This is a genomic window from Iodobacter arcticus, assembly GCF_042664895.1.
Lineage (GTDB): Bacteria > Pseudomonadota > Gammaproteobacteria > Burkholderiales > Chitinibacteraceae > Iodobacter > Iodobacter arcticus.
The window spans coordinates 400744-483018 of the sequence record NZ_JBHTBQ010000033.1 but is presented as its reverse complement, the minus strand read 5'-3'; the positions used below and the strand labels follow the sequence as shown (position 1 = coordinate 483018).

Annotated in this window: 69 protein-coding genes; 47 read left to right on the top strand and 22 right to left on the bottom strand. The window is 48.3% G+C overall.

Annotated features, from left to right (window positions below; all coding sequences use genetic code 11):
• Window positions 1-299 precede the first annotated feature (299 nt).
• On the bottom strand, window positions 300-1460 hold the full coding sequence (locus ACFQNF_RS16145) for an iron-containing alcohol dehydrogenase (protein WP_380188955.1): 1161 nt from the start codon (window positions 1458-1460) through the stop codon (window positions 300-302).
• Window positions 1461-1647: 187 nt separating this feature from the next.
• Here ACFQNF_RS16145 and ACFQNF_RS16140 point away from each other — a divergent pair, with 187 nt between their 5' ends.
• Window positions 1648-2058: a nuclear transport factor 2 family protein gene (locus ACFQNF_RS16140; RefSeq protein WP_380188954.1), complete on the top strand. Its 411-nt coding sequence runs from the start codon at window positions 1648-1650 to the stop codon at window positions 2056-2058.
• 58 nt (window positions 2059-2116) lie between these two features.
• Complete coding sequence (locus tag ACFQNF_RS16135; protein ID WP_380188953.1) at window positions 2117-2506, top strand: hypothetical protein; 390 nt, start codon at window positions 2117-2119, stop codon at window positions 2504-2506.
• Between the two features lie 193 nt (window positions 2507-2699).
• Here ACFQNF_RS16135 and ACFQNF_RS16130 read toward each other — a convergent pair whose 3' ends face one another.
• Together ACFQNF_RS16130 and ACFQNF_RS16125 are read right to left on the bottom strand one after the other, a co-directional pair.
• Window positions 2700-3161, bottom strand: a complete 462-nt coding sequence (locus ACFQNF_RS16130; protein ID WP_380188952.1) for a hypothetical protein — start codon at window positions 3159-3161, stop codon at window positions 2700-2702.
• A gap of 74 nt (window positions 3162-3235) precedes the next feature.
• A complete protein-coding gene (locus ACFQNF_RS16125) occupies window positions 3236-5596 on the bottom strand; it encodes a protein kinase domain-containing protein (protein WP_380188951.1) in 2361 nt (786 codons plus the stop codon).
• A gap of 67 nt (window positions 5597-5663) precedes the next feature.
• Here ACFQNF_RS16125 and pnuC point away from each other — a divergent pair, with 67 nt between their 5' ends.
• The 11 genes from pnuC to ACFQNF_RS16070 all read left to right on the top strand — a co-directional run bounded on the left by pnuC (window position 5664) and on the right by ACFQNF_RS16070 (window position 18969).
• Window positions 5664-6233, top strand: coding sequence for a nicotinamide riboside transporter PnuC (pnuC, locus tag ACFQNF_RS16120; RefSeq protein WP_380188950.1), 570 nt, complete (start codon window positions 5664-5666; stop codon window positions 6231-6233).
• On the top strand, window positions 6230-6754 hold the full coding sequence (locus ACFQNF_RS16115; protein WP_380188949.1) for an AAA family ATPase: 525 nt from the start codon (window positions 6230-6232) through the stop codon (window positions 6752-6754). Before pnuC ends, ACFQNF_RS16115 begins: the two co-directional genes overlap by 4 nt.
• A gap of 403 nt (window positions 6755-7157) precedes the next feature.
• Window positions 7158-8270 (top strand): hypothetical protein, encoded by a 1113-nt coding sequence (locus ACFQNF_RS16110; RefSeq protein WP_380188948.1) that lies wholly within the window; start codon window positions 7158-7160, stop codon window positions 8268-8270.
• Window positions 8264-9037, top strand: coding sequence for a DUF1266 domain-containing protein (locus ACFQNF_RS16105; RefSeq protein WP_380188947.1), 774 nt, complete (start codon window positions 8264-8266; stop codon window positions 9035-9037). The genes ACFQNF_RS16110 and ACFQNF_RS16105 overlap by 7 nt, the downstream gene beginning before the upstream one ends.
• Window positions 9038-9063: 26 nt before the next feature.
• On the top strand, window positions 9064-11091 hold the full coding sequence (locus tag ACFQNF_RS16100; protein WP_380188945.1) for a DUF4034 domain-containing protein: 2028 nt from the start codon (window positions 9064-9066) through the stop codon (window positions 11089-11091).
• Window positions 11092-11610: 519 nt separating this feature from the next.
• Entirely contained in the window at window positions 11611-12243 is a 633-nt protein-coding gene (locus ACFQNF_RS16095) for a LysE family translocator (protein ID WP_380188944.1), read from the top strand.
• A 44-nt stretch (window positions 12244-12287) separates the two neighbouring features.
• The gene (locus ACFQNF_RS16090; RefSeq protein ID WP_380188943.1) at window positions 12288-12944 is read left to right on the top strand and encodes a YidC/Oxa1 family membrane protein insertase; all 657 of its coding nucleotides are present in this window, start codon (window positions 12288-12290) and stop codon (window positions 12942-12944) included.
• A gap of 106 nt (window positions 12945-13050) precedes the next feature.
• On the top strand, window positions 13051-13869 hold the full coding sequence (locus ACFQNF_RS16085; protein WP_380188942.1) for a carbon-nitrogen hydrolase family protein: 819 nt from the start codon (window positions 13051-13053) through the stop codon (window positions 13867-13869).
• 110 nt (window positions 13870-13979) lie between these two features.
• Window positions 13980-15908: a RecQ family ATP-dependent DNA helicase gene (locus ACFQNF_RS16080; RefSeq protein WP_380188941.1), complete on the top strand. Its 1929-nt coding sequence runs from the start codon at window positions 13980-13982 to the stop codon at window positions 15906-15908.
• Between the two features lie 125 nt (window positions 15909-16033).
• Complete coding sequence (locus ACFQNF_RS16075) at window positions 16034-16507, top strand: thymidine kinase (RefSeq protein ID WP_380188940.1); 474 nt, start codon at window positions 16034-16036, stop codon at window positions 16505-16507.
• 860 nt (window positions 16508-17367) lie between these two features.
• Window positions 17368-18969 (top strand): methyl-accepting chemotaxis protein, encoded by a 1602-nt coding sequence (locus ACFQNF_RS16070; RefSeq protein ID WP_380188939.1) that lies wholly within the window; start codon window positions 17368-17370, stop codon window positions 18967-18969.
• 230 nt (window positions 18970-19199) lie between these two features.
• On the opposite strand, the gene ACFQNF_RS16065 is transcribed toward ACFQNF_RS16070, so the two are convergent.
• Both ACFQNF_RS16065 and ACFQNF_RS16060 read right to left on the bottom strand, forming a co-directional pair.
• On the bottom strand, window positions 19200-19997 hold the full coding sequence (locus ACFQNF_RS16065; protein WP_380188938.1) for a MoaF C-terminal domain-containing protein: 798 nt from the start codon (window positions 19995-19997) through the stop codon (window positions 19200-19202).
• A 10-nt stretch (window positions 19998-20007) separates the two neighbouring features.
• Window positions 20008-20379 carry a nuclear transport factor 2 family protein gene (locus ACFQNF_RS16060; protein WP_380188937.1) on the bottom strand — a complete coding sequence of 124 codons (372 nt, stop codon included), beginning with the start codon at window positions 20377-20379 and terminating at the stop codon, window positions 20008-20010.
• An 808-nt stretch (window positions 20380-21187) separates the two neighbouring features.
• On the opposite strand from ACFQNF_RS16060, the gene ACFQNF_RS16055 reads away from it, so the two are divergent.
• The 4 genes from ACFQNF_RS16055 (at window position 21188) to ACFQNF_RS16040 (ending at window position 24610) form a co-directional block, all read left to right on the top strand.
• Window positions 21188-21907: a metal ABC transporter ATP-binding protein gene (locus ACFQNF_RS16055; RefSeq protein WP_380188936.1), complete on the top strand. Its 720-nt coding sequence runs from the start codon at window positions 21188-21190 to the stop codon at window positions 21905-21907.
• Window positions 21907-22770 carry a metal ABC transporter permease gene (locus ACFQNF_RS16050; RefSeq protein WP_380188935.1) on the top strand — a complete coding sequence of 288 codons (864 nt, stop codon included), beginning with the start codon at window positions 21907-21909 and terminating at the stop codon, window positions 22768-22770. Before ACFQNF_RS16055 ends, ACFQNF_RS16050 begins: the two co-directional genes overlap by 1 nt.
• A 406-nt stretch (window positions 22771-23176) precedes the next feature.
• Complete coding sequence (locus ACFQNF_RS16045) at window positions 23177-24058, top strand: metal ABC transporter solute-binding protein, Zn/Mn family (protein WP_380188934.1); 882 nt, start codon at window positions 23177-23179, stop codon at window positions 24056-24058.
• Window positions 24059-24097: 39 nt separating this feature from the next.
• Window positions 24098-24610 (top strand): DUF3299 domain-containing protein, encoded by a 513-nt coding sequence (locus ACFQNF_RS16040; RefSeq protein WP_380188933.1) that lies wholly within the window; start codon window positions 24098-24100, stop codon window positions 24608-24610.
• 18 nt (window positions 24611-24628) lie between these two features.
• On the opposite strand, the gene ACFQNF_RS16035 is transcribed toward ACFQNF_RS16040, so the two are convergent.
• Window positions 24629-25111, bottom strand: a complete 483-nt coding sequence (locus ACFQNF_RS16035) for a GNAT family N-acetyltransferase (RefSeq protein ID WP_380188932.1) — start codon at window positions 25109-25111, stop codon at window positions 24629-24631.
• Window positions 25112-25299: 188 nt separating this feature from the next.
• Between ACFQNF_RS16035 and ACFQNF_RS16030 the strand changes: the two genes are divergently transcribed.
• Window positions 25300-25614 (top strand): DUF2325 domain-containing protein, encoded by a 315-nt coding sequence (locus ACFQNF_RS16030; RefSeq protein WP_380188931.1) that lies wholly within the window; start codon window positions 25300-25302, stop codon window positions 25612-25614.
• Between the two features lie 49 nt (window positions 25615-25663).
• On the opposite strand, the gene ACFQNF_RS16025 is transcribed toward ACFQNF_RS16030, so the two are convergent.
• On the bottom strand, window positions 25664-26242 hold the full coding sequence (locus tag ACFQNF_RS16025) for an ATP-dependent Clp protease proteolytic subunit (RefSeq protein WP_046350000.1): 579 nt from the start codon (window positions 26240-26242) through the stop codon (window positions 25664-25666).
• Between the two features lie 164 nt (window positions 26243-26406).
• Between ACFQNF_RS16025 and ACFQNF_RS16020 the strand changes: the two genes are divergently transcribed.
• The gene (locus ACFQNF_RS16020) at window positions 26407-27558 is read left to right on the top strand and encodes an NAD(P)H-dependent flavin oxidoreductase (RefSeq protein WP_380188930.1); all 1152 of its coding nucleotides are present in this window, start codon (window positions 26407-26409) and stop codon (window positions 27556-27558) included.
• 189 nt (window positions 27559-27747) lie between these two features.
• On the opposite strand, the gene ACFQNF_RS16015 is transcribed toward ACFQNF_RS16020, so the two are convergent.
• A complete protein-coding gene (locus tag ACFQNF_RS16015; RefSeq protein ID WP_380188929.1) occupies window positions 27748-29904 on the bottom strand; it encodes a heavy metal translocating P-type ATPase in 2157 nt (718 codons plus the stop codon).
• 411 nt (window positions 29905-30315) lie between these two features.
• Between ACFQNF_RS16015 and ACFQNF_RS16010 the strand changes: the two genes are divergently transcribed.
• The 7 genes from ACFQNF_RS16010 (at window position 30316) to ACFQNF_RS15980 (ending at window position 37573) form a co-directional block, all read left to right on the top strand.
• Window positions 30316-30918, top strand: coding sequence for a CDP-alcohol phosphatidyltransferase family protein (locus tag ACFQNF_RS16010; protein WP_380188928.1), 603 nt, complete (start codon window positions 30316-30318; stop codon window positions 30916-30918).
• A complete protein-coding gene (locus ACFQNF_RS16005; protein ID WP_380188927.1) occupies window positions 30915-31862 on the top strand; it encodes a phosphatidate cytidylyltransferase in 948 nt (315 codons plus the stop codon). Before ACFQNF_RS16010 ends, ACFQNF_RS16005 begins: the two co-directional genes overlap by 4 nt.
• An 18-nt stretch (window positions 31863-31880) precedes the next feature.
• Entirely contained in the window at window positions 31881-32528 is a 648-nt protein-coding gene (locus ACFQNF_RS16000; protein WP_380188926.1) for a lysophospholipid acyltransferase family protein, read from the top strand.
• A gap of 60 nt (window positions 32529-32588) precedes the next feature.
• A complete protein-coding gene (locus tag ACFQNF_RS15995; protein WP_380188925.1) occupies window positions 32589-34334 on the top strand; it encodes a bifunctional alpha/beta hydrolase/class I SAM-dependent methyltransferase in 1746 nt (581 codons plus the stop codon).
• Window positions 34331-35650 (top strand): phosphatase PAP2/dual specificity phosphatase family protein, encoded by a 1320-nt coding sequence (locus ACFQNF_RS15990; RefSeq protein ID WP_380188924.1) that lies wholly within the window; start codon window positions 34331-34333, stop codon window positions 35648-35650. Before ACFQNF_RS15995 ends, ACFQNF_RS15990 begins: the two co-directional genes overlap by 4 nt.
• The gene (locus tag ACFQNF_RS15985; RefSeq protein ID WP_380188923.1) at window positions 35647-36060 is read left to right on the top strand and encodes a hypothetical protein; all 414 of its coding nucleotides are present in this window, start codon (window positions 35647-35649) and stop codon (window positions 36058-36060) included. Before ACFQNF_RS15990 ends, ACFQNF_RS15985 begins: the two co-directional genes overlap by 4 nt.
• Window positions 36061-36160: 100 nt before the next feature.
• Entirely contained in the window at window positions 36161-37573 is a 1413-nt protein-coding gene (locus ACFQNF_RS15980; RefSeq protein ID WP_380188922.1) for a sigma-54 interaction domain-containing protein, read from the top strand.
• A gap of 552 nt (window positions 37574-38125) precedes the next feature.
• Here the strand turns inward: ACFQNF_RS15980 and ACFQNF_RS15975 are convergent.
• A complete protein-coding gene (locus ACFQNF_RS15975) occupies window positions 38126-38569 on the bottom strand; it encodes a hypothetical protein (RefSeq protein ID WP_380188921.1) in 444 nt (147 codons plus the stop codon).
• A gap of 571 nt (window positions 38570-39140) precedes the next feature.
• On the opposite strand from ACFQNF_RS15975, the gene ACFQNF_RS15970 reads away from it, so the two are divergent.
• From ACFQNF_RS15970 to ACFQNF_RS15935, 8 genes are all read left to right on the top strand, one after another.
• Window positions 39141-39926 (top strand): ABC transporter ATP-binding protein, encoded by a 786-nt coding sequence (locus tag ACFQNF_RS15970; RefSeq protein WP_380188920.1) that lies wholly within the window; start codon window positions 39141-39143, stop codon window positions 39924-39926.
• On the top strand, window positions 39919-40647 hold the full coding sequence (locus ACFQNF_RS15965) for an ABC transporter ATP-binding protein (RefSeq protein WP_380188919.1): 729 nt from the start codon (window positions 39919-39921) through the stop codon (window positions 40645-40647). Before ACFQNF_RS15970 ends, ACFQNF_RS15965 begins: the two co-directional genes overlap by 8 nt.
• 319 nt (window positions 40648-40966) lie before the next feature.
• The gene (locus ACFQNF_RS15960; protein ID WP_380188918.1) at window positions 40967-42166 is read left to right on the top strand and encodes an ABC transporter substrate-binding protein; all 1200 of its coding nucleotides are present in this window, start codon (window positions 40967-40969) and stop codon (window positions 42164-42166) included.
• A 208-nt stretch (window positions 42167-42374) separates the two neighbouring features.
• A complete protein-coding gene (locus tag ACFQNF_RS15955; protein WP_380188917.1) occupies window positions 42375-43280 on the top strand; it encodes a branched-chain amino acid ABC transporter permease in 906 nt (301 codons plus the stop codon).
• Complete coding sequence (locus ACFQNF_RS15950; RefSeq protein WP_380188916.1) at window positions 43277-44275, top strand: branched-chain amino acid ABC transporter permease; 999 nt, start codon at window positions 43277-43279, stop codon at window positions 44273-44275. Before ACFQNF_RS15955 ends, ACFQNF_RS15950 begins: the two co-directional genes overlap by 4 nt.
• 411 nt (window positions 44276-44686) lie before the next feature.
• Window positions 44687-46786, top strand: a complete 2100-nt coding sequence (locus tag ACFQNF_RS15945; RefSeq protein ID WP_380188915.1) for a 3-hydroxybutyrate oligomer hydrolase family protein — start codon at window positions 44687-44689, stop codon at window positions 46784-46786.
• Window positions 46787-46936: 150 nt separating this feature from the next.
• Window positions 46937-47716: a 3-hydroxybutyrate dehydrogenase gene (locus ACFQNF_RS15940; protein WP_380188914.1), complete on the top strand. Its 780-nt coding sequence runs from the start codon at window positions 46937-46939 to the stop codon at window positions 47714-47716.
• Between the two features lie 48 nt (window positions 47717-47764).
• A complete protein-coding gene (locus ACFQNF_RS15935; protein WP_380188913.1) occupies window positions 47765-48724 on the top strand; it encodes an alpha/beta hydrolase in 960 nt (319 codons plus the stop codon).
• A gap of 209 nt (window positions 48725-48933) precedes the next feature.
• Here the strand turns inward: ACFQNF_RS15935 and glsA are convergent, their stop codons facing one another.
• The 3 genes from glsA to cysS form a co-directional block, all read right to left on the bottom strand.
• The gene (gene glsA, locus ACFQNF_RS15930) at window positions 48934-49947 is read right to left on the bottom strand and encodes a glutaminase A (RefSeq protein ID WP_380188912.1); all 1014 of its coding nucleotides are present in this window, start codon (window positions 49945-49947) and stop codon (window positions 48934-48936) included.
• A gap of 763 nt (window positions 49948-50710) precedes the next feature.
• Window positions 50711-51199, bottom strand: coding sequence for a DUF2726 domain-containing protein (locus ACFQNF_RS15925; protein ID WP_380188911.1), 489 nt, complete (start codon window positions 51197-51199; stop codon window positions 50711-50713).
• A 270-nt stretch (window positions 51200-51469) separates the two neighbouring features.
• Window positions 51470-52855, bottom strand: coding sequence for a cysteine--tRNA ligase (cysS, locus tag ACFQNF_RS15920; RefSeq protein WP_380188909.1), 1386 nt, complete (start codon window positions 52853-52855; stop codon window positions 51470-51472).
• Window positions 52856-53165: 310 nt separating this feature from the next.
• Here cysS and ACFQNF_RS15915 point away from each other — a divergent pair, with 310 nt between their 5' ends.
• On the top strand, window positions 53166-53390 hold the full coding sequence (locus ACFQNF_RS15915) for a hypothetical protein (RefSeq protein ID WP_380188908.1): 225 nt from the start codon (window positions 53166-53168) through the stop codon (window positions 53388-53390).
• A 96-nt stretch (window positions 53391-53486) separates the two neighbouring features.
• On the opposite strand, the gene clsB is transcribed toward ACFQNF_RS15915, so the two are convergent.
• Both clsB and ACFQNF_RS15905 read right to left on the bottom strand, forming a co-directional pair.
• A complete protein-coding gene (gene clsB / locus ACFQNF_RS15910; protein WP_380188907.1) occupies window positions 53487-54644 on the bottom strand; it encodes a cardiolipin synthase ClsB in 1158 nt (385 codons plus the stop codon).
• 176 nt (window positions 54645-54820) lie between these two features.
• The gene (locus ACFQNF_RS15905) at window positions 54821-55570 is read right to left on the bottom strand and encodes an endonuclease/exonuclease/phosphatase family protein (protein WP_380188962.1); all 750 of its coding nucleotides are present in this window, start codon (window positions 55568-55570) and stop codon (window positions 54821-54823) included.
• 620 nt (window positions 55571-56190) lie between these two features.
• On the opposite strand from ACFQNF_RS15905, the gene ACFQNF_RS15900 reads away from it, so the two are divergent.
• From ACFQNF_RS15900 to ACFQNF_RS15890, 3 genes are all read left to right on the top strand, one after another.
• Entirely contained in the window at window positions 56191-56772 is a 582-nt protein-coding gene (locus ACFQNF_RS15900) for a hypothetical protein (RefSeq protein WP_380188906.1), read from the top strand.
• 484 nt (window positions 56773-57256) lie between these two features.
• The gene (locus ACFQNF_RS15895) at window positions 57257-58345 is read left to right on the top strand and encodes a glycerol dehydrogenase (RefSeq protein ID WP_380188905.1); all 1089 of its coding nucleotides are present in this window, start codon (window positions 57257-57259) and stop codon (window positions 58343-58345) included.
• A 526-nt stretch (window positions 58346-58871) separates the two neighbouring features.
• Window positions 58872-59621 carry a substrate-binding periplasmic protein gene (locus ACFQNF_RS15890; RefSeq protein ID WP_380188904.1) on the top strand — a complete coding sequence of 250 codons (750 nt, stop codon included), beginning with the start codon at window positions 58872-58874 and terminating at the stop codon, window positions 59619-59621.
• Window positions 59622-59655: 34 nt separating this feature from the next.
• Here the strand turns inward: ACFQNF_RS15890 and ACFQNF_RS15885 are convergent, their stop codons facing one another.
• The gene (locus ACFQNF_RS15885) at window positions 59656-61053 is read right to left on the bottom strand and encodes a pyridoxal phosphate-dependent decarboxylase family protein (RefSeq protein ID WP_380188903.1); all 1398 of its coding nucleotides are present in this window, start codon (window positions 61051-61053) and stop codon (window positions 59656-59658) included.
• A 7-nt stretch (window positions 61054-61060) separates the two neighbouring features.
• Window positions 61061-61858, bottom strand: coding sequence for a 2OG-Fe(II) oxygenase (locus ACFQNF_RS15880; protein ID WP_380188902.1), 798 nt, complete (start codon window positions 61856-61858; stop codon window positions 61061-61063).
• A 436-nt stretch (window positions 61859-62294) separates the two neighbouring features.
• Here ACFQNF_RS15880 and ACFQNF_RS15875 point away from each other — a divergent pair, with 436 nt between their 5' ends.
• Window positions 62295-63761 (top strand): alanine/glycine:cation symporter family protein, encoded by a 1467-nt coding sequence (locus ACFQNF_RS15875; protein ID WP_380188901.1) that lies wholly within the window; start codon window positions 62295-62297, stop codon window positions 63759-63761.
• Window positions 63762-63842: 81 nt separating this feature from the next.
• Here the strand turns inward: ACFQNF_RS15875 and ACFQNF_RS15870 are convergent, their stop codons facing one another.
• Window positions 63843-64982 carry a pyridoxal-phosphate-dependent aminotransferase family protein gene (locus ACFQNF_RS15870; RefSeq protein ID WP_380188900.1) on the bottom strand — a complete coding sequence of 380 codons (1140 nt, stop codon included), beginning with the start codon at window positions 64980-64982 and terminating at the stop codon, window positions 63843-63845.
• Window positions 64983-65345: 363 nt separating this feature from the next.
• On the opposite strand from ACFQNF_RS15870, the gene ACFQNF_RS15865 reads away from it, so the two are divergent.
• The 8 genes from ACFQNF_RS15865 to ACFQNF_RS15830 all read left to right on the top strand — a co-directional run bounded on the left by ACFQNF_RS15865 (window position 65346) and on the right by ACFQNF_RS15830 (window position 74868).
• Window positions 65346-66161: an arylamine N-acetyltransferase family protein gene (locus ACFQNF_RS15865; protein ID WP_380188899.1), complete on the top strand. Its 816-nt coding sequence runs from the start codon at window positions 65346-65348 to the stop codon at window positions 66159-66161.
• Between the two features lie 490 nt (window positions 66162-66651).
• Window positions 66652-67836 (top strand): cation:proton antiporter, encoded by a 1185-nt coding sequence (locus ACFQNF_RS15860; RefSeq protein WP_380188898.1) that lies wholly within the window; start codon window positions 66652-66654, stop codon window positions 67834-67836.
• A gap of 5 nt (window positions 67837-67841) precedes the next feature.
• Window positions 67842-68981 carry a YbdK family carboxylate-amine ligase gene (locus ACFQNF_RS15855; RefSeq protein ID WP_380188897.1) on the top strand — a complete coding sequence of 380 codons (1140 nt, stop codon included), beginning with the start codon at window positions 67842-67844 and terminating at the stop codon, window positions 68979-68981.
• An 873-nt stretch (window positions 68982-69854) separates the two neighbouring features.
• Window positions 69855-71075, top strand: coding sequence for a hypothetical protein (locus ACFQNF_RS15850; protein ID WP_380188896.1), 1221 nt, complete (start codon window positions 69855-69857; stop codon window positions 71073-71075).
• Between the two features lie 713 nt (window positions 71076-71788).
• On the top strand, window positions 71789-72721 hold the full coding sequence (locus tag ACFQNF_RS15845) for a dihydroorotate oxidase (RefSeq protein WP_380188895.1): 933 nt from the start codon (window positions 71789-71791) through the stop codon (window positions 72719-72721).
• Between the two features lie 149 nt (window positions 72722-72870).
• Window positions 72871-73938 (top strand): type II asparaginase, encoded by a 1068-nt coding sequence (locus ACFQNF_RS15840; protein ID WP_380188894.1) that lies wholly within the window; start codon window positions 72871-72873, stop codon window positions 73936-73938.
• Between the two features lie 183 nt (window positions 73939-74121).
• A complete protein-coding gene (locus tag ACFQNF_RS15835; protein WP_380188893.1) occupies window positions 74122-74343 on the top strand; it encodes a hypothetical protein in 222 nt (73 codons plus the stop codon).
• A 12-nt stretch (window positions 74344-74355) separates the two neighbouring features.
• Window positions 74356-74868 carry a hypothetical protein gene (locus tag ACFQNF_RS15830; protein ID WP_380188892.1) on the top strand — a complete coding sequence of 171 codons (513 nt, stop codon included), beginning with the start codon at window positions 74356-74358 and terminating at the stop codon, window positions 74866-74868.
• Between the two features lie 369 nt (window positions 74869-75237).
• On the opposite strand, the gene ACFQNF_RS15825 is transcribed toward ACFQNF_RS15830, so the two are convergent.
• From ACFQNF_RS15825 to astA, 5 genes are all read right to left on the bottom strand, one after another.
• Window positions 75238-76560 (bottom strand): SGNH/GDSL hydrolase family protein, encoded by a 1323-nt coding sequence (locus tag ACFQNF_RS15825; RefSeq protein WP_380188891.1) that lies wholly within the window; start codon window positions 76558-76560, stop codon window positions 75238-75240.
• A 150-nt stretch (window positions 76561-76710) separates the two neighbouring features.
• Window positions 76711-77733, bottom strand: a complete 1023-nt coding sequence (astE, locus tag ACFQNF_RS15820; protein ID WP_380188890.1) for a succinylglutamate desuccinylase — start codon at window positions 77731-77733, stop codon at window positions 76711-76713.
• 212 nt (window positions 77734-77945) lie between these two features.
• A complete protein-coding gene (gene astB, locus ACFQNF_RS15815; RefSeq protein WP_380188889.1) occupies window positions 77946-79283 on the bottom strand; it encodes an N-succinylarginine dihydrolase in 1338 nt (445 codons plus the stop codon).
• A gap of 117 nt (window positions 79284-79400) precedes the next feature.
• The gene (gene astD / locus ACFQNF_RS15810) at window positions 79401-80867 is read right to left on the bottom strand and encodes a succinylglutamate-semialdehyde dehydrogenase (RefSeq protein ID WP_380188888.1); all 1467 of its coding nucleotides are present in this window, start codon (window positions 80865-80867) and stop codon (window positions 79401-79403) included.
• 3 nt (window positions 80868-80870) lie between these two features.
• Window positions 80871-81890 (bottom strand): arginine N-succinyltransferase, encoded by a 1020-nt coding sequence (gene astA / locus ACFQNF_RS15805; protein ID WP_380188887.1) that lies wholly within the window; start codon window positions 81888-81890, stop codon window positions 80871-80873.
• Window positions 81891-82275: the final 385 nt, after the last annotated feature.

Genomic DNA, 82275 nt, shown 5'->3' with positions numbered 1-82275 from the left:
ATTCCACGGCATCACGTACTCCAGTTGTGCGTATCACAAACCAGAGAAGTGTTACCTATGTCCTTGGACGAATGTGTTACCTATGAGTGTGAACCTTACCCTACCCACCTATTTCGCGGGTTGCACCCGCCCTAAGCAAAACTTTCCATTCTGTTGATAGGATTGGTGTTACGCCACTTTTAAAACCCGTAAGCTCCACAGAGAAAAACCATCTAATCGTTGGTTTTCTTTGTGGAGCCCTATGTTCTCTGCGCCCCCTGTGGTTCAAGATTTAACTCTGCGTCGCATCAATTTCCCATCTACCCTGCCATCCGCACAATTGCCATGCAATCTGCCAGTGTCAGCTTACCGCGCTCCCCAAGAGGGAAAGCCTTGTGCTTGGGTAATAAATCGCCAACGGCCAGCGCCACTTCATCGGCATTTAAGCCATAAGCAGCCAGATGCGTAGGCAAGCCCATACGCTCAAAGAAATCGACCGTGGCATCAATGGCCGCATGAGCTACTTCACTATCGCTGCCTGCCAATCCCCACACCCGGCGGCCATATTGGGCGAGTTTGAGTAATTTATCGTCAAAGCAATAGCGCAGTAAGCTCGGCAGCACCACGGCCAGTGTTTGGGCATGATCCATATCATAAAGCGTGGTCAGCTCATGGCCGATGGCGTGGCTAACCCAATCCTGCGGCTGCCCAACGCCTACCAAGCCAAACAGCGCCTGATTGGCACACCACATATAGTTAGCGCGGGCGTCGATATCGTCAGGATTTGCCAGCGTAATCGGCCCTAGCTCGATCAAGGTCGATAAAATGCCCTCGGCCAATCGATCTTGTAAACGCGCCTCGGCGGGAAAGGTGAGGTATTGCTCGGTAGTATGAATAAAAGCATCAACCACGCCATTACTAATCTGCCGCGCTGGCAAGCTAAGCGTCAGGGCAGGATCGAGCACGGCACATCGCGGGAAAACCAAGGCGTTTTTAAACGACATTTTATCTTGTGTGGCACGCCGGGAAATCACCGAGGCAAAATTACTCTCAGCCCCTGTGGCGGGTAAGGTCAGCACCACGGCAATCGGCAAAGCACGCTTGATCGGGGTGCGATTACCCACAATCAGCCAGGGATCAATCTCTTCATCCAAGAGCGCTGCGGCCGCAATAAATTTAGCCCCATCAATCACCGAGCCACCGCCCACCGCCAATATCCAATCTACCTTGGCAGCTTTGGCTTCTGCAACAGCAAGCATCAGCGTTTCGTACTCTGGATTGGCTTCAATGCCTGCAAACTCCAGCACTGCATGCTGAGACAAAGCAGCCATCACCTGCTGATAAGCGCCATTTTGCTTAATACTACCGCCTCCATAAACTAGGAGCACACGACTAGCTGCAGGAATCTCTGCCGCCAATTGCGCTACCTGCCCCTGCCCGAAATGAATGCGCGTCGGCGCGTAAAAACTAAAATTTTGCATAAACACCCCCAAAGCCAAGCACAAAGCTTACACCCACTCACGGGCTAAGGGCGAAGGAATACACAGATGTCGCAAGGTGAGCATAGGCCTGTACTGCGTAAAGCAATCATTTTCATTACAATAGCATCAGCGCAACATTTACAGATCTAAGCTATAGCCTCAAAGCTAAAGACCCTTGGAGCCTTTCATGACACAGAGCGTTGCCAACCTCATCCGCGAAACAGAGCACGCCCGATTATCGGCACTGGTTCAGGGCCATATCGAAACCGCCAGCGCCCTACACGCGCCGGATTTTCAGCTTATTACCCCGATTGGCGACACATTGAGCAAAGCCCAGTATTTAGGGGCAATTGCGGCAGGGCATATTAAGTATTTAAGTTGGGAGCCTGCCACCATCGAGGTGCGCGTATTTGGCTCTGCCGCCATCATCCGCTATCGCTCAAGCCTTTCCGTGATCTTTGGTGGCTATACCGTGCCGCCCGCTCAATATTGGCATACCGATTTTTACGAGATGCGCGATGATATCTGGCAAGTGGTCTGGTCTCAGGCCACCGAGATTCGGCCTGTCAGCTCACGAGGCGAGGTACTCACGGCCTGAAAGATGACGCCTCCCCCCAAGCTGAGTAAACTGCGCAGCTCAAAACTGGGAGTTAAGTATGTCGCTCAAAGCCACGTGGTATCAGGACAAGCTAAAGAAAAAAGCCAAACGCGGCTTCCAAGGCTATCCAATCGCAACCGTTACTTTTTATGGGCCGAACGATCAACTGGCGAACAAAGTATCTGTAGGGATCATTCAGGAAGAAGACGGCGAAGTGACTGCGCTGGAACGCTGGCTGGATGAGGATGGTGATATTCGTAAAAATGGGCCTGTTATTGCTGAAGTCTTGGCGTTTATTACTAAACACGGTACGTTTTCAGTGATTTCACCCGAGCGCATTTTAGGCTGTCCACACGAAGAAGGCAGCGATTACCCTATTGGCGAGAAATGCCCTAAGTGCGCTTATTGGGCGAATCGAGATCGATTTACAGGCAAATTGATTGCTTAATTGAGATATAGGGAGGCACAAAGCCAATCCTATCAACTTAAGAAAAATCCGAGGGCCATGATATTTTTGTAGCTTGGGTTAGTTAGTTTATTCGCCTATTTAAGGACGGATAAACCAGCATAACCCAACCTACGAACGCCCCTAACGTTGATGGGATTTAGCACAAAGCGTGCCGTCCTAAAAAGCTCAAAAATTACATGAAATTTAACCCGTCTTGACAACGCTGCACTTGATAAGTCTCTTGAGAAAAACCCCGCTCAGTCATGCACCTATCAAAATAGAGCCCTTCAGCATTTTCTTTCGAACGTTGATTTAATTCTTCTCTATCTTCGGCCAAACAATGCTCATAAAGTGTGGCCCGATAGGCTATTGATCGAGGGCTATCATTATCTAGTACCTTACCTGAGCGAGAAACAAAGGTCATTTGTGCCTTGCTGTATATCTCGGTACAAAGTTGTTCTTGTGTGTGTAAGTGATATTTTTTAGCCTCTTGTCTGGCAAGCAACATTACAGCACTCTGGCATCGCATCTCTGCTTTTGCTAAAGGCTCATTTGCATTCTTTGTTGCCCAGCGTGTCTCGTTAACCGTCGTTTGATAACTACAGCATGCTGACAACATAAAAACAATACCCGCAAGTAATAAATATTTGTACATACTCTTCCGAAGAATGAAGTTTTGATAGTAAAGAACTGCTTTACATTATGGCAGATAAGGTTATACCGCCCCTTTTACAATCCCATCTGCTTTTGCCTGATCGCCAACAGCGCTTGATTCCTCAGCGTTTTAAGCAGGTTTAATTCTTTACCTGCTATTTTTAAATCCCCAGCCTTGGTTTTATCGGCATAAAGCAGGCCGATGGTGCGTTTTTCTAAGACCAGTGGAAAAATAATAAAGGTTTGCGATGCCAGTGCGCTGCGATACCAGCTGGGAACCCGGGATTTAATCGATTCCACATTGATATCTTCGATAAAAATATCAGCGTTTCTTTCCATTGCCACCTGAAATACATCCACTGCTTTATCTAGGCTAATTTGAAAGCGTGGAATAATGTCGCCAATATCAGCACCAAATCCAAAACGCCCTACAATTTGGTTTTTCTTTGGATCACGCGTAGCAATTAATACATGCTCGAAACCCATGCTGCGATACATGGTTTCTAAAATGATTCTGAGTAAATCATTTAATTTAAATGAAGTCACCAAGGTATTAGTAATATCCTGCACCCCTGCCGCAAGTGATTCTGCGGCAGGCACCAAGGCTTCATCGGGCGGCACGACTTCTGATTCCAAATCAAACTGCCGAGTATGCAATTGGGCTCTGTCCATGGTATCGGCTACTTGCGGTGCATTGGCTTTTTCACTTAATACACCGGTTAATACGCGCAGTTGATTGGCAAAATCACTCTGCCGCGTATCCACACCCAAAATACCTAGATAGCTTAAATACATTTGCGCCGCTTCTTTTAATAAATCACCCAATTCACGTGCACTCCAGGCATAGGCGGGCTTTAGTCTTTTTTCCATCTCAATTAATGCCCGCCCGGCATCGGGTTTGGACATTTGCGCAAGGGGCACTAAATCGGCCCCCAAGTTGGCAAATAAGCGTAAGCGCTCAGTTTGATTTTGCGGCGGTTTAATTACCCCTTCTGGCAAATGACGCATGCTGGCAATAATACGCTCAGGAAAATTCCAGCTTTGCGCCACGCCTATGCCTAATTCTCTAAAGCTTAAACCAAGCACTTGCACCGAGGCGATATCTTCATTACTTCCTGCTTGCAGCCGTTTATTAATTTCAATATTTTCTTCATGGAAATAATACACCGTGAGTAATTTACCCAGCGCGGTAAACATGCCACAGATCAGGCCTTCTTCCACATCGCGTGCACCGCTTTTTTTACCCAACTCCCGCGATAAAATGCCACCAAAAAATGCGCTCAATACGGCATCCCTCAATGCCGAGGCCTGCGCCTTATTATGCATATGCTCAAATAACAGCAGGGTAATCGCTAAATTACGAATCGCATCAAAGCCCAAAATCACAATTGCTCTGGAAATCGTACTGATCGTGCCACCAAAATGGCCATAACTGGCAGAGTTTACAATTCGCAATAATTTATTGGTCAGCGAGAAGTCTTGCAAAATCACTTCGGATAACACTTGCAAGCGCTCGGCATCGCCCTCGCTAATTTTATTAATCGCCGTTACAGCTTGCGATAAGGCAGGGAAATCCGCCGTATGCCGCATTCGCCTCAGCAAGAAATCCAGCGTGCTATTGCCGCTGCCCTCGCCGCCTTCCTGCACGTGCTGGCCGCCCAGCCATTCACGCAGCGCCAGCAGCATAGAATGCGCATCGTTATAGCGCTCTTGCGGATTTTTGAACAGCGCCACCATCACTAAATGATCGAGCTTCTCGTCCACACATTCTTTTAAGCTGGAAGGCGGCACAAAAGGCTCGTTAGCCACGCGGTGCAAAATGGTATAAACCGATTCGCCCTCGGCAGCGGGCCGGCCGGTTAGCATCTGATACAGTGTCATGCCCACTGCAAATACATCCGCCTCGGCATCCACCGGCAGATTTTGCATCATTTCGGGCGCCATATAGCCCGCAGTGCCAATCATCTCGCCCGGCTCTTTGCTGCCCCGTTTGGCGGCAATCCCAAAATCCATCAGCCGGGGACGATCTTGCTCGTCGAGCATCACATTGTGCGGCTTGATATCGCGGTGAATCAGCCCTTGGCTATGCGCATAGGCCAGCCCCTCAAGCACGCCGCAAATGATTTCTACCGCACGCACAGGCTGCATCGCGCCTTTGGTATCTAAACATTGCGCCAGTGTCTGGCCTTTTACATATTCAAAGATCAAACAAGGATGGCCATTGCTGACCAATGTATCGTGAAGCGCCACGATATTGGGGTGCTGCAGTTGGCTGACCACTTTGGCCTCATGTGTGCACTCTACCGAATGACTGTGCAACACCTTAATCGCCACCAGCCGATCCAACTGCGTATCATTCGCAAGAAACACCAAGCCCTGCGCACCCTGCCCTAGCTCCTTGACGACTTTAAACCGGCCACCTCCAAATTCTTTCATAACGACGCTTTCCTTTTTCTTCTTAGCAATATAGCCTTAGCGCGCTTAAATCAGGAACCTATTGTCTGTGTCTATATTAGAAATCATTGGTTTTATCGCTTCCTTACTAGGAATCTGGCTTGCAACACGTAGCCATGTGCTCACCTGGCACCTGCAACTGATCGCCAGCTTACTGTATGTATGGCTGTTTTTTGATGCAAAGCTGTTTGGCGAAAGCCTGCTGCAATTTGTCTACGCCGCACTTGCTATTTATGGCTGGTGGATGTGGAAGCGTAGCGCAGCGGATCACTCGCTGCCGATCAGCAAACTCAGCCGCCGCGAATGGCTACTGATTAATGGCGGCGGCCTGCTACTCACCCTGCTTGTCACCCGCTTTCAAGTACAGTTTTTACCCACCGATCTGCCCCTGCTTGATTCAGGCATCTTTGTATTTGGCTTGATCGCCCAATGGATGCAAGCACGCAAAAAAATCGAAAACTGGCCGTACTGGATTGTCCTCGATCTGATTGCCTCCGGCGTTTACGCCTATAAAGGCCTGCACCTGACCGCCGTGCTCTACGTCATCCTGACCGCACTGGCCATCTCAGGCTGGATAAGCTGGCGCAAAGAGATCGCAAAAGAGACTGCCAGCGCATGAAAATCGCCATCGTCGGCCCAGAATCCTGCGGCAAATCCACCCTGGCGCAAGATCTGTCCACAGCGCTCAATGCGCCGTGGGTGGCCGAGTACGTGCGCGAATATTTTGCGCAAAAAGGCAGCAATGATTACCAGCTAAGCGACATCATCGCCATCGCCCGGGGCCAGCTTACCGCCGAGGCGGCTCACAATGCCCCGCTACTGATCTGCGACACCACCGCACTCGTGTGCAAAATATGGGCCGAAGTGCGCTACGGCCACTGCCCCGCTGCACTCAGCGCCCTCTACCGCCCCCAAGACTACAGACTCCACCTACTCACCCGCCCGGATCTTCCTTGGGAGCCAGACCCCCTGCGCGAAAACCCAAACGACAGAGATTATCTATTTGATCTTTACAAAGCAGATTTAAAAGCCAGCGGGGCAAATTATGTAGTGGTGGAAGGGGCAAGGGAGGAGCGATTAGCGATGGCGATGGAGGCAGTTTTAAAATTGGCTTTACAAACAAATCCCCCTTCTTGCTAAATACCGCTTTGTGTAATCAACAACAAAAATGAACCTGATTATGTCTCTTGCTCAGACAGGCTCCCACACTTGCATGGCCCCGCTTAAGTTAGGTACGTGTGGAATAAGGGCGCACCACCTCAAAACCAATTAAACCATCTGAGGTAGCAATCTCATACAGACCGCTAAATCAAGGGTTCCAGAGCAAGAGACATAATCAGGAAAATGAATTTGCTTATTTCCAACCCGCAATTGAACACCCTAGCTAAAGCCATGTATGGAACAAACTAGCTCCTTTGAAATATAATTATCAAGATACAAAAGCAAGTAGCAAATAATGCGTCAGAAAAAATCAAGCCGTATCTATCAAGCACGCGATATTATTAACGCGCCTGCGCTCAAACAAGCAATTCAACAACGCAGCATGCTACGCAACGATAAGCCGGAAATTACAGTATGGCTTATGAGCCATTTTTATCGCTGGCTGATTGGTTCTTTCGATGTAGCTACACCTGTGCTATCTGCCAATCAATACCTGTTATTAAGCGGTGAACCCACCCCAGAGTGGCTAATACAACGTTTTGATAGCGCCACCACGCCTACACCTTGTTTTTACATCCATCCTCAGCAACCTTTATTGCTTGAGCGGGAACGGCGCTTGGTCGAGTTCTTGAATTCGCGCCAAGGAACACCTATTGAAGGAAAATTACAACGTATTAACTGTATTCATGCTTTTTCACTCTGGGAAAAAGAACATGCGCAAATACAAGACAGACAGCGACGCGGCTGGATTCCTAGTAGTGGCTTAGCCCTAAAAGAAGTGCTTTGCACCCCAAACGGCACTTGGTTTATGTTTGACTCTCTTAGCCCCCATTTGCGCGAAGAAATAGCATATGAGTCCTATCATATGCAACATTGCTTAGGCCAATTTGGCGATAAAAAGCGCCTAACAGGCGGGTATGGCGAATCCTATACACAGAGAATTCAAGCTGGTGAACTTCGCTTATTTACATTGCGGTCTAGTGGCAACGCGCCACATGTCACCCTTAGCCTACAGATTGACAATAATTTTTTGAGCATTGATCAGGTCAAGGGAAAGCAAAACCGCCCACCAATCTCTCGCTATACAATGGATACTCTGGCGCTACTACGGCACTTAAATATAACGCCTGAAACACACTATGACTGTGAAGCAATGGGACTGATAGCCCAGCAAGAAAGCTCAGAGTGGCAATTACTAACAGAGCTGACAGACCTTCAACAACAAAATAATATTCTTACCCGACAGCCACAATTATTTGCAATGTTTACGCAACTTAGTCCGCAACAGCAATGGCTGGCTCTAGCAAGCGCACCGCTTCATAAAATAACAAATTTGGGGTTGGATGCCACATTACGCTTGGCCAGCTCACAGCTTTACCAGCAATCTAACGATCCGGCTTGGCTAAGCGAAATTCTGAATGGCCAAGGCCAGCAGTGGCAAATCGAAGGTATTCCTCTAAGCGGATCAGATTACGCAAAGGATGCATCATGCTAAGTTTTTTGCGTAATTTAGCTGTGGTGATTATATTGACACCACTGATATTCACCTTTCAACTTATCAAAATCTTATATCTATTTTGCAAGCCCGTATTGCGTATACTTGGCTGGGTAAGATATGAAGAAACTGAAATAAAAGATCAAAACGCGCCACTCTTACCCGCATTTTATCGACGCCGTTTTGCTTTAGCCTTGGGGGATATCTTATATCGCCGACACAATATCAACTGCGATAGCTATGAACTCAAAGTAGCGATAGACAGCCACCGGCGCGAACAATTATTTAATGCCCTCTTAAAAGAAACGGGCATGCAAATCAATCAGGATCTACAAACTCAGGCCTCACATTTATTAAAAAGCTGGTTGAATGGATTCTCCCCTGAGCATTCCGCATTTTTTTATCACTCAGCCAACGCAGGAATCGTTCGTGACGCTATTGCATTTGAATGTGTTCGAGTCGTTTTTTTAATTCGCTGCATGGTTATTTTTAATTTAATTGATGAATCAAGGGCATGGTTCATCTTATTTTTAAACGCACAACGTGCTCAAGATTGTTTTGATAGCTGGACTGATTTTGCCTACGCCTATGCCAATGGTCGAGCAGCTTGGACTGCGCATACAGGTCAGGGCGGCCCATCTCAACGTGCAAAGATGGAAGTTGAACATTATCTCGCTACCCATAACGGTAATTGGCAAACGCTACCTTGGAATGCGGTTCGTATTTTCGATCCAGAGCATATCCCAAAATCTGCCCCACCCGTTTAATATCCTTTTGAGTTTGGAGCTACAGCATGATCGATCCAATATTAAATCAGTCGCCTCAATTAGCGACTGAACCCCCTGCGTATCAGCCACAATTTATCCAAGAAGAAGTATTGCTTTATGATTTGATCCTACGCTTACAAAGCGGGCAATACCAATATATTGAGCAAAACCTGTATGAAGCAAATAAATTAGCAGTCAACGAAATTCGACGTGAAACAGTGCAAGATGCTCACGAAATACATTACATCAATTTTTTTGAATTTGAAGTCAATCAAATTTGCAATTTAGGCCCACAAGGTCTTACCCTTTTACAAGAATGGCAAGAAGCCATGCCCGAATCTGGCTATGCCCATGCCATCGAGGCACAGTATTGGTTTTGCTGGGCTTACCGCTATCGCAGTACCGATACCATAGACAAAGTGAGTGAATCAATGTGGCTGGCAGCACAAGCTTGTGCCTCTCGCATGTATGTTGCGGGGCTTAAAGCACTACAACTTGACCCCTCATTGTGGATCGTGCCTAGTACCATCATCCAGTCGATAGGCGCATTTAACGAGCCTGAATGGCTACATCAACTGATTTTAACAGGCCAATTAGCCAATTCAGAGATTCAATACGAACTCCCCAAAAAGCCTGCCCCTCTGGCCGAACTAAAAACCATGCTACAAGATTCTGGTTTAGACATTACTCAGCCACTATATTGCCCAACAACACGTCCTGCAGCGCTTATCTCGCCACTAATTGATAGAAAGATCATTGATGATAAAGAATATTGGCTACACGCCTCGCTAGCAATCCATCCTAAGCAATTTCAGCTATTTCGACGTTACATCAATTTTCTCTTGCCACGCTGGGGGGGCAGCCACGAAAGGATACAGGCCCTTATTGCGTCCCCATTATGTCAACATTTGAGTGATATTGAACGCAGCCGCTTGGAGCATGAAATCTGGCGAGATGATTTTGCTGGCAACTATGCAGACACAGATTCTGAGCCAGCTGATTTTCGGCAATGGTTAACAAAAACAAAAAAGCAAATGAATAGTGCACTCTATCCTTTTCACCGCCAAGAGTCGGCGATGTGGATTGTTGTAAGCCTAATCAACCGGGATAAAATGACCGAGGCGCTCCCATACGCCCAAATTGCCCTAGAGGAAGAGCAAATTGACGACGACGATCATATTATTGCCCTCCTTAATATCACCTTTAAGCATCCTGAATTCATCCCCAGCTTTGTAGCCACCATAAAACATAGTGCTTTAACACGAGAAACAATTGCTGCTCGTATCCTGTATGCATTTTTTTGTGATCAGGGTTTACATGGGTTTCAACGCAATCCAACAATCGCTGAGCAGTGGTTTCAAGATGCCATGCTCGCTGAACCGCAAAACCCAATTTGGGGAGGCCTCATTAGTACTTTTACCGAGGCCGAAGATTATCAATCAGCTGTATTGCTGGCAAAGAAAGGATATGAGCTTAGTAATGACAGTGCAACATTTCAATTAGCCTATTTATATGAGCAAGGCTTAGGTATTAGACAAGATATCGAATGTGCGATTAAGCTTTATCAAGGACTATCGCACAGCTACTTGCAGGAGGCATGTGGCAATCTATATGTCCTTTATCGTCAACAATTAATCACCTGCCGCACTGATGATGAACGTCGAACTTTAGAAAGAAAAACACTAGATACAATCATCAAATACGAACAATTTGACGGGCACAACGCAATCTATGCCCTCCTTCGCTTATGTTCAATATTAAGAACACCTGAACACATCATTGAAATGCTACCCAGACTACAATCAGAAGCAGCTCAAGGTGTACCTGAAGCAATGGCGGCACTCGCTGCAATTTATGGCAGCAAAAAGAAAGGTCATTATAACTACCACAACGGGGTGCTCTGGCTGATGGCTTGCGATCCTGAAAACGCACTACTCGAAGAGGTAAAGCAAACCGTATTTGAGAACAGCTTCTTCGGCAGAATTAAGCTGGCCTGGGTACAGGCAGGTATCGAGCCACACCAACTTCCTGGCGCAGACAATAATATGGTCTGAAATGTAGAAGTTCAGACTTGATATGCCAGTAGGTCAGATCAGAAGATGGGGTTACCCGTTTTGATAGAGGAGCGAATCTTTATTCAAAACAGTGCACAAGCACAAAAGTAGCCTGATTGCGAATCTAAATCCAAACCTAATCAAACACAAAATCGGCTTACTCAAGCTCCCCATAGGACTAAATCAGTAAAATGATGGACTTATCTCGCGATACATCTTTATCGCGATCTAAATGCCGTTAAAAATAGAGGCTTTGATGCGCTATTAGACAATAATCATCATAAACCTAACCCTAAAAACTAGGTCAATGAGACGACCGAATCGGCCAGCATTGCCTATGCACTGAACAGCCCACACATGTGCAGATACAAACTAGGCAAAACAATCCCGTATCTGGGTAGTTCCAATTGTGTGGTTAAAATCTAGCCCCCCAAAAAAACATAACTGTCGCCAAACGCAACATTAACGCAAGCAAAATGCTAAAATGCGCGCCTTAATTTTATAAATTAAGGCGCGCATATGTTTGGTATTCATGATTTAGGCTTGTTTGTTATTTCTGGCCTGCTACTCAATATGGCGCCGGGGCCGGATTCTTTGTTGATTGTTTCCCGTAGTGCTGCGCAAGGCTGGCGCTCGGGTTCGGCGGCGGCACTGGGGATAGGTAGTGGCACTTTGGTGCATATTTTTGCCGCAGCTTTAGGCTTGTCAACCCTCTTAGCTACTTCGGCAATGGCATTTACGGTTGTGAAATATATAGGCGCAGCTTATTTGCTTTATATGGGCTGCACGCTTTTATTGAGCCGGGCATCACAACCTGCCATCAGCCAGCCTTTGCAAACACTCGCTTACCGGGCGGTTTTTCTGCAAGGTTTTTTCTGTAATTTACTTAACCCCAAAGTCGCCCTCTTTTTTCTCGCCTTTGTGCCGCAATTTATTTCCAACGATTCTCCTTCCAAAGCTCTTGCATTTATCTTACTTGGCTGCATATTCAATGCTAACGGCATGTTGTGGTGTCATTTCTTGGCCATCTCATCGGCAAAAATCAGCCAGCGCATTCAAATCAGCGGCGCTTTTTCTAGCTGGATGAATAGAGCCATCGGCGCGATTTTTATTTCTTTCGGCATCAAGCTCGCCTTATTTAGTCGCAGTTAAGACCAGCCACTGCTTGCAGGGCTCAAACACGATGGAGATATACAATGGAGCTATGGGCCTTATGGACGAATGTATTTACAGTAAGTATCAGCATGCTGACATCTCATCTGGGCCTATCTGAAGCGCTCGCCATTATGCTGCTCACGCTCTGCATTCGCGCCGCCATGATGCCGCTATCGCTCGCCTCAGCGCATCAAATGCATAAAAACAAATTGGCAATAGCTAAACTAAAGCCCATGCAGGCCAAGCTCAGCGAGCAACACAAGAGCAAGCCAAGCGAACTCATAAAGCAAACTATGGCGCTGTATCGCGAGCATGGCATTTCATTTTTTAATAAGGCCACGCTAATCAACCTGACTTCACGTGCCGTGTTTGGCATGGGGTTTTTCCATGCGTTAAGCCGTATGAGTATTACCTCAAAGTTTCTATGGATTGCCAGCTTAGCCAAGCCCAATTTTGTACTGAATATTTTAGTAGGTGCGCTGATGTTCCTCGGCTTGATCCTCATGCCTGGCGCAACGAGCGACACTAGCAGCCTGCTAATACTGATGATTCCGGTGATGATTTCCATCATCGCCCTCATCACCTTACCCGCCGCGATCGGTGTTTATTGGGCCAGCTCAAATATGGCCACCATTGTGCAGGCCATCTTGCTCAGAGGCATGATCAAGCGTGCAGAACAACGCGCCTTTCCCGTTTAATTACGCCAATATTCAGGGAGGGTGAAGCCCAGTTGTATTTTAGTTAGCGCACACGGGGCTTTACCCTCCCTACAAGCAACCTTCTTAGCCCCTTAATATGCAAAAAATGAATAGAGCCCATCGTTCTCCCCGCATTGCCATCGTTCAATCCAAAATGCATTGGCGCTGCGAAGAAAACACAATTGCTATTCTGGAAGATTTAGCCCAAGCGGCAGAGGCAGGGGCGCACATATGTGTTTTTCCGGAACTGGCGATCACAGGGTTTCACCGCTTGATTAAAACAGAAGCAGAGCCGCTTCGTGTCGAGCACGCTTTACGCCAGATACGTGTATTTTGTAATGAAAAATCAATAGCTTGCGTGGTTGGCACACCGACTTTCACTCAGGATAAGCCGCCATTTAACAGTCATATCCATATTAACGAGTTGGGTGAAATCGCCGCTGTGAGCAGTAAAATCGGCCTTACGCCTACCGAAGCAAGCTTTTTTGCTGCGGGATCAAGCCGCCCTATTGCTTATTTACACCAAACTCGCTGCACATCCGTGCTTTGCCGTGAAGTAGAGGATTTAGAGTCCATCAGCACGCAACTAACTCCAGGCATTTGCGATATTATTTTTTGGCCTAGTCTCATTGGACACGCCCCCAGCAATCCGCCAGATCCTTTTGAAATAGATTACCTGCCTATGGCTCAGCAGCTTGCAAAGCAATCAGCAGCCCATCTTATTCAATGCAACTGGCCTAACTCACTCAATACGCCAGACTCTTCTTACCTTGGCGAAAGTGCAGTCATCTCTGCGACAGGTGAGCTCCTGTTTAAACTACCCAGAAATCAAGCAGGAATGGCGATTTTTATGCTCGGCAGCGATCAATACAGATGGTTAGCACGGGAGCCTCTTAAATCTAATCCTGCCATCGCCATTGAATAGGCCAAACAAACCATCAATAACTCGGCAAAAATCTTACAACTCTGTTAATATTCGCCCCCATTACGCTTATTGTTTTAGCTTGTTATCTTGCACTCTGGAATCAAAGTCTTATGCTTAACCCCGTACCGCTTTCCGAACAACTTCAACACTACTTTGGCTTTAGCCAGTTTCGTAATGGTCAGCGTGAAGTCCTTGAAGCACTGGTGGACGGGCATTCGGCGATGGCGATTTTTCCGACTGGATCAGGAAAATCGCTCTGTTATCAGCTTGCCGCCTTACAAATGCCGCATCTCACTCTGGTTATTTCCCCGCTTTTGGCTTTAATCCGCGATCAGCTGGCTTTTCTGCAAAGTAAGGGCATCGCCTCGGCCGCCATTGATTCCAGCCAAAGCCGCGAAGAAACCCAGCAGGTGATGAAAGATGCGCAGGAAGGCAAGCTTAAGATTTTGATGGTGTCAGTAGAGCGTTTAAAAAATGAGCGATTCCGGCGCTTTATTGCGCAAATCCCCGTCTCGCTCTTGGTGATCGACGAGGCGCACTGTATTTCTGAATGGGGCCATAACTTCCGCCCCGATTATCTGAAGCTACCTGATTACAAACGCGAATTAAACATCCCGCAGGCGCTGTTGCTGACTGCAACCGCCACCCCGGCGGTGATTAAAGATATGGCGGCCAAATTTGCCATTCAGGACAAGCACATTACCGTTACCGGCTTTTATCGCTCTAATTTGCATCTGCATATTCGCCCCACAGAAAGCGCCCATAAAGACGCCACGCTGATTCATGTGCTTGGCAAAACGCCCAATGCGCCCTGTGTGGTGTATGTTACCCAGCAAAATACCGCCGAAGTGGTCGCAACCATGTTGCAGAGCAAGGGCATTCACGCCACCGCCTACCATGCGGGGCTGGATAATGTGGTGCGCCAGCAAATTCAAGACGATTTTATGCGAGGCGAGTCACAAGTGATTGTGGCAACGATTGCCTTTGGCATGGGCATCGATAAAAGCGATATCCGTCAGGTGATTCACTACGACTTACCTAAATCGGTAGAAAACTACAGCCAGGAAATTGGCCGCGCCGGGCGTGATGGTAAAAAATCGCTCTGTACTTTACTGGGCAGCCAGGATGGCCTGAATCTGCTGCAAAACTTTGTGTATGGCGATACGCCAGAGCAAGCATCAATTGCCAAAGTATTGCAAAATATAGTGAGCAACACGGAAAACGGCCAGTGGGAAATGACGCTGTACGATTTATCCTCGCAAAGCAATATTCGCCAATTGCCATTAAAAACGCTGTTGGTTTATTTAAATATGCAGGGAAAAATCCAGCCTCTGTATAGCTATTACAGCGAATACCGTTTTGTATTACAAATGAGCGAAGCCGATCTTTTGGGGAATTTTAAAGAAGAGCGCCGCGACTTTATTGCCTCTTTACTCAAGCATTCCAAGCTCGCCCGCACATGGTATAGCTTTGATTTTGATTCTTTCCTCAGTGAATTTCCCGCTCAGCGCCAGCGTGCCGTTGCAGCCTTAGAGTATCTGGATGAAAGCGGCTATTTACGCCTAGAAACCAAACAAATGACCGACGTTTATCAAGTATTAACGCCGATTAATCCGGATGAATTATCGCTCAGCCTTTACCAGCAATTTAATGCCAAAGAACAAAAAGAAATTGGCCGCCTCGCCCAAATGCTGGCGCTCTTTGAAAGCATACAATGCCTAAGCCATACATTGGCTATTTACTTTGGCGACGAAGCCGCCCCTGCCGCCTGTGGTCATTGCAGCGTATGCCACGGCAAGCCCGCCACGCTGCCCGCCACGCCCGCACTTGTGCCGGTTGATGATTTAGACTTAGAAGCCATGTGCGCCGATCTGCTGATCAAGGCAGGCAAACCACTCAGTGCCCATTTACTCAGCTGTTTTCTGTGCGGCATCACCTTGCCACTGCTCACCAAATATCGCGCCAGTAAAATGGCCTATTTTGGCAAACTGGCGGATTACCCCTTTGCCGATGTGAGAGCTGCGTTTGCTGCAAGTTAGTTTACGGGGCATATCCTTGATGTGATTACCCGTGCAACATGCAATGCAAACCGTGCGCTAAACACTGCCGCTCGCAAACACGCTTATTGCAGCGTAGAATGCGGCACTTTTCGTCGGGAGCTACCATGGCCAAACTCTATTTTCGCTATTCCGCAATGAATGCGGGTAAATCTACGGCCATGCTGCAAGTTGCCCATAATTACGAAGAACGCGATATGCAAATCGCCCTGTTTACCGCAGCAATTGACGACAGGCATAGCGTAGGCACCGTGGCTTCCCGCCTTGGCATGACCCGGCAAGCAGAAATTTTTAATGCGGATACCGATTTTAACCAGCTATTTGCCAGCCGAAAAGTCGCCTGTATTTTAATTGATGAAGCCCAGTTTCTTAGCCCACAACAAGTCAAACAGCTGCATATTCTGGCCCACCAAAGCAATTTTCCGGTGATTTGCTATGGCCTTCGCACTGATTTCTCAGGCGAGCCATTTCCAGGCTCCACCTATTTATTAGCGCTGGCCGATGATTTGGAAGAAATGAAAACCATTTGTCAGTGCGGCAAGAAAGCCACCATGAATCCACGCGTTAATGCGCAGGGCTGACGTGAGGGCTCGGGCGAGCAAATCTTGATTGGCGGCAATTCCAGATACCAAGCCATGTGTGCCAAATGCTTTTACTCGGCCAAAATTGTCTAAGGCTTAGGCCCTTGCAGCGCATCCGCTTCATCCTATCCATTGAAGTGAAATGCGCTTTCGCCGCGAATACTTTTAATAGCAGAGGCTTTCGCGGCTAAAACTGCTGCTACAAAAATACCCTTCCCTTCCTATCGCCACCCGCGCATGTTCTTGCTAGCGATTAAGCGCCAATATCAAGCTCCCGACGGCTCGGGCATAGCGAAATTGAATCAATCGAATCTTCACCTGCCCAGCCCTTGTGCTTATACAGCCAAGGGCATTTTTACGCGGTTAAGCTGCGGCTTCAACCTAGGAAACACCACCATTACCATAAAAAACCTGATTATGCCTCTTGCTCAATAGACTCTGCGTAGATGAATTTCTTGAGTGCGGGATTTAGTTTCTGAATTTGTAGGGCGGGTAAAACCCGCGAGCGATGCCGAATAAATACGCAGGTTTCACCCGCCCTACGATATTTATAATGTTGTTGAGCAAGCGGCATAATCAGAATAAAAAAACAAATTAGAAATAATAACGAAAGCAATTTGTTAATATTCTTTCAATTAATTTACACAGAAAAGTAATAGCTACATAAAAACTTCAGCCTTGGCGCAAATTGAATACTCACCACATAAATTAAAACATTTACTTATTTACCCTTATTGCACGTTTAAATAACGATCAAAATCAAGATGATAACAATTGTCATTATTAAATTTATGACATTTTAACAAATAAAACGCTATGATCCGCCACTTATTCGGCACTAAAACCATAAAACCCCCATCATGACGATTTCTAAACGACTTATTTCCCTGATTGCACTCGCACTTACATCTTCATTACTTATTGCCAGTATTGCTTGGCAGCAATTAAATAGTGCAAATGAATCTCTGCAAACAATCACCGAACAAAATATCCCCGCTATTCATACCCTCAATCAAATCAGCCTCTCTTTTAAAGAGCGCCGCGTGCAGCTTTATCAGCACATCATGGCCCACGATGCAGAAGGAAAAAAGAAGTACGAGCCGCGTATTCAAGCACTATCACAAGAAATTAACGACGCCGTACAAAAGCTCAATACCAGCAAATGGATAAGCAGCAGCGAACTATCTGCCGCACTGGCCGCATACGATCCTGTTTTCACTGAAGTGCTCAAACTTTCCAGAGAGAATAATGAAGAAGAAGCCCAGACTTATGTGCAGCAGTACGGCACTGTAGTGGGCATGCAAGTGAATACTGCGCTAAAAAAATTAGCCGATGACAACACACGCACCATTAATCAGGCCCGCGATCAATTTAATACCGATCAACAGCAAGCCAAGCTGGTTTTCTTAAGCATTGTGCTGCTGAGCTGCCTGCTGTTACTCAGCCTTGGTAGCTATATCTACACGCAAATTCGTAAGCCTTTGCAAGATACCGTCAACACCATGCAAAGCATTGCTGACAAGCTAGATCTTTCCTTACGCATCCCGCACACCAGTAAGGACGAAATTGGCCAGATGGTGCAAACCATTAATCAGGTGCTGGGGCATATTCAAGGCTCTTTCCAGCAAATTCAAAAAAACAGCAGCGATGTTCATCAAGCCGCAACAGGGCTGGCTCAAATGGCCGAACAACAATCGATTAATGCCGAAATCGCTAGTGAAACGGCCTCGGCCATGGCGGCCACAGTAGAAGAAGTCAGCAGCAGCATTAGCCTGATCGCCGAGCGCAGCCAAGACACCCATAAGATCAGCCAAGCGGCACACACGCAGGCCGAGCTGGGCATTACTGTGATTGATAATACGGTGGAGCAGATTTACGGCATTGCCGCCCAGGTAGACGAAGCGTCCAGAGAGCTTGGTGAGCTGCAAGACAGCAATAAAGAAATCCAGAATATGGTGCAAATCATTAAAGAAATCGCCGATCAAACCAGCTTGCTGGCGCTCAATGCCGCCATCGAAGCCGCCCGCGCCGGTGAAGAAGGCCGTGGTTTTGCCGTGGTAGCCGATGAAGTACGTAAACTTGCCGAGCGCACGGCTCGCTCTACCCAGCAGATTGTAGGCTCAGTAGAACGCATCCATCAGGGAGCAAACCGCGCGGCAGAACGCATGCTGGATGTAGTGGGCCGGGTTGATCAAGGCGTGGCCATGGTGGGCGACGCAGGGAAATCCATGCGGGGAATTCGCAGCGCATCGCATCATGTGGTGGCGCAAGTCAGCGATATTTCTCTGGCCATTAACGAGCAAAGCGCCGCCAGCCATGCCATGGCCTTGCAAGTAGAACGTACCGCCAGCATGGCCGAAGAAGCCCACGCAGCTGCCAAACACGAAGCCGATTCGGCCAAGCAATTACGTAAGCTAGCAGACACCATGCAAAGTGAAGTAAGCCGCTATCGTTTGGGTTAAGGAGCTTGAGTTATTGCATGACAAAGCCCAAGTCTTGAACCACGCAGGCCACAGAAAACACGGAGTTTCACCGAGAAAAGTAAGGTTTGAATTGCCATTGCCACACTGTACAAATCATAGCGTGGTGCTGACCAAACCCTGTCATGCCCTGATCAAAACATTGTTGGTTTTTTATAGGGTGCGCAAGTCGTTTTTCTTGCGCACCGTTTTTTTTGCGCTCCAACTTTGTCTTACATTGGCTCAACACCAACCGGGTAACAGTTGTAGCTCATCTTATAAATGAGCGCACCTGCCCGAGTCACCATGGGTTGATTGTCGCGGGAAAGCCCCAAAAATTTCCCCGTACAACGGCCAATTTTATAATCGAAGAAAAACACCGAGCAAACAGGAATGACTTTTTCCCTAAAAGTAAAAACGTACATATCCTCTTCAAATTTATAACAAGTGGCATAATCCATATCCCCTTGACCAAACTGTTCGCCGCGCAAATTTTGCCAAGCATAGCGTTTGGAGTTGACATAGAAATGTTCGTAATAATGATTCGGTGAATACACGTTTAACGTGCGATAGCCAATTAACTCACGCGTCGGCGCAGGCACTATATTTGCAGGTGTCATGCCGAGTATGCTACCGACTAAAAACGTCTGCACCAGCCGAGAGCCCTCTTCTATTTGCCCCTCAGCTAAAATCACACTACGCACCGCCAACACGCGACCGCTTTTTTGATTCAAAACAAAAGTCAAACTTTCGTTGGGTTTATGTGCCAACTGCAGATCAAAGAAATAATGATTTTCTGATGTTTTTACCTCTTCATAAACATCATGCCCAGACTCCCCTTGGTAAGACCATGTCACTCGATTCACATCAAACACAAGATTCAAAATCTGTTGATTGTCAAACTGAATGTCCAAAGTTCGATTAGCCCAGTCACAGCTGCCTGGTAAGCGGTTGGTATCAATCCCTGCTGCAAAATCATCATAGTTTTTCCAGCCTTCTTCTACGTTACTACTCAATACAGATGAGGTCATTGCATCGTCCTTATAATTTATAAACGCCGCTAAAGTTCTTGTGAATAATCAACCACCGCTCATTTTCTTTAACGAGTGATAGATCATTAAGAAAATGAATCCCTTGAAAAGTATGAGTAAGTTTAACGCTAGCAATATACTCATTAGATCCATCAACACGCAGAATCTCGCTCTCAGATTGGGCCTTGTGCTGGATGGGCATTTGCTTTACTTGATCAATCCATCGGGCAATCGGCACATGATCATATTGTCCATCCATAAAACCCGACAATGCCGCATCCAGATGAAACAAGGACGATAAGAGGGGGATATTATGCTGATGCAATGCCTCAATATAGGTTTTGGCTAGCTCGCGTATTTCATCACTCTGCGCAATCTTCATCTGAATACCCTTTCGACCGTTAATAAAACTCGGGACAACCCTCGCTTTTCTCTCAAAATTCGGTGATACAGACTAAACCTGCTCAGGGTTTGTTGACATTTGATTCACGGCTGCGTTGGCTGTAGTTTTGGGGCTTAGCCGGAAAATGACTATCCGCTACGTTATGCTCCCCGGTAATTGCAGTCAATCACACTCTGCATGCCTTGTGCCTGGGCGTTTTCCGGCTTAGCGTCATTGTGAATCAAACGTCAACAGACTCTAAACTCAATCATGAAATCTCGCTTCAAACTTTAAAAAAGGGTTTCTAACAAAAATTAGACCTTAGGAACGACAACAGTAAGGCTTGGCATTTTTCGCACTTATTTTAATGTGCGTCGGCTTTATTATTTTTGATGGCGGACGGCACACAAAAACCAGCCCCCACTGAGTTAAATAATGAGGAAATAAGCCCAGCTGACAACACCCTGAGCTTCAACCTCAAGCAAGTGGCTTTGCTGTAGTGACCACGCAATGCGTTTGGATAAAGCATCAAACTTTGCGGCCTACAGTTTGTGGCATAAAATGACCTTACTTGATGCGCGTACCTGCACCAAGCTTTCCCCTCCCCTATGCATCTACAATATTCACGCCAAATGCAACTGACTTGCACAAGCGATCCATAAATTGCTATTGTAAATAAGAAATCGCGTTGCACAAAAAGGAAAAGGAAAGTGAAAGGTTTATTTGAAATGGCAGCGTGGCAGCGGGTGTTGTGTGTGTTGCCTTTATTGTTGCTGCTATGGGCGCTCACTGATTGGGCTTTGCAAGCATGATGGAAGTCCACCAGCTTACGCTGTGCTATCGCGACCGTGCAGCGGTACATTCCCTATCCGGCCGCTTTGAAACCGGCAGCCACACCGCGATTGTCGGCCCTAATGGCGCGGGCAAATCGACGCTACTTTCCGCCTTGGCAGGCATCAAAACGCCGGATAAAGGCCATATCCATGCCCACGGCAAGGTAGCGTATTTGGCGCAACTCTCAACGCTGGATAAACAATTCCCCTTAATGGTCAGAGAGCTGGCCTTGGCGGGTGCTTGGTCTAGACGCGGCGCTTGGCGTGGCTTATCCAAGCAAGATCGTGAGCACGCCGAGAGTGCTTTAGAGCAAGTCGGCTTAAGTGATTTTGCCAATGCCCCCATCAACAATCTATCAGGCGGGCAGCTGCAAAGAGCACGTTTTGCAAGGCTGATTGTAGAAGACGCCGATGTACTGCTGCTAGACGAGCCCTTTGCCAATGTGGATAGCAACACCATAGCCAAGCTCTTAGAAGTACAACACAACTGGCACCGCATGGGTAAAACACAGATCACCGTCTTGCACGATATTTCGCAAGTACGGGCGCATTACCCGCAAACGCTGCTACTGGCTCAATCGGCCATCGCATGGGGCAACACGCCCGATGTGCTGACTGAATCGCTACTGGCCGAAGCCAATCGCCGTGCTCAGCACTGGCGCAATGATGCCGCTTGGTGCGAGGTATGCGAATAATGGCTCAATTTGAAATCATCAGCGCCTTAGGCGAGTTCGCCTTTATGCGCCGCGCCCTGATTGGCAGCATGGCACTCGCCATCGGCTGCGCGCCAGTTGGCATATTACTACTGCTACGACGCATGTCCTTATTTGGCGATGCGCTATCACACGCCGTTTTACCCGGCGCTGCGATTGGCTTTTTACTCGGGGGGCTCACCCTGCCTTGGCTAGCCGGTGGCGGCTTAATCGCAGGCCTGCTCGTTGCCCTTGCTGCCAGCGTGGTGGCTAGAAAATCCCGTTTAAATGAAGACGCCAGCTTTGCCGGATTTTATTTATTAGCCCTCGCCATCGGCGTGCTGATTGTTTCTAAATGGGGCAGCAGCGTCGATCTGATCCACCTTTTATTTGGCTCGGTCTTGGCGATTGATGATCCATCGCTGTTGATTGTTAGCTCTGTTGCCAGCATCACCCTGCTTTGGCTAGCGATTGAATATCGCGGCATTGTGCTGGAATGCGCAGATTCTGGCTTTATCGCCGCCACCAGCGGCAATGGCATGCGCTTTCATATTGGCTTTATGGTGATTGCAGTTCTTAATTTTGTGGCTGCATTTCAGGCAATGGGCACGCTGATGGCCGTTGGCCTAATGATGCTCCCCGCCGCCGCCGCCCGCCTCTGGGTAGAGCGCTTATCGATGCTGTTTGTTGTATCTTGGCTGATCGCCCTCTTTGCCTGCGTAGCGGGGCTGATTGCGTCTTACCAATGGGATTTACCGTCTGGCCCTGCCATTGTGCTAATTGCTGGCGGAGTGTACTGCCTGTCGCTGCTCTTTGCCCCCTTCGGCTTATTTACCCGCCGAAAAGCGAGGCATCATGCGGTTTAGGTGGATAGTAAAACCCAGATCTTGAACCACGGAGGGCACAGAGAACACGGAGTTTCACGGAGAAAGACAAAGCTTGAATTAAGTAATTTTTCAGGTTTTTAGTATGTTAAAACCCAGCCATCTGGATTCGTGTCGCAGTGAGTAGCACGGGGTTTAAATCCCCCCTTGAAACACGCCGGAGCGAGGAACAAGCGGGACGGGGTTTCGGCAAGGGAGCGAGGCAGCGAGCTAATCCCGCCCGCCGCCGGCTCGATTGGACCGCAGCAGGAGCCTTCGTGTTTTGAGTTTGTGGCTTGGCTTCGTTTCTTGGCCACACAAGAAAGGAAGGTCCAGCGGGACGCCCGCACCTAAACACTGTGCCGAAGGCACTTAAATAATAATCAACACACCACCAAAGGACTCCCCCATGCGTAAACATTTACTCGCCCTACTACTGGCTGCCAGCAGCCTTGCCCAAGCGGCCCCCCTTAAAGTCGCCGCTAGTTTTAGCGTGTTATCTAATTTAGTTCAGGAAGTAGGCGGCAAGAGGGTGGAGGTCAGCAGCCTCGTAGGCATGGATGAAGATGCGCATATCTGGCAAGCCAAGCCTGCGGATTTAAAAAAACTCTCCGCCACCTCGCTATTCTTTGTGAACGGTTTGGGCTTTGAGGGCTGGTTAAAGCGAGTCGAGCAGGCTTCGGCCTATAAAGGGCAAGTGATTACCGTCAGCAAAAACATCAAGCCACGCGAAATAGCCGATGATGATCACGGGCACAAAGGCCATCAGCATGGTCATACCGATCCGCATGCTTGGCATGATCCACGTGCCGTGATGTCTATGGTCGAAGAAATCAAGTTGGCTTTAAGCAAGGCTGATCCGGCAGGCGCCACAGAATACGCGCAAAATGCCGCGCGCTTTACCACGCAAATTAAGCAGCTTGATCAAAAAGCAAGCACTGCCTTTGCCGCTATCCCGGCTGCGAATCGTAAAGTGGTGACGTCGCACGATGCACTCGGCTATTTGGGTGCGCGCTATCAGCTGCAATTGCTGCCTTTGCAAGGTGTTTCTACCGAAGCCGAGCCTAGCGCCCGCCAGATGGCGACGCTGATTAGTGAAATCCGCAAAAACAATATTCGCGCGGTGTTTGCCGAGAATATCAGTAACCCCAAGTTGATCGAGCAAATCGCCCGCGAAACCCAAGCCAAAGTCGGCCCGCCGCTCTATACCGACGCCCTATCTAAAAACGCCCCCAGCTGGCTAGCCATGTTCAGCCATAATACGCAGGCGATTTTGGATGCTTTGAAATAAGCTGACCGTAACCCGTAGGGCGGGTGAAACACGTGAGCAATGCAAAAAAATACGCGGGTTTCACCCGCCCTACGAATGCAGCAATCCAGTTATACCCACTACAAACAACAGCCCCCAACCATGCACAAACTCATCCTCCCCCTTAGCCTTTTAGCCTTGGCAGGTTTACTCGCATCTTTAGCTTTTAATGCCGAAGACAATCTGGTGAGCTGGTCACTGCTCGCCAAGGTGCAAGTAACACAAGGCTTATTTGGCGAGGTAGAAACCACTTTTGATTCGGGCATCAAAGCGCTGGAGCAAAAAGACATTAAGCTGGCGGGATTTATGTTTCCCCTGCAATCGGGTACGAGTGTGCGGCGCTTTATTTTATCGGCCAAGCAGCCCACTTGCGCCACCTGCATGCCTGGCAGCGCAGAAGCCATGGTACTGGTGAATAGCCAGCAGCCCGTTAAGATAAGCACCGATCGAATTCACGTAAAAGGGCAATTTAAAATTGCGCCACAGATGGGGCTGCTTTATCAGCTTAATAATGCCCTTGTAAATGGGAGCTAAGCCGCGTCTTGGGCTGAGCTATTCAGGCTGCGTAAGATGCTTACGCATTAAAGCGTTTTCTATCCACTGCCCATGTACTTCGGTAGATAGGGTGTAATCCACAACAAAGCCATGAGAAATAAAAAACCCCTGCCCGCTGATGCTGATAAAGCAAAAAACATCAGGCAGCTGCATTTCAAGGGCCCGGTCTTCTAAATGCCTCAGTAAGCCCTTCCCAATACCCTTGCCCTGCCAATCACCATGTACAAAAAAATGGTTAATGAAGCCATCCTTTTGCAAATCAGCGTACGCCACCAGCTTGCCCTTGTACTCCACCACCCTAGGGCTTAATTTGCCAAGTAATTTGCCCCAGTGCTCAGGGTTAAATTCTTTAGGTGCCCAGCCAGCTAACTGCTCAGCACTGTAATCATTCTGGCAACCCTGATGAATGCTTGTGTAATATAAATCATGCAATTCAAGTGCATCTTTTGACTGATAACGGCGGATATGCAGATAAGACATAGGCTTACTCCAGGCTAAATCCAGTATATGCAAACCCTTTTGCGCCTGCCTGCAAAAAACCTGTGCTAAAAACCTAAGCACAGCAAGATGCACCAACAAAAAAAAGAATATTGATTTAATTTAATATTCTTAATGGATCTATAAAGAGCTGCTACGCTGATCGTATACCTTTCAAATAAAGGGCAGCTATGCAAGCGTATATTGTTGGCGCAGACCATCTTGGCCATATTCCAAAATTACTCGCCCTGTATGGCATCACCATAGGCGAGCATATTACGGGCCGAAATCCATCCCATCAGCGTAAACCCAGCGGTTTAAAGGATATGGATATCATGATTTTATTTACCGATTTTCTAGGCCATAACGTGATGAAAAACTATCGCGCCGCAGCAGCAGCCAACCGTATGCATATCGTAGCTTGCCGCAGATCACAAACCGCCCTGCAACAATCCTTACAAAACTGCCCTGCATTGAGCCAGACGGTATTTTCTACCCACGCATAAAAAACAACAGCCCTCAAATCGCTGAGGGCTGTTGATAGCTAGCTTACGTTTACTCCAAATCAGCATGACTTTGAATCACCCTTGATACAAGGCCGTATTCAATCGCCTCCTGCGGGTTCATCCAGAAATCCCGCTCAATATCATTCAGCACTTTTTCTAGGCTTTGGCCAGTTTCTTTAGCAATCACCGCCGCAATCCGCTCACGCATCCGGATAATTTCTTTCACTTGGATTTCTACATCAGAAGCCGACCCGCCCATACCACCGCTGGGTTGATGGATCAAAAAGCGCGTATTTGGTAGGCACACCCTTCGATCCTTTGGCACAGCAAGAAAAATATGCGCTCCTGCACTGGCCACCCAGCCGCTGCCAATCATATTTACCGGCGCACGAATAAATTTGATGATGTCGTGAATGACATCGCCCGATTCCACATGCCCACCGGGGGACGAGATCAGCACATTGATCGGCTTAGCCGATTCAGTCGCCAAAGCAATCAAGCGCCGTGCCGTATCTTTGGCTAACACATCGTTAATGGTGCCGATAATAAAAACAAACCGGGATTCGAACGATTTTTCTTCCAGAAAAGCATCTTGCGAGCCCCCTGCTACCGCTGCTTCTTCAGCCATCTTATGCCCCTAGGTGGTTAGACTTACAAATATCAACAGCAATCATAATAGAAACGCCCAAAAATGGGCGATTTATCCCTTACCCACAAGCACACACTTGACCTTGCACAATACGCAAATAATCCAGGCGCTTATGCTATCCCTTATCTACGTAAGGATAAAAAATGAGCTTTAAACCACTTCAGATTGCAGGACGCAGCCTCTTACCTATTGTGCAAGGCGGCATGGGCGTGGGTATTTCAGCACATAAACTTGCGGGTGCTGTTGCCAAAGAAAATGCTCTCGGCACCATTGCCAGTGTGGATTTACGCCAACACCATCCTGATTTACTCGCGGCAACACATCGCTGCCTTGATGCAGATCTGATCGACAAAACAAATCTAACCGCGCTAGACAGGGAAATTCGCGCAGCTAAAGAGATCGCCAATGGCTGCGGCATGATTGCGGTTAATGTAATGAAAGCCGTTCGAGACCATGTGGCGCTGGTAAAACAAGCCTGCGAAAGCGGTGCAGACGCCATTGTGATGGGCGCGGGCCTGCCCATTGATTTACCTGAAATGACAAGCGACCACCCCAAAGTAGCACTCATCCCGATTTTGTCTGATGCGCGCGGCGTGGCGATTATTTTAAAAAAATGGCTTAAAAAAGGCCGCCGTGCTGATGCCATTGTGATCGAGCACCCCGGCCATGCAGGTGGTCACTTGGGCGCGGCTCGCCTCAGCGATATACACGATCCGCGTTTTGATTTTGCCAAAGTGCTGGCCGATTGCCACGCCCTCTTTGCCGAACTGGGCTTAGGCCGCGACGCCCCTAAATTGATCGTCGCAGGCGGAATTGATAGCCATGAAAAAGTAAGCCATTGGCTAAATAATGGCGCAGATGCCGTACAGCTGGGGACTCCCTTTGCGGTTTGTGAAGAAGGCGATGCGCATATTAACTTTAAACAAACCTTAATCAACGCCAAAGCCAGCGATCTGGCCGAGTTTGTCAGCGTAGCTGGCCTACCCGCCCGCGCTGTTGCCACGCCTTGGCTGAAGCAATACTTGCGCCGCGAAAGCCATCTGCAAGCCATCGCCAAGGCCGACCCACGCCGCTGCACCCAGCGCATGGATTGCCTAAGCCACTGCGGCCTGCGCGATGGCCTGAATAAAGTCGGCCAATTTTGCATCGACCTCAAGCTCGCCTCTGCCATGCACGGCGAAGTCGACAAAGGCTTGTTTTTTAGAGGCAACGGCGCCCTCCCATTCGGAGACGCCATCCGCCCTGTGCGCGAGCTGATTGATTATTTGATGAATGGCAGAATGGCGGCGGTGTAAAGCGCCAATGAATCTATTTCGTAGGGAGAGAAACGACGAAGTCGTTACGCACCATGGCATGGTGCGCAAGAAAACCACTTGCACACCTTACGAAATTCATCATTTTCTCAAGAACCTCAGCCCATGCAGACCCGTAGGATGGGTTAGGGCACCGCATCATCTAAGCCGTAACCCACCGCAGCGCCATCCTCACTTCCTCAACAGCCTCAAACCATTCAGCACCACCAACAAACTCACCCCCATATCGGCAAAAACCGCCATCCATAGCGTGCCGTGGCCTGCCAGTGTGAGCGCTAGAAACACCGCTTTCACCAGCAGCGCCAGTGTGATGTTTTGTACCAAGATGCGATGCGTCGCTTGCGATAGGCGGATAAATTCGGGGATTTTGCGTAGATCGTCGTCCATCAGCGCCACATCGGCGGTTTCGATGGCGGTATCTGTGCCTGCCGCGCCCATGGCAAAGCCAATATCGGCGCGGGCTAAGGCGGGCGCATCGTTGATACCATCCCCCACCATGCCAGACGATGCGGCCATGCCCTCCACAATGCGCAGCTTGTCTTCTGGCAGCAGGTTGCCGTGCGCTTGGGCGATCCCCAGATCGCTGGCAATCGCCGCCACGGTGTGCTCGTTATCCCCAGATAACACGATTGTTTCTACGCCTAGCGCTTGCAGTTGGGCAATCGCCTCGCGGCTGCTTGGCCTTACCGTGTCGGCCACGGCGAACAGCGCCAGTACGTGATCGGAGGCCAATACCACCACCGACTTGCCCTGCATTTCCAGTGTTTGCAGCTTTTCTTCCAGCGCTGGCGAGCAAAGGCCCAGCTCTTCAATCAGGCGATGATTACCCATCGCATAAGATATACCCTCAATCTGGCCGCTGATGCCGCGCCCGAGTAACGCTTTCACATCACTGACTTCAAGATAATCATTGCTTTGTGCGGCAATCGCTTTAGAAACAGGGTGATCCGAGCGCGCGCCAAGGCTGGCTGCGATACGCTGGCAAACGTCGGACGACACATCCGCCAAGGCCACCGCATCGGTCTGCACCGGCTTACCAAACGTCAACGTGCCGGTTTTATCCAGTGCTAAGCTTTTTAATTTGCGCCCTTCTTCTAGATAAGTGCCGCCCTTAATTAAAATGCCCAGCCGCGCGGCACGCGCCAAGCCACTGACAATCGTCACCGGTGTAGAAATCACCAAGGCACAGGGGCAGGCAATCACCAACATCGCCAGCGCACGGTAAATCCACTCCTGCCACGCGCCGCCCAAGAAAAGCGGCGGAATCACCGCCACGGCCAGCGCCAGCGCGCAAACCACAGGGGTGTAAATTTTAGAAAAGCGATCAACAAAACGCTGCGTCGGCGCACGCACGCCTTGTGCCGCCTCAACGGCATGGATAATTCGCGCCAGCATGGTGTTGCCTGCCACCGCCGTTACCCGATATTCAAACGAGCCGGTTTCATTGATGGTGCTGGCAAACACCGTATCGCCGATATTCTTTTCAACCGGCAAGCTCTCCCCCGTAATCGCCGCCTGATTAATAAACGATTGCCCAGAAATCAGCTCGCCATCCAACGCAATTCGCTCGCCTGGCTTCACTCGCAAAATACGGCCGAGCGCAATATCGGCGGCCGCTTGCTCTTGCCAGCTGCCATCCGCCTGCTGCACTGTGGCACGCTCTGGCGTCAGCTGCAGCAAGCCACTAATCGCGTTTCTGGCGCGGCCCAAAGATTTGGCCTCGATCAACTCGGCAAGGGTAAACAACACCATCACCATCGCCGCTTCCGGCCACTGCCCGATCAGCAAAGCGCCCGTCACCGCAATACTCATCAGCGCATTGATATTTAAATCACCATTAGAAACCGCAATCCAACCTTTCTTATAAGTAGTCAGCCCGCAAACCAGCACCGCCGCAATCGCCAGCACCGCCGTCAGCCACACCGGCAATACCAACCAATCGCAAACCTCAGCCCCCACCGCCAACACGCCCGCCAGCGCCAAAGGCCACCAAGGCTTAGCCACCTCGGCAATGACTATTTTACTTCCATCATCCACACGCGGCGTAAAGCCCAGCTCGCGTATCGCCGTCAGAATGGCAGGCAAGGCCTCTTGGCTATGCGATACCGTTAGCACGCGTTGCAGCAAATTAAACTGCAAACCACTCACATCCGCCATCGCCCCCAGCTTTTTACGAATCAGCCCTTCCTCGGTCGGGCAATCCATCTGCTGGATATGAATTTTACTCAACACCCCGGCACCATCGCCTTGTAGCAAAGGTGGTGGGGGCGATCCGACAGTGCGATAGCGGGATTTGGCAGGGGAAGAATGGTTGCAACAGCTAGACATGATGCGTACTCCTAATAAGCTTTAGACCATTACACAGCCTGAAGCCACTTCAGGGTCAAGCTTTACTGCAAAAATAATTTAAATGGCGCACGGCCCTTTATCCCACCCCACACAACACACCCTGCATCCAATATGGCTCCATTACAGCCCCTCAAAAAAACGATACCCGATCAACAACCCATGCGTGAATCGCACGGACATTCTGGCAAACCTAAGCAACAGGGACATCAATACAAGGAACATCTTATTGCTAGATATACAAAAGACACCTTTCAATTAAGCCTTGAATGCATTCATAAAAAACAGTTGCACATGGAATAATTTACATTCAAACTACTCAAAAAATACACAAAACTTACAAATAAGCAATTCACGTTTTCTCTAAATGCCCTCAAAAAAAACAAAACTAAAATGCCTAGCATCTACCAATTAAAATCTAGATTCCAATCGATATTACGGCCACTTTGCACTTTAATGGCCCGCTCTGGCATTACCGCCAATCAAGTCACCCTCATTGCCATGCTGGGCTCTATCCTGATGGGCGTTTGGCTCTATCTACAATCTGATTCCCGCTTGCCTTGGCTAGTCTTACCTCTTTTTTTGCTGCTGCGGATGGCACTCAACGCCATTGACGGCATGCTGGCGCGTGAATTCAATCAACAATCTGCATTGGGGGGCATTTTAAATGAGGTGGGCGATGTGGTTTCTGATGCGGCCATTTACTTGCCTTTTTGCCTTGTTAGCACGCAGCCCGCTTGGGTCATCTTGGCGGTTTTTCTGGCGTGTTTAACGGAATTTATGGGTGTGCTCGGCCCCTCACTAGGGGCTGCACGGCGCTACGACGGGCCCATGGGCAAAAGTGATAGAGCTTTTGTTTACGGCGGCTTTGCGCTGCTACTTGGGTTTTTCCCCGCAATCGCCGTATGGACCAGCGCGCTATTTGCGATCACCGCTGGGCTGATGCTGTGGACCTGCCTCAATCGCGCTAAAGGGATATTGGCTAATCAATCATGATTAATTTACTTTTACCCCCTGCGCTTATTACAGCACTGGAAGGCGTATTCGTCCTGCTGATTACCGCCAGCCTCACCCTGTTTGTTTTAGGTAAGCGCTACCCACAAAAAAACTGGCTAGAGCTAAAGCTACGCGTTCGCACTTGGTGGTGGATTGTGGCGTGTTTTTCTCTGACATTGCTGGGCAATATGACGATTGCCCTTGTGGTACTTGGCCTCGTTAGCTTTTTGGCACTTAAAGAATATTTAACGCTCTGCTCCACCCGCACCGCCGACCATGTGGTGCTGTTCTGGGCCTATTTGTGTATTCCTCTGCAATATTATTGGCTGGGCATTCATTGGTACGGGATGTTTATTATTTTCATCCCCGTCTACGTGTTTTTATTTGTTCCTATGCGCATGGTTTTAGTGGGCGAAACTCAGGGTTTCCTTAAAGCCGCCGCCTCCTTGCAATGGGGGCTCATGATTTGCGTGTTTTGTTTAAGCCATATGGGAGCGGTTCTCGCCCTGCCTCTTTTAACTGGCATCGGCAAAGCAGAGCATGGCCCTATGCTGCTGTTTTATTTAGTCGCATTAACTCAATTAAATGATGTGGCCCAATACTTATGGGGCAAATCATTTGGCCGCCGCAAAGTGTCCCCCAAGGTCAGCCCCAATAAAACGCTGGAAGGATTTTTGGGCGGCGCGCTCACCACCAGCCTATTAGGCTGGCTGCTGGGGCCTTTGCTCACGCCTTTTTCACCCTTGCACGCAGCATTGGCAGGTTTATTAATCGGCGTAATGGGCTTTATTGGCGATATTGTGATTTCTGCAGTGAAACGCGATATTGGCGTAAAGGATTCTGGCCGTTTGCTCCCAGGACACGGCGGCATTTTAGACCGGCTCGATTCTTTAACTTATACGGCTCCCTTGTTTTTTCATTACACCCATTATTTATATTACTAAGGCATATCACCAAGGCCTATGAACCGTTATTTAAGAATCCTATTTGTATTATTGCTGGCAAGGCCCTTAGTCCGGCTCTGGTTTGGCGTCACCGTCAGGCATCAAGACCGCCTCCCTTTAAAAGGACCGGCCATTGTGCTGGCCAATCACAATAGTCATCTGGATATTCTGGCCTTATATAGCTTATTTCCCTTGGCGTTGATTCCCAATATTCAGCCTGCCGCTGCCGCAGATTACTTTCTGACCAACCGCTTATTTGCATGGTTTGCCACTCAAGTCGTCGGCATTATCCCCGTGGTGCGTGGTGCTGCGGCAGCTGACTTTGATCCGTTAGCAGATTGCAAAGAAGCACTGAAGCAAGGGCGTATTCTTATTTTGTTTCCCGAAGGCACACGGGGCGAGCCAGAAACGCTTTCGGAGATTAAATCTGGCATCTGGTATCTGTATCGAGACTTTCCCAACATCCCCGTTGTCCCCGTGTATTTAAACGGCCTAGGCCGGGCAATGGGTAAAGGACAGTGGTTCCCTATTCCCTTTTTTGTTGATATTGCCATTGGCCGCCCCCTGCCTTGGTTGGCAGAAAAAGCGACTTTTCGGGCATCAATCAAAGATGCCCTGCTTAATTTAAAACAAAAAACCTTGCTCTCCCTTCCCAGCCCGCAATAACACACAGCGGCGATGCTGGGTCTGTGCCAGCGACAATAAACTTAAATAAGGAATATCCAAATGCGCACGCCACAAGAGAAATTATTTAGCAGCTTTGATGGTAGCAATTTGTTTTACCGCCACTGGCCAGCCACCAGCACCTCAGCACGCCGCATGATTGTGCTACTTCACCGTGGGCACGAGCACTCTGGGCGCTTGCAGCATATTGCGGACGAATTACAAATGCCTGATACCGCGCTATTTGCATGGGACGCCCGTGGCCACGGCCGCAACAACGGGCCGCGCGGCTACAGCCCGAGTTTAGGCACTACCGTGCGCGATCTGGATACTTTTATTCATTATCTTTGCCAGACTTATGGTTATGCCATGGAAGAAGTCATCGTGATTGCGCAAAGCGTAGGCGCGGTATTGGCATCGACTTGGGTACACGATTACGCCCCAAAAATCCGCGCGCTAATCTTGGCGTCCCCCGCATTTAAAGTGAAGCTTTACGTGCCTTTGGCAAGACCCAGCCTGCGGCTTATGGAAAAACTGCGCGGCAATTTTTATGTTAATTCTTATGTAAAAGCCAAGTTTCTAACGCATGACCCAGAGCGCATTGCCTCTTATAATACCGATCCGCTGATTGCCCGCCCTATTTCAGTCAATATCCTGCTGGGCCTCTACGACACGGCAGAGCGAATTATTGCCGATGCAGGCGCCATCCAAACCCCAACCCAGTTATTGATATCAGGTGCAGATTTTGTAGTACACCAAGCGCCGCAACGTACATTCTTTGAACGCTTGGGCAGCCTGTGCAAAGAAATGCATACGCTAGAAGGCTTTTATCACGACACCTTGGGCGAAAAAGATCGGGCCAAAGCTTTTACCCTGATCCGCAACTTTATCCAAAAAGTAGAAGCAGGCGTGCCCAAAGTTGATCTAAGCCATGCAGATAAAAGCGGCTACACCGCCAATGAATATCAACAGCTGCAGCAAGTCAGCTCACCTTTTACCCTAAAACACTGGCACTTTGCCTTAACCCGCCTATCCCTTGCGACTGTGGGCAAGCTATCAGACGGTATTCGGCTAGGATGGGAAACCGGCTTTGATTCGGGCAGCACCCTTGATTATGTCTATAAAAACCAAACCTCAGGACGCACCCCGCTGGGCCGCTTTGGCGATCGCACCTACCTAGATAGCGTAGGCTGGAAAGGCATACGCCAGCGCAAAATCAACCTTGAAGAATTAATTGGCATGGCGATCAAATCGCTCACAGAAAGCCAGCAGCCGGTGCGGATTGTGGATATCGCAGCAGGGCATGGCCGCTATATTCTGGACGCCATTGCCGGCCATAAAATCGACCGCGTTTTATTACGTGATTACAGCCCCATCAATGTAGAGGCGGGCAAAGCACTGATCAAAGAAAAAGGCTTAGCGCATCTGGCTGATTTTCAGCAGGGCGATGCTTTTGATCAAGCCAGTTTAGCCAGCCTTTCCCCCGCACCCACGCTGGCCGTGGTATCTGGTCTTTATGAGTTATTCCCAGACAACGCCCCCATCAAAGCATCGCTGGCAGGGCTTGCCGAAGCCGTGCCCGAAGGCGGCTTTCTGGTTTACACCAATCAGCCTTGGCACCCGCAGCTTGAGCTGATTGCCCGCACGCTGACCAGCCATAGAAGCGGGGCTGATTGGATTATGCGCCGCCGTACTCAATACGAAATGGATCAGCTAGTTGAGCAAGCGGGCTTTGAGAAAATCACCCAGCGTATTGATGAATGGGGCATCTTCACCGTTAGCCTGGCACGCCGGATTAAAAACACATGAGTTCAGATTTAAACACTCAGACAAAAGAGCAACGCCCGTGGCGGCTCGCCCTTTTGTGGCTGATGCTGCTCGGGCCAGGTTTTTTTATTTTTTATGGTGCGGCGAACCACTACACCGCGTCCTTGCCTGCCGCCGATATTGGAAATATCGTCATGGCGTGGGAGCGGCATATCCCGCTCTGGCCTTGGACCATCGTGCCTTACTGGAGTATCGATCTGCTCTATGGCATTTCTCTGTTTATCTGTACCAGCCGTGCCGAGCTAAATAGCCACGCCAAGCGGCTACTGGCCACATCGCTGCTCTCTTGCTTATTTTTTGTGTTATTCCCGCTCCGCTTTAGTTTTGAGCGCCCTGAGCTTGATGGTGCTTTTGGCCAGCTGTTTACGCTCTTAATGGGTTTTGACAAACCTTTTAATCAAGCGCCATCTCTACATATCGGCTTACTTACTGTGCTATGGCTGCGCTATCACGCCCATGTCCCCACACGCTGGCAGCCTTTGCTGCACCTCTGGTTTGCCCTGATCGGCCTATCCGTACTGACCACCTGGCAACATCATTTTTGGGATGTGCCTAGTGGATTTTTACTGGGTTTTATAGTCTGTTATTTATTACCAACCCCCGGCGTGAGTTTGTTTTCAGCACTTGGCAAACCACGGCAAAACACACCCAAACTCGCCCTGCGCTATTTTGCTGGGGCGCTGCTTTTATCCCTCAGCATCACCTACCTGCAAGGCTGGGCTTGGCTGCTACTTTGGCCAGTCACTTCCTTGCTGATCCTCTGCGCTGCCTACCTAGGGCTAGGGCCGCAGGTGATGCAAAAAGATTGCGGGCAAAGGCGCTTTGCAGCGCAAGTTTTGCTTTTGCCCTACTCTTTTGTAACGCAACGAGTGCACCGCTATTTATTAAAATCACTGCCTGGCGCTGAAGAAATCAGCCAAGGCGTATGGCTGGGGCCAATCAGCGCAGCGACAGATCCGCGCTTTAAATCCGTGCTTGATCTTGCTGCGGAATACGATAGGCAAGCGCCAGCAACGGTTATTTATCACTCCTGCCCGCTTTTAGATTTACAACTACCCGATCAGCAAACTTTGCAGCACTGTGTGCGCACGCTACAGGGGTTGCCTCAACCCGTATTGGTTCACTGCGCGCTTGGCCTAACTCGAAGCGCAGCCGTGGTATTGGCTTGGCTGGTTGTGAGCCAGCAAGCAAAAGACATGAATGAAGCGCGGGAAATACTACTAAGAAAACGCAGTCACTTTATATTAAGCGAGGCGCAACTCAATCAATTAGCCCTGCTTTGCGATGGCATAAAATGAAAACTGAAGAAGCGCTGTTTTTTAAATTAAGTGTGGCCACGCTCGCCTCTTGCAAAACCCTAGTGTGGCCCTCGCCATTTTTATTTTTAATCAGCTATTGGCTAGCTACTAGCCACATGCTCAATAAAGTAGAAATAGGGCTGCTGATGGCGAGCAGTCTAGCCGCTGCAATTCAATATTATTTTTACTGGCGTATCACCCTAGATGAAAAATTATTAAATCAGCTGCAAAGCGAAGCTGATTTGCAGCAACTCGATCAAGTATTACACAGCCTATTTGGCCGAAGCACCCCACCGCGTGCCTTGGCATTACGCATGTTGGGGATTAAAAAACTGATACGGCATTTTTTAATCAGCACCTTTTGCGCTTGGCTAAGCTGGTTTATTTTATTGGGGCTATTAATCAGCTAATTCCGTACAACAGATCATCCCAGCCAAACGCAGTAATTAAACAGATACGCCGCCTCCATGTTATGGTAGTAAATCCCCTGCAAGCCACGGATTACGGGCCATGTCTGATGTCTTCCCCAATCAATTAACGGATGGCCATAATGAGCGGCAATTGGCGTTGCAATCTTTATTTCGTACTTTAGAAGACAATTCTGAAGGCACGGTGATTGTGGATGAGCAATGCAAGATTGTCTGGATTAATGCCCGCCATGCCGATCGCTTTGGCTTTAAAGATCCTGCCAGCGCTATTGGCAAAGTCGTAGAAGAAGTTATTCCTAATAGCCAGCTTAGGGATGTGCTTAAAACGGGCCAGCCTATTTTATTAGATTTAATGGAAACGCCGGATAGAACGCTGGTTGTGACCCGTTTGCCGCTTAAAGATCCGCAAGGCAAGCTGATCGGCGCAATTGGCTTTGCCCTCTTTGATGAAATTCAATCGCTTGCTCCCTTAGTGGCAAAGTTTTCCAGCTTGCAAAAAGAGCTGGCCGTGGCGCATGAATCGCTCGCCCAAGCACGCCGCGCTAAATATTCTTTTGGTCATTTTATTGGCGAATGTGATGCGGTGCTGGAGCTAAAACGCCAAGCACACCGCGCCGCGCAAAGAGATGCGCCGATTTTACTACTGGGCGAAACCGGCACAGGTAAAGAAGTATTAGCCCATGCCATTCACGCCGCATCGCCCCGCGCCCACAAGCCGCTGGTTATTCTGAATATGGCGGCGATTCCTGAAACGCTGCTCGAGGCCGAGCTATTTGGCGCAAGCGCGGGCGCTTATACCGGTGCTGATAAAAAGGGCCGCATCGGTAAATTTCAACTCGCCCACGGCGGCACGCTGTTTCTCGATGAAATCGGCGACATGCCTCCCGCGCTGCAAGTCAAACTATTGCGCGTCTTACAAGACAAGGAATTTGAAGCGCTCGGCTCCAATCAAGTGCAGCGCTCCGATGTGCGCATTATCGCCGCCACTTCAGCGCCGCTGGCCAAGCTGATTGCAGAAGGGCAATTTAGAGCCGATTTATTTTACCGCCTGAATGTACTGACCATCGAGCTGCCGCCACTGCGCGCCAGGCTGGCCGACTTGGGGCTATTAGCGACATCCATCATGAATAAGCTAGCCGCCAGTGGCCTTGGCCAGCATCGCCTATCGCCCTCCGCCATCGCACTTTTAAGCCAATACCCATGGCCTGGCAATGTGCGAGAGCTGCACAATATTCTAGAACGGGCACTCATGCTGAGCGATAGAGCTTTGTTAGAGGCTAATGATCTTGCCCCGCTCCTTTACCCCAGCGCTCAGCCCGGCCACAGCACCGCCAAATCCCACGCCGAATCCATGCAAGCTTTCGAGCAACAGCTGATCAACGAAGCCATCAAAAACTGCAAAGGCCACATTCCCACCGCCGCCAAGCAACTCGGCCTCTCCCGCGCTACGCTGTATAAGAAGATTGCGGGATTTAAAATGGAAGATACTGGGTAAGGCAACTCAAAAAGACTTGCATTGCGCCGCTAAGCGGGTGCAGAACACGCTCCACACCAAAATCAAAGTGCCAAAGGCACTAAAAATATTTACTGATGGCAATATCGGTCGCTTTCTAAGATGACACAAACTCTACGTGCAACGTATCTATCGCTCTATGCAGGGAGCCACGCACCACTACGAATCAATTCCATACAGCGTAATACGCTGCGCTTATTAGCGCCCTACAACACCCTACAACATTATCTTCTTGCGATTTAGCCTTTACCGCCTTATTTGAGCCATTGTTGCGCCCCATGCAAAAGATGGATCACTTGGACTTCGTCTCATGCATCATTCGATACAGAACAATAAAGGGCGTGCGGCTTACAACCAGTTGCCACACGCCCTTTATTCGTCCGGCGCGACCTAATTTTAGGTGATCCACCAATAAATCAACTTAGCGTGCAATTTCATCAAGCTGGTTCAGTGCTGCGGTTGGGCTTTCCTGGGCAATAAATTCAATCGCATTACTTCGGGCACTATGGGCGCGGGGCAGCCATACAATCTGCATTACTCACCCTTCGTGATACGCGCCATCGGGTTTTCACGCTGAAACTGCATATCCGCCTTCACTGCTTCATGCGAAACCCATTCTGTATTTGGATCGTCAGCTTCCTTTACGGTCAATGCAGTTTGCTCACGAAACCATTGCTCATGGGCAGCCGCTTCATGCGCTTTACGCATACGCTCTGCGGCATCAGGCCGAGCTTGCCGGGTCGCCGACTCATAACTGTAGTTTGTTGCATCCAGCAAATCGAAGCGAAAAAGGCGCAGCTCAGACGTAACATACTCAATACATCGATCCAGGGAGCGCCACAGGCGTGGCTTACCCGTGCGCTGAGTGCCAAGTAGCTTTTCTGACATACTCAGCTTAAGCATGACCGACCAGCCACCAGGCTGTCCGATAATCGATACGCCACGAATGGCCTCAGCTTCAACCAGTCGTTTCGCCATCGCTGTATCTATGGTGCGCTCACTCATCATGCCCCCGCAGAATCCACAAAAAACCTGTAGATTAAATAATGACAATCTTTTATAGATTATGCAAATTCATCTTATAAAAAAACATACTTGTACGGCACAACGCCGATTACATGTACTGCCAGAGAAAGTGAGGCCCAATTTGCCCAACGAGCTAAAAACACCAAATTAGCTTAGTAGAGGGAGGCTTTGATGGCACTCATTCATAAAACCACCCACCTTACAAAACCAATATTCTACAAAACGAGATTACAGTCTCAATTTTTAGACTCCCCGTTTTTTTGTGCCATTTCTAACTTAATCCCTTTTTAAAACGCACCATCTGCAAATATTTGTCTCGTTTTGTAGACCAACCTACTCACCCTGTGCCATCCACACCTTATGGTTGCTCGTTTCTTAAAACTGGCACACATTCTGCTTACTATATAACTACAGCTTAGCTCCAAACAAAACAATAATTAAAATTGACACCACCTCATTCAAAAACTGACTCAATAAGAAACAAAAACCGCGCGCCCTGCATTCCAGCCCAAGGATAAATACGATGTCAGATCCTATTTTGCAAACGCACGGCCTTTGTAAAGAATTTAAAGGCTTTGCAGCAGTCAGCGACATTAATCTTGAAGTGGCCCGTGGCAGCATCCATGCCTTAATTGGCCCCAATGGTGCAGGCAAAACCACAGTTTTTAATTTGCTGACCAAGTTTTTGTCCCCCACCTCTGGCCAAGTGATTTTTGATGGCGTCGACATCACAGCAGCGCAGCCTGCCGAAGTGGCCACTAAAGGGTTGATTCGCTCCTTCCAGATTTCAGCGGTTTTCCCAAACATGAGTGCGCTCGACAATATCCGTGTGGCGCTACTGCGGATTAATGGTGGCGCGCATCGCTTTTGGCGCTCTAAGCAAGAGCTCAACGCTTTCACCGATGCCGCAATGGCCTTGCTAGAAGAAGTAGGCCTTGCCGAGTTTTCGCATGTGTTAGCGGGCGAGCTGGCTTACGGCAGAAAACGCGCTTTAGAAATCGCTACCACCTTGGCACTTAAACCCAAGCTCATGCTACTGGACGAGCCCACACAGGGCATGGGCATCGAGGATGTAGAACGCGTCACTGCACTGATTCGCCGCGCGTCTGTTGGGCGCACCATTTTGATGGTAGAGCACAACCTAAAAGTGGTTTCTACCCTTGCCGACAAAATTACTGTGTTAGCTCGTGGTCAGTATTTATCCGAAGGCGATTACGCCACTGTTTCTGCCGACCCAAAAGTAATGGAAGCCTATTTGGGCGTAAGCCCAGCAACGCCGACTCAGCCACAGGATGCACTGCATGCTTAACCACGAGATTCAAGATCATGCGGGTGAGATGTTGCGCGTGAGCGGCTTGCACGCTTTTTACGGCGAATCGCATATTTTGCACGGCATTGATTTTGGTGTGCGCCGTGGCGAGTTGATTACCCTGCTGGGCAGAAACGGCGCAGGCCGCAGCACCACACTGAAAGCGATTCTAGGCCTGACCGGCCAGCGCGCCGGATCGATCATGGTGAATGGCCGTGAAGTGATCCGCATGGCCACCCACAAAATCGCCCACCTTGGCGTGGGCTGGTGCCCCGAAGAGCGGGCGATTTTCTCTAGCTTAAATGTGGAAGAAAACCTCAACCTGCCGCCAAAAGTGCGCAGCGATGGCATGAGTTTGGAAGAGATTTATACGCTCTTTCCAAACCTATGGGAGCGCCGCAAAAGCCAAGGCACACGATTGTCAGGTGGCGAGCAGCAAATGCTGGCAATGGCACGAATCTTACGCACCGGCGCACGTCTGCTGCTACTCGATGAAATCACCGAAGGCTTAGCGCCTGTCATTGTAAAAAAACTGGGCGAAACGGTAGAACTGCTTAAAGCCCGTGGCTACACCATTGTGCTGGTCGAGCAAAACTTTCACTTTGCCGCAGGCATCGCCGACCGGCATTACGTAATTGAACACGGCCAAGTGGTGGATTCAGTCAGCGCAGACGAGCTATCTGCCAGTGCAGGCAGGCTAAATCATTATCTTGGGGTTTGAGCTACAGGGTGGATTCACCCAATAGGCATCGAGTTAAAACAATCGATTTTTATAGGGCGTGCAAGTCGTTTTTATTGCGCACCGCTTTCGGTGCGCAACGACTGCGTCGTTGTACACCCTATAAAACCAAATGCTTTTCGTAGGAGCGGCTTTAGCCACGAAAGCTTTACCAATAAAAACATTCGCGGCTAAAGGCGCTCCTACGCCTAATTTGTACTTCGCTTGACGGCGACTAAGCATCACTCAACAAGCCACTTTACTCGCTAACACAACCTTACCGCAGTCCCCGCAAGATCTACCCCAAACGGAGATACACCCCATGCAAAGCTGTAAACCTCTTGTTCTTGCTTTAGCGCTTGCCTTGCCTGCCACCACTTTTGCTGGCCCTTTATCTGGCGACATGGTCAAGATCGGCATTTTAACGGATATGTCGGGCGTTTATGCCAGCGTGGGTGGTAAAGGCTCGGTGATTGCGGCGCAAATGGCAATCGCGGATTTTGGCGGTAAGGTTTTGGATAAGCCGATCGAGCTGGTGAGTGCAGATCACCAGAATAAGGCCGACATCGGCGTAGGCAAGGCACGCGAGTGGTTTGATACCCAAGGCGTAGATATGGTGAACGACTTGCTGAATTCTGGCGTCGGTATTGCCGTGCAAAAGCTAGGGGCAGAGAAAAAACGCATTACCATCAATAACGGCGCAGGCTCTAGCGCGCTAACCGGCAAGGAGTGCAGCCCTTACGGCATCCATTACGCTTACGACACCTATGCACTGGCTAAGGGCACCGCCACCGCGCTGATGAAGCAAGGTTTAGATAGCTGGTTCTTCCTACAAGCTGACTATGCTTTTGGCGCAGCTCTGCAAGGCGACGCCAGCAAAATTGTCGCGGCCACGGGCGGCAAGGTACTTGGCACAGTCAAACATCCGCTTTCCTCTACGGATTTCTCTTCTTACCTGCTGCAAGCGCAAGACTCCAAAGCTAAAGTCGTTGGCCTTGCCAATGCGGGAGCCGATTTTGTCAACGCGGTAAAACAAGCCAAGGAATTTGGCCTGAAACAAACCATCGCAGGGCTGCTGGTATTTGATAGCGATATTAAAGCGCTGGGCCTAAATGCCGCGCAGGGCATGAAATTTACCACCGCCTACTCATGGGAATTGACCCCTGAAATGGAAGCCTTTGGTAAGAAATTCTTTGCCAAGGCAGGCTTTATGCCAACGATGGATCACGCGGGCGTTTACTCCAGCACCTTACATTATCTAAACGCCATCAAAGCCACCGGCACCGATGACGCCGATACCGTCATGAAAAAAATGCGCGAAACCAAGATCAATGACTTCTTCGCTAAAAACGGCGTCATCCGCGAAGACGGCCGCATGGTGCACGATATGTATCTGGTAGAAGTGCTTAAACCAAGCGAATCCAAAGGCGCATGGGACCAACTCAAGCTGGTCGCCACCATCCCAGGTGATGTCGCCTTCAAGCCGCTATCTGTCAGCGAATGTCCTTTGATTAAAAAGTAAGCTCTCCCCCCTTAAAAACCTTAGATCTGTAGACACAGAGAACGCAGAGTTAAAAAGCAGCACACAGAGAAAAACTAAAGAGAACTATCTCATCATTTTTTTTGGTTTTCTCAGTGTTCTCAGTGTTCTCTGTGTTCTCTGTGTTCTTCCCGTTCTCTGTGTCTACAGAACTTTGTAAAACTTTCAAATATTTCATCTGAGGTAGAGCATGGACATTCCCTTGCAAGCCATCATGTCGCAAGCCTTACTCGGCTTAAACAATGGTGCTTTTTATGCCTTACTCAGCCTTGGCCTTGCCGTGATTTTTGGCATGCTCAATGTGGTCAACTTTGCTCACGGCGCTTTTTATATGTTGGGCGCATTTGTAGCACTGTTGGGCTATGACCAGCTAGGGCGGATTTTAGGCGACGAAAGCATCCGAATGTCGTTCTGGGCGGCGCTGATTGTGGGGCCGATTGTGGTGGGTTTGCTCGGTGTGTTTATCGAAAAAACCATGCTCAGCCGTCTTTACAAAGTTGATCATCTTTACGGCCTACTACTCACCTTTGGGCTGGCGCTGATTTTCGAAGGCGTGCTGACTAATTACTTTAATGTGGCCGGTGAGCCTTACAACGCCAAGCCAGAAATCCTAGAAGGCGCGATTAATCTGGGCTTTATGGTGTTTCCTAAGTACCGGCTATTCTCGATTGTGCTATCGCTTTCGGTTTGCTTTGCCGTTTGGTATTTGATCGAGAAAACCAAGCTAGGCTCGCATCTACGGGCAGGTACAGAAAACCCCGATGTCACTCGCGCCTTTGGCATTGATGTGCCGTCTTTACGCACGCTGACTTACTTTCTGGGCGTGGCTTTGGCCGGGCTGGCAGGTGTGGTGGCTGCGCCCATTTATTCAGTCAGCCCCAAGATGGGTTCCGATTTAATCATTATCGTGTTTGCAGTGGTAGTGATTGGCGGCATGGGCTCGATTATGGGAGCGATTGTAACGGGCATTGCGTTGGGGCTTTTAGAAGGCTTGGTCAAAGTGTTTTACCCGCCGCTGGCAAACACCGTCATCTTTATCGTGATGGCTCTGGTCTTACTCTGGCGCCCGTCTGGCCTCTTTGGCAAGGAAGCATGATGAACGCACCGATTGTTCAACTCACCCCTGCGGCTGTACAGCTTCGCAAAAAAACCAATTACACGCCGTGGGTTGCGGCACTGGTATTTGCCGCCATTGCCCCCTTTGTGGTCTACCCCATTTTTGCTATGGAGCTGATGTGCTTTGCGCTGTTTGCCTGCGCCTTTAATTTGCTCTTGGGCTTTGGTGGTTTGCTGAGCTTTGGCCATGCCGCATTTTTTGGCAGCGCGGCTTATCTATGCGGCCATGCGATTAAAAACTGGGGACTGAGCCCAGAGCTGGGCATTTTATTCGCCACTTTGGGAGCCGCCTTAATGGGGCTGGCCATCGGCAGCATCGCCATTCGCCGCCAAGGCATTTACTTTGCCATGGTCACCTTGGCGCTGGCACAGATTGTGTTTTTCTTATGCTTGCAGCTGCCTTTTACTGGCGGCGAAGATGGCTTACAAGGCATCCCCAAGGGCCATCTATTTGGCTTAATCGATTTATCCAGCACCGTCAGCGTGGGCCAGCAACAACTACCGTTGGCGCTGTATTTCTTTGTGCTGGCCATTACTTTTGGCGGTTACTGGCTCATCTGGCGCACCGTGCATTCACCCTTTGGCATGGTGCTCAAAGCCATTAAAGAAAACGAGCCACGTGCTTTGTCTCTAGGCTATCAAGTCAATCGCTACAAACTTGCCACCTTTGTACTCTCTGCCGCCTTAGCTGGCCTTGCCGGCGCAACAAAAGCGCTGGTCGTCGGCCTCGCCTCGCTCAGCGATGTGTCTTGGCATATGTCGGGTGAAGTGGTGCTGATGACCTTACTTGGCGGCATGGGGACGTTGCTTGGCCCCGTCGTCGGCGCGGTCACGGTGGGCACGCTACATCACGAACTCGCCTCGTTTGGATCATGGGTCACCGTCACCATCGGCGTGGTATTTGTGGTGTGCGTGATGGCATTTAGGCGCGGCATTGTGGGTGAGATTGCTTATCGCTTGAAGCGGAATTTGTAGAATGAGCGATCCCCTAAGTGCGCTAACTAAAGTCAAAAAGACCTTTTTAGTGCCTTCGGCACGTTATTTTTGGTGCTGGCGTCCCGCTGGACCTTCCTTTCTTGCGCGGCCAAGAAACGAAGCCAAAGAAGGCCGCCCCAGCCAGCACGAAGGCCCCTCATCTGCGGACAATCGAGCGGCGGCTGCGGAACTCGCTCGCAGGCTCGCTCAGACAGTCCTCGCCGAAACCCCGCCCGCTTGTTCCTCGCTTCGGCGTGCTTCAAGGGGACTTTAAAAAGCCCTGTGCAAAGAGCGCGGTTATTACGTTTTTTTATTGTTTGCTGAGATAAAGCTAAATTGCTTAGCGCACATAGGACTTCACCCGCTCGACGTCCCCCCAAACCACGCCATTCATTGGCAAAGAGGTAGGAAATGCGATTACTCCTGACCGGCATGGTCGTTTTATTATCGGCCTGCAATAGCAATGATATTTTTGATAGCAATACCCGCCCCGCTTGGCTAGGCAAGGTTAGCCAGAACAATCTGGATGGCGTGAGCAATGATTTACTCACCGCAGGCTTAGGAAAAAGCGGTCTGGCCCTTGCCCTGCCTGCCCACGCCGACCCAGCCAAGCCAACACCGGCCGAGCTGCGCCGTGCGGCTATTTATAATAATTACCGTGCCCTTGTTGATATCAGCAGTAGCGGCGGTTACGGCAGGCTGTACGGCCCCAACATTGACATCAGCGGCAACGACACGCTGGGCGAAGGAAAAATTGCGGGGGAAGAATACCTCGCCTACGCGGATGACGGCACGGGCAGGCAAAATGTTACGCTGATGGTGCAAATCCCCGCCAACTTCAATCAAAGCAAGCCTTGCGTGGTGACAGCCACCTCATCCGGATCGCGCGGGATTTATGGTGCGGTGTCTGCGGCGGGCGAATGGGGGCTGAAACACGGCTGCGCGGTGGCTTATACCGACAAAGGCACCGGCATAGGCCTTCATGATTTAAGCAGCGATACGGTTAATTTAATCGACGGCACGCGCGCTAATCGCAGCTTTGGCGGGGGCAATTTTGATGCGGGCTTATCGAGTAGCGAGCTGGCCGATTTTAATGCGCAATTCCCTAACCGCATCGCATCCAAACACGCCCACTCGCAGCAAAATCCTGAAAAAGACTGGGGCAGAGACACTTTACGTGCGGTGGAATTTGCTTTCTGGCTGCTGAACGAAAAATACGCCAGCACTCAAGTGGGCATCCGTAAGGCAGATTACGCCACCCCTGCCACCGTAACCGTCATTGCTGCAAGCGCATCCAACGGCGGCGGGGCTGCATTAGCCGCCGCCGAGCAAGATAGCAGAGGACTGATCGATGGCGTAGCCGTCAGCGAGCCACAGGTGCAGCCCGCCTCAGTCGCTGGCTTAAGCATCCTGCAAGGTGGCAATCGAATGCCCGCCATCGGCTCGCCGCTGATTAATTACTTCACCCTTGCTAATCTTTACCAGCCCTGCGCGGTGCAGTCCGCCCGTTTAAGCGGAGCCAACTCAGCTTTTGGCACAGTGGTTTCTCCGCTACTTGGCAGCGCACGTTGCGCATCGCTGGCAGCAAAAGGCTTTTTAAATGGTAGTACGCTGGAGGCGCAAGCCAACGAAGCCTATAACAAGTTAATTTCTGCAGGCTGGCTAGTTGAAAGCGATGCTTTACACGCCAGCCAATACGGATTAAGTGCCACGCCGGGTCTGGCACTTGCTTACGTCAACGCCTATGGCCGCTTTTCAGTCAAAGACAATATCTGCGGCTATAGCTACGCCTACACCAATACCACAGGCGATGTCATGGCACCGATCAGCAATAATCTGGCAGGTATTTTTGGCACTGGCAACGGCGTACCACCTCCTGCGGGTATCTCCATCATCAATAATTTATCCCCAGGTGGGGCTAAAGCCGATGCCATGTCGCTTTCGGCATCAAGCAATACCGCTGATTACAATCTGGATGGCGCAATCTGCCTGCGCAAGCTCGCCACGGGCGTCAACCCGCTTACGGGTGCAGCGCTTTCCGGCAATGAAAAATTACAAGCCGATCGCGTGGCCATCGGCATCAAAGAAGCGCAGCGTAATGCGCGACTCAATGGCAAACCCACCATTATTGTAGCGGGGCGCGCTGATGCCTTAATCCCCGTAAACCACGCAGCCCGCGCCTATTACGCGCTCAACCAAGCACAAGAAGGAAGTGGCTCTAAGCTGCGCTATATCGAAGTGACTAACGGCCAGCACTTTGATGCTTTCCTTGCGCTGAGCGGATTTCCAACGCGCTTTATACCACTGCATGTTTACGCTGGCCGCGCGCTGGATGCCATGTGGGCGCACCTTAATAACGGTACGGCACTGCCCGATAGCCAAGTGGTACGCACCACACCACGCACATCCGCTACAGATAATTTAAACGCCAGCGCCTTACCTGCTTTTGCAGCAGTGCCCACTAGCGATGCGATTCGCTTTAGTAATGCCACACTTGCTATCCCGCAGTAACCCTCCGCGTTCGAGGCGGCACGTCGTAGGCTGGGTGAAACTCGCCAATTAAATTCGAGAAAAACGGCGGGTTTCACCCGCCCTACGATAATTCAATGTTTGCAGTTGCGGGGCAAGGCAATCGCCCCCAAACCACACAAGGAAAAGGCGATGATTAAAAACTTATCAGGGAAAAGCGCAGTAATTACCGGCTCCACCAGCGGCATTGGGCTAGGCATTGCCCGCGCGCTCTCTGATGCGGGCGCAAATGTGGTACTGAACGGCTTTGGCGATGTTTTAGCGGCAAGGCAGCTAGTTGAGCGAGCGGGAGGCAAGGTGGCTTACCACGGTGCAGATTTAACCCAGCCAGAGCAAATTAGCGATTTAATGCGCTACGCAGAAAAAGAATTTGGCAGCATTGATATTCTAGTCAATAACGCAGGCATTCAGCATTTAGCGCCCATAGAGGATTTCTCGGTGGAGCGCTGGAACAGTATTCTTGCGCTTAATTTATCCGCAGGATTTCACACCACCCGCCTTGCTGTGCCCGCCATGAAAAAGAAAAACTGGGGCCGCATTATTAATATTGTTTCCGTGCATGGCTTAGTGGCATCCACAAATAAATCGGCGTATGTGGCGGCCAAACACGGCATGATAGGGCTAACCAAGGGCGTGGCTTTAGAGCTGGCCCAAACCGGCATCACCTGCAATGCCATTTGCCCCGGCTGGGTACTCACCCCCCTAGTAGAGCAACAAATTGCTAATAAAGCACAGCAACAAGGCATCAGCCTTGCCGAAGCCCAATCTCAGCTTTTACTAGAAAAACAACCCTCGGGCATCTTTGTCACGCCAGAGCAAATTGGCGCATTACTGCTGTTTTTATGCAGCGATGCCGCGCAAGAAGTACGCGGAGCCGCATGGAATATTGACGGCGGCTGGATTGCACAATAAGAAACCCACAGCATCCCCTATTCAGCTTTAATTTCACAGGAATCAGCAATGCGACAACTCAGCCCTAAAATCAGCCCTTGGCTTACTGGTTTTAATCAGCAGGTAGAAATCATGCAGGCCAATGGTTACAAGCCCACTTGCACCAATATTCGCGAGGGGCTGGCTTATTTAACGGCAGTGTTTGTAACAGATATCCCCACAATGCCCTGGGTGCAGGATGATTTGGTGCCCTCTTCCCACTATAAAGTGCCGGTAAGGATTTATCACCCCCAGCCAGCCAAAGCCCTGCCTGTTTTGGTTTACTTTCATGGTGGCGGGCATATGGCTGGCAGCATCACCGTTTATGATGCCATTTGCCGCAAGATCGCCGCTGCCGCACAACATATCGTGGTATCTGTAGATTACCGGCTGGCCCCCGAATGCCCCTACCCTGCGGGAGCAGAAGACGCTTACCACGTAGTAAAAAACATCTGGTCTGTTTTAGATCAGCGTCAATTGCAATACCAGCCGCAGCTTTCTATTGGGGGTGATTCAGCAGGTGGTGCACTTTCAGCCACCGTGGCCAGCATCGCGCAATTTGAACCTACTTTGGATATCCATGCTCAGGTATTGGTTTATCCCAGCTTGGATTACACACTGAGCGCCCCATCGCTAAACGAAAATGGCACCGGCTATTTATTAAGCAAAGAAAAAGTGACTTGGTACTTTAATAACTACTTTCAGCATAATGAAGACCGAAAAGCAGCCTCGCCACTCTTTGCAGAATTCAGCGACAAACTCCCCCCGACCCTTGTGATTAGCGCAGAATTCTGCCCACTCAGAGACGAAGGCATTGCCTATTTAGCAAGGCTAAAAAAAGCAGGCGTGGCATCAGATCATTTACACTTTGCTGATTTACCCCATGCTTTTTTAAACTTGGAAAATCTGATCAAAGAAGAATGCCAGCATGCTTATCAAAGCATTGGGGCATGGTTGAATTTAAGAAAAAACAAAGCAGAAAGTAAATAACGGAAACCACGCAGAAAAACCCAAATCTTGAACCACACAGATCACAGAGACCACGGAGAAAAGCGAAGATTTATAAACTCTGTACTCTGCTCAGGCATTGCGTTATTCCTAAGGCAGGCAAGACCCGCCTAGTTTAATGCCCATAAAATTGAATAAAATTGGCCCAGCATTTAGCTGGGCCAATTCATACTTTTAAAACGTTTTACTGATTACTTCAAAGGCTGCGGTGCTAAAGGATTACCACCCAAGGCATTTGAGATATCTGCAATGGCTTTTTGAGCGCGAACGCTATTGCCTGCACCATCCAAAGGAGGCGAAATCACAGCAATGCCGAATTTACCCGGTGAAACCGCGATAATCCCGCCGCCTACGCCGCTCTTAGCAGGCAGGCCCGTTTTGTACAGCCATTTGCCTGAATCATCGTAAAGGCCAGCAGTTGCCATGACGGCCAGCACTTCTGGCACATTTTCTACTTTGATGGCTTGCTTGCCCGTTACTGGATTCTTGCCGCCATTAGCCAACGTTGCGGCCATCATCGCCAGATCCTTGGTATTCACGCCTACCGAGCATTGACGGGTATAGATATCTGTTGCGCGATCCGGATCAGCTTTAATCTTACCGTAAGCATACATCAACCGGCCAATCGCCTGATTGCGCTGATTGCTGGCGGCTTCAGATTGATATACCTCATCTAGTACAGTAAGGTGACGGCCCGCGAAATCATTGTAGTAACCCAGAATCTTGCTCCAGATTTCATCGTAATTTGCACCCTTCACCATGCTGGTAGCCGTAATCGCACCGGGGTTTACCATTGCATTCATTTCTGCGCCGCGATTTTGCTCAATCGCTACAATGGAGTTAAACGCCTGGCCGGTTGCATCTACACCCTGATTATTCAGGATAGCGTCAGTACCAGATTCATCAATCACCTTAGCCATCGTAAAAACTTTGGAGATAGACTGAATCGAAACTTCCGTCGTGACATCCCCCTTGGTGTAAACCTTGCCATCTGCAGTGACCAGTACAATCCCGAATACTTTTGGATCAACTTTAGCCAGCGCAGGGATGTAATCGGCATTTTTGCCTTCTTGCAAACCTTTGTAATTATCGTAAGCAGCCGTCAGTGCTGCTTCTACTTCGCTTTTTTTGAATAAGTCTTTTGCTTGTGCGGCACCACTTAAAGCCAGTACCAATACAACAGCTAACATGCTGCGTTGTTTCATTGTAAAGCTCCTCGTTAACGCGCCTTTAGTCGGAACGCGCTAGACGAAAATATACCAAATAAAAACAGAGGAGAAGCGGTACAAAGTCAGTTGCATAATCCCCGTAAGAAAGGCATGTAAGATGCAATGACGGCATAATTTCAAACATCAATTAACACAAAAATTTACCTTTTGTTGTACGCATTAATACCTAAAAACCCAGCCTAATGATGGAGAAAAACGGACTAGCCCGATTTAAACCCATAAAAAAAGGCTCTGTCTGCGTTAACAGTTGAAAACTGAAATCAAGGTTTTTTATTAGCAAACAGCGAGGTATGCAATAAACGTGATCTTTGCACGGGGCTTTAGGGTCCCCTTGAAGCACGCCGAAGCGAGGAACAAGCGGGGCGGGGTTTCTTTGATCCTGTTTGAGCGAGCGAAGCGAGTGAGTCCCGCAGCCGCCGGCTCGATTGTCCGCAGTGAGGGGATTTCGTGCTGGTCGGGGCGGCCTTCTTTGGCTTCGTTTCTTGGCCGTTCAAGAAAGGAAGGCCCCCCCGCGGTGGCTACCGCTCCAAAACCCATGTGCCGTAGGCACTAAAAAAGTCTTTTTGTTTTTTTGCTTAGTGGCGATGCCGCTTCAAGGTAAAAGCGGTGCGCAAGAAAAACGACTTGCACACCCTATAAAAGCATAAGTATCCACTCAACTATGTTTCAACATTTAATGCAGACAGAGCTTAAAAAAAGCACTCGCATGGAGTGCTATTTACTAAGGCCATATTTACAACTAGGCGTCTATCGTGATCACCGGCCTAAGCGCTGCTCTGATTTCCGCTTCATCCGGCATAGCCTTGGCCTGCCAGCGGATCACACGAATCCCGGCCGAGCTTAAAGCCTTATCTTTTTTAGCATCGTTCAACAGGTGATCCGGCCGCTGATGCGTGGCATCCTCCAGCTCGATCACCGCCACAATGCTGGAATCTTTATTACACACTACAAAATCGGCGCTCATACGATTAATCCGATTGAACCAGGAACGATCGTTATTGCCCTTTTTTAACCCCAATAAGCAAGAAAGCGGCACCTGCGCCAGCACAATATATCCAGGCATGGCTTGCAGTAAACGAAAATAAAGCTGCTGCTCTGCTGTAGTCAGCGGGTTTTTAGCATAAAACGGCCAAACCCCATCCTCTGCAGCGCCCTGCGTTTTTGCTTTAAGGATGGAAATAAACATCAACACCGCCGCAATCAGCAACAAGAGCAAAATAAATTTCATTTTATTTCCATAAAAAAGAGGGCATTAAAGCAAAAATAGCTGGGCAAAGTGCTTTTGTAGGACAGGGACAAGCCGCCGTTCTTGCAGCTTCAGACATAAGCCCCCCCCCGAAATGAGCAAGCAAGAAAAGCAATCATTCCCGAGTGTTTTTGTCGGGAATCCAGCCGCACTGCTGGATTCCCACCTACGCGGGAATGACGAAATATCGGGGAGTTAATATCAACAAAATTCTTCGCTGATTATTGGCGGGTTTCACCCGCCCTACAAACCCTAGCCACGACGCCAAGTTGTACCCTGCGCGCTGTCTTCTAGCACAATACCAGCGGCGATCAGCTCGTCACGGATGCGATCAGATTCGGCAAAGTTTTTAGCTACGCGGGCGGCTTTACGGCCTGCAATCAAAGCTTCAATCGCTGCCGCACTATATTCACCCTCTACCTCTCCGATACTGGCTTGTAAGTAAGCTTGCGGCTCACGCTGCAAGAGGCCCAAGATTGCGCCCAAGGCTTTTAACTGCCCAGCCAGCTCGCCTGATTGCTGTTTATTGACTTCCAGCGCCAGCTCAAATAACACTGCCACGGCTTCAACGGTATTGAAGTCGTCATCCATTGCGGCTTTAAAGCGCAGAGCGTAGCTGCTGCTCCAGTCAATTTCTGACTCGATAGCAGGCACATTTTTCAGCGTGGTGTAAAAACGGCTTAATGCACCTTTCGCATCATCCAGATGGGCGTCGCTGTAGTTCAGCTGGCTGCGGTAATGCGCGCGCAAGATAAAGAAGCGCACGACTTCGGCATCGTATTTTTCCAGCACTTCGCGGATGGTGAAGAAATTGCCCAAACTCTTGGACATTTTCTCGTTATCAACACGAATAAAACCGTTATGCATCCAGTAATTCACATAAGCATGGCCATGTGCACCTTCGGATTGGGCGATTTCATTCTCGTGATGCGGAAACTGCAAGTCTGAGCCGCCAGCATGAATATCAAAATGGCTGCCCAGATGATAGCAACTCATGGCCGAGCATTCGATATGCCAGCCCGGCCGCCCGGTCCCCCATGGGGACGCCCATTTGGCATCTTGCGGCTCGTCAGCTTTAGCGGCTTTCCAGAGCACAAAATCCAGCGGATCTTGTTTATTTACATCCACATCCACCCGCTCACCTGCGCGCAAATCATCCAGCGATTTGCCGGATAATTTGCCGTAGCCTTCAAATTTACGCACGGCGTAATACACGTCACCATTAGGTGCAGGGTAAGCCAAGCCATTTTCAATGAGCTTGGCGATTAAATCGTGCATGCCTTGTACGTGCTCGGTAGCGCGTGGCTCGTGATCCGGGCGAATCACGCCAAGTGCATCGAAATCTTCATTCATGGCGGTAATAAAGCGACCGGTTAATGCATTGATGGTTTCGCCGTTTTCTAAAGCGCGTTTAATGATTTTGTCGTCAATATCGGTGATATTGCGTACATGGGTGAGCTGATAGCCGGAAGCCCGCAACCAACGTGACACCATATCAAACACCACCACCATGCGGGCGTGCCCCAGATGACAGTAGTCGTACACGGTCATGCCGCAGACATACATATTCACCTTGCCGTCGGTAATCGGCTGAAAACGCTGTTTTTCGCGGGCCAGTGTGTTGTAGATATTTAACATGGGTGCTTTCATCGACGTAAAAGAATGATTCTACCAAAGCTGTCAATAGTGCGCTCCATAAGCGGGCGCTAAGAGGTAAAAAGGCGCTAGATAAATCAGAGCATCCATAAGCTCTGCTTGCGACGCTCTGCCGTCTGAAGCGGCTTCATCGCCGATATTCTTCTCACCGATGCAAGCGAATGCGTTTAAAAAACGCCTGACTCATTACGTGCCACAAGGTTTAAAACAACAAAATCCACTTACCCCCATTGACAGAAAATCGTGTGCGCAATATAAGAGTCTTTCTAAATACGACAATGGAATGCGCCGCATGCATAAGAAAAACATTGCAATGATCGCCCTCAGCTTACTCGCCAACGCATGCAGCACCATTCCTGCGGACAATAAGCAATATGCAGAGATGGAAGAAAAAGAATATGTAACCGGCAGCAATATCCCGCGCAAAGATCGTGGCGGCAGCACAGTTAAAGTGTATGACAAAGAGTTGCTACGTGAGCTACAAGACCGCCCTGCTATTTCGCCGAATACCAATTAATACTTGGCAGCCGTTATAAGCAAGACTTGCGTATTGCGACAGCCGATGGCAACTGTGTCGTAATACGCTTGAAAAACACGATACTCCGCATCATGGTTACTCCAAATAGCGTCGCCCACCGTAGCCGCTAATCCCCATCATCAATCGAACTACCGCGTGGCAAAGCCAGGGTAGTACGCGGTAAACCCAGCGATCACGCTCAACATCACTTTCTTTGATTTGGGTGGCGTCATGTTCCAGAGCGCGTTTTAAATCCGCGCGCAACTCGCCGGCAAATTGTTTTTCGCGCACAAACACATTGGCTTCACGCGCCAGCAGTAGGCTAAGGGGATCAATATTGCTCGAGCCTACCGTCGCCCATATGCCGTCAATCACGGCGACTTTGGCGTGCATAAAACCTTCTTGATACTCGTAAATTTCGATACCTGCACTTAAAAACTGATGATAAAACCCACGGCTGGCGTAATGCAGTAAGGCTTGATCCACTCGACCTTGCACCAGCAATACCACACTCACCCCGCGCCTAGCAGCATGAATCAGGGCCTGGCGTAAGCGATAACCAGGTAAAAAATAAGCATTGGCTAGAATGATTTCATTTTTGGCGTGCCATATCGCCTGCAAGTATTCACGCTCGATATCCCGTCGATGACGCAAATTATCCCGATAAACGAAGCGCCCGCGTACACGTCCTGCAACGCTGAGGGAAGGCTTGAGCAAACTTTTTTTCGCCCAGTTCTTTTTAAGCTGCACCCATGCGGTATGCCGCCACAAGTGATCCGCTGATTCATGCAGCTGAGCCACCAGCGGGCCAACCATACGCACTGCATAATCATAACGCGGTGCGCACCCTGGCTGCTTGGGCTCAAAATCTGACAAAATATTAATACCACCAATAAACCCAACACTGCCATCGATCACAGCCAGCTTACGGTGCAAGCGGCGCAAGCGCTGCCTATCTAGCGACAATACTTTCACTTCCGGCCTAAAAAACAACAAGCGCACACCCGCTTCAGCCAGTCTCTTACGCCAAAGCACGGGTAAGTTTCTAGCACCAAAACCATCAAGTTGCAAATTAACCCGCACATCACGTAAAGCGGCCGCCATTAAGGCCTGCATCACCGCGATACCAATTTCATCCGCTTCAAATAAATAACTTTCTAAAAAAATTTCCTGCTGCGCTAAGTCAATCGCATCAATCAATGCCGGAAAATAATCCTGCCCATTAAAAAGTAATTTAAAACGATTTCCCGCCACATACATAAGCCAGCCTCATCTGCCATTGACACAATGTTTACGTTTAAATGATTTGATAAAGCGTGTGCCTACCCTACACGTGTTTTATTCGCGTTTTTCAAGGCGGCAATAAAAATGACACGAAAGTCACTCTGACCAAGGCAAGTACTCACAGCTCAGCACATAGGCTTAACAACTTACGCCAGCCCTTCATTGCGGTGTAAAACTGCATACAGCGGAGCATGATCCGATAAGCGCGACCAAGGCATACCCCCCAATACATTCGCCACTTGCACAGAAAAACCCCGCAGATACACCCGATCTAAAGACAAAATAGGCAATTGCACAGGAAAGCTTTTAGCAGATGCACCATGTAAAGTATTAAACGCCTCGATCAAGCCCAGCTCACGCGCAAACTGCATCGTAGCTTCGCCACGCCAATCATTAAAATCACCCGCAAGCACGAGGGGCGCGTCTTCAGGCACATCATTTAATACCCGCTCAATCAGCATTTTCACCTGCTTACGCCTATCCATTGCGCGTAAGTTTAGGTGCACACACAATGCATGCAATGGTTGCTGCCAACCTGGCACGGCCAGCTCACAATGCAAAACCCCGCGCTGCTCAAAACGATGCAGAGTTAAATCATGATTATGCCAACGCACAATAGGAAAACGCGATAGCAAGGCATTACCATGATGGCCCAGTTTATAGCGCGCATTTAAGCCATAAGCGGTGTGGAAATCCCCAGCCAGAAACTCATGCTGTGGGCTACTTGGCCACGTTGCAAAGCGCTGCCCACGCTGGCTATGCGCGCCTTGCACTTCTTGCAAAAAAATTAAATCAGGTGCAAGCGCCTGCAAAGCCTCGCGCACATCATGCACCACCAAGCGCTGATTAAAGAGCGACAATCCCTTGTGAATGTTGTAAGTTGCAACCTTTATCAAAGTATTATTAATCAATTTGTTACCGTCAAAATATAGAGACCAAAATACATAAAAAACATTCGATATCCGGATAATCAATCAAAGCCTTATCTCCGCATTTCGGATGATTTTCACTCTTTTTTATTAACTCCTCAGTGATTCTACGGATTTACGGCCCAACATGTCGGACTGTATTCACGTTTTGTGGCGCAAGTCTGCTCAAGGCCAAGCAACACAAAACCACAAGTGGACTTACCCTAAACACACAGCCATTAGCGTATTCATCTGCACGCATTTATAGCCCCCTCCTTTGACGATCAAAGTTACGTACACCACTGCCCCACCCCTTGATTTGAAGCGCCGCACTTTAGTTTTCACCAAATTGTATGCGCACGGCAAAGCCCAATAAGTCAATAAATTACAAAATACCAACACCATAATTTCACTTACAGACAGAATTTAGTTACACTCGTATTTTAGAATTTAATAATTAAAGGAGGTTAAAGAAGCAAACACTTCATTTTGGAATTCCCCGCTTAATGCAAACAATTCAAATATAAAACGCAGGGGTGCACTAATTCGCTGCGAGTGCATAAGCATGGCGATAATCAGGTTTAATTTCTAATTAAATAGAGAAAAAAATGGAAAAATATGTAGACAGCGTGCATGCATTGGCACGATCGAACAGTACTCCGGGCAATACTGATTTAAACGCCCAATCGACAGATGACATGGAAATTCCTGAAGATGGAGAAATCCCTCAGGAAATGTTGGATCTTGTTGAAGCCGGTTATCTTATTATTGACCAAGATAGAAATGTTTCAATTACACAAAAATACAGAGACCACGTACTAGCCAGCCCCCCTACTGATTCTCTAGGGGAAGAAAAAACGGTTACTTTTGTTGGCGAAAACACAATCGTCTTTTCAGAAAGCGCCATTTCACAGGCCGCTGGTAACGTAAATAAAATCACTTGGCATTGGTGGGGACATCAACTTTACCTCAATGCTGCCTCTGTTAACCTCTTAAATAGCTTCATAAATAACAGTAGTGTTGGAATGATGAGTGATTTTATCGGTAATTTCATTCCAAATATTTTAGCTTATCCTATAGCCCTATATATTTTGTACCATCAAGTTGCTCTTAATACGGCAAATATGAATAAAAAGGGGGTCATACTTAAATACATATGGGGAGTCCCTGCAGGTTTTAGATCGCAATAATTGATGTAAATGGAGGGGGTAACCCCAATCCTATCAACTTAAGTGGCATTCGTAGGTTGGGTTAGCGGGCTTTATCGCGCAACCCAACATTCTGTTTACGCTTAAATGTTGGGTTACGCTGGTTTATCTGCCCTTAAAATAGGCGAATAAACCAGCTAACCCGATCTACAAAAAGACCAACTCCTATTGTATTTGCTTAAGCTGATAGGCCCTCAAAGATGGCGAGAAAATCCTACTTAATACTTAATAATGACCCGATTTTGTGGAGTGATTACTGAAAAATACTTAGTTTGGCTAATTTGATTAAATTACAAACAAGCAAAATATGCCATAAGAATATTTATTCGTCCAAGAAGCTAAATTAATATTAATTATTTATTGATACTCATCAATTAGCAAATAATCACCTTCAAAGCTAGATAAATATTTTGAACTAATTGCAGGCATTTAAGACCAATAAGCATTAGATGGTAGGGAGAAACACATGGAAAAAATAATTTCAAGCCCTGGTAAATATATCCAAGGTAAAGGGGCACTATCTTCTTTAGCAAAATACAGCCAACAATTGGGAGATAAAGCACTGATTATTAGTGGGAGTACGGTGCAGCAAATTGCAAGCCACATTATTACCAAAAGCTTTGAAGAGGCTCACGCTGCATTTCATATGGAAACATTTGAGGGCGAGTGTTGTCGTAAAGAAATTGATCGCTTAGTGGCTATATGTAAAGCACAAGGCATTAAAGTAGTTATTGGCGTAGGTGGTGGCAAAACACTCGATACAGCCAAAGCCGTGGCGCATTTCTATCAAGTCCCTGTGGTGATTGTTCCCAGTATTGCCTCTACCGATGCCCCCACCAGTGCGCTATCGGTTATATATACCGTAGAAGGGCAATTTGAATCTTATTTAATGTTACCTAAAAACCCAGAAGTGGTATTAATAGATAGCGCAATTGTAGCCCAAGCTCCTGCGCGATTGCTGGTTTCTGGAATGGGCGACGCATTAGCCACTTATTTTGAAGCACGTGCCAATGTGCGCTCTGGCCGCCCAACAATGGCAGGTGGTATGCCTACACAAGCGGCCTTAGCTTTAGCTGAGCTTTGTTATAAAACACTGTTGAAGGATGGCTTAAAAGCCAAATTAACGGTTGAGAATAAAGTTCTAACCCCTGCGGTAGAAAATATTATTGAAGCCAATACCTATTTAAGCGGGGTTGGCTTTGAAAGCGGCGGATTAGCGGCCGCGCATGCCGTGCATAACGGGCTGACCTTGCTCAGCGAATGCCATCATTTATTTCACGGCGAGAAAGTAGCGTTTGGTACGCTCGTGCAATTGACCCTAGAAAACGCGCCATTAGAAGAAATCAATCAAGTATTGGACTTCTGCCGCAGCGTTGGCCTACCGACTTGCCTTGCCGATATAGGCGCAGCCGATGTCAGCAACGAGGCCCTTATGGCCGTCGCAAAAGCCGCTTGTGCTAAAGGCGAAACTATACATAATATGCCGTTTGAGGTGGATGCCGATGCAGTGTATGCGGCAATTTTGGTGGCGAATCAATTAGGTAAGCGCCATTAAGCTCAATTATTAAATGCTTAAAATAAAAGATGATGAAAATCATCTTTTATTTATACTTACCATCACTAGTCCCGCATGCAACGCAGTAGGAATCAAATATTAGGTTTTTTTACTTCTCCCTAATCCATCTAATTACATTTAATAAAAATTATTTACCCCCCTCTTTTACGCTTTACTTTTTAGTGAGTATTTTTAGTATTAAAAGTTAAAGGTGGATAAGTACCTTATTTTACGCCTTTGCTATGATTTTCTCGGCCAATTCCATTCTGTTTGGCGCTTAAACAACCTTTTTATAGTTAAAAATTCCTGACTATGCCTCTTGCTCAATCATCTCTGTGTAAATCGATTTCTTGAGAGTGGTGCTCGATTTTTGAATTTGTAGGGCGGGTGAAACCCGCCGTTTTTCATATTTCATTGCAAAGCTCGGCGGGTTTCACCCGCCCTACGATATTTATAATGAGTTTGAACAAGAGGCATAATCAGGTAAAAATTACTGCTATATTGTTTTAAAAAGAAGGGGCTAGCTGTGCATAATTTTATCGCCTTTTTGCTACTTATACTCTCTAGCATCAGCGCGCAATCGGCTGAGCTGCGTGTTCGGATTGCCAGTGGTGAGTTCCAACCCTATCTATCAAAATCCCTACAAAACGAAGGGTTTATTAGCAAAATAATCAGAGCGGCTTTTAAACAAGAAAACGTGATGGTTTCTATTGCTTATTACCCATGGAAAAGATCATACAATATGGTAAAAAAAGGTGAAGCAGACCTCACACCTTATTGGGTTAAAACACCGGAGCGCGAGCAGCTATTTATTTTAAGCGACCCGATTGACGTTGTGCAGTATGGCTTTTTCCACTTAAAAGAAAATAAAATTACACAACTGGATTTTAGTCACTTAAATAAATATAAAGTGGGTGTGAGCTTGGGCTATAGCTATGGTCTTGCCTTTGATACGGCAAGAAAAAAACAACAATTTATATGTGATGAAGCGCCAAGCGATGAGATCAACATCAGAAAATTAATCGCAAAGCGTATTGATTTATTTACCGCAGATAAAACCCTAGGTAAATATATTATCTCTACAACGCTTCCCCCCAAAGAGGCAGAAAAAATTACTTTCTTTCCAAAAAATTTCGCAGAAGAGCCCGTTTACTTATTGATTTCTAAAAAAACACCGAATGGTGCAAAAATTGCCGATATTTTCAATAAAGGTCTTAAAAAAATCAAACAAAATGGCGAATATCACCGCATTATGCAAGAAGCAAAAAAACAATAAAAAGGCTTTGTTCTAGGCAAAGCCTCTTTCCTATTTACACTAAATATTTTGCTAGGCTTTGAACCAACTGCCAAGCCTCTAATACATGCTGCTGGTTCACCTCCGTTTGGCCAATCACCATCCTGAGGGCCAATTGGTGGTTGATTTTGGTATGCGTCATAAACACTTTGCCGCTGGCATTGATACGGCGCAGCAGCTCCAGATTGATCTCGTCACTGGCTTTTAAACGAAAGCAGAGCAGATTAAAGTGCCGCTGGGCAACAACTTCAAAACGTGGGTCTTCCCTTACCCAGCGCTCTAGCTCGGCGCTTAAATCAAGATGATGAGTAATCAAATCCCTTAAACCATTTGTGCCATACCAACGCATCACAAACCAAAGCTTCAATGCCCTGAATCGCCGCCCAAGTCCCACGCCCCAATTCATAAAATTAGTTTGATCGGTACTATTAGGGGATTTTAAATATTCAGGAATCAGGCCCAGCGTAAATGTTTTGAGCAGACTTTCTTTATCGCGAATAAAAAACGCCGAGCAATCAAAATTGCATAGCAGCCATTTATGCGGATTCACCACCATGCTATCGGCCTCGGTATACCCTGCCGCCAATTGCCGCACCTCAGGCAACATCAGCGCCGATCCGGCGTAGGCGGCGTCGATATGAAACCAAATCTGCCGCGCTTTGGCGATTTTGGCCATCGCTGCCAAGTCATCAACGGCAGTGCTGCCTGTCGTACCCAATGCACCCACCATAAAGAATGGCGTAAAGCCTTGCTCGATATCCTCTGCAATGGCTTTTTGCAAGAGATCAATCCGTATCGACTGATGCTCATCGACAGGGATTTTTCTTAGGTTTTGCTGCCCTATACCTGCAATCTTGATTGCTTTTTCAATTGAGGTATGCGCCTCGGATGAGCAATAGGCGCTTAATTTATGCCCAGCCACGCCCGTTTGATTAATTTCAAACTGCGTCGCTTTCTCTCTGGCCACCAAAAGCGCAATCAGGGTAGAGCTGGATGCAGAATCCTGAATCACTCCTGAAAACGCCTCAGGCAAGCCCCATAAATCGCGCAGCCACTCCATCATTCTGATTTCTAACTCTGTAGCGGCAGGTGATGTTAGCCAGCTCATGCATTGCACGCCAAGGCTGGCCACTAGCATTTCGGCTAGTACCGAAGGCGGGCTGGTATTGGAAGGGAAATACCCAAGAAACTGCGGATGCTGCCAATGGCTAATACCCGGCACAATAATCTTTTTGAAATCGGCAAAAATTTCAGAGAAATGCTCTGCATCTTTGGGCGCAAAATCAGGTATTTGCTGCAAAATATCACCGCCTTTTAATGCGGCAATTACTGGATAATCAGCGACATTCTGCTGATAATCATTCATCCATTCGCTGACCTCGGCCAAGGCCCGTTCAAAGTCTTGCTGCATCATATCGCCCCTAATTCCAAAGCAAGAGTGGTTTTTCCAGCTGATAGCCCATAAACATTTGCGTGGTAATTCTGTCTTCCCCCAAAAACGCGCAAATTGCATGCGGTTTACGGCAGTTAAAAATCACCAGATCCCCTTGTTTGGGTTTTATTTTGATAGGAGCAGGTAATACTGCCCGCCATTGCTCCGGGGCCTGAGTAAAAGGCGTAAGAGCAGGGATATCCCATATTTCTAGTTCCCCGCCCACATCCGGCACTTTTAAATAAATATTGGCGGCAAGCTGGGCATCTAATTCGGCATATTTAGGTGGCAATGCATCAAAGTGTGGCTCTAAAGCGCTTAAATAAGATTGCTCCGCCTTGCTAATTCTCACAATACCCGCCAGCATTTTCTTATTCTGAAAATGGGCAACCGTAGCGCCGGGAATAAATAATTCATCTAATTCCAGACGCAATTTATCAATGGGTGATAAAAAGTGTTCGCAATACGCACGCAAGCGCTCAATTTGTACGCTGGCTTCGCGGTAGTATTCATTTATTTTTTCAGGATTAGCCACATTGTAAGTACTATTAAAAGGAATACCAATACGATCCACACCAAAATACTTTTGCAGTAGCGCGTCATCCTCAACCACTTCGTGGGTATAGGGATCGATATCTTGGCTGCGTAATATATTATTACTTAATAAATCGCATAAATGCGCGGGATAATAGGATTCTATTACCACGGCAGCAATCTCATCATGAATAAGATCACTGATTAAATCAGATGATAATTTTTTAATGACTCTAACTATCCTTTGACCCATAAGACAATACTCCCATGCTTTAAAATATTAAATCGATCTAATAATATTTTTGTTTGAGAGGATGAGTGATATTTGTTACTTTTAGGTATTTCATGCAAACAAAAGCCAGATGAAGAAAATAAACATACCCATATCACCCTACCCTTCCCTGCTTCGGGCCGAATCAACTCCCACCCAGTTTTGTAAGACTACCATGCTAATTTTCAAATAAAAATAAGAACTATTACTATTTAAGCGTAAATTTATGACAAAAAAACACCCAGCTAGTAAAAATTAGTACCTTTCATGCCAGCTGTATTCTTTGCATGCCATTGACATAACCCTTCCGCATGCCTGACTACCTAGGGGAAGGCCCCAGTAATCAAAATGTCACATTGTGCTTAACAATGTTTCTCCCTTTGACATATTTCGCATTCCAAGTGCGTCAGGAGAACACATGCAAGAATGGGTTAATGCGATTAATAGCTGGGTCTGGAGCCCTGCCCTTATTTACTTATGCCTAGGTGTAGGACTGTATTTTTCGATCCGCACCCGCTTTATGCAAATTCGCCATATCCGTGAAATGATTCGCCTGATGTTCAATGGCAAGGCGTCTGCTGCGGGTGTTTCATCGTTTCAAGCACTGTCTTTATCGCTTTCTGGACGTGTGGGCACAGGTAATATTGCCGGGGTTGCCACTGCCATTTCTTTTGGCGGGCCGGGCGCTATTTTCTGGATGTGGGTCGTGGCTTTCTTAGGTGCAAGCACCGCTTACGTCGAATCGGTACTTGGGCAAATTTATCACGAAAAACACGAAGGCCAGTACAGAGGCGGCCCCGCTTTTTACATTGAAAAAGGCTTGGGCTGGAAATGGTATTCCATATTGTTTGCCTGTGTCACCGTGGTTGCGTGTGGGGTACTGATGCCAGGCGTGCAAGCCAATGGGATTGCTGCGGGCTTAAAAACTGCGTTTGGCTTTAGCCCAGAAGTCACGGGTGCGATCGTGGTGCTGTTACTTGGGATGATTATTTTTGGCGGGGTAAAACGCATTGCCAATGTGGCGCAAGTGGTAGTGCCCTTTATGGCGCTAGGTTATATTTTGATTGCCTTTGTGGTGATTCTGCTCAATATCCAGCAGCTGCCCGAAGTATTTATGCTGATTATTCGTTCCGCCTTTGGTACTGAAGCGGGTATGGGTGCCATGCTGGGCTTAGCGATTCAATGGGGTGTAAAACGCGGCATTTATTCAAATGAAGCAGGCCAAGGCACAGGGCCGCATGCAGCCGCTGCGGCCGAAGTCAAACATCCAGCCCAACAAGGCCTAGTGCAAGCATTTTCGGTGTATATCGACACACTCTTTGTATGCTCTGCCACCGCCTTTATGATTTTAATTACCGGCAAATACAATGTGGTGGCCCCCGATGGACAGGCTATTTTCACAGGTTTAGCAGGCATGACTGCGGGGAGTGATTTTACTCAGGCAGCGGTAGAGCAAGCCCTGCCCGGCTTTGGCTCGATATTTGTTGGCATCGCCCTCTTCTTTTTCGCCTTCACCACAATTTTGGCTTATTACTATATTGCCGAAACCAATATCGCCTTTTTAGCCCGCAAAATTCCTTCTGCCGGACTATTTTTTGTTTTAAAACTAGCCATTCTCGCCGTGTCGTTCTACGGCTGTATTCGCACAGCAGAGCTGGCTTGGGGATTGGGGGATATGGGCGTTGGGCTGATGGCCTGGCTTAATATCATCGCCATTTTAGCTCTGCAAAAACCAGCATTGGCAACGCTAAAAGATTACGAACAACAGCTCAGCCTTAAGCAAGATCCGGTATTCAACCCTAAGGCCTTGGGGCTGAATGTAGCCAAACATTGGCATGCTAAGCATTTAGAATCTGAAGCAGTGCCAGAAGCACCAAAAGCTTAGTCATAAACAATGCCGACCCTATGCATAGGGCCGGCATTGTTTTTTATAGCCGGGGTAAAACCCACCCACATCATTCAATCCTTAGCGCAGCACCGTCGTCAAAGCATGCACACACAGGGCAATATTTTCGCGCCGTGCGCCGTAGCCCATCAGGCCGACTCGCCATGCTTTACCCGCCAGCACGCCTAGGCCTGCACCAATTTCAAGGTTGTAATCTTCCAGCAGCACCTTACGCACCGCTGCATCGTCAACCCCTGCGGGAATGCGCACGGTATTGAGCTGAGGCAGGCGGTAGGCGGCATCCACGACAAACTCCAAGCCCAAAGACTCCAGACCATAGCGCAGTAACTGATGCATATCACGGTGGCGCTGCCATGCTTTTTCTAAGCCTTCATTCGCCAGCAAGCGCAAAGACTCATGCAGGGCATACAGCGTATTCACAGGCGCGGTGTGGTGATAGCTGCGCTTTGCGCCGCCTGAGGCATCGCCCCAATAGCCCATCACCAAGCTTTGATCTAAAAACCAGCTTTGCACCGGCGTTTTGCGCGCCTTTAATTTAGCCACGGCCGCATCAGAGAAAGACAATGGCGAGAGGCCCGGTACGCAGGATAAGCATTTCTGGCTACCCGAATACACCGCATCAATACCCCAATCGTCCACACGCAGCTCAACGCCGCCGAGGGAAGTCACCGCGTCCACGATCGTTAGGCAGTCGTATTTTTTAGCCAGCGCACAGAGGGTTTTGGCATCAGACAAAGCGCCTGTAGAGGTTTCTGCATGCACAAAGGCAAGAAACTTGGCTTCCGGATGCGCTTTAAGTGCATCCTCGACCTGATTTGGATTAACCGGCTCGCCCCAAGCGTTGTCCACCAGCACGGCAATCGCGCCTAGGCGCTCGACATTTTGGCGCATACGCTCACCAAATACGCCGTTGCGGCAAACGATAACGGTTTCACCCGGCTCAACCAGATTCACAAAACACGCTTCCATTCCTGCTGAGCCAGGCGCTGAAACCGCCATGGTGACTGAGTTATTGGTCTGAAACGCGTATTGCAGCAGCGTTTTAATCTCGTCCATCATGCCCACAAACAGCGGGTCTAAATGGCCCACCGTCGGCTTAGACAGCGCTGCCAGCACAGAAGGATAAATATCGGATGGCCCTGGCCCCATCAAAATACGATGAGGTGGGAAGAAAGGCATAATCATCGGTGGCGTAAGCATTGAAATCTCCGGCTGAAGGTGGGTAGTGACATTATCAGACTTTTTAGCCCGTCTTACGGCAGCGGAAAACACTTATGTTGCTGCAGTGCAAAAAACCCCCTATTTCACCCCCTTATTAAGTTAAGTTTTAAGCAGAATGTCATCCGGCGGGCGTACACTTACACTGTATTTACTGATATTGCCTCTTGTACAAGCACATTATAAATATCCTAGGAAAAGGGCTTACCCGCGTACTTTTTAGCATTGCTCACCCTACACATTCAAAAGCCAAACGCGGCCCTCAAGAAACCCATCGACATAGACGTCATTCAGCAAAAGGCATAGCTGCATTTTTTAATAGAGAATCAATCTAAGGATAAGCAGATGCTAAGCGATAAAGAAATCGAGCAATATCTGGGACGAATCAATTATTCCGGCAGCATTGCCGTAGATCTAGCTACGCTCACCACCCTGCATCAAGCCCATATGCGGCATATTCCTTTTGAAAATTTAGATATTCACTTAAATATCCCCATTGATTTAAGCCTTCCTGCCCTATTTACTAAGGTCATCTTAAAAAGACGGGGTGGGTTTTGTTATGAACTAAATTATTTATTCTTTGCGCTACTTTCATCCATTGGCTTTAGCACTCAACTTATCTCTGCTCAAGTATTCAATGGCAAAAGCTATGGGCCAGAGTTCGATCATTTATTGCTGCTTGTTACCCTAAATGATCAACAATTTATTGCTGATGTCGGCTTTGGTGATTCATTTCAAACACCCTTAGCCTTCCATAGCCTAAAAAATGAAAATACCAGCTACCAAATTATGCAAAGCGATGATTTTTATACTGTGATGCAAAAAAAGAGCAATCAAGAATATAAGCCACAATATCAATTCACTCTAAATGCTTATGAAATTAGTGATTTTGCAGAAATGTGCGTTTACCAGCAAACATCTCCTGCTTCTCATTTCACACAGAAATCGGTTTGCTCAATCGCAACGCTGGAGGGACGCAATACCATCTCAAATGGCTGTGTGATTCAAACAAAAAATGGCCGCCGCACAATTCACCATATCAATAACAACGCAGAATACCGCCAACTTTTGCAGCAGTATTTTCAAATTTCACTTCCGGAAAACGCCCGTATTGCGGCACTCTTTCCTGAAAAAAAGGCCATTAGCCAAGTCAACCCCTAGGGTCTGTTATCGTTTGATTCACAATTGCAGCCAACACCGCCGTGAATCAAGCGCCAACACCCCCAATCTTTGATGCGATATAGCCCCCTCAGCCATATTGCACAGCTCAAAATACTCCTGCACGCGATCAGCCCCATTTCACAAACAAGCAGCAAGCCTATTTTCAAATTAAAAAACATGACTTTTTACCCTTATAAAACAGGCCCCAAAAGGGGAGCAGCATCTATCCACCCCGGATTGATTGATGTAGATTAGAAGCCCAGTCTGACAACAAACAAAGAATTAACTGACAACAATACAATTTAACGCACCAACCTTCCACGACTAGCCAGCCATTTCTCCCGTGGCCCACTTGAGCGGTCTTCAACGCACGCTGAAAAATTTTCCCGATCAGCTCACATCTTCACTTTACGGTTACTAAACATCGAATGCCGCCTGATCGTAAAGATCTTTTCTTTACGTCGTCTTTCGGCAAAAACAGGACCTATCTATGTTTGATCTAACGGTAATTTCATCTGAGCTCGCATGGCCGATCAGCTTACTCATTGCTTGGTTTGCAGGCGAATATGGCTATCGCTGGGCAAAAATACCCCGCATCAGCAGCTACGCCATTGTGGGGTTCTTACTCGCCTCATCACAAGCGGGCCTGCTACCCATCGGGCAATCCACCAGCGTGCTCTTGCTGAGCAATGTAGCGTTTGGTTTGATTTTATTTGAAGCAGGGTATCGGATTAATTTGCGCTGGCTTAGCCACAACCCATGGATAGGCGTCACTTGCCTGACCGAGGCCACCCTCACTTTTGCTGCGGTTTATGCGATATCTCGTGGCTTTGGCGTGGCATCAACCAACGCCCTACTGCTGGCATCGCTCTCTATGGCGACTTCTCCTGCGGCCATTGTGCGGGTGATTAACGAGCAGCGTAGCGCCGGGCAAGTCAGCGAGCGCTTATTGCACCTTTCTGCCCTTAATTGTGTGCTAGCGGTATTTGTTTTTAAGATTGTTGTTGGGCTGCTGGTGTTTGAAACCACAGGTAGCCTCTGGCACGCCGCATCCAGCAGCTTGCTGGTTTTAGCTGCATCAGCTTTGTTAGGGGGATGCTTAGGGCTGATTATGCCCATCCTGCTGCGGGGCATTAAATGCCGAAATCAAGACAACACCCTGGCTTTTGTGATTGCCCTTGTACTGCTGGTCGCGCTCAGCGAAAGCCTGAAGCTTTCTGCCGTACTGGCCACCCTGACCTTTGGCTTGATGGTGCGCCATCGCCGCCTAGAATTTCACCCTTTGCAACGCGGTTTTGGGGCATTAGGTGATTTGCTTTCTGTACTGCTATTTGTCTTTATTGCCTCTACCTTGCAATGGCAACATGTCATCTCGGGCATGGGCTTAGGCTTGGCCATCATTGCCACTCGTATGCTGACTAAGGTGTGCGGCATCAGCATCTTTGCGCGTATTAGCGGGATTACTTGGCGCAAAGGCATGCTGCTAGGCGTCGCCATGACGCCCATGTCGGCCTTTGTGATTCTGATGCTGGAGCAAACCCGACACCTTGGCATTCATCTGGCCGATCAGTTGATTCCACTCGCCTCTGCGGCACTGATTTTAGAAGTCTTCGGCCCCATCATCACCAAGCAGGCCTTGATCTGGTCGCATGAAGTCCCTAAAAACAAGGAATAATCGCCATGCCACTCGAAGCCTTTAGTACCTCGCAATCGCTCAGCCTTGGGGTTGAGCTTGAATTACAACTGGTCAGCCTCAGTGATTTTGATTTAACCGCCTCCAGCCCAGATTTACTGGAGCTATTAAGTCGCCAGCCTTTTCCCGGCAATGTCACGCCAGAAATCACAGAAAGCATGATCGAGATTTCCACCGATATTCAAACAGAATACCCAAAGCTGCTCTTACAGCTGCAAAATATGCGCGATGCACTGGTGAAAGCAGGCGATAAGCTCAATATCGGTGTATGCGGCGGGGGTACACACCCTTTTCAGCTTTGGTCTGATCGGCGCATATTCAACAAACCTCGCTTTAATGAAGTTTCTGAGCTTTATGGCTACCTAACTAAGCAATTCACTATTTTTGGACAACATGTGCATGTGGGCTGCACCAGCGGCGACGAGGCGATGTTTCTGCTGCATGCGCTCAACCGCTATGTACCCCATTTTATTGCCTTATCGGCCTCCTCGCCATTTGTGCAGGGCAACGACACGCTCTTTCACTCGGCACGGCTTAATTCTGTATTTGCTTTTCCTTTAAGTGGCCGTGCGCCATTCTTGCTGCGCTGGGAAGACTTCGAGCAAAAATATTTTGCAAAAATGGAGTTAACCGGTGTGATCAAAAGCATGAAAGATTTTTACTGGGATATTCGTCCCAAACCAGAATTTGGCACGATAGAACTACGCGTTTGCGATACGCCGCTTTCCGTAGAACGGGCAGCCGCCCTAGCGTGTTACTTACAAGCACTTTGCCGCTATTTGCTTGAGCAATACGAAGCGCCGCCGGAGGAAGACGATTACCTTGTTTACAATTACAACCGCTTTCAGGCCTGCCGCTTTGGCCTAGATGGCACGATGGTTCACCCTAAAACCTACCAGCAAAGTAGCTTACGGGAAGATATCCGCAACACATTAAATCGCATCCAGCCCCATGCCGCCGCATTAAACAGCACACCTGCTTTAGAGCATATTCATCAATTAATCATCAAGGGAGATGACGCCAGCTTTCTGCGCAATGAGTATGAAAAACACAACAATGTAGCAGGTATGGTCAATACATCGATACAGCGGTTTCGCTATGGCAGCGGCGCTTTTCCAAACAAATAAGCCGCCAGCCACGGGCACGGCACACCGCACACTGTGTGCCTAAAGCATGCTTCACTTCAGCGATCTAAAATCTGTTGATGTTTCATTCACAATTGCGCTGAGCCGGAAAACGACTAGGAACAAGGCATGCGACGAAGGCAATAACTGGTTATTTCCGAGCAGCATAACGCAGTGAATGGTCGTTTTCCGGCTCAGGCCCGGTCCTAGCGAGAAAAAGCCCTCGCACGCAGAGGGTTGGCTACATTTTTGGGGACGAACAAAGATAAAAGATACTCATGGTGCTCGTACCATGTCGCGCCTTTTGCCTTGTTCGGCCCCAAAACTACAACCAACCCAGCCGTGAATGAAACGTCAACAGACCCTAGCGCTCGATATTTTTGTAAAAAACACCTTTACCGCACGCGGCTAATCACGCCAATAAAAACGGGATAAAAAACAAATACCCTACTAAAGGGACTCTGAACAAATCACGATCAAAATAGTTGCTAATTAATAACCTAAGAGCTTAGGCATAAGCCGTACTTACTATTTCCCTAAATTCCTGCCAAATAAATACTGAAAGACACCGCAAGCATGTCGTCAACATAAAAATCAATCGATTACTTACCCAAAAGCCTCGTGAAATATTGGCATGAAAGGTGGCGAAAATGGGTGAAATTAAAACACGAAACAGTACAAAAAGACATGCCATTTAAATAAAAAACAATACGTAAAACAATGTATATACGCAAAAAATAAAACCACAAAGGCGCTATATATCTTTTGAGACATGTTCTTGTATTATGACAGCCGTGATTTATTTCCATCACATTACAATTCGTGATTATTACTCTGCCTGCATCACTACTTACAAAGGTGGAGTGTTATTTTTAAATGCTGAACATGATACTTGGCATTAATTTAAGATTGAAAGGTTATATTTTGAATAAAAAATTTTTTGCAATAACTAGCTTCTCTTTATGCTTTGGATTAACCGCCTGTGGTGGAGGGGGCGGTGATAATACACCTAGCTCATCCCCCACAACGCCGTCGGTGACAACATCACCTCCAGCAGTAATTACACCAGCCACACCTACAGTAAACACAACTGCACTTCCTCCCAAAGAAGTGCTAAGTAGCACCGTCCAACGCTTACAAGAAGGGGATATGTACAGCCTGCATGTGGAAACCACGCAAGGCACCTTAGGCGAAATCAGCACACTCCAAACTCAAATGAGCGCCCAAGGCGTCATCACAGACGATCATAAACCGAACCGCCTCTCATCTATTTCACCCGTCTTTCTGCACCAAGTGCTGTCTGCCCACCCTAATTACGTGGCAGATTTTCTTGATCACATGTTGGGAGGAGGAGCACTGGATTATCTAGATGATGCAATGCTGACCAATCGATTTAATCAATGGGGTAAACCTAACTGGTTAACACATAATTCAGATAAAGATCGGGCGGCTTATCACTTCCGTCTTGAAGAAATCGATTTAAATCAAGCATTAATGAAAAACAACTTGGTCTTTAGCACTGGTGAAGCTAAAAACGGTCTGTTGCCTATCAGCCATGCCAAGCTCAGCGATAGTTTAGGCGATGCTAAATTCCCATCTGGTTCGGTCGGCTTACGTACCCGTATCTTATTGCCCGCCAATAAATTGCTACAGGTGGACAACCTAGCGGTCAAGGAAGGGAGCGAGGATATGCACTGCATCTATCCTAATGCGATGGCAAAAGAAGGCGTAGCACTAAAACTGGGGCGCAACACGGTTGAAGCATTCAGCGTAGACAATGCGTGTAAGAATACGGGTACAAAGCTGGCAAGTGGCACTTTCAAAAGTGTTGAGCAGACAAGTTCACTAGGAATTACTACAAAAACTTATCTATTTAATTTCAGCGCAGCCGGGGAAGTAGAGCGCCAACTGTTAAGCCCTACTTATCAAAAAGCCAATGCACGGCTAGCCCTCCGCGTTTCAAATTTTATAGCGCACGACCAGATTATCTCGCTTTACTTCGATAAGGAAACCGAGATTATTGATCCACAATTGCACTTCAACAAAACAGCAATCGATGCATTGAAGCAACAATTGGGATGTACTCAATGCAAGTGATAACAGGCAACAAGTAGCCTAATAGAGGGGAGTAAAGGCAATTTATAGCCTTGCTCCCCCTTATTTTGATGGGCGGCCACCATGCATGCGAAGGTCATTTTTTAGCGCCTTCAATACCTTGGTTTTAGTGATATCGCCCAGCAAAATAGCTTACCGGAGGATGCCCACAGCTCCTTAAACCGTATCCAGCCCTTCGCTGGGCACACATAATCAACTTCAGCTACTTAGCGCCATAAACACGGTCTTTTTGTAAAAAAGTGCTTTTCTCACGACTAATTGCTCAAATAAACACAGAATAAAAAGATAAAGAGCATCATAAACGCTCCCCCTAAAGAGATAGGCCATGCACCTTAATAGAAATTAATAATTTGCTTATCTGGCATTCTTTTTTTATGCGATCAAGTAACCCTCTTTATTCTTACAAATTATTTCCATACCTCTTTTCAAACACCACATCTCAATGACATAAATCCATACCTCCTTATTAACAAACAAACTTGAGTACAATGCAAAGGCCGCGGAAAACATGCATACTACATAATCGCTATTTGTAGCCCCATCCAGCCATGCACTTATTTTTTAGCAAATAGATATAAATATTAAAAAACACCAACACAAAAATATAATCCAGCACATTTCTTGATATCGCGCACACTCTGTATTGAGCAACTATTTTATGATGGCCCTGACATAAACTCCTGCGGAAGCCGACCATGCTCGACCTCTCAACATTTTTCCTTGGGCGCCCCCTGACATCGCCGTTGATGAACGCTTCCGGCGTTTGGTGCAACGTCAACAATCAGCTCAATGCCCTTGCAGAAAGTAAAGCGGGGGCAATGGTGACTAAAAGCTGCACCCTATTACGCCGGAATGGCAACCCTGAGCCTCGCTATCACACACTGGCAATGGGCAGTATTAATTCAATGGGCCTGCCTAATGAAGGCCACCAATATTATTTGGATTATGCAGAGCGGCATGATTATGAAAATAAGCCCTTATTTTTTTCTATTGCCGGATTAACGCTAGACGATAATTTAACCATGGTGGCACAAATCCAGGATGCTTATACTCCGGCTATTCTAGAGCTTAATTTATCCTGCCCCAATGTACCAGGCAAAGCACAAATTGCTTATGATTTTGAAGCCCTCGATGTCATCCTTGCTGAAATAAGCGCAGCTTACTCGCGCCCCTTTGGGATTAAACTACCTCCCTATTTTGATATTGCTCATTTTGATGAAGTGGCTGAGATATTAAACCGCTACGAAAAAGTCAGTTTTATTACCTGCATTAATTCAATAGGCAATGGCCTGATGATTGATATTAATAGCGAAACGGTACTGATCAAACCCAAAGAGGGCTTTGGCGGAATTGGCGGCGATTACGTGCTACCAACTGCATTAGCCAATGTCAATGCGTTTTATCAACGCTGCCCCAAAAAATCTATTATTGGCTGCGGCGGAGTAAGTACTGGCGAACATGTCTTTATGCATTTATTAGCAGGCGCAGGCATTGTACAAGTAGGCACAGCGCTTTATGAAGAAGGCCCAGAGATTTTTGTCCGCTTAAACATAGAGCTAGCCAAGATCATGAAAGAAAAAGGTTATAAAACAATTCGGGAGTTTCAAGGAAAATTAAAGACAATTTAAACAATCTGCATAATATATTTCCCCATTAGGCATTCCATCCATATACTCCTGTTATTACCCAGAGCAAGATCATCTGCTTCTGTACATTGCAGTTTTTATCATGGGCCAGCGCGGTTTAATTAAACTACGCCCCAATTTGGAGGAAAAGCATGCTTACTCAATGTGTTAAGACGGGTTTTACCCTTACTCTTATTTGTGCAGCCTTCGCAGCCAATGCAGCAGATAAACTCCCCAATGTAATGATTCTTGCAACAGGTGGCACTATCGCAGGTACTGGCGCCACCAGTACCACCACCGTTGGCTATACCGCCGCCAAAATTGGCGTAGAGCGCCTAATTGAAGCCGTGCCAGAATTACAAAAAGTAGCACAGGTTAAAGGCGAGCAAGTATTCCAGATTGCCAGCGAAAACATGAACAATGAGCACTGGCTAAAGCTAGCCAAACGCGTCAATGAAGTACTGAAAAAATCCGATGTAGACGGCGTAGTGATTACCCACGGCACCGATACCATCGAAGAAACCGCCTATTTTCTGAATCTGGTTGTGAAAAGCAAAAAACCTGTGGTGATCGTTGGCGCAATGCGCCCTGCCACCGCCATTAGCGCAGACGGCCCGATCAATCTTTACAATGCAGTTGCACTAGCAGGTAGCAAAGAAGCCGTAGGCCAAGGTGTATTGGTATCCTTGAATGACGAAATCCAAGGCGCGCGTGATGTGACTAAAACCAACACCATTACAGGGCACACCTTCAGAGCACCAGAGCTGGGTAGCCTAGGTTATATGGTATCGGGCCAAGCTAAGTTTTATCGCAGCAGCACCCGCAAACATACCAGCGAAACCGAATTTGATGTAAGTCGCCTAGAAACCCTGCCTGCAGTGGATATCGCTTACGGCACGGCCAATGCCAACACGCTCGCCATTGATGCATTTGCCGCTGCGGGCGATGCAGGTATTGTTTACGCGGGCACAGGGGATGGCAGCCTATCTACCGCCGTTCGCGCACGTCTTACCGAGCTGCGCCAACAAGGCATCCACATTAATCGCTCATCCCGCACCGGCAATGGCCCAACAGTACGTGGCGGCGAAAATGACGATGACAAAACCGACTTCACCGTATCCGACACCCTCACCCCACAAAAAGCCCGCATCTTACTGATGCTGGCCTTAACTAAAACCAAAGACAGCAAAGAAATTCAACGCATGTTCTACACCTACTAAGCAAACAGACCCGGCCGCTGCAGTTTGTAGTTAATGCAGCGGTTGATGTTTGTTTTAATTCTTTAGTATAAAAATGCGGCCTTTATAAGGCCGCATTTTTTATTAGAATAGGTAAAGGCGTAACCCCTATTGGCTTTAATAGCGGGTAGCAACTATCTTGTATAATCTACTGGAAAATTTGTGATGGATTATAAAGCACAGAGGTACAACATCATGCAAACAGTCAAAGTTTATAACTTTCGCGTCTCAAATATCAATACTGACGAACGACTCGAAGCCAAAGGGAAAGCAACACGAGAAATGATTGAATCTCATCCAAATGAATGGGAAATTATTGAAGATACAGAAGAAACAATCGACATCAATTTATTAAATAAAAATGGACGCTATCACAATAATAAGTAATGGGACCAAGCTATGACGAACATAGAACTATTCTCAGTGACAGCTACAGGACTGAGTTTATTTCTCAGTATTATTGCAACAATAGCGGCCTATCGCTCTGCTAAATCAGCTCTTATTTCCCAACAAACAGCACTCGATTCAGAACATAGATTGGCACTTCGCCAAATATGTATAACAGCCTCATCAATCATCATTGAAGCAAAACACTTCACGGCTCGTAGCAATGAGCTACACAGAGCCTACCGAACTTTAGCCGTACTCCAAGGGCAATATGACGGGTCACGACAGAAGCTTTTTGAAGATGAAATTAACGTCAAAACAAACAGAACACGGCACCTATCCAATCATGCAGAACTATTTTCAACCATCTCAGATCATTTAAATTCAGCCCCACCAGAGGAGCTCGATCGGATTCAAATTCAGCTATCGAGTGCACTTAATGAAATAGCCGCAATACGAGAGGCACTAGAACAAGAGCTTACTGCAATTCAGAGTCAATGCGCCCCAAACATCAATAACACGTAGCCTTGAATTAAACGAGAAAATATAGGAATTCAGAATATATAGGCTAAGCCTTCTAATTTTGCATGAAAATAAAACCTAGTCCTATCCTTTTGTGGCTCTGCCCCCACAAATGCCCCTGTCCTAGAAACTTAAGCAAAACCAGCGAGACATAATGCTTTTGTAGGTTGGGTTACGCAATAAGGCCTGCTAACCCAACCTACGAATTCAGATTAAGTTGATAGGATTGAAATACCGCCTGCCCTACATAAAGAACGCAGCGTATTCTTTATGTAATGCAGAGCAGCCATAGCGCGCCTCTTATTCAACAATCTCAGCACATAAAAAAACCGCCACGATAATGTGGCGGTTTTAAATAACACCTAAAAATTATTAATTGACGGGTAAATTCACAAAGTGCTGCATTGCAAAATCACGGGTAAATTTACCCAATAGGCGGTGGGTATTGGTGGTGGGGTGCATATTGTCCCAAAAAACAAATTCATCGGGATTGGTGCATTCTTTGCGGGGCTGGTGGGATTGTAGATAAACGGTACTAGCGGTGGAATTAATATCCAGGCAAGAGCTTGTAGTGTTTTTAACATTATATTTAGCAGGGTGATCTAATAAATCGGCAAACATAGCGCCGGTATCAAAGAGCTGAATATTTAAACGATTACCATGTTTGGTGCGTAATGCCGCCACTAGCATCGTTAAACGCTGATTATATTCCAGCACTTGTGCGGCGACTTTATTGGCGTCATTACGCATTTTAAAGACGGGCACGCGCGATATATTAGGCAGATTAAGCAGCAGAATATTAAGCCCGCCTGCCGCAATCAATTGATCAAGCGCTGTGGTTTGCCCGGCAATCAGCTGATCCACCGTGCGGCCATAGTTTAATAAATCATTGCCACCAATCAGCATGGTAAATAGCGTATTTTCCGGGCGATAGGCGGGTGCTTGCGACATATATTCTGTCCACGATTGCACTTGCTGAATTAATCCCGGCACCACTAAATGCGTATCGGCGGCAGAGCCACCAATCGCCCAGTTATATAAAGGCAATTTCAGACTTTCGGCTAGGTATTCCACCCAAACCTTGTCATTACTAAAGCGGCCAATAAACCATGCTTTTGAATTGGGTAGCTTCCACATCGATGCGTTATACATATTTTGCGTATCAGACAAGCTATCGCCAAAGGCAATCACTTTGCTAATTGTGTGGCTTTGGGTGGCTTGATCGTTGGTCCACACCGTGGCATTAAACGATAAGGCGTTATTAGCCGCTGCAACTAAGGCAAGTGGCGTTTTCACACCCTGCTGATCCAATGTTTTACGGCATACGCTGCTCATCGTGGCTTGCGCTACATCGGTGTAAAACATGTTTTTCCACTGAAATTGACCATCGGCCCACCAGTTGCCATACAGCTTGTAATAAGCGCCACTACTCGGGTCTATTGCCCATGCATAGCTTGTTGCGGGCTTGGCACTATTGTTTTCGAGGCGGTAATAGCAGCGCAAATAGGTGTAGGTGTAGCCCCCCAGCCGGGACATTCCAGCCGCCCTAGGGGCTTTAAGCAGCTCCGCTGCGCTCAGCGGCTTTTGTGCAGAGAGCACGCTACCTAATTGCGGGTCAGGGCTCTGCGCTTCAAGTAGAGGAGCTGCCCATACCGATGTGCTAATCAGCAAGCTAATAGAGAGAAGTAAACGCATAGCTGGCAACGCCTCTTGAATATTAACATTTGCTTATACTAAGAGAACTAAGCCAAAGCAGCCAGTAAGCCAAAACACCAACGCCTGTTTAACATTCATAAAAAAGGCGAAAAGCATGCTGCTTTTCGCCTTTTTCAATGACTGATCTATCTAACGCGAATAGCCTTGCGCTGGCACAACCACCAACGCCGCCCGCTGCCCTACATCTATATGAGGATTAGGGAAAATAAGCCGTGCATTGGCTTCATTCACCACATATTGCACATCGCCATCCTCCGCAAGAAGGGTGCCGATCGCTAGCGGTGCAAAATTATCCATTTGGGCATCAATGCGCAAAACAAAGCCTTCGCTTTGCTTCACAATCTCACGCGAAACTTTAAACAAGCTGAGATGGGCAGGAACTACATCACAATCAGGCAACTCGCCACTGATCAAGCCTTCTAGATAAGCCTTCATTTTGCTTAAATCAACCGCAGTGTTCTGACCAAAAGGCATAGCGCGGCCCAGCTCCACCGTAAAGGCCGCTGCACCGCAATGCTGGCTGGAGAAAAACGAGAAAGTCGTGGAAGTCGTGGATTGCAAAAGCACCGCATCCACACCGGCGCACGCTAAGCGGGCGACTTGCAAGGGATCAAAATCGCGGCCATGCGGTGGCAGAGGGTAAATAGCAAATTTTTCAATGAGGGAGCCATGAATCGCCGTGTGCAAATCATAATGCAGGCGTGGCTTGCCATCTTGAATCGATCTGGAAAAAAACCGCATCAGCTGCATTTCCAGCATCGCTGCACGGCGGGCCTCAAAGCCATCGCCTACATCAGGCAAGCGGCAAAACAGGCGGTTCATATCCTGATCAAGGCAACGCACACCTTGGCGCATCGCCTCTACATTGCCAAATACACACAACACCCGTGCGCGCACCCTGAGCTGACCTTCCAGAATCTGGCTAATAATCTGATCAAGCAGCTCAATCGGTGCCGTTTCATTGCCATGAATACCGCAGCTCAACACCACATCCAGCTGCCTGTCACTTGGATCTTTAGGCTCGAAGCGAATCACCCCTTCGTCCATCACCTGCACATGCGTGCCATTGGGTAAGCAATACGGCAAGGAAATGCAAGTCTTGCCTGCCAAGGATTGTTCTAAAAAAGATTGTTCTAAAAAAGAGTTACTCATTTTAGGTCTAGGTCTTTTGAGCGGCTTATCAGTCTAGCAGATGGTTACAGTGGGCATGCCGCCTATAAATGCCCGCTTCTTGCTGCCATCCCATGCAAGATTTTAAGTGTAAGTACTATCAAAGCTACCGATAGCTTTACGTAAACATCTTACAAAGCAATTTACCGGTATAAAGAATGAATAAGGGCGCATCAAGCGCCCCCATTTTTCTATTAAGCCAGCTGGCAAGGATAAATCGAGCCCAGATGTAAAATCTGTGTCAGCTCATCCAGCGCAGTGCGCACTTCAATAATCAGCTTAGGATCGGCTAAATCTGCTTCGGTAAGGCGATCACGATAATGCTGGTCTACCCATGTATTTAGCTTGGCAAACAGCGCGTCGTTCATCCAGATATGCGGGTTCACCGCCGCCAGTTCTTTTTCTTTCAAAGCGACGCGTAAGCGTAAGCAAGCTGGGCCACCACCGTTTTGCATGCTCTGCTTCAAATCAAACACCATCAGCTCGGCAATCGGGCCATTGCTGGCCAACATGCCTTGCAGATAATCCCAAACTGCAGGCGTCGCGCGGCATTCATCCGGCACAACCAGATTTTGACGACCATCGGCACGGGCTAATAACTGACTATTAAACAGATAGGACTTCACCGCATCGGCCACACTCACTTGCGCCAACGGCACTTCAATCACTTGCAAACCACCACCGAGCTTAGCATCCAGCTCGGCATAGACTGCCGCCTGGCGCAAAAAAGCCGTTTCATGGCTAAACAGCACATTTTGATTGCCGACCGAAATCACATCATTGTGAAACACACCCGCGTCAATCACCGCCGGGTTTTGCTGAGCAAACACCATGTGATCGGCGCTTAAGCCATGTAAACGAGCAATCGCCTCGCCGGCTTCACGCGTTTGCCGGGCTGGGAATTTTTGCGGCTCAACCCCGCCGCCCCAATGCTGGCGACCATAAACAAAGAATTCAACCCCAAGCTGGCCATAATCATGGCAAAAGCGGGTGTGATTCGCCGCGCCTTCGTCGCCAAATACAGCTTGCATCGGCAACGCATCGTGATGGGCAAAGACCGCATCATTGTTAAACATTGCTTTAAGCGAGCGAGTGGTTTGCCCATGCTCGATAGCGCGGTGAAATTTATTTTGCAAATTAGCCGCAGTAAAGTGCACGCGGCTATCAACAGTATCTGCTGAAGGGCTCACCGTGGCGGCATTGGCTGTCCACATACTAGAAGCGGATGACACATTAGCCAGCAAACCCGGCGAGGCTTTAGCCACCGTAGCCAGCACGCTAGCGTCGTCGCCGCTAAAGCCTAAATCACGCAACAGGCCAATGGCCGGGCGCTCTTGCGGTACAAATACGCCCTGCTTATAGCCCATATCGGCCAGCGCTTTCATTTTGGCAAGGCCTTGCTTAGCCGCTTCACGTGGGTTGGCGGCTTTATTGGCATTGGATGTGGAGGCCACATTACCAAAAGAATGGCCGCCATAATGGTGGGTGGGCCCAACTAAACCATCAAAATTAGCTTCAAAACTGGTCGACATTTTTCTTCCTTAATATGACAAAACATCTGCATAAATCACAGCCATCAACAATAAAACGCGCCACACCGCGTATAAATCCCAGCCTCTGCAGACTTTAAAAATACACTTCTTTTCAGGTTAATCCTGAGCAATCACCATCCCTGGCGGCAAATGCTCGGGCATGGATAATATTTCGGACTCTAAAGAAGCAACAGGATATGCACAATAATCTGCTGCGTAATAAGCGCTTGGCCGGTGATTACCACTGGCACCAATTCCTCCAAACGGCCCGGCACTGGATGCGCCCGTAAGGGGTTTATTCCAGTTCACAATCCCTGCGCGTGATTCGCGCCAGAACGTTTTATAGTGCTCTGCACTATCTGATAATAAGCCCGCCGCCAAGCCAAAGCGGCTGCAATTGGCTAAGCGAATCGCCTCGTCAAATTCACCATAGCGCTGCACTTGCAGTAAGGGGCCAAAATATTCTTCATCTGGCAGGCTTTGTACTTCGCTTACATCAAGCAAACCCGCCGTAAGCATGGCATTGGTGCAATCCAAACGGCGCATTTCCAATAAAACTTTTGCGCCCGCAGCAATCAGTGCCGCTTGTACCGCCAGCATTTTATGAGCGGCTTCGATCGATATCATCGCCCCCATAAACGGCGCTGGCTCGTCATCCCATGCGCCCACTCTTAGCTCCGCACTCACACGAATCAGGCGATCCAAAAACAAATCACCCCATTCTCCCCTTGGCACAAATAAGCGTCTGGCACAGGAGCAGCGCTGCCCCGCAGAGATAAAAGAAGACTGAATAACATGATGAATTGCGGCCGCTACATCTTGCACCTCATCCACAATCAAGGCGTTGTTGCCGCTCATTTCCAAAGCCAATATTTTATCCGGCCGGCCGGAAAACTGCTGATGCACGGCATAACCAGAAGCCGAGCTACCGGTAAAAAACACGCCGTCTAAGTCTTCATGAGCCGCAAGCAAAGCACCGGTTGCCGCACTACCTTGCAGCAGATTAATCACCCCTGCCGGCAGGCCTGCTGCCAGCCAAAGCTCCACTGTCTTTTGAGCAGCCATCGGTGTTAGCTCAGAAGGCTTAAATACCACCACATTGCCTGCCAGCAAAGCCGGGACAATATGTCCATTCGGCAGGTGGCCGGGGAAGTTATACGGCCCCAATACCGCTACCACACCATGCGGCCGGTGGCGTAATACCACGCTGGCATCGCCCTGAGTCGATTCCTTACGGAAAGTACGTTCCTCAAAGGCGCGAATAGAGATATCAACCTTAGCCACCATGCTGGCGACTTCCATTGTTGCTTCCCAGCGCGGCTTGCCAGTCTCCATGCCAATGGTCGCTGCCAGCTCTTCCAAATTAGCCTTCAGTAAATCGGCAAAACAGCGCAGCACCGCAATGCGATTACTAAGCTCGGTGTCCCGCCACAATGGAAACGCCGTTCGCGCGGCAGCAACAGCTGCATCAACTTCTGAAGCCGTTGCCGCATTGCCCACCCAAACCGCCTGCTGGCTAACCGGATTACGTGATGTCCACGCCTTCCCCTTGCCAACAGACCAGCGCCCATCGATTAACTGCATGTTTTACTCCTTGGCAGATAAGGGCACAGCGCGCACGCTGTCGCCATCAGCAATCCCAAGCTGCTCTAAAATACCTTGCGTAAGCTGCAAGCCATTTTCTGTTTTTTGCGCAATGGCAAGTACACAGCGAAAGCCTAGCAAACGGCGATTAGATACCAACCATGGCACCCCCACCTCAGTCGTCACTAATTCGGCCTGATAGCAGCCGCTGGCCCGAACTGCACGCACCTGATCCAGCTCGCACTCCAGCGTGGGGCCCGCGTCAAAAATATCGACATAGCCTTGGTAATGAAAGCCCTCGGCTTCCAGCATGGCGCGCGCCGGGCGAGTTGCCGCATGCACTTCGCCAATCGCCACACGCGCTTCTTCGGGCAGGAAACAGGTATAAATCGGGTGCTGTGGCATCAGCTCGGCAATAAATGATTTACTGCCCACATAGGACAGGAAATCGGCACGCGCAAAATCCATACGAAAAAAATGACGGCCTAGACTCTCCCAAAATGGCGAACGGCCGTCTTCATCCGAAATCCCGCGCATTTCAGCAATAATGCGGTGCGAGAATCGCGCACTATGCTCCGCCATGAATAAGAAACGCGCTTTAGATAACAAGCTGCCATTGCCATCTTTGCGGTAGAGCGGCAGCAAAAACAAAGAACACAGCTCGCTCGAGCCGGTCATATCACTATTTAAAAATAATGTTTCCAACTGCTTATAAATACCTAGCTCACGGGACGCGTGCACATTAATGCCAACGCGATAGTTGTACCAAGTCTCGTGCATGCCCACCGCAGCTTCAATAGCCGAAGTGCCCACAATTTTTCCGGTCTGCTCGTCTTCTAGCACAAACACATAGCTTGCATCCGCCGCGTCAGGCTCAGCCGCATTAAGCGAAGTCTCGCTCGCCAGAATGCGTGCAGACAAGCGCTCAGGATTAGCCTGCAAGGTGGTTACCCCCACCCCCGCTTCCTTGGCTAAAGCCAGTAGCTCGGGTAAATCTTCTTTCTTAATGGGGCGAATCAACATTTAAAAAACTCCTTTTTAATCTGACAGCCTGCCACGCCTAAAACGATATAGAGAGATAAGTAAGGCGTGCACTGTGTTCTGGTGGCTCTTACCAAAACGCCTGCCAACGCCTTAAAAGGGGCTTTTATCTCAGGGACATTCAAGAAAAACAAGCTGCTAAAACAACTTTGACAAGACATAGGCAAATCAAACGCTTTTCAATTTAAATAAAGGCGCAGCAGACTATCCGCCCAAGCGCCTTGCCGTACACCCTGTAGAGAAACCCATCAGGTGGATTCCAGATTAACGCTGCTTAAACGCTATTTTTAAGCTTGGCTCCAGCCAGCAGCGTGTATTTATTCATTCAAATACCATAATTCAATCTAACAAAGCCAACGCTTCATTA

Bases quoted from the DNA above. Each gene is read 5' to 3' on its own strand.
- astA (WP_380188887.1), bottom strand. From the start codon at position 81,890: ATGTTGATTCGCCCCATTAAGAAAGAAGATTTACCCGAGCTACTGGCT.
- ACFQNF_RS16000 (WP_380188926.1), top strand. From the start codon at position 31,881: ATGAACCGTTATTTAAGAATCCTATTTGTATTATTGCTGGCAAGGCCC.
- ACFQNF_RS16075 (WP_380188940.1), top strand. From the start codon at position 16,034: ATGGCCAAACTCTATTTTCGCTATTCCGCAATGAATGCGGGTAAATCT.
- ACFQNF_RS16005 (WP_380188927.1), top strand. From the start codon at position 30,915: ATGATTAATTTACTTTTACCCCCTGCGCTTATTACAGCACTGGAAGGC.
- ACFQNF_RS15955 (WP_380188917.1), top strand. From the start codon at position 42,375: ATGGACATTCCCTTGCAAGCCATCATGTCGCAAGCCTTACTCGGCTTA.
- ACFQNF_RS16140 (WP_380188954.1), top strand. From the start codon at position 1,648: ATGACACAGAGCGTTGCCAACCTCATCCGCGAAACAGAGCACGCCCGA.
- ACFQNF_RS15960 (WP_380188918.1), top strand. From the start codon at position 40,967: ATGCAAAGCTGTAAACCTCTTGTTCTTGCTTTAGCGCTTGCCTTGCCT.
- ACFQNF_RS15935 (WP_380188913.1), top strand. From the start codon at position 47,765: ATGCGACAACTCAGCCCTAAAATCAGCCCTTGGCTTACTGGTTTTAAT.
- astD (WP_380188888.1), bottom strand. From the start codon at position 80,867: ATGCAGTTAATCGATGGGCGCTGGTCTGTTGGCAAGGGGAAGGCGTGG.
- ACFQNF_RS15870 (WP_380188900.1), bottom strand. From the start codon at position 64,982: ATGCTTACGCCACCGATGATTATGCCTTTCTTCCCACCTCATCGTATT.
- ACFQNF_RS15895 (WP_380188905.1), top strand. From the start codon at position 57,257: ATGGAAAAAATAATTTCAAGCCCTGGTAAATATATCCAAGGTAAAGGG.
- ACFQNF_RS16115 (WP_380188949.1), top strand. From the start codon at position 6,230: ATGAAAATCGCCATCGTCGGCCCAGAATCCTGCGGCAAATCCACCCTG.
- ACFQNF_RS16035 (WP_380188932.1), bottom strand. From the start codon at position 25,111: ATGTCTTATCTGCATATCCGCCGTTATCAGTCAAAAGATGCACTTGAA.
- ACFQNF_RS15975 (WP_380188921.1), bottom strand. From the start codon at position 38,569: ATGGCGAAACGACTGGTTGAAGCTGAGGCCATTCGTGGCGTATCGATT.
- ACFQNF_RS15865 (WP_380188899.1), top strand. From the start codon at position 65,346: ATGCTAAGCGATAAAGAAATCGAGCAATATCTGGGACGAATCAATTAT.
- ACFQNF_RS16095 (WP_380188944.1), top strand. From the start codon at position 11,611: ATGTTTGGTATTCATGATTTAGGCTTGTTTGTTATTTCTGGCCTGCTA.
- ACFQNF_RS16080 (WP_380188941.1), top strand. From the start codon at position 13,980: ATGCTTAACCCCGTACCGCTTTCCGAACAACTTCAACACTACTTTGGC.
- ACFQNF_RS15825 (WP_380188891.1), bottom strand. From the start codon at position 76,560: ATGCGTTTACTTCTCTCTATTAGCTTGCTGATTAGCACATCGGTATGG.
- ACFQNF_RS16025 (WP_046350000.1), bottom strand. From the start codon at position 26,242: ATGGCTGAAGAAGCAGCGGTAGCAGGGGGCTCGCAAGATGCTTTTCTG.
- ACFQNF_RS15915 (WP_380188908.1), top strand. From the start codon at position 53,166: ATGCATAAGAAAAACATTGCAATGATCGCCCTCAGCTTACTCGCCAAC.
- ACFQNF_RS16040 (WP_380188933.1), top strand. From the start codon at position 24,098: ATGCAAAAAAATACGCGGGTTTCACCCGCCCTACGAATGCAGCAATCC.
- astE (WP_380188890.1), bottom strand. From the start codon at position 77,733: ATGAGTAACTCTTTTTTAGAACAATCTTTTTTAGAACAATCCTTGGCA.
- ACFQNF_RS16135 (WP_380188953.1), top strand. From the start codon at position 2,117: ATGTCGCTCAAAGCCACGTGGTATCAGGACAAGCTAAAGAAAAAAGCC.
- ACFQNF_RS15965 (WP_380188919.1), top strand. From the start codon at position 39,919: ATGCTTAACCACGAGATTCAAGATCATGCGGGTGAGATGTTGCGCGTG.
- ACFQNF_RS15830 (WP_380188892.1), top strand. From the start codon at position 74,356: ATGACGAACATAGAACTATTCTCAGTGACAGCTACAGGACTGAGTTTA.
- astB (WP_380188889.1), bottom strand. From the start codon at position 79,283: ATGTCGACCAGTTTTGAAGCTAATTTTGATGGTTTAGTTGGGCCCACC.
- ACFQNF_RS15845 (WP_380188895.1), top strand. From the start codon at position 71,789: ATGCTCGACCTCTCAACATTTTTCCTTGGGCGCCCCCTGACATCGCCG.
- ACFQNF_RS16100 (WP_380188945.1), top strand. From the start codon at position 9,064: ATGATCGATCCAATATTAAATCAGTCGCCTCAATTAGCGACTGAACCC.
- cysS (WP_380188909.1), bottom strand. From the start codon at position 52,855: ATGTTAAATATCTACAACACACTGGCCCGCGAAAAACAGCGTTTTCAG.
- ACFQNF_RS15850 (WP_380188896.1), top strand. From the start codon at position 69,855: ATGCTGAACATGATACTTGGCATTAATTTAAGATTGAAAGGTTATATT.
- ACFQNF_RS16110 (WP_380188948.1), top strand. From the start codon at position 7,158: ATGCTACGCAACGATAAGCCGGAAATTACAGTATGGCTTATGAGCCAT.
- ACFQNF_RS15950 (WP_380188916.1), top strand. From the start codon at position 43,277: ATGATGAACGCACCGATTGTTCAACTCACCCCTGCGGCTGTACAGCTT.
- ACFQNF_RS16105 (WP_380188947.1), top strand. From the start codon at position 8,264: ATGCTAAGTTTTTTGCGTAATTTAGCTGTGGTGATTATATTGACACCA.
- ACFQNF_RS15860 (WP_380188898.1), top strand. From the start codon at position 66,652: ATGTTTGATCTAACGGTAATTTCATCTGAGCTCGCATGGCCGATCAGC.
- ACFQNF_RS16085 (WP_380188942.1), top strand. From the start codon at position 13,051: ATGAATAGAGCCCATCGTTCTCCCCGCATTGCCATCGTTCAATCCAAA.
- ACFQNF_RS15855 (WP_380188897.1), top strand. From the start codon at position 67,842: ATGCCACTCGAAGCCTTTAGTACCTCGCAATCGCTCAGCCTTGGGGTT.
- ACFQNF_RS15900 (WP_380188906.1), top strand. From the start codon at position 56,191: ATGGAAAAATATGTAGACAGCGTGCATGCATTGGCACGATCGAACAGT.
- ACFQNF_RS15885 (WP_380188903.1), bottom strand. From the start codon at position 61,053: ATGATGCAGCAAGACTTTGAACGGGCCTTGGCCGAGGTCAGCGAATGG.
- ACFQNF_RS15995 (WP_380188925.1), top strand. From the start codon at position 32,589: ATGCGCACGCCACAAGAGAAATTATTTAGCAGCTTTGATGGTAGCAAT.
- ACFQNF_RS16125 (WP_380188951.1), bottom strand. From the start codon at position 5,596: ATGAAAGAATTTGGAGGTGGCCGGTTTAAAGTCGTCAAGGAGCTAGGG.
- ACFQNF_RS16030 (WP_380188931.1), top strand. From the start codon at position 25,300: ATGCAAGCGTATATTGTTGGCGCAGACCATCTTGGCCATATTCCAAAA.
- ACFQNF_RS16010 (WP_380188928.1), top strand. From the start codon at position 30,316: ATGCCTAGCATCTACCAATTAAAATCTAGATTCCAATCGATATTACGG.
- ACFQNF_RS16045 (WP_380188934.1), top strand. From the start codon at position 23,177: ATGCGTAAACATTTACTCGCCCTACTACTGGCTGCCAGCAGCCTTGCC.
- glsA (WP_380188912.1), bottom strand. From the start codon at position 49,947: ATGAAACAACGCAGCATGTTAGCTGTTGTATTGGTACTGGCTTTAAGT.
- ACFQNF_RS15980 (WP_380188922.1), top strand. From the start codon at position 36,161: ATGTCTGATGTCTTCCCCAATCAATTAACGGATGGCCATAATGAGCGG.
- ACFQNF_RS15990 (WP_380188924.1), top strand. From the start codon at position 34,331: ATGAGTTCAGATTTAAACACTCAGACAAAAGAGCAACGCCCGTGGCGG.
- ACFQNF_RS16055 (WP_380188936.1), top strand. From the start codon at position 21,188: ATGATGGAAGTCCACCAGCTTACGCTGTGCTATCGCGACCGTGCAGCG.
- ACFQNF_RS16130 (WP_380188952.1), bottom strand. From the start codon at position 3,161: ATGTACAAATATTTATTACTTGCGGGTATTGTTTTTATGTTGTCAGCA.
- ACFQNF_RS15875 (WP_380188901.1), top strand. From the start codon at position 62,295: ATGCAAGAATGGGTTAATGCGATTAATAGCTGGGTCTGGAGCCCTGCC.
- ACFQNF_RS16020 (WP_380188930.1), top strand. From the start codon at position 26,407: ATGAGCTTTAAACCACTTCAGATTGCAGGACGCAGCCTCTTACCTATT.
- ACFQNF_RS16065 (WP_380188938.1), bottom strand. From the start codon at position 19,997: ATGACCTCATCTGTATTGAGTAGTAACGTAGAAGAAGGCTGGAAAAAC.
- ACFQNF_RS15925 (WP_380188911.1), bottom strand. From the start codon at position 51,199: ATGAAATTTATTTTGCTCTTGTTGCTGATTGCGGCGGTGTTGATGTTT.
- ACFQNF_RS16145 (WP_380188955.1), bottom strand. From the start codon at position 1,460: ATGCAAAATTTTAGTTTTTACGCGCCGACGCGCATTCATTTCGGGCAG.
- ACFQNF_RS15840 (WP_380188894.1), top strand. From the start codon at position 72,871: ATGCTTACTCAATGTGTTAAGACGGGTTTTACCCTTACTCTTATTTGT.
- ACFQNF_RS15970 (WP_380188920.1), top strand. From the start codon at position 39,141: ATGTCAGATCCTATTTTGCAAACGCACGGCCTTTGTAAAGAATTTAAA.
- ACFQNF_RS16070 (WP_380188939.1), top strand. From the start codon at position 17,368: ATGACGATTTCTAAACGACTTATTTCCCTGATTGCACTCGCACTTACA.
- ACFQNF_RS16060 (WP_380188937.1), bottom strand. From the start codon at position 20,379: ATGAAGATTGCGCAGAGTGATGAAATACGCGAGCTAGCCAAAACCTAT.
- ACFQNF_RS15985 (WP_380188923.1), top strand. From the start codon at position 35,647: ATGAAAACTGAAGAAGCGCTGTTTTTTAAATTAAGTGTGGCCACGCTC.
- ACFQNF_RS15880 (WP_380188902.1), bottom strand. From the start codon at position 61,858: ATGGGTCAAAGGATAGTTAGAGTCATTAAAAAATTATCATCTGATTTA.
- ACFQNF_RS15945 (WP_380188915.1), top strand. From the start codon at position 44,687: ATGCGATTACTCCTGACCGGCATGGTCGTTTTATTATCGGCCTGCAAT.
- ACFQNF_RS16090 (WP_380188943.1), top strand. From the start codon at position 12,288: ATGGAGCTATGGGCCTTATGGACGAATGTATTTACAGTAAGTATCAGC.
- ACFQNF_RS15940 (WP_380188914.1), top strand. From the start codon at position 46,937: ATGATTAAAAACTTATCAGGGAAAAGCGCAGTAATTACCGGCTCCACC.
- ACFQNF_RS16050 (WP_380188935.1), top strand. From the start codon at position 21,907: ATGGCTCAATTTGAAATCATCAGCGCCTTAGGCGAGTTCGCCTTTATG.
- ACFQNF_RS16015 (WP_380188929.1), bottom strand. From the start codon at position 29,904: ATGTCTAGCTGTTGCAACCATTCTTCCCCTGCCAAATCCCGCTATCGC.
- ACFQNF_RS15835 (WP_380188893.1), top strand. From the start codon at position 74,122: ATGGATTATAAAGCACAGAGGTACAACATCATGCAAACAGTCAAAGTT.